Here is a 113,953-nt window from a genome sequence, read left to right on the forward strand (position 1 = left end):
CGCGGCCGGCTGACCCTCGGCGATCTCCCGTGCGAGGTTCGGACCCGACACGACCGCGATCCGTTCCGGCCCGGCGCCGGTGAGCTCGGCGATCACCTCGCTCATCCGCTTCGTCGTACCGAGCTCGACGCCCTTCATCAGACTGACCAGCGGTACGGCGTTCGGCAGTACGCCGGCCCAGTCCGTCAGGTTGTCCCGCAACGACTGCGACGGCACCGCGAGGACGATCGCCTCCGCGCCGTCGGCCGCCGCGGCCGGGTCGTGCGTCGCGGTGATCGCCTCGGACAGCTGGATCCCGGGCAGGTACTCGGCGTTCTCGTGCTGCGCGTTGATCGCGTCGCACAAGGCTTCCCGCCGGGCCCACACCGACACCTGGTTTCCCGCATTCGCCAGCACCGTGGCGAACGCCGTCCCCCAGGACCCGGCACCGAACACCGCTACTTTGGTCATTCCTTTTCCTCACGTCGGGCTTTGCGGAGGTCGTACAACTCCTTGGGCGGTTCTTCTCCGCGCAGTTCGCCGAGCGTCTCGGCGACCCGGGCCATGATCACCTCGGTTGCCTCGTGCAACAGCTGGTTGGTCAGCGGCTTACCCTCGAACGCGCTCAGGTCGACCGGCTTCCCGGCCCGTACCTGCAACGTCTTGCGCGGCAGCAGCCGGAACCGGATCTTGCCGGTGTAGGACTTCAGGATCTCCTGCGCACCCCAGTTCGCCACCGGGATCACCGGGCAGCCGGTCATCAACGCGATCCGGGCCGCACCGGTCTTGCCGGTCATCGGCCACATCGCCGGGTCCCGGGTGATCGTGCCCTCTGGGTAAACGCCCACGCACTCACCGCGTTCGACCGCGGCGACCGCGTCCCGGAACGCGTCCACAGCCTGCGCCGAATCGCGGTACACCGGAATCTGCCCGGCCCCGCTGATGATCGTGCCGAGCACCGGCACCTTGAACACCGACGCCTTCCCGAGGAACCGCGGGATCCGCCGGCACTCCCAGATGAAATAGCCGAGCACCACCGGGTCGATGTGCGAGATGTGGTTCGGTACGTAGATCACGCCGCCGTGCCGCGGCATGTTCTCCCGGCCGGTGAACCGGCACTTGGTGAACACGATCATGAACGGCTTGACGATCGCGACGATGACGCCGAACCAGAATCCACGCGGCGGCCGTGGATCGTCGCTCCTGCTGTCCACTGCTGCCTCCTGGTGGTCGAACGCGCCGTCGGTCATGGGAGAATCCTGCCTGATGGCAGACCTACAGGTCGCTCCCTGGACCCTGGTGATCCCGGTGAAGCGTACGGCGATCGCGAAGAGCCGGCTCGCTCCGGCCTACCCTCAGCACCGTCCCGAACTGGCCCGCGCCTTCGCTGTCGACACTACTGCGGCCGCTCTGCGCTCCCCACTGGTGCAGACCGTCCTGGTGATCACCGACGATCCGCTGGTCGGCGCGGACGTGACCGCCGCCGGTGCACGCGTGGTGCCGGATCTCCCGGCCGCGGGGCTGAACGAGGCGCTGTTGCATGGAGCCACTGTGGCGGCTGCGGAGTTCCCGGGCAACGGTGTCGCCGCGTTGTCGGCCGATCTCCCCGCGCTCCGTCCGGGCGAACTCACCGCCGTACTCGCAGCCTGCACGGCGCCACGTTCGTTCGTCGTCGACGAGCCCGGCAGCGGTACGACGTTGCTCGCGGCCGCGGCCGGCGTACCGCTGGATCCGCGTTTCGGTGTCGGCTCCGCCCTGGCCCACCAGGCGTCCGGGGCGATGCCGATCGAGCTGGCCGGGATCGAGTCGGTACGTCGTGATGTCGACACCGCGGCCGATCTCGCCCACGCCGTACAACTGGGCGTGGGACCGGCGACAGCGGACGTGCTGTCGCTGGTGCTCGGTGCAGCCACCGGGACCGAAGGTCTAGCCTGCTGACATGCAGGCGACTGTGAGCAAGTACGACGGTGAAACGTTCTCCGGGGCCGTGCTGACCGATACCGGGATCGAGCTCCCGTTCACGGTGCACGCCGTCTCGGACACCCCGGTCCGGCATCTGCGGGTCGGCCAACGGGTGACGATCGAGACCAGTGGCTCCGGTGCATCGCTGGCCGTGACCAAGGTGGAGTTCGGCACGCGTTTGTAGTTGCTACCGACAACGGCGAAGGCCGGTCATCCCCTGGAGTGGGGTGACCGGCCTTCGCTGTGGTGCTGGTGCCGCAGTGCGTGAAGATCAGCGAGCGGTACGCTTCGCCGCGGTCTTCTTGGCGGGGGCCTTCTTGGCCGGCGCCTTCTTCGCAACGGTCTTGGCCGGGGCCTTCTTGACCGGGGCCTTCTTGGCAACGGTCTTCGCCGGCGCCTTCTTGGCAACCGTCTTGGCCGGGGCCTTCTTGGCGACCGTCTTCTTCGCAGCGGCGGTCTTGGTTGCGGCGGCCTTGACCGGAGCAGCCTTCTTCGCCGGGGCAGCCGCCTTGGTGGCGGTCGCGGCCGGCTTCGGGGCCACCAGCTTCGGCAGCTTCTTGGCGCCGGAGACGACGGCCTTCAGCTCCGCACCCGCGCGGAACTTCGGAACCGTGGTCTTCTTGGCCCGCTTGGTCTCACCGGTCCGCGGGTTGCGCACGATGCGCGCGCCACGCTCGATGGCCTCGAAGGCACCGAAACCGGTGATGGCGACCTTGCCACCCTTCTTGGTCAGCTCGCGCTGGACGGTGTCGATCACCGACTCCAGTGCGTGCTGGGCCTGGCGGCGGTTTCCGTCGAAGTGCACTGCGAGCGCTTCGACCAACTGGCTCTTGTTCACTGCTTCCCTCCGTGAACACTAGACGTCGAGCACAGCGCTCGATCTCACAGGAACGTTATGGACTGAACAGGCCATGCACAAACACCAACGCGGCAATTTGGCCTTGTTTTAGGCGATTCGGGCCACAATTTCGCCCGATTCGGTCCCTGCGAGGGGTTTTCGGAGCTACTTCCCCGACGATCTACAGCCAGCCGCGGCGTTTGAAGATCTGGTGCAGACCTCCACACACCAAGGCCATCAGGCCGATCGCGAACGGGTAGCCGTACTGCCAGTGCAGCTCCGGCATCTTGTCGAAGTTCATCCCGTAGACGGTCCCGATCAGCGTCGGCGCGAACAGGATCGCCGCCCAGGCAGAGATCCGCTTGACCTCTTCGTTCTGCTCGCTGCTGGCGATCGCGAGGCTCTTCATCTCCTCGTTCTGCTGCTGGGCGACCAGGGTCGCGTTCACCGTCAGGATGTCGCGGAGCAGTTCGCGGAAGCCGTCGACCTTCTCCACCACCTCGGTGACGTGGTCGGCGACGTCGCGCAGTGAACGTTGCAGTTCCTCGTCCACGCCGTACTTCTGGAAGCCGCCACGTAGTTGCTCGAGCATCCCGATCAACGGCCGGGTGGCGCGCTGGAACTCGATCACCTCACGGGACAGTTCGTAGATCCGTCGCGACACCTTGGGATCGCCGCGGAACACCTCGGTCTCGATCTCGTCGATGTCGTTCTCCAGCCCGGCGACCACCGGCGCGTACCCGTCGACGACCTTGTCCATGATCGCGTACAGCACTGCTTCGGCACCGCGGCTGAGGAGTTCCGGGTCACGTTCGACGCGACGGCGGACGGCGGCCAGGTTCGGCGCTTCGGCATGCCGGACCGTCACCACGAAGTCCGGGCCGACGAAGACGTGCACCTCCCCGAACTCGACCTCCTCGGTCGCGTCCCGGTACCGGGCGGCCTTCAGTACGACGAACAACGTCTCGCCGTAGCGCTCCAGCTTCGGCCGCTGGTGCGCCTCGTTCGCGTCCTCGATCGCCAACTCGTGCAGGTCGAACTCCTGTGCCAGCGAGGCGAGCTCGCGGCGGTCCGGCCGGTACAGACCGATCCAGGCCAGGCTCTGCGGGGCGTCATGGAGCGCCGAGTACGTGTCCGCGAGCGAATGCGGGGACGCGACCCGGTTGCCGCCGCAGTAGATCGCGCTGTCGACCACGCTGTGCCCCTTGGGCTTCTGCGGATCGCGGGGCTGCTTGGTGTCCGGCTCGAGGCTCGGCGCGGCAGCGGATGCGGCGTGCTTGCGAGCGGCGGCACGCAGTGACGGAGTACGGCTGAACGCACGGAAGGTGCGCAGGCGCAGGTCGGACATGAGTCCTCCAGGTGCGGTGGTTCAGGCGAAGTGATGAGCGCACGTCTGCCCGACCCCACAACTGCTAGAGGAAAATCAGTCCCCCGAAGGTCGAGCGAGACCGGTATGTCTGGAGGGATCGCTGTTGTTCATGCGTCCTCACCTCCTCGGTCTCGCAAGCTTGCTTCTGACAACTCCAGAAGGGTAACACCAGAGTTATCGCCCCCGCCCACCCGAACGTTACGGGGGCGCTAACTCTGATAGGACTCTCAGGCCTTCGCGGGAAGCGTTGCCGGCTTGAAAGACGGGCGAGTTGCTTCGTACGCAGCGATCTCGTCGGCGTGCGAGAGCGTGATGCCGACGTCGTCCAGACCGTTCAGCAACCGGTAGCGCGTGTAGTCGTCGATCTCGAAGGGTGCCGAGACGTCACCGGCCGAAATCGTCTTGTTCTCCAGGTCGACCGTGACCTTGGTGCCCGGGTCGGTCTCGACCGCGGTCCACAGCTGCTCCACGACGTCCTGCGTCACCAGCGCCGCGAGCAGGCCGGCCTTGCCGGAGTTGCCGCGGAAGATGTCGCCGAAGCGGGACGAGACGACGACCCGGAACCCGTAGTCGAGCAGGGCCCAGACCGCGTGCTCCCGGGACGACCCGGTGCCGAAGTCCGGTCCGGCGACGAGCACCGAGACACCTTCGTACTCCGGCTGGTTGAGGACGAACGACGGATCGTTGCGCCAGGCCGCGAACAGCCCGTCCTCGAAGCCGGTCCGGGTGACCCGCTTCAGGTAGACCGCCGGGATGATCTGGTCGGTGTCGACGTTGCTGCGGCGCAGCGGAGCCGCCGTACCGATGTGCTGGGTGAAGGCTTCCATGATTCCGTTGCTCCTCAGGCGTTCGCAGGTACGGCGACGGGCGGCAGGTCGGCCGGTGCGGCCAGGGTCCCGGTGACAGCGGTCGCGGCCGCGACCAGCGGCGACACCAGGTGGGTACGACCGCCCTTGCCCTGGCGGCCTTCGAAGTTCCGGTTCGAGGTCGAGGCGCTGCGCTCACCGGGAGCCAGCTGGTCCGGGTTCATCCCCAGGCACATCGAGCAACCGGCGCCACGCCACTCCGCGCCGGCGTCCTTGAAGATCGTGTCCAGGCCCTCGGCCTCGGCCTGCAGCCGGACCCGGCCGGAGCCCGGGACCACGAGCATCCGGGTGCCCTCGGCAACCTTCCGTCCGGCCAGTACGCCGGCCGCGGCCCGCAGGTCCTCGATCCGGCCGTTGGTGCACGAGCCCAGGAACACCGTGTCCACGTGGATCTCGCGCAGCGGCGTACCGGCGGTCAGGCCCATGTACTCCAGTGCGCGCTCGGCGGCGACCCGGTCGTTCTCGTTGTCGAAGTCGTCCGGCGACGGCACCACGTCCGCGAGCGCGACGCCCTGGCCCGGGTTGGTGCCCCAGGTGACGAACGGCGTGATCTCCTCGGCGCGCAGCACGACCTCCTGGTCGAACGTCGCGTCCTCGTCGGTGGCCAGGCTCTTCCAGTACTCGACGGCGGCTTCCCAGTCGACGCCCTGCGGCGCGTGCGGCTTGTCCTTCAGGTACTCGAACGTGGTCTCGTCCGGCGCGATCATGCCGGCCTTCGCGCCCCACTCGATCGACATGTTGCAGATCGTCATCCGGGCTTCCATCGACAGCGCGCGGATCGCCTCGCCGCGGTACTCGACGATGTAGCCCTGGCCGCCGCCGGTGCCGACCTTCGCGATCAGCGACAGCACCAGGTCCTTGGCCGAGACGCCGTCCGGCAGGACGCCGTCGACGGTGACCGCCATCGTCTTCGGGCGGGCCTGCATCAGCGTCTGGGTGGCCAGCACGTGCTCGACCTCGCTGGTACCGATGCCGAAGGCAATCGCTCCGAACGCGCCGTGCGTGCTCGTGTGGCTGTCGCCGCAGACCACGGTCATGCCGGGCTGGGTCAGGCCGAGCTGCGGGCCGATCACGTGCACGACGCCCTGATCCGGGTCGCCCAGGGTGTGGATCCGGATGCCGAACTCCTCGGCGTTCTTGCGCAGCGTGTCCACCTGGGTACGCGACACCGGGTCGGCGATCGGCTTGTCCACGTCGTACGTCGGGACGTTGTGGTCCTCGGTCGCGATCGTCAGATCCGGGCGCCGGACCGGCCGGCCGGCCAGCCGGAGGCCGTCGAACGCCTGCGGACTGGTCACCTCGTGGACCAGGTGGAGGTCGATGTAAAGGAGGTCGGGTTCTCCGTCGGCATGGCGCACGACGTGCGCATCCCAAACCTTTTCCGACAACGTCCTACCCATCAGACTCTCCTTTGAGATTGGATGTGTGGTGCTTTGGCTCACAGTGCTCTCGATTGGGCACCTGAAGCGACTTGCGTTCCACGATTCGAGACGGCAGTATCGTCTCATGGACAACTCTAGCGGAGTCGGCGTTCTCGACAAAGCAGCTCTCGTTCTGTCCGCGCTCGAGTCCGGGCCGGCGACCCTGGCCGGACTGGTGGCGGCGACGGGGCTGGCGCGCCCGACGGCACATCGGCTCGCGGTCGCTCTCGAGCACCACCGGCTGGTCGGGCGCGACATGCAGGGACGCTTCGTGCTCGGGCCGCGACTCAGCGAGTTGGCCTCCGCCGCCGGTGAGGACCGGCTGCTCGCGACCGCCGGCCCGGTGCTGGCGCGACTGCGCGACATCACCGGCGAATCGGCACAGCTCTTCCGCCGCCAGGGTGAGTACCGGGTCTGTGTCGCGGCCGCCGAGCGGCCGTCCGGTCTGCGCGACACGGTCCCGGTGGGTTCGCAGCTGACCATGGCGGCCGGGTCGGCCGCGCAGATACTGCTGGCCTGGGAGGACCCGGAGCGGATGCACCGCGGTCTCCACAACGCCTCGTTCAACGCCGCGGCGCTGGCCGGCGTCCGGCGCCGCGGCTGGGCGCACTCCGTCGGCGAACGCGAGCAGGGTGTGGCGTCGGTCTCGGCTCCCGTCCGCTCCCCCAGCGGCAAGGTGATCGCGGCGGTTTCGGTCTCCGGGCCGATCGAGCGGCTGTCCCGTCAGCCCGGCCGGATGCACGCACCGGCCGTGATGGCGGCCGCCGAGCGGCTGTCGGAAGCGTTGCGACGCGCGTCCGAGTAGTTGTCACGCACCGTTGCCGAGATCACCATGAGAGCTAATAGCCCTCAAGGAGGTCTGACATGGAGCGGGACTGGCTGACTCTCGGCTGGAAGATGTTGCTCGTCCGCGGTGTCCTCGGCATTGTTTTCGGGATCCTGGCGATCGCCTGGCCGATCTCCACGGCGATCGCCCTGGCCCTGTTGTGGGGCCTCTGGGCGCTCACCGACGGGATCGGATCGATCGCCCAGGCCTTCCAGCCCGAACATCACGGCAGTCGGCTCTGGCTGATCGTCCTCGGGGTGATCGCCCTGCTCGCCGGGTTCTTCGCGATCGTGCACCCCGGGATGACTGCTGCCACGCTGACCTGGATCCTTGGGATCTGGTTGATCGTTCGCGGCATCTTCGAGCTCGCCGGCGCGTTCAGCAGCCACCTGCCGATGCCACGTTGGCTGCTGGTGCTGAACGGGCTTCTCTCCCTCTTCATCGGGATCCTTTTCGCCGCCAACCCGGGCGCCGGCGCCGTCAGCATCGCGGTTCTGCTCGGCGTCACGGCGTTGGTCTGGGGCGCAGTCCTGATCGGCGTCGCCTGGTCCGTCCGTAAGGCCGCCGCAGGCCCCGCCGCCGACACCGGCACCCCGTCCCCCGCCTGAAGCAACTGTGGGCTGTCCCCGGACAGCCCACCAAACCGCGCCCGGCGATGGTGGACCGGACCTGCCGCAGGCGGACCGGGCGCGGATTCCGCGTCGAGGACGTCCGCGTGGGCGGTCACCCGCCGATGGTGGACTGGTGTCAGGCGATCGTCTTGCCCTGGGTGGCCTTGCGGTCTTGCACTGTCTGGGGCGGGACCGCGGCGGTGGTGCCGACCTCGGCGGGCGCCTTCGCAGCTTCGCGGGCACCCGCGACACCGTCACCGGCCAGCCGGGACGCCGCCGCTCCGTCGGCGCCCGCCCCGGTGCCTGTCTGTGCCCCCGCCGCCCCCGCTCCCGCCGCCGCCCCCGCTCCCCCTCCCGCCTCGGCTCCCGCTCCCCGTCCCGCCTCGGCCTGCGCCGCCGCTTCCCCTCCCGGCTCGGCCTGCGCTCGCGCTGCCAGTTCGGCGGTGCGGTCGGCGGCTTGTGCGGGTGCGGCTTGCTGCTCCAGCCGGGCGATTGCCCGGCCGACGTCTTCGCCGATCCGGCGGCCGAGTGTGTCCGCGCGCCGTTCCAGCCCGTCGCGTTCCCGGGATTCGTCCAGTTCGTCGATGGCCCGGCCCAGCTGCTCGTGGATCGTCTTGCTCAGGTAGTCGGTCGCCCGGGCCCGCGTGGCGTCGTCGGCCGCGCCGAGGACCGGCGAGCGATTGACGAGAATCTCCGCCGCGACCCGTGCCTTGTCGGGCTGCGGCGAGGCGTGCATGCGATCCAGCAGCCGGCCGTCCGCGAGATTGCGTCGCTCCGTCGGGTCGAGGTGGCCGGCGAAGGCGTCGACGAGTCGCTCGTTCGGAGTGGCCTGGGCAAAGTCGTTGTTCTTCCGGAACGCGTCCGCGGCGTCGGCGGAGATCACCTTCGTGGCCTGGAGCTCCTCGACGACGTACTGGGAGTGGAACCGGCCGACCGCGCGACCGACGGCGTTGGCCAGCTTCCGCCGGTCCGGGTCGTCGGGCTCGTGGGAGTACGGCCGTCCGGCACCGGCGCTGAGCTCCTCGGTCAGCCTGAGCGCGAGCCGCTGCAGCTCGCCGACTTCCTTGCCCTCCGGCCAGTTCCGCGACCGGAACATCCCCGTGCTGCGGCCGAGCCTGTTCAGCCGCTCGCCGTCACCGTGGTCGCGAACACCGCCGGAACTGACGCTGCCGGTACCGACGACGAGGATGCCGTCGCGAAGCCGCTCGGGCGAGGAGGTCGGGCCGAGCAACACCCGGTCGTCGTGCCGGGGTGGCGGCTTCACTGCCAGCCGCCCATGAACGGCTGCCTCCCACGCAGCGACTACCCGGAGTGCCTTCTTCGTGACTGATACCTCTGCCATCTGGCGGATTGTTCAGCCCCGAGGTGAACGCCGATCAACGGCCGCCGTACGGCACGGTGAGGATCTCCAGGTTGTGGCCGTCGGGGTCGTCCCAGTAGAGGCCGCGGCCGCCGTCGTTGGTGTTGATCTCGCCCTCGTGCCGATGGAACGGGTCGGCCCAGTACGTCAGGCCGCGCTCGACGATCCGGGCGTGGATCTGGTCGAACTCGTCCTCGCCGACCAGGAAGGCGTAGTGCTGCCGGTGCGGCTGCCCGTGGTCGTCGGCGAAGTCCAGCGACGTGCCGTTGCTCAGCTGCACCACAGCGAACGGCCCGAATCTGCTCGGTTCACCCAGGCCAAGGATCTCGGCCAGGAACCGCGCCGACGCCTGCTTGTCGGTGCAGCTGACGATGGTGTGGTTGAAGTCGATGGCCATTCATCCACCGTACGCCGGTTATCCGGCGCAACCGCAGGACGTGTTGGGCTGCAGCTCGTAGTCGAGGACGTGCCGGGCCGCCGCGGTGTTCGAGCGGTCGAGCAACAGTTGCACGGCGCGGCGGGCGGTTTCCTCGATGGGTTGGCGGACGCTTGCGAGCGGCGGGATCGTCACCGTGCACTCGCTGGTGCCGTCGAACCCCATCACCGCAACGTCGTCCGGCACCCGCAGCCCGGCTTCCCAGGCCGCGAACAGTACGCCGAACGCCTGCTCGTCCGTCGAGCAGTAGATCGCCCGCGGCGGCCGCTTCTGCTGGAACCACGGCAGTACGGCATCCCGCGCGGCGAACCGGGACACCGGCGCGGCGACGTACCGCGCAGAAGCCCGCGGATGTGCCGCCAACGCGCGCTCGATCCCGCGCCGGTGTTCCGCCGTACCAGGCGACTCCTCCGGCCCCGTGACGACGCCGAGCGTGCGGTACCCGTGCGACAGCAGGTGATCCGCCGACGCCTCGGCGCCCGCGACGTAGTCGATCGAGAGCGTCGACACCGTGACTCCGTCGGGTACCGGGTGCAACGCGACGACCGGTACGCCGGCCGCCGCGAACCGCTGGATGGCCGGCTCCACGAGCAGCGAGACGAGGACGACCCCGTCGACCTTGCGCTCGATGAACGACCCGATGTGCGCCGACTCCTGCGCCGGGTCCCCGGCGGAGTCACCGATCAGCAGCAGGTGGTCGTGCTGCCGGGCGAAACTCTCCAGGTGTTCGGCGAGCGTCGCGAAGTACGGGTTGCGGATCTGCGGGATCAGCAGACCGAGCGAGTACGTACGGCCCGCACTCAGTGCGCGGGCGAGGATGTTCGGCCGGTACTCGAGTTCCGCCGCGGCCTCGAGTACGCGGCGGCGGGTCGCCGCGGACACCGGCCGCGGACCGTTGTTGAAGACGTAGCTGACGACCGCGGTCGACGTACCGGCGCGCTCGGCGACGTCACGTGCGGTCGCCATCGATCTCCCCACGCTGCACAGCGTATGCCGTCCCACCGGCAACGATCCGCCGCGTGATCTCCTCGGCCACGGCCTCACTCTCGACCGCGGTGACGATCCGCACAGTCCCCTCGACATCCGCGGCGAACGTACTGTGCCCACCCTCAGCAATCTGCACCTTGCCCAACTCCGAAAAGCTGAACAGTTCCGGGCAACTCAGCGCGAGCACCGCCACCGGATCATGCGGCACGTTCCACGTCTCGTTCCAATAGGCCCACCACTGCTCGATGTCAGCTCCGAGCGCCGCCCCCAAAGGCCCCGCCGCCCGGATCCGCTCCAACCGGGCCTTCTCGATCGTGACCTGCCGGGTGATCTCCAGCCCGGTGATCGTCGTCGGGATCCCCGCACTCAGCACGGCCCGCGCCGCGACGTCGTCGGACTTGAAGTTGTGCTCGCACACGTCGTCGCCGAACGACCCGCCCATCACCCACAGATGCCGGATCCACCACGCCGCCTGCGGCTCGAGCGCCAATGCGGCAGCGATGTTGGTCAGCGGGCCGATCGCCGCCACGTCGAGCTCACCAGGTCGCTCGCGTAGCCGTTCCACCAGCCGTTCCGGCGCACCGTCCGCACTGATCGTCTCCGCGTCCAGCCCGTCGTGCAGCGTGCCTTCGTGCCCGGCCCACCACACCTCCCGTCCGGACAGCGGCTCGGCGAGTCCCGGTACGACGTCCAGCTCGCGGCCGGCGAGTACGCCGTACCGACGGGCGAGCTGAGCCCGCAGCCGCGTGTCGCCGTACACGGTGTGGACCTCGGCGAGGTCGACCTCCGGGCTGCCGAGCAGCTGGGCGAGCGCCATCGCGTCGTCGACGTCGGAACCGATATCGGTGTCCAGGATGAGGGATCGCACAGATCTCCTTTACTTGAGTCCGGTGCTCGACACGGACTGGACGAAGTACCGCTGGAAGCCGGCGATGACCGCCAGCGGGATGACGGTGAGGACCACGGCGCCCGCGAACACGAGCCCGTAGTCGGCGAAGTTCTGGCCTTGCAGGTTCGACAACGCGACCGGTCCGAGGATGTGTTTCGCGTCGGTGCCGATCAGCAGCGGCCAGACGTACGCCTGCCACTGGAAGAGGAACAGCATCAGCCCGGCGCCGATCAGCGCCGGCTTCGACAACGGCAGGTAGATCCAGCGGAACACACCGAACCACCCGAGCCCGTCGAGCCGCCCGGCCTCGACCAGCTCGGCCGGGATGCCCAGGAAGAACTGCCGGAGCAGGAAGATCGCCATCCCGTTCCCGATCCCCGGCAGCACCAACCCGGTGAACGTGTTGGTCAGGTGCCAGTCCCGGAACATCGTCGACAACGGGATCGCGATCGCGTCGAACGGCACCAGGAAGCTCAGTACGACGATGCCGAACACGAGCCCGCGACCGCGGAACTCGAACGCCGCCAGCCCGAACGCCGCCGTCGCGCAGACCGCGAGCCCGATGACGACGGTGAGCGCACTGACGAAGATCGAGTTGAGTGTCGCGCGGCCGACGTCACTGCTGAGCAGAGCCGAGTAGTTGTGCAACGTCGGTTGCAGCTCGAAGAACGTCTGCCACGACAGCTTCAGATGCGCGAACGTCTCCGAGCCGGGGCGCAGCGAGTTCGTCACCACCCACAGCAGCGGCAGGAAGAACAGGATGCCGACGACCCCGCCGAGCGCCGAGAGGCTGACCCGTTTCACTGGTCACCTCGCAGCAGCCGGAACTGACCCGCCACGATCGCCAGCGTCAGCGCGACCAGGATGACCACCTCGGCCTGCGCGACATGGATGTCGCCGAGCGCGTACGCGCGGTTGTAGACGTCGTACATCAACAGGTTGCTGTTGCCGTTCGGCCCGCCCTTGGTGAGGATCTGCACCGGCGCGAACACCAGCAGGTTCGACACCGTGTCGGCGACCAGGACGAACGCGAGCGGACGCCGTACCAACGGAAGCGTCACCGACACCATCCGGCGCCACGGGCCGGCGCCGTCGAGCAGCGCGGCCTCGCGGACCTCGACCGGGACCTCCTGGATGCCGGCGATCAGGAACAGCATCCAGTACCCGACGCCGATCCAGGAGAGCAGCACGATCAGCGACGGCAGTACCTGGCCCGGCGAGGTGAGGAACGGTTGCGCGGGCAGGCCCAGCCGTTCTAGTACGCCGTTCCCGAGACCGTCCGGGCGATAGATGACGCTCCAGATCACGGCCGACACCGCCGGCGGCGTGGCGATCGGGAGGATCACCAACGTCCGCCAGAGCTTCGAACCGGCCGCCTTCTGGGTGAAGAGGACCGCGAGCAGGAACGACACCACGACCTGGATCGGGTTCACCAGTACGGTGAAGAGCAACGTCACGCCGACCGACTGCCGGAAGTCCTTGCTGGCCAACAGGTCCGAGTAGTTGCTCAACCCGGCGAACACCCGGCCCCCGCGCAGCAGGCTCTCGCTGTAGAAACTCTCTACCACCGCTGAGATCGCCGGGACGATCCGCAGTACTGCGAGACACACCAGCGCGGGTGCCAGGAAGGCCAGGGCGATCAGGCCCTGCCGCTGCCTCATTTAATCGACTTCCAGGCCTCGTTCAGCTGTTGAGTGGCCTGCTGGAGTCGCTGGTCCGGGTTCGTCCCGTTGCGGATGTCCGCGAACGCCTTGCCCATCACTTCCTCGAACTGGATGTACCCGACGCTCACCGGCCGCGACACCGCGGTGTGCTCACTCTCGTACGCCGTGATCGCCGCGGCACCGGCGGTCTTCGTACCTGAGAAGGCATCCATCTTCGGGGTGTACTGCTTCTGCGCGTCCAGGTTCGCCGGGATGATCGTCGTCGTACTCGTGGTGGCGAGGTTGCCGGCCGCGTCCAGCGTCGCGAACTCGACGAACTTGCGGGCCATCCCCTGCTGCTTCGACGCCGGGTTGACGCCGAGCGACCACGATCCGGTCGGGGTGACCGGCTTGCCGCCCTGGAAGTACGGCAGCGGCGCGACGCCCCAGTCGACCTTGGAGCTGCCGAAGATCTTCAGGTCCCACGGGCCGCCGACGAAGAACGCCACGTCACCGTTGGCGAACACCGGTCCGGTCTGGAACCCGCCGATGCCGCGCGGCGACAGCCCGCTCGCGAACGTCGCGCCGTACCACTGCATCGCCTTCTTCCAGCCGTCGGTCTCGACCGCGGGCGTGAGCGCGTCGTCGCCCTCGATCCCGGAGCCGCCGCCGAGCGACTCGGCCAGCGGCTGCAGCTGGTAGTACGCCTCGGGCTGCTCCATGAACAGGCCGTACTTGGTACCGCCGGACTGCATGCTCTTCCGGCCGGCCGCCTCGACCTGCTCCCAGGTCCAGCGCTGCAGCGGGTCGGACGTCGGCGGCGTCACCTTCGCCTTGGCGAGCGCGGTCTTGTTGTAGAAGAGGTACTGCGTCGAGTTCCACATCGGTAGCGACCAGAGCTTGTCGCGGAAGTGGTTGGTCTCGTACGCCGCCTTGGTGAAGCTGGTCTTCACCTTGCCGTCGAGGTCGCTGAGATCGACGAGGAAGCCCTTCGCGGCCAGCTGCGAGACCCGCGGCTCGTCGACGGTGTAGACGTCGATGCCGGCGTCCTTCGCGCTCAGCCGCTGCTGCATGGTCGCGTTGAACTGGTCGAACGGGATCTGGGTATAGGTGACCTTGATCCCCGGGTTCTTCGCCTCGAAGGCCTTGATCACGGGCTGGTAGGTCTCGGCGTTGTCGGTGCCGGTGAAAGTGATCGTCCCGGTCTCGGGGCCTGGGTCGGCCGTGGTGGTGCCGCCGGCCCCGGACGAACCGCCGCCGCAGCCGGCCAGGAGCAGGGCCGCGGCAACCACCGCAGCCGGAAGAGCAAAGAGGTTCCGCCGCACAGCGATCCCCTTTCCATCGCGCAGGAGAAGGTCTAAGCGGTTAGACTCTAAGCGCTTAGACCTGGAGCTGTCCAGGAACCCGAGCTTTGCGGAACATAGTTCGCGCCTGGTGCAGGAAAAGTTCCGAAGACCCCGACCGAGGGTGACGGTGGCCGGTGCGGCCGGCCCACAACGTACGAGCGCCCTCCACCGGGTGGTGGAGGGCGCTCGGCTCTGGTAGCCCCGACGGGATTCGAACCCGCGCTACCGCCTTGAGAGGGCGGCGTGCTAGGCCGCTACACAACGGGGCCAGAGTTTTGTCATCCGAACCTTGCGGCTCGGGCAACGAGGTTGAACTTTACCGATTTTCATCGGCGCGGTCCAATCCGCTGGGGTACCAGGACTCGAACCTGGACTAACTGAACCAGAATCAGTCGGGCTGCCAATTACCCCATACCCCAAAGGCATTTCACTGAAGTCAGAGAGTTTGTTTCCGCCCTCACCAACCCGGCTCGGAGAGCTTACCCGAGCATGCGACCGGACACCAAAACGGCCCCCCGTCGGCGGGTTGTCACTCCCGTCACACCTGTCGCGGCGATCCCACCGGCAGGGTCGCCAACGGCAGGTCCGACTCCTTCTGCAGCTTCATCCGGTCGGTCAGCCAGACCGCGATCACCCCGAACGCGGCGAACTTCACCACGTCGATCAGCACCAGCGGCCAGGGCGCGTCCTTCACCTCGAGACTCGCCCCGAGCGAGTTGGTCAGACCCGCGAACACGAACGTCACCACGTTGTTCGCGGCGTGCGACGCGATCCCCGACTCCAGCCCACCGGTCCGGATCGCGAGGAAGCCGGCCACCAGACCGAAAGCGAGCCGGTCCACGAACAGCGCGGGACTCTGCCACGGCCAGATCCCGTGCGCCGCGGTGAACAGCAGCGCGGTCACGATCACGGCGACGATCGAGCCGCGCAGGTACGAACCGACCGCCTGCAGGAGGTAGCCGCGGAAGTAGTACTCCTCCCCCGCGGCCTGGATCGGCGACGTCAGCAACGTGATCACGATGATGCCGACCACGTCCGGCGCCGCCGGACCGCCGTGCCGCTCACCGGTGGCCAGCGGCACGTTGGCGAGCTGGATGACCGCGAACGACAGCAGTTCGAGCGCGATCGCGACCAGCGAGAACCAGGCCAGCGGCCGCCAGCGCAGCTTGCCGACCACCGAGGACAGCAGCCCCGGCGTCTGCCGGTTCAGCACCCTGGCGACCAGGATCGACAGCGGGATCAGGACGATCAGCGTCAGGTTCGTGAACAGCAGCCCGATCCAGGACAGCGTGCCCTCGGGATCGGGGTGCACCGCCTGCCGGACGCCGAGGATGAGCAGCCCGAGGAACATCCAGCCGACGAGGATCGTGAGCGTGCCGAGAACGACGTACGCCCGGGGGGTGACGTCGTTCTTCAGCAGCCTTTGGTACGGCGTACCGCTCATGAGGTGATGGTGCGCGCCTGCTCGAGCCGGCGCAGGGACTTCTCCCGGCCGAGCAGTTCGAGCGACTCGAACAGCGGTGGCGAGATCCGGCGCCCGGAGATCGCCACCCGGACCGGCCCGAACGCGTTCTTCGGCTTCAGCCCGAGCCCGTCGATCAACGACGCCCGCAGCGCGGCCTCGATCGCCTCGGTCGTCCACTCCACATCCGCAAGCGCCTTGGCGGCCGCGTCCAGTACGGCGTTCGCGTCACCGGTCAGCACCTTCGCGGCCGCGTCCGGGTCAACCGTGAAGCTCGCGTCGTCGACAAACAGGAACCCAAGCATGTCGACCGACTCGTCGAGCGTGTTCATCCGCTCCTGCACCAGCGGTACGGCGGCCTTGAGCACGGCCAACTGCTCGTCGGACGGCTCCGCCGGCAGCACCCCAGCCCGGGCGAGGAACGGAATCGTCCGCGCCGCGAACTCGTCCTGCGGCAGCAACCGCATGTGCGCGGCGTTGATCGCCTCACACTTCTTCGGGTCGAACCGGGCCGAGTTCGAGTTGACCTTGCGGATGTCGAACGCCTCGACCATCTCGTCCATCGTGAACACGTCGCGGTCCTCGGCGATCGACCAGCCGAGCAGCGCCAGGTAGTTCAGCAGGCCTTCGGGCAGGAAGCCGCGCTCGACGTACTCGCCCAGCCCGGAGCCCTTGTCCCGCTTGGACAACCGCTTGTTGCCTTCGCCCATCACGAACGGCAGGTGCCCGAACCGCGGCGTCCGGCCGCTGCCGACGCCGATCTCGGCGAGCGCCTCGTACAGCGCGATCTGGCGGGGGGTCGACGGCAGCAGGTCCTCACCACGCAGGACGTGGGTGATCTCCATCAGCGCGTCGTCCACCGGGTTCACCAGCGGGTAGAGCGGGTAACCGTTCGCCCGGACGAGTACGTAGTCGCCCAGGTTCTCCGGCAGGAACGTGATCTCGCCGCGGACCAGGTCGTCGAACACGATCGGACGGTCCGGCAGCCGTAGCCGGACGACCGGCCGGCGGCCCTCGTCGACATACGCCTGGACCTGCTCCGGCGTGAGGTTGCGGCAGTGGCCGTCGTACCCGCTGTGCTGGCCAGACGTCCGCGCGGCCTCGCGGCGCTGGTCGAGCTCCTCCTGCGAGCAGTAGCAGTGGTACGCCTTGCCCGCGGCGAGGAGCTTCGCGACGACGTCGGCGTAGATGTCCATCCGCTCGGACTGCAGGTACGGCCCGAAGTCGCCGCCGACCTCGGGGCCTTCGTCCCAGTTCAGGCCGAGCCAGCGGAGGGCATCGTAGGTGTAGCGGTAGCCCTCCTCGGTGTTGCGAGCGGTGTCGGTGTCCTCGATCCGCAGCACCAGCTTGCCGCCGTAGTGCCGGGCAAATGCCCAGTTGAACAGCGCGCTGCGGATGTTGCCGACGGTCAGCAGACCTGTCGGCGACGGTGGGAAGCGCACCCGCACCTCGTTCGGGTTCAGGTCGCCCAGCACGTCGTCAGTCACGCACGATCACCTTGTTCGTCAGAGTTCCGATTCCTTCGACGCTGACCGAGACCTCGTCGCCGGGCAGCATCGGACCGACACCCGCTGGGGTGCCGGTGAGGACCACGTCGCCGGGCAGCAGCGTGGTGAAGGAGGTGATGTAGGCCAGCACCTCCGGGATGTCGAAGATGAACTGGCTCGTCCGCCCGTCCTGCTTGGGTTCGCCGTTCAGTTCGGTACTGACCCGCAGGTCGGACACGTCCAGCTCGGTGGAGATCCACGGGCCGAGCGGGCAGAACGTGTCGAAGCCCTTCGCCCGGGCCCACTGCCCGTCGGTCTTCTGCAGGTCGCGTGCGGTCACGTCGTTCGCGATCGTGTAGCCGAAGATCACCTCGTTGACCCGCTCCTTGGGCAGGTCCCGGCAGATCCGGCCGATCACGATCGCCAGCTCGCCCTCGAAGTGCAGGTCGTTGGTCTGCTCCGGGTAGACGATGCCGTCGCGCGGGCCGATCACGCTGGTGTTCGGCTTCAGGAAGATCATCGGCTCCGTCGGAATGTCGTTGCCGAGCTCGGCGGCGTGCGCCGCGTAGTTCCGGCCGACGCAGACCACCTTGCTGCGCGGGATCACCGGCGCCAGCAGCCGGACGTCCGCGAGTTGCAGCTTCTCCCCGGTGAACTGGGCCGACCGGTAGAGCGGGTCCGAGTCGAGAACGTTGACAGTGCCGACGAGCCCCTCGGGGTCGTCGGTCTCGACGACGCCGTACTTCGGCTCGTCGTCCACGGAGAATCTGGCGATACGCACGGAGTGAGCCTACCGTCGGTGCGGAATGAGACAGTATTGCGGTGACTTTCGACATCCGGTTGGCGGTTCCTGGTGAGTACGACGCGGTCGGCGAGCTGACCGTGGACGCGTATTCGCACGACGGTTTCGTTCGCGGTGAGTACGCGATGACGCTCCGTGCCGCCGCCGACCGCGCGGCGAAGGCGGAGCTCTGGGTCGCGGCCGATCCGTCCGGCCTGCTCGGCACTGTTACCTATTGCCCGGTCGGGTCCGTGTATCGCGAGATCGGCCTGGACGACGAGGGTGAGTTCCGCATGCTCGCCGTCCACGGCCGCGCCCGCGGCCTCGGCGTCGGCACCGCGCTGACGCAGCGCTGCATCGACCGGACGCGCGAGCTCGGGCAGCGGCGGATCGTGATGAGCAGCGCCCAGTACATGACCACCGCCCACCGCCTGTACGAACGCTTGGGCTTCCACCGCCTCCCGGAGCGTGACTGGGCCCCCATCCCGGGCGTCGATCTGTACGCATTCGCCCTCGACCTATGACCACGCTGACGTTTGCCGAATGGTCGTCGTACGCCGCCGAGCACACGAAGCGGGTCGACGTACTGCTGGCTGATCACCTCGAACGACGAAAGTGCCGGGAAGCGCATCCCGTTGAGGATTTCCTCTTCACGTATTACCCCACCCGTCCGAACCAGTTGCGGGTATGGCATCCGGGGCCGGGGGTTCGGCTGGAGGACGGGGCTGTTTACGAACGCCGGCGTGGGTACGTGGTGGTGGACGGAACCGCTTCGCTCGACCCGGCTGAGGTTGAGCGTCGTACGGACAGCATCAAGTGGATCCGCGACCTGCTGTCGTCCACGCTCGACCGGCAGCCGCAGTTCGGGTGTTTCGGGCTGCACGAGTGGGCGATGGTGTACCGGACCCCCGAAGTACGGCACGCGGCCTGGCCGCTCCGGCTAGGTGCCGAGGGCACCGATCAGGTCGTCGAGACGCACCGGATCGGCTGCTCGCACTTCGACGCGTTCCGGTTCTTCACCACGCCGGCCCGCCCGCTCAACACGCTCCAACCCACCCGCGAATCCCAGCCGGTGCTCGAACAAGGCGGCTGCCTGCACGCCAACATGGACCTGTACAAGTGGGCCTGCAAGCTGATGCCGTTCACGCCCAGCTCGCTGCTGCTCGAGTGCTTCGAACTGGCCCGCGACATCCGGACTCTCGACATGCGCGCCTCGCCGTACGACCTGGCCACGCTCGGCTATACACCCGTGCGGATCGAAACCCCTGAAGGTAAAGCGGAGTACACGGCCGCCCAACGCGCCTTCGCCGACCGCGCCCGCCCGCTCCGCAGGCAACTCGTCGACCTCTGCGAGGCGCTGCTCGGCTGACCGTCCCGAGTTGTCCACAGACGCGAGTGTCGAAGTATTGACACCAGTGTCGAATCCTTCCTACCGTGGCATCCATCAACTGCTACGGCCGGAAGGTGACTCATGGCGTACGTCATCGGTATCGACGTCGGCGGGACGTTCACGGACGGGGTGCTCGACGACGGCGCCGGGGTGATCGTCGCGGCCAAGGCGCCGTCGACGCCCCCGGACTACTCACAGGGCGTGCTGGAAGTACTGGCCGGCCTCGCCGAACAGCTCGGTCAGCCGGTCGGGGCGATGCTCGCCGAGACCCACCACATCGCACACGGCACGACGTCCTCGTTGAACGCTCTGGTGATGGGCAACGTCCCGGACGTCGGTTTCGTCACCACCGTCGGGCACCGCGACTCGCTGTTCATCATGAACGTCGAAGGCCGCTACCTCGGCTCCGCGCCGGACCAGCTGCAGAACGTGCTCGGCCAGAGCAAACAGCACACGCTGCTGCCCAAGCGGCACGCCGTCGAAGTCGTCGAACGCGTCGACCGGGACGGGACCGTACTGGTCCCGCTGGACGAGGACTCGGTCCGGACGGCGGTGCGCGCACTGCTTGCCGACGGCATCCGTTCGATCGCGGTCAGCCTGCTGTGGTCGTTCCGCAATCCGGCCCACGAGCAACGCGTCCGGGAGATCGTGCACGAGCTCGACCCCGGCGCGTTCGTTGCCCTGAGCAGCGAGATCAGTCCACGCATCCGCGAGTTCGCCCGCAGCGCGACGACCGTGATGAGCGCCCAGATCGGGCCGGGCCTCGAGGACTACCTCGGCAACCTGGAGAGTCGCCTCCGCGAGTCCGGGCTGGCCGGACCGCTGCTGGTGATGCAGAGCAACGGCGGCGCGATCGCCGCTGCCGAGGCGCCGAGCCACGCGATCAGCACGGTCGGATCGGTTCTCACCGGCGGCGTCGTCGGCGCCGTGTCGCTGGGCGAACAGCTCGGCCACCGCAACATCATCTCCACCGACGTCGGCGGTACGACGTTCCTCGTCGGACTGGTCGTCGACGGTGAACCGGTCCGGGCGAGCACGACGGTCATCAACCATCACCCGATCAACGTGCCGACCCTGCAGGTGCACGCGATCGGTTCGGGCGGCGGCGCGATCGCGTGGATCGACCCGGGCGGCAACCTCCAGGTCGGGCCGCGCAGCGCGCAGTCCGTGCCCGGACCGGCCTGTTACGGCGCCGGTGGGACCGAGCCGACGAACACCGACGCGAACCTCGTCCTCGGCATCCTCCCCGAGAAGGGTCTGCTCGGCGGCCGCAAGGCCCTCGACGTCGACGCCGCCCGGGAGGCGATCCGCGCCCGGATCGCCCAGCCGCTCGGTCTCTCGGTCGAGGACGCCGCGGCCGCGATCTACGCCGTCCAGAACGCCCAGACCGGCGACCTCCTCCGCAAGGCGGTCGTCGAGGCGGGCCACGATCCGCGGTCGTTCGTGCTGTACGCGTTCGGTGGTGCGGGTCCCGCGTACTGCGCGTCGTACGCGCGGGAGGTCGGCGTCGCCGAGGTCGTCGTACCGCTCGGACCTGTGGCGTCCGCGTTCTCCGCGTACGGCCTGGCCTCGTCGGACGTCGTCCTCACCGCCGAGATGTCCGACCCGACTGCGATGCCGCTCGATCCGGCGCGTGCCCGGCAGACGTACGACGCCCTCGAAGCCCAGGTGCGCGACGGGCTCGCGCGGCAGGGACTGAGCTTCGAGCGGATCGAGATCGTCCGCTCGCTCGACCTGCGGTACACGATGCAGCTGGCCGAGGTCGCGGTCGAGGTGCCGAACGGCGACCTCGACGACACCGCGGTCGCCGGCATCGCGCAGGCCTTCGACCGCCGGTACGCCGAGTTGTACGGCGAAGGCACCGGGTTCGCGGCGGCCGGCGTCCAGGCGATCACGTTCCGCGTCCGCGCCACCGGCGTACTGCCCTTCTCTCCCGGGCTGCCGAAGCTCACCGAGGCGGACACGTCCGACCCGGCGGCCGCGTTGCTCGAACACCGCAAGGTCTGCCTCGACGCCCGTACCGGGTACGTCGAGACCCCGATCTACGACTACCGCGCGCTCGGCGCCGGTCATCGCATCGACGGGCCTGCGGTGATCGAGGTTCCGACGACGACCGTGGTGGTCCCGCCAGGAGCAAGCGGTGTCGTCGACCATCTCGGCAACCTGGTGATCAGCACCACCGCGAAGGAGCACTGACATGAGCATGGCCATTCCGGGCTCCGAACATTTCGCGAGCCGCCCCGTCGAACCCGAAGTCCTGCGCCGCCAACTGCCTGAGACTTTGAAGGTGCACTCGGTCGGCCAGGAGCTGATCGACGCGCTCGACCCGCTGACGTACGAGGTGATCCGGCACCGGCTCTGGTCGGTCACCGAGGAGATGGGCGAGGCGCTGCAGCGGATGTCGGGCTCGCCGATCGTTACCGACGCCAACGATTTCGACTTCGCGATCTGCGACGAGCTCGGCCAGGAGGTCCAGGTCGGGCTGTACAACACGATGCTCGTCGGTGCGGTCGACCTCGCGATCTACTGGACGCTGCAGAACCGGGCCGGCAACCCGGGCATCCACGAGGGCGACATGTTCCTCTGCAACGACCCCTGGGTCGGCGGCGGCCTGCACCAGAACGACGTGATCGTCTTCCAGCCGATCTTCCACGACGGCGAGCTGTTCGCGTGGACCAGCGCGATCTGTCACGAACCGGACCTGGGCGGCGTGGGTCTCGGCTCGTTCAGCCCTGCCGCGCAGGACGTGTTCTCGGAGTCGTTGCCGACGCCACCGGTCAAGGTGGTCCGCGACTACCAGCTGCAGGACGACGTCGCCGATCTGTGGGTGCGCCGATCCCGGGTCCCGATGCTGGTCAGCCTCGATCTGCGCGCGAAGATCGGCGCGAACTCGGTCGGCCGGAAACGGCTCGCCGAGGTGATCGAGCAGTACGGCGCCGACACGGTCAAGGCCGTGATGAAGCGGATGATGTCCGACGCCGAGGGCCGGCTGCGTGGCAAGCTCTCCGGTCTTCCGGACGGCACCTGGCGTGCCACCGGGTACCAGGACCAGTCGCACGAGGGCGACCGCGGCGTGCACAAGATCACCGTCGCGATGACCAAGGCCGGCGACCGGCTGACGTTCGACTTCACCGGCACCGATCCCCAGGCCGGGATGATCAACTGCACGTACGCCGGGATGCGCGGCGGCGTCATGCTCGCGCTGTTGCCGATGCTCGCGCACGACATCCCGTGGTCGGCGGGCGGTCTGATGCGCTGCTTCGACCTCGTCTCCGAAGAGGGCACGATCAACAACGCGTCGTACCCGGCCGCTGTCGGCCGTGGGCCGATCGGCCCGGCCTGGCTGACCGGGACGCTCGTCGCCGAGTGTCTGTCGCAATTGCTGGAGCGCGACGCGGACCTCGGCAAGAGCGTGCAGGCGGCATGCTGCGGCACCTGGGACACCGCCGTACTGGCCGGGCTCGACGAACGCGGTCAGGTGCCGATGCCGTTCCTCAACATCATGATGGAGCCGATGGCCGGCGGGTACGGTGCTCGTCCGCAGACCGACGGCATGGACACCGGCGGGCTGTTCTGCATCCCGATGGGCCGCGTGCCCGACGTCGAGATGACCGAGTTCCTCTATCCCCTGCTCACGTTGTGGCGGCGCGAGGAACCCGACTCCGGCGGACCGGGCCGCCAGCGTGGCGGTGTGAGCGCTTCGCTCGCGGTCACCCTGCACGGCTCCAGCCAACCCGCCGGTCTGGTCCTCGCGTCGGCAGGCAAGGCCGTCGCGCAGAACGCCGGTCTCGCCGGCGGCTATCCGGGCAACACCGGCCTGGAGCAACTGGCCCGCAACACCGACGTCTCCGCTCTGCTCAAGGCGGGCCGGATCCCGCAGTCCGTCAGCGAACTGGGCGCCGACGTCGAACTCGGTCCGTGCTACGCGCAGTCCTACCTCGCGCCCGGCGAAGTGCTGTACATGCACTGGCAGGGCGGCGGCGGGTACGGAGACCCGCTGCTGCGCGACCCCGATGCGGTCGCCCATGACATCCACGAGCACAAGGTCACCGTCGAGGCGGCCGAATCCGTGTACGGCGTCGTGCTGCGCGACCGAACGGCACCGCGATCGGTGGCCGCGGCGGGCATGGTCGACCGCGATGCGACGCAGGCGGCGCGGGACGCGGCCCGCGCCGTACGCCGGGCTCGCTCGACCGGTGGGAGCACCAACGGTCCGCGTATCGACCCGGCCGCTGCCCAGCGCCTCGACGACAACCTCGTCCTGCACGGCACGACCGTGGCCTGCGGGCACTGCGGCCAGGCCGTCGCCGACACGACTCGCGATTCGGTTCTGGACCTGGCGCGGTACGACGGGCCGTCGTCAGAGGCGGGTCCGCAGGTCACGTCTGACCCGGGCGCGTACGTCGACGCGGAGGTTGTGTTCCGGCAGCTGTGCTGTCCGAGCTGCTGGACCGCGATCTACTCCGGGATCGTCCCGGCCACACATCCGGACCATGTCAGCGACGTCTCCCGCTTCGCGACCGCCGGGAGCGCGTCTTGAGGCTGCGAACCGTTGCGGTGCTCGGCGGCGGGCCGGGCGGTCTCTACACCGCCCGCCTGCTCCGGCTCCGGATGCCCGACTGCGAGGTCCGGCTGATCGAACAGACCGAGCCGCGCCAGACGTTCGGCTTCGGCGTCGGGCTGGCCACTCGCACCCAACGGAACCTGCAGGCCGCCGACCCCGAGTCGTTCGAGGGCATCCTCGGGATCGCGCACTCGCACGAGATGACGATGACGGTCGACGGCCACGCGGTCACCCTTCCGTCGGACGACCTGATCGCTGTCAGCCGCGGCACTCTGCTCGACGTACTGCGGGAGCACGCGGCCGGCGCCGGTGTGCGGCTCGAGTACGGCGATCATGGGTACGCGACCGAGCTGGCCAAGGAGGTCGACCTGGTGATCGCGGCCGACGGCGTCAGCAGCGCGACCCGCGAGGAGCTCGGGGTGTTCGGCAGCTCGGTGACGACCGCGGACGGGCTGTACCTGTGGGCCGGCACGGATGTTGCCCTGCCCAGCGCGCTGTTCACACCGGCGACGACCGAGCACGGCACGTTCGTCGCGCACGCCTACCCGTACGCCGCGGACCGCAGTACGTTCCTGGTCGAGACGGACGAGGAGACGTGGCGGCGCGCCGGGTTCGACGTGACGACCGAGCAGACACCGTACGACTGTGACGATCAGGTGGCGCTCGACTACCTGTCGGACGCGTTCGCGGAGCAGCTGCCCGGTCACCGGCTGATCGGCAACCGGACGAGATGGCTGCGCTTCCGGACAGTCAGCTGCGAACGGTGGCACGATCGCAATGTGGTCCTCCTGGGCGACGCGGTGCACACCGCGCACTACTCCATCGGTTCCGGTACGAAGCTCGCGATGGAGGACGGCATCGCGCTCGTCGAAGCCCTTGCCGGCGCATCCGACCTGGAAACCGCGCTGACTGACTACGAAGCCCAGCGACGCCCCGCGGTCGAACACCTCCAGTCGACGGCCCTGCGCAGCATGCGTTGGTGGGATACCTTCCCGACCCGCTTGGACCTACCGGTCGAACGCCTCTGGGTCGCGTACATGACCAGAGCCGGCAAGGTCACCCTCGACCGCTTCGGCTCAACCGCCCCCGACGTCGTCCGAACCGCGATCAACCAGTACGCAAGCACAGCCGCTCCCCAGCCCGCCGCGACCGCCGGTCCGTTGCCGGAGGCAAGCGGCGTGCCTGTTGGCGGCTTCAGCGACTGGGTGCTCGCTCACCAGTCCCCCTTCGTCGACGGTCTTGCTGAGGTGTTCGTCGACGTGGGCGACCCTCGTGGAGCGGATGCCGACGTGTTGATCAAGGGCTTGGACGCCACCGCCGTCCTGCTGACCAGCGGCGACGACCGTGAGGCCGTACTGACCATGCTCGACGTCGCCGAACGGATCCGCCTCGAGACCGCGACCCGAGTGGAGGTCCGCATCCCCACCGCGGAACGAGACCTCGGCGCAGCAGCCCTCGTCAGCGGCCGGGCCGACGCCGTCCGCCTGCGAGGCGAGGCCCGATGACCACGGTGGACCCCGCCGCCCGGCCCGCGCCGCCGGTGGACGACTTCCCCGCGCAGGACCCGGCGTACCGCACCGCCGGCCTCTGGGACTCCCTCACCATCCCCGCGCAGTTCGCCAGAGTCGTTGCCCAGCACAACGACCACCTCGCCGTCATCACCGCGGAAGGTTCCGTCACGTACGGGGAACTCGACGCCCGCTCCGACCGGATCGCAGCCGGCCTGCTGCAACTCGGCCTGCAGCCCGGCGACCGCGTACTGCTGCAGATCACCAACCGCCTGGAATCCGTCGTCGCCTGGTACGCCCTGCTCAAGGCCGCACTCGTCCCGGTCGCAACCCTCGCCCCACACCGCGAACACGAGATCAACGCCATCAGCCGCCAGGCCGAAGCACGAGCCCACCTGGTCGAAGCCGGCCTACCGTTCGACCTCGTCCCCTTCGCCACCGCAATCGCCGCCAACCACCCCACCCTCCAACACCTACTCACAATCGCCGCCCCACCGACCTCCACTCCGGCGGACGGCGTACGGCTGGAGGCGCTCGGGGCCGAGCTGGATCGGGCCGAGGCTCGTGCGATCGTCGCCGCCGCGCAGGCGAGCGTCGGCCCGGACGACCTCGCCGTCCTGCAACTGTCCGGCGGTACGACCGGCACCCCGAAGCTCATCCCCCGCCAGCACGCCGAGTACTGGTACAACGCATCCGCCTACGCCGAACGCCTCGGCTGGACGAGCGAGACACGAGTCGCGCACCTGATCCCGGTGGTGCACAACGCCGGCATCACCTGCGCCGTACACGCCGCCGCCAGCGTGGGCGCCACCCTCGTACTCGGCACCGCCGACCCGTCGACGTGGGTACCACTCATCGCCCGAACCACCGCCGACGCGGTCCTGATAGGCCACGGCCACTTCGGCGCTCTCGCCGAACCCGGCGTCCTCGACGCAATGCCCTCCCTCCGCCAGGTCGTTCTCTCCGGTGCGAAGGTCCCGGACGCCCTGTTCGACGAACTGGAACGCCGCGGGATCTGGTCCGGCCAACTGTTCGGCATGGGCGAAGGACTGTTCTGCGTGAGCAACCTCGACGACCCGCGCGAGGCACGGCTACGCACGGTCGGCACCGCCCTCAGCGCGCTCGACGAGATCAAACTCTTGCAACCCGGCACCGAACTCGAGGTAGCCGACGGCGAGGTCGGCGAACTCTGCTGCCGCGGCCCGTACACCATCCGCGGCTACTACCGCGCCGCCGACCACAACCAGCGCGCGTTCACCTCCGACGGCTTCTACCGCACCGGCGACCTGGCGAGCTGGGGCCGGTACGACGGCCGCGCGTACCTGCACATCGAAGGGCGGATCAAGGACGTCATCAACCGCGGCGGCGAGAAGATCAGCGCCGACGAGGTGGAGCGACTGCTCCTCGCCCACCCGTCGATCTCCCAGGCCGCGGTCGTCGCGATGCCCGATCCGCGGCTGGGCGAGAAGGCGTGCGCGTTCGTGGTCGCGGACCGGGAGCTCGGCGTACCCGATGTCCAGCAACACCTGCTCGCGCTCGGGGTGGCCAAGTTCAAGTGGCCCGAACGCGTCGTCCGGGTGGCCGCGCTGCCCCGGACCACCGTCGGGAAGGTCGACAAGGCCGGCCTGCGGCGGCTCGTCACAGGTGGCGGCAACTCGCCCGCCGGTTAGGGTCGATCCATGACGTCCGACCCCACGCCCCGGAATTCGCGCAGCACGACGCGCTTCGACCTGGTCGAGGGGCGGATCATCATGGAGGCCACCCGGCTGTTCGCCGAGCGTGGCTTCGCCGGAACGAGCCTCAAGGACATCGCCGAGGCGACCGGGTTGACCCGGCCCGCGCTGTACCACTACGTCCGCAGCAAAGAGGACATCCTCGCCAAGCTCGTCACCGAGCTGGCCGAGCTGCCCGCCCAGGCGCTCCGCGCGGTCAACGCCGAGAAGAAGCTGACTCCACCGCAGCGGTTGCGGCAGATGGCGTTCGCGGTCGCGCTGTTGCAGGCGACCGGACCGGCCAAGTTCCAGCTGCTGATCCGCTCCGAGGCCGACCTGCCGCCGGACCTGGTCAAGCGGTACGCCGAAAGCCGCCGCAAGGTGCTCCGCGAGTTCGTCGGCGTCATCGATGCCGGGATCGCCGCCGGCGTCTTCCGCGCGGTCGACCCGCGGATCGCGGCCCTCTCGATCATCGGCCAGTGCAACTGGGTCGCCTGGTGGCACCACGACGGCACCCCCGAGGAAAACGAACGCGTGGCCGACCAACTCGCCGACCTGGCCGTCGCCTCGGTCCTGGCCGCCGACGACGTCCACGCCGAGGACAACCCGCGTCGCCGCGCCCTGGCCCGCCTCCGCCGCGAACTCGACTACCTGGAACAGGTCATCGACGACTGATCCGCACCCGGGGACCCCCCGCTGGTTCAGCCAGTCGGCGGTCAGGCCTGGTGGGTCAGCCAGTCGGCTATGACCCGGGCGGCGAGCTCGGTGCCGGTCGGGGCGCCTTTGGTCAGCGGGCCGCCGAAGTGGGTGCCTGGGACAGACGCCACCGTGAGGTCGTCGGTCCCGAGGGCTTCGCGGAAGCGCGCGATGTCGGCGGGGTACGACGCTTGGTCGCCGGTCAGTTCGAGCAGGAGCGACGGCACCGTGACGCCAGGGGCGCAGCGAAGGAAGTCGGCGTTGGTCGTGTTGGCAGACCAGGTCGACAGCCACGCCTCGGCGGTCGCCAGGCGCCCGAAGCCGACCAGCCCGTAGTTCGTCAGGTCGGGACGACGCCCGAACAGCGAACCGTACGGACGCTCGTTCGGATCGAGCGACAGGTCGACATTCCGCAGATCGGCATCGGTCCGGTACGTCGTCAGCACCCGCGGCGCGATCGCCCGCCGCCGCTCGGCCGCATCGCCGGAAACCTTGAACGCCCGGTTCGCCGCCCGCGACTCCGCCAGCCACTCCTGAGCCCGCGCGTCGATCCGAGCGACCCGCGCCGCCTGAGCCTCGCGGTACGCCGCCATGAACCCAGCGTCGTACGTCGTCGGCTCCGGCGCCGCGACGAACCCGTTGGCCGCCGCGAACGGGTCCAACGACGGATCGACCGACAGCGGATCCGACTCGTCGGCCACCGAAGGATCGATGACCCGCAACAACAACGCGCCCTGCCCCGGATGCGGCGCCATGAACACGCATCCGTCCGGCAACGGCATCTCGGTTTCGCCCAACGGCACCGGCCGCCCCGAAGGCGTCGCCGTCAACCGCTCCCCCGCGGGCAGACCTGCCTGCTGACAGTAGAACGCCGCCAGCGTCGCCCCACCAGAATGCCCGAGACACACGACCCGCTCGAACCCGAGCTCCCGCAACCGGACGTGACCCGCCGCGAAGTCCACAATCGCCTGCTCGTGCAGCAGATTGAGATCGTTGTTCGGCGAACGCGATCCCTGCGTCCACACGGCATACCCGTCCCGCAGCAGGTACGGCACCGACGCGTGGTGCGTCACGTCCTGCCGCGGATGCATCAGCGTGACCACCGTACGAGCGCCCGCAGGCACCCTCAGTACTCCGCTCGCCGTCGCCCCGTCGCTCGTGCTCATCCGGTGCACCGTGGTTTCGACGTTCTCGGGCTCGTCGAGCAGTTCGGTGTAGCGCCCGGCGCCGAGTCGGCTGACGGTCATCGGGCCTCGACGCGCAACGCGTCCTTGTCCCATTGGGTGATCCGGCAGCCGGCCAGCCCGGCGACGCACGAGTACCAGACGGCGTGCCGGCAACCGGTCGCGCGCCGGTCGACGACGATCGGCTCGTCGGATTCGAGTACGACGTACGGACCGATCCGTAACGTCTTGACGGTCTCCTGTGCCGCGGCGACCTCGTGGACGCGGGTGTTCTCCGGGACGTCGAGCACGAAGAGGCGATGCGTCATGACATCACCGGTCCGGTTTCCTGCCATTGCTCGGCACGTTCGACGATGAGTTCCGCCTTGCGGAGCAGGAGATCGTCCATGCTGTGGCCGGGGTGCTGCACGATGTCGACGAGCGCGTCGATGGTGAGGTTCGCGTCCAGGTCCTCCTGCGGGGTGACCGGGCGGAGCGCGCGGGTGATCTCGACCATGTACCCGTTCGGGTCGTGGGTGTAGATCGACTCGATCGTCTCGTGCTGGATCTGCATCTCGACCGGCCACTCCGACGCGTCGAGGCGTCGCCGGTACTCCATCAGGTGGTCCTCGGAGTCGACGTGCAGCGCCAGATGCCGGGACCGGACGAAGAACTCCGGGGTGCCGGCGTCGAAGCGTGCGTACACGTCGCCCTTGCCTGCCGAGCGGTCCGGCGCCTCGAGGCCGAAGTAGTAGAAGAACGCGATCCGGTCGTCGTTGCCGATGTCGAAGAAGAAGTGGATGAAGTCCGGGTGGTCCTCGGGTCCCCAGCCCGCCGCGCAGATCGAGTGCACGACCGGGAACCCCAGCACGTCGCGGTAGAACCGTACCGTCCCGGCCGGATCGAACGTCGGGAACGCCGCATGGTCGACCCCGCGGACGAGGTGACTGCTCTCCAGCATCACAGCTCCTTCACGAGTTGCCCACGACGCAGCAGCGAGCCGGCGCCGTCGATCGTCAGCGGCAGGTCGAGCGCCTTGAGAATGCTGTACGCACCAGCTGTCGCCGCGGAGATCACCGGTACGCCGAACTCCCGCTCGGCGTCCTCGATCAACGGCAACGACGGCATCTGTACGCACGCGGACAACACCAGCGCGTCCGCGTTCGACAGGTCCAGCGAACGAGCCGCCGCCATCACCTGCTCGCCAGGGATGCACCCGACAGCGTGGTTGTCCTCGACCTCGAGCGCCCGCCAGTCGACGATCTCGAAACCTTCAGCCTCGAGGTACGACACGACCTGCTGCGCCAACGGACGTACGTACGGCGTGACGAGCGCGATGCGCCGGGCCGGGATCGCCCGCAGCGCCTCGACCAGCGCACCGGCACTGGAGCGCACCTTCGCCTCGGACCCGCCGGTCGCCAACTGCTCCGCGACCAGGCCCTCCACTCGTTGGTGCTCCCCCGGACCCGCGGCCATCAGCGCGACCAGGCACGCGTACAGGATCACGTCCGGGCGGGCGTCGCCGAGCTCCAGCACGCATCGCTCCCGCTGCGCGTTCATCGCCGTCAGCTGCGCGGGTGACACCTTCGCCATCCGCATCCGGCTGGCATGGAACGAAAACCCCTGCCCCAGCAGGGCAGGCAGCTCCGTCTCCACAGTCACATTGGAACTGGGAACGACCAGGCCGACCCGCGCAGTTGAAGTCTTCACATCCCCAGTCTTCGACGCAGGCGACGAAAAGTCAACACGAGCGTCAGATCTGTAGCTACGCCGGATCCTCGGCTAACCTCGCCTCATGGGAAAGATCGTCGCCATCGCCTTCGCCGCGCTCCTGATCGCGATCGGCGGCGTCTGGACCTTCCAGGGCCTCGGCTACCTCAAAGGCAGCTCGATGACCGGCCAAACCCTCTGGGCCACCATCGGCCCCATCATCGCCGCCTTCGGCGTAGCCCTCATCTTCGTAGCAATCCGAGGCCCGAAGAAACGCTGACTCGCGCGGGTCAGCGGGTCGCCTTCAGCGCGAAGAAGAGGGGGATGCGCGGGGCGTCGTCGGGGAGGCGCCACCAGCCTTCGGGGGTTTGTTGCATGGTGGGCCAGCGGGGCCAGGGGAGGACTTCGGATTCGCGCAGGGTGGTGAGCCGGAAGCCTGCGGAGGCGAGGGTGGTGAGGATTTCGCCGAGGCCGTGGCGCCATTCGTAGCTGGTTTGGCGGCCGGGGACCTCGTCGCCGGTGTAGGTGACTGTGGAGTCGTGGGCGATCGGCCCGCGCCCTTCGAGGTAGTCGGCACGGAGGACCAGGTCGTCGTTCTCGCCGGGCAGTGATACCTCCCGGAGCGCGTTGAGCAGCGGGTGGAACTCCACGACGTAAAGGACACCACCCGGCTTCAACAGCTCACGTACGACGTCCGCCCACTCCCGCAGCTCCGGCAGATAGCAGAGCGCGCCCTTGCCTGTGTAGACGATGTCGAACTGCCGCCCTCGAGCCGCCTGCACCGCGTCGTAGACGTTGGCGTGCAAATACTCGACATTCACGCCGGCATCCGCAGCGATCCGCCGAGCCGCCTCCAGCGACTTCTCCGACAGGTCGAGGCCCGTGGTCCGCGCACCACGCCGCGCGAACTCGATCGTCTCCGTACCGAGATGGCACTGCAGGTGCAGTACGTCGCGTCCGTCGAGTGGCCCGAGATCCGCCCACTCGTAGTCGGCGAACCAGAACTCCGCAGGCCGGTCGTAGAACGCGCTGGCCGCGTGCAGCGGAGCCCGTGCGTTCCAGTCGGCCTCGTTGGCGGCCACCATCTGCTGCGTCTGCGCGTCCAGAGTCACAACGAGCAGTCTGCCCCACCTACGGTTGACGCGAGCGGGTAAAGGCGGCCACGCGTTCGCTGTACGCGGCCCGTGCCTCCGCGTCGGCGCCGAGACCGCGGTCGTCGCCGGCAAGCCGTCGGCCGAGGGACATGACGGAAGACGGTACGAGACCGTCGAGCACCTTCCACCCCGCCAGCCACCGCGGTACGGCGATCTCCGCCTGCCTTGTCCGGCACGTCCGCAGTACGGCGGCTGCCACCTCGTCCGGATCGACCGTCGGAAGCAGCCCGCCAAGGCGCACACCGGACGACAGCGACGTACGTACGGCGCTCGGCAGCACCGCGCTCACCGTGACGCCCGTGCCGTGGAGCTCTCGTCGTACCGCGGCCGTCAGCCCGACGGCGGCATACTTCGACGCGTTGTAGACCGCCATCCCGGGGAACGGGATCTTGCCGGCCATCGAGCAGACATTCACAACATGACCGTGGCCCTGGGCAACCATTCGCGGCAGCACCAGCCGCATCCCGTGGATCAGCCCCCACACGTTGACGTCGAGCGTCGTCCGGCTGAGCTCGTCCGGCTCGTCGAGGAACCGGCCGAGTGGCATCACGCCCGCGTTGTTCACCAGGATGTCGATCCGCCCACTCTCCGCGACGACGCGGTCGACAACCTCCGCGAACGACTCGCGCGCCGTCACGTCGAGGCGCCAGGCTCCTGTGGACGTGTCGAGATCGCCGGTATGGACAGTCGCGCCGGCGGCCCGGAACGCCTCGGCCGTCGTCCGGCCGATCCCCCGCGCGGCGCCGGTCACGAGTACGACGGAATCCGCCAACTCCAGGCCCTTCATCGGACGACCTCGAGCGCCGACACCTCGTATGCCGCAGGATCGAACGTACCGACGCGGCTCCGCAGACGCCCGCTCGACCACGGCCAACTGAAACTGTTCCGGCCGTTGACATCGTGGTAGTAGCTCGCACAACCGCCTTTCTCGTAGACGGTGCTGGGCAATGCCGCCTGGACCGACTCGACGAACGCCGCCTGCACCTCGGGCCGTACGTCGAGACTTGACCAGCCCTGCGACAACAGCGCCGTTACCGCGCCGAGTACGTGGTCGAGCTGCGCCTCGAGGATCATGAACGCGGACGTATGACCCGTGCCGAGGTTGGGCCCGAGCAGGTTGAACAGGTTCGGGAACCCGGACACCGCCGTGCCCAGGTAGGCCTGCGGGCTGCCCTGCCAGTGATCCGCCAAGCTGCGGCCGTCCGCGTCGTGCACGCGCGTCGCGATCGGCAGGTCGAGGATCCTGAAGCCGGTCCCGAACACGACCACATCCACCGCCGCGCGGCTGCCGTCGGCGCCGATCACCTCCCGGCCGTCGAAGCCGGCCACCGCCGCCGGATGCATCGTAACGTTGCCCTGGGCAAGCGCCGGGTAGTAGCTGTTCGACATCAGCAACCGCTTGCAACCCAACGTGTACGACGGTGTGAGCGCCGTGCGCAACGACTTCGACGGGACAGCGCGACGCAGGTGGAGCACACCGAGCTGCTGAACGGCGCGCATGATCGACGGATGCCGGAAGCCGAGACCGAGCGCCTCCATTCCCAGGTACTCCAGCGTACGCAACGCCCGCTGCGCCGCCGGGAACCGCCGGAAGAGACGCCGCTCCAACTCGACGACGTAATGATCCGGCTTCGGCAGCACCCACTGGGCGGTCCGCTGGAACAAGTGCAACGACGAAACGTCCGGCTGGATCGCCGGTACGAACTGCACGGCCGACGCGCCCGACCCGATCACGGCAACCCGCTTGCCGGTCAGGTCGACCGAATGGTCCCATCGCGACGAGTGGAACATCGGCCCGTCGAAGGTCCCCGGGATCGACGGCATCAGCGGCTCGTGCCACGGCCCGGTCGCGGTGATCAGCACGCGCGCCTCCAGCGGACCGTCGGTCGTCTCGAGCAGCCAGCGCCGGCCGTCCCAGTCCGCGCGGAGGAGCTCGACGCCGCACCGGATCCTCGGGAGTACGCCGTACCGCTCTGCCGTGTCGAGGAGATACGCCTGGATCTCGCGCTGTCCCGCGAAGGCGCGAGTCCAGGACGGGTTCGGGGCGAACGAGTACGAGTACAGCGCGGACGGCACGTCGCAGGCACACCCGGGATAGGTGTTGTCGCGCCAGGTGCCGCCGGGCGCGTGCGCCTTCTCCAGCACGGTGAAGTCCGTGATCCCCGCCTGCCGCAGGCGGATCGCCGCGCCGATCCCCGACGCTCCGGCTCCGATGACGACCACATCCATGACCGACCACCTCCAGAAACCGACGGTATCTGAATACTTCGGGGATGCCAATACCGTACGTACTAGAGTCGATCGCATGCCGAGGATGACGCGCGCGGAGAGCCAGGCGCGGACCCGCGAGACCTTGGTCGCGACCGCGACGACGCTGTTCCTGCGCGACGGCTACGCCGCGACGAGCCTGGAGAAGGTGGCCGACGAGGCCGGCTACTCCAAGGGCGCGGTGTACTCGAACTTCCGCAACAAGGACGAACTGTGCCTGGTCGTGGTGGACGCGATCCGCTCGGACCAGGCCCGCCGAATGGCTGCCGCCCTCGAGGGCGCGGACACGCTCGAGGCGATGCTGGTCGCGTTCCAGCACTGGGCGGAGACGACCATCGGCGACGTCGCCTGGACGGTGTTCGAGGTCGAGTTCGCCACGCGCGCCCGGCAGGACGAGCACATCCGGCGGGAGCTCGCCGAGCGGAACGCACAGATCCGGGCGGCCGTGACCACGCTCCTCAGCGAGCATGCCGACGCGTTCGGGATCACGCTGCCGCTGCCGGCCGCCACCTGCGCGACCGCCCTGCTCAGCCTGGGCGTCGGACTCGGCGTCCAGCGCGCCATCGATCCCGACGTCGGTGTCGCGGTGCTACCGAACATGATCCGGCTGCTCGCCGGCGGCTCCAGCTGAGTCCGCTTTTCCACAGGTCTTGTTCAAGGTTTGTGGATAAGCTTGAATAAGGGTATGGCACGGGTTGAGTTGCACCGCTGGCCCGGGCACCCCGACGGGTTCACCCGGGCGGAGCGCCTGGGCGGGTCGTACGAGCTGTACCTGCCCGACCCACTGGTCGGGCGTGAGTTCGACCTGCCCGACGACGTGCTCGCGCTGCTCGAGGACGCCGCCGGCGATCTCGCCCGCCTGGACGCGACCGCCGCCGTGCTGACGAACAGCGAGGCGCTGGCGCGGCTGCTGCTCCGGGCCGAGGCGGTCGGGTCGTCGCACATCGAAGGTCTCGTCGTCGGCGCGCGCCGGTTGCTGAAGGCCGACGTACTGCGGGACCGGGCCCGGGACGTGACGGCCGAGGAGGTGCTCGGCGCGGTCGACGCGATGACCTGGGTGACGGACTCCGTACAGGCCGGTGACAAGCTCGAGGTCGAGCATCTGCTGGAAGCGCATCGCCGACTGATGGCGCAGTCGCCGAACCCGGAGTACGGCGGCGAGATCCGCTACCTGCAGAACTGGATCGGCGGCCGCTCCCCCGCCGAGGCGTACTACGTCCCGCCGCCGGCCCAACTGATCCCGGAACTGCTCGCCGACCTGATGACCTTCGTCCGCGAGTCGCGCCTCCCGGTGCTCGCGAAGACCGCGATCGCGCATGCACAGTTCGAGACCGTCCACCCCTTTGCCGACGGCAACGGCCGGACCGGGCGCGCGCTGATCCACCTGATCCTGCGCGCCGAGGGCCTGATCACCCGCACGGTCCCACCTGTCTCGCTGTCGCTCGCGACGCATGCCTTCGAGTACGTCGAGGCGCTGACCGCCTTCCGGTACGTCGGACGCGCCACCACCGCCAAGGCCCGCGCCGCCGCGAACCCGTGGTTGCGGATGTTCGCGATGGCGTGCACGCATGCGACCGCGGAGGCCGCCCGCTTCGAGCAGACTGCATCCGACCTCAAGGACGAATGGCGCGAGCGCGCCGCGCCGGTCCGCGCCGGGTCGGCTGCCGAGTTGCTGATCGAGGCACTGCCCGCCGCTCCGGTCCTCACCCTCGCGGCCGCCGCCCAGCTGATCGACCGCTCGCAACAGGCCGCGAACCAGGGCCTGGCCCGGCTGGTCGAGGCCGGCATCCTCCGTGAGGTCACCGACGGGCGGCGCAACCGCGTCTACGAGGCGCCGGAGCTGATCGACGCGTTCACCTTGCTGGAACGCCGCTTCGCGAGCCCGGCCGCGGACACCCGGATCGAACCACCTAGCAGACCGGTCCCGTCGAGGCCAGGACCGACACACTAGGCGGTTTGACTTTCCGGTCGCGAGCGAGCAAGAATTCGAACACATGTTCGAAGCGTACAGGGGAGCTCGTGATGGCGTTCGACTGGGACATCCTGCACCGGCCGTCGGCGATGGCGATGGTGCGCGGCCAGCTGGGCTTCAGCTGGATGGTGCTGTCCGGACGCCTGGCCCAGCTGACCGACGAGCAGTACTTCTGGCGGCCGAGCAGTGCGGCGCTGACCGTCGTCCGGAGGCACTACGCCGGGCAGTTCCGATCACTCGGGTCCGGCGAATGGGTCGCGCAGTGGCCGGACGAGCCGGACCACCGTGGGCCGCGGACGATCGCTTGGCTGATCGCGCACCTGACCGAGACGTTCTTCGAGCGCTGGGAGTGGACGTTCGGGGCGAGCCGGCAAGGCCGCGCGGACATCACCCTGCACGGCAACGCCCGCGACGCGGTCGCCTGGCTGACGTACTGGGTCGAGGCCTGGCAGGACGCGATCGCCGAGCTGGACGAGAGCGAGGCGATGACGATCGGCCTCAGCCAGGCCAACGAGCTGGACGCGAGCGAACCCTTCGGACACGTCGTGCTGCGGCTCAACCGTGAGCTCATCCACCACGGCTCGGAGATCATGACGCTCCAGGACCTGTACGCGGTCGCGGCGTGAGGACACAAGATGTGCGACACGCGGCGTGGCGCTACCACAAGATGTAGATCGATCGGCCTAGCATCGCTACTGCTGGTGGTTCGGGATGCTCAACACCACAAGATGTTGGGTAGTCCGAGGCAACAGGGGAATCCGGTGCGACTCCGGAGCTGCCCCGCAACGGTGAGCCGACGCGCCGTCCAGGCGCGCCCGCAAGTCCGGATACCTGCCACCGGCGCGTGCACCGCCGGTGCACGCGGTCCGAGATCTCGCGGGTGGGTCGCCGGGCGCGACGGTAGTGATCCCGGCCGGTGCTGCCGGTCGCGTCGTGCGCCTGCTCGTGTGGTCTCGGGTCTCCGAACTCTTCTGGAGCGCACACCTGTGACCATCGCTTCCTCATCCCCCGCGGCAGCGGGTCAGGCGGTCGAGCTGACCGTCGTCCGCCGCGACGGCAGCAGTACTCCCTTCGACACCACCAAGATCTCCGTCGCCATGACGAAGGCGTTCCTCGCCGTCGAGGGCGCCGACGCCGGCAGCACCCACCGGGTCCGCGACCTGGTGACCGACCTGACCGGCCGGGTCGTCACCGCCCTCACCAGCCGCGGCCTGCCGTCCGCCACGTCGTCCACGTCTTCCACGTCTTCCACGTCTTCCACGTCTTCCACGTCTTCCACGTCTTCCACGTCCACGACTTCCACGTCTTCCAGGGCGCGCCGCAGCGTGCAGGTCGAGGACATCCAGGACCAGGTCGAGCTGGCGCTGATGCGCGCCGGCGAGCACCAGGTCGCCCGCGCCTACGTGCTGTACCGCGAGGAGCGGACCAAGGCCCGGACGCCCGCCGACCCGTCCGGCGTCACCGACAAGCCGGCGCTGACCGTCCGCGCGGCCGACGGCAGCCGCACCCCGCTCGACGTCGACCGGCTCCGGGTGATCGTCGCCGAGGCCGCCGACGGCCTCGATGCGGTCGACGCCGAGCTGATCCTCGACGAGACCCTCGGCTCCTGTTACGACGGCATCGCGCAGCACGAGGTCGAGCTCGCACTGGTGATGGCCACCCGGTCGTACGTCGAGACCGAGCCGCAGTACAGCTTCGCCGCGGCCCGCCTGCTGCTCGACCAGATCCGCCGCGAGGCGCTCGGCCGCGTGCACGGCGAACCACGCCAGGCAAGCCAGGCCGACATGACCGAGGCGTACGCCGACTACTTCCCGCGCTACATCCGGACCGGCATCGAGGCCGGCCAACTCGACCCGGAGCTCGGCCGCTTCGACCTCGATCGTCTCGCCGCCGCGATCAGGCCCGAGCGCGACCTCGGCTTCACGTTCCTGGCGCTGCAGACGCTGTACGACCGCTATCTGCTGCACCTCGACAAGGTGCGGTACGAGTTGCCGCAGGCGTTCTTCCTCCGGGTCGCGATGGGCATGGCGCTCCGCGAGGACGACCGCGACGCCCGCGCGATCGAGTTCTACGAACTGCTCAGCTCGTTCCGCTTCATGTCGTCGACACCGACCCTGTTCAACTCCGGCACCACCCGCCCGCAGCTGTCGTCCTGCTTCCTGACGACGGTCCAGGACGACCTGTCCGGCATCTTCACCGGCATCCGCAACAACGCCCTGCTCGCCAAGTACTCCGGCGGCCTCGGCAACGACTGGACCCCCATCCGCGGCATCGGCGCCCACATCCACGGCACCAACGGCGAGTCCCAGGGCATAGTCCCCTTCCTCAAAATCGCCAACGACACCGCCGTAGCCGTGAATCAGTGTTTCGCGCCGGAGACGCTTGTCTACACCGCAGGCAGAGCGAAAGCGATCCGCGACGTCAAGATCGGCGACCTGGTCCTCGGCGCCAGCGGTCGCTACCGCGAAGTGACGAAGACATTCACGTACGACCAGGACGGCCCGATGGTGGAGCTCGACGTCAAGCACTCGATCGACCCGCTCGTGGTGACGTCTGGGCACCCGTTCTACGCAATTCAGGGCATTCCGCTGGAGCAGGGCAACGAGCGCACGTTCCGGTGGCTCAAGAACGGAAAGGTCAAGCCCGGGTGGGTCGAGGCGGGAATGATCAGTAAGGGTGACTACATCGGTCAGGTAGTGCCGGAGGAGATTGTCCCCGTCGGTCTCACCGATGACGACGCACGGCTGTACGGCATCCTGCTCGGCGATGGCCACTCGTCGAAGGACGGCCGTGAGTGGGGCGTCTCGGGCAATCCGACGCGTGATACGCATCTGTCCTTCGTTCGTACCTACTTGACCTCGCGCGGCATCCACTTCTGGGAGGCGCATCGAGGAGACACCTACACGCAGATCTGCTGGGCCTCCGGACGTGGACCACTGCGCGACCCGATGACCGGACGCATCAGCGGGCCGGGCGAGCCAACTCTGCCGTTCACACGTAAGGATCTGTACGCCAGAGATCGCACAAAACGCATCGCGCGACGACTTGCACATCTTCCGCCCAGCCAGACCCTCGCGCTCGTGCGCGGCCTTCTCGAGACGGACGGTGGCGTGTCACGTGGAAAGGAAATCTACTTCACCACTACCTCCGAAGGTCTCGCTACCGGTCTGCGTTACCAACTGCTTCGGCTCGGAGTCCCGACGGCCGGACAGTACCGGGTGCGCGAAGGCGAACATACCGGCCGTCGCTCAGACGGGTCCGAGATTACGTTCTCCAAGCCTGTGCAGACATTCGATCTCCGTATCCCCGCTGTCCCGGGAATCGCCGAGCTGTTCGGAATCACCCCCATTCGGAAACTCAACTGGATCTCGCACGAAGGAATGGTCTTCTCCCGCGTGCGCGATGTCCGCGCGATCCCACCGGTTCCGGTCGTGCACGACCTCGAGGTCGACGTCGACCAGTCCTACATGACCGTCGCCGGTCTGGCTCACAACGGAGGCAAGCGCAAGGGCGCGGTGTGTGCGTATTTGGAGACTTGGCATATCGATGTCGAGGAGTTTCTCGAGCTGCGGAAGAACACCGGGGACGAGCGGCGGCGGACTCATGACATGAACACCGCGAACTGGGTGCCTGATCTGTTCATGCAGCGGGTGGAGGCCGGCGGTGATTGGACGCTGTTCTCGCCGGACGAGGTCCCGGAGCTGCATGATCTGTACGGCGCTGCGTTCGCCGAGGCGTACGCCGGCTACGAGGCGGCGGCGGATCGTGGGGAGATCCGGGTCTTCAAGCGGGTGAAGGCGGTCGAGCTGTGGCGGCGCATGCTGACGGTGCTGTTCGAGACCGGGCACCCGTGGATCACCTTCAAGGACGCCAGCAACCTGCGGTCACCGCAGCAGCACGACGGCGTTGTCCACTCGTCCAACCTCTGCACCGAGATCACGCTGAACACCACCGTCGACGAAACCGCGGTCTGCAACCTCGGCTCGGTCAACCTGGTCGCGCATCTCACCGCGGACGGCCTGGATGCCGAGCTGCTCCGGGACACCGTCCGGACCGCGGTGCGGATGCTCGACAACGTCATCGACGTGAACTTCTACACCACCCCAGAGGCGGAGCGGGCGAACCAGCGGCACCGCCCGGTCGGCCTCGGGTTGATGGGTTTCGCGGACGCACTCGCCAAGCTGCGGATTCCGTACGCCTCCGACGCGGCCGTCGAGTTCGCGGACCGATCCATGGAGGAGATCAGCTACCACGCGATCGAGGCGTCGAGTGACCTGGCGGCCGAGCGCGGCAGCTACTCGTCGTACGACGGGTCGCTGTGGAGCCTCGGGATCCTGCCGATCGACTCGCTCGACCTGCTGCACACCGCCCGCGACGGCGACGTGATCATCGACCGCGGCACCCGGCTCGACTGGGAAACGCTGCGGGCGAAGGTCCTCCGCGACGGCCTGCGGAACTCGAACGTGATGGCGATCGCGCCGACCGCGACGATCTCGAACATCTGCGGCGTGAGCCAGTCGATCGAGCCGACGTACAGCAACCTGTTCGTGAAGTCGAACATGTCCGGCGAGTTCACCGTCGCGAACCCGTACCTGGTCGCCGATCTGAAGGCCCGCGGGCTGTGGGACCAGGTGATGGTGTCCGACCTGAAGTACCACGACGGTGTGCTGGCCGGGATCGAGCGGATCCCCGCCGACCTGCGCGAGCTGTACGCGACCGCGTTCGAGATCGACCCGCTGTGGCTGGTGAAGGCGGCCTCGCGGCGGCAGAAGTGGATCGACCAGGCGCAGTCGCTGAACCTCTACATGGCGAAGCCGTCCGGCCGGGCCCTCGACGAGCTGTACCGGTCAGCTTGGCGGTACGGCCTCAAGACGACCTATTACCTGCGTTCCCAGTCGGCGACGCACGTGGAGAAGTCCACGCTGCGGGGCACCGACGGCCGCCTCAACGCCGTACCGGTTGCCTTGGCCGAGCCCACCGGAGCGGTCTGCTCCATCGACGACCCCGACTGCGAGGCCTGCCAGTGAACACCATTTCCATCGGAGCCGACCGGGTGCAGGTCGCCGAGAAGTCCATGATCAACTCGCGGGCCGACGTCAACCAACTGCTGCCGCTGAAGTACAAGTGGGCCTGGGAGAAGTACCTGAACGCCTGCAACAACCACTGGATGCCCACGGAAGTCTCGATGCAGGCAGACATCTCCCTGTGGAAGTCCCCCAACGGCCTGACCGATGACGAGCGGCTGATGCTCAAGCGGAACCTCGGCTTCTTCGCCACCGCGGAGTCCCTGGTCGCGAACAACATCGTCCTCGCGGTCTACCGTCAGCTCAGCAACCCCGAATGCCGGCAGTACCTGCTCCGCCAGGCGTTCGAGGAGGCCGTGCACACGCACACCTTCCAGTACATCTGTACGTCGCTCGGCCTGGACGAGGGCGAGCTGTTCAACATGTACCGCGAGATCCCGTCGATCTCCGACAAGGACGCCTGGGCGCTGAAGTACACCCAGCACCTCGAGGACCCGGACTTCCGCACTGGTACGCCGGAGAACGACACGGCGTTCCTGCGCGACCTGATCGCGTTCTACGTGGTGTTCGAGGGAATGTGGTTCTACACCGGGTTCGCGCAGATCCTGTCGCTCGGCCGGCGGAACAAGATGGTCGGCATCGCCGAGCAGTACCAGTACATCCTGCGCGACGAGTCGATCCACCTGAACTTCGGCATCGACTGCATCAACCAGATCAAGCAGGAGAATCCGCACCTGTGGACGGCTGCGTTCCAGGCCGAGGTCCGGCAGATGCTGGCCGAGGCCTGCGAACTCGAGGTCGCCTACGGCCGCGCCACCCTGCCGAACGGCATGCTCGGCCTGACCGCGGACCTCTGCGAGCAGTACATGCACTTCATCACCGACCGCAGAGCAGAACAAATTGGACTTGATCCGCTGTTCGGTGAAACGCGGAGCCCCTTCGGATGGATGTCAGAGGTGATGGACCTGAAGAAGGAGAAGAACTTCTTCGAGACCCGAGTGATCGAGTACCAGTCCGCCGGCGGTCTCAGCTGGGACTGACCACCTGATCACCCCTCGGACAGGGAGGCCCGCGGCGCAACTCGCCGCCCCGCGGGCCTCCCGCCTCACCCGGTCAACGGGGGTTGTCGGCGTGGGTGAGGGTTTCCCAGGCGTAGAAGTAGTTGGCGCCGGCTGGGCGTTGGGCTTCGGTGTAGGTCAGTGTCGTGGGCAGCTGCTGGCCCAGGCGGTTGTGGTAGTGGTTGTAGACGATCTCGGTGACTGCGCCGAGGCCCTTCTTCACTGTGCCGCCGCACAGCGTCGACGGAGTTGGAGCGCCGTTCTCCAGGCGGGTATGGAAGTTGTAGGCGTCGGTCAGGCGCTTGCCTGCTTCGGCGTACAGGTTGACGCCCTGGTGGTAGGCGGTTTCGGCGATGTGGGTCGCGGCGGTCAGGCCCCAGCCGGTGTGGCCGAAGTCGCGGCAGGTCTCCTGGGCCAGCCCGTTCGTGAACGTCGACTGGCCCTGCCAGTAGTCGACGATCTCCTGACGCGAGTTCATCGGGCACGTCGACGGCGCCTTCGGGTACGCGCCGTCGCTCGTCTCGTACACGTACCCGGGCAGCCGGCCGCGCCAGATGCTCAGCGCCTTGTCGTACGCCGCGTGGTCGTCGAGGAAGACGGCGATCCCGATCGCGGCGTCGGTCATGATCAGTTCCCAGTTCCCGTTCTTGCAGCCGGCGCCGTCGCGTACCTCGGGCAGGTACACGTCGCGCAGCATCTTCTCGAACCGGCCACGCTGCGCCCACGGTCCGCCGTACGTGTGCTTGATCAGCTCACCGGCCCGCGAGAACGAGGCGCCCGACCAACCGGTCTGCAGCGGCGCGTTGGTGTTGGTGTGATCCTTCAGTACGGCGGACCACGCATCCATGATCTGGATCGACTTCTTGGCGTACCGGTCGTCGCGGGTGAGGTACCAGAGCAGCGCGTGGGTGTACGCGGCCAGCGCGTCGTTGCGCTCGTCGGAGCACCCGTAGTTCGGGTTGGAACTCGAACCGCACTCGACGATCGCGCGCGGCTTCGGTGTGTACGACAAGGCGGCGTACGAGCTCGCCTTCATCGCGTCGTACGCCGCCTTCTGTGGCTGGGCGCCCTTCTGGACCTGGGCGCGGACGAAGTCCAGTTGCGCTTTGTCGACAAGTACTCCGGGATGCTGGAACGCGGCGGGTGCCGCCGTACTCGGCTGACCGGCGAGGAACGCGGCGATCAGCACAGTGACCAGCGCAGTGGTCAGAGCGAGAAGGAGTGGGCGTTGCAGTCGCATGGCTGCCTCCTGGGGGCGGGGCGGAGACAGCCAAGTTAACCGGCGCGGCGACTATTAGTAAACCTTCCTAACCGAATTCAGCCGAGTAGCGCGAGGATCTCGGCGGTGGTGCCGGTTTCGCCCAGTCGCGGGAAGATCCGGGTCAGCGAGTGCTCGTGGGCGTCGGCGGACAGGTCGGTCATCGCGTCGGTCGCGAGCGTCACGTGGTACCCGTGCTCGAACGCGGCACGGGCCGTCGACTCGACCCCGATGCTGGTGGCGATACCGGTCAGGACGATCTGGGTGATGCCGCGGCGGCGCAGGTGGAGGTCCAGGTCGGTGCCGTGGAACGCGCCCCAGTTGCGCTTGGTCACGACGATGTCGTCCGCATGACCGGCCAGTTGGTCGACGATCTGATCCGCGTCCGGTTGGGCCTGACGGGCCGACCGTCGCGGCTGCTCGGTGCGGCCCGGCACCCAGTCGGCTCCGTCGGCGGCGATGCTCACCCGGACCAGGACCACGAGCAGGTTGTGCTTGCGGAACGCGTCGGCGAGTTCGACGGTCTTGCTGATCACGTCGGGCGTCGCGTGCGGCTCTCCCGGAAGCGCGGTGACGCCGTTCTGCAGATCGATGACGACGAGCGCGGTCTTCGGGTCAAGAGTTGTGACGGGCACAGCAGGACCTCTCTATTCGGGGAGTTGCAGGAGGGTGACGAGCGCGAGCAGGCCCGCGATGACGAGCAGGAACACGGCCATCTCATGCAGGCCGGCGGTGGTGGCGCCATGCTGGAAGAAGTGGGCATTGGCGGCCGCGGAGATCAGCGCACCGACGTACACGCAGGTCCGCAGCAGGCCGGCGGACGAGCCGATCCGGGCGGGATCGGCCTGCTGGTACAGGGCGGTCTGATTGGCCAGGTTGTTCAGACCCTGCGGCACGCCCGCGATCACGCCGACGACGGCGAGGATCCAGATCGGCGTACGAGCGTCGACGAACAACTGCCCGGCCGCGGCCAGCAGCAGAAAGGCGCCCCCGGCAACGAGTTTGCCGCGGACCGCGGCGCGCCGGCCGGTGATCGCGGTCACCACCACGGCGGCCAGCGACAACGGCAACAGCAGGAGTCCCGCCTTCGAAGCGTTCAGTCCGCGGGCCTGCTCCAGCCACTGGGTGAAGCCGTAGAGGAACGAGTACGCACCGACGAACGCGAGCACCTGCCGCGTGTACGTCATGATCAGCGGACGATTACCGCCCAGCACCCGCAGGTCGATGAACGGCGCGACCACCCGCAACTGAGCGATCACGAACGCCGCGCCCAGCAGCAGCGCGAGCACCAGCAACCACCACCGCGAGACGGACGGCCGCATCAGGAACAGCATCAGCGAGACCAGCGTCGCCGTGAACAACGCGATCCCGGCGTAGTCGAGCCCGCCACTGGTCCGCGAGCGGCCGCGTCGCGGCAGCCAGAGCCAGCCGAGGACCACGCAGATCAGCGACAGCGGGACGTTGATCGTGAAGATCAGGTGCCACCCGCCCAGCCCGATCAGCAGCCCGCCGAGCGTCGGCCCGATCACCGCGATCACCTGGTTCGCGATCGACAGACTGCTGAGGATCGCGGCCGGGGTTTCCATCCCGGTCCGGTCGGCCTCGGTCCGGATCAGCGACATCGCCGCCGGGTACGCCGCCGACGTACCGAAGCCGAGCAGCACGCGGGAGGCGACCAGGACGCCGAGGTTGGGCGCCAGCGCGCCGAGCAGACCGGCCACCCCGACGAGCGAGGTGGCGATCAGGTACAGCGGACGCGGTCCGAAGATGTCGACCAGCCGGCCCATCACCGGCTGGCCGACCGCGGTCGCCAGGTACAGACCGGTCACCAGCCAGGCGGTCTGCGAGGGCGGTACGCCGAACGCGGCGCCGATCGGGATCAGCGCGACGGCGAGCATCGACGAGTTGATCGGGTTCAGCGCGGACCCGACCAGCATCGGCGCGATCAGCCGGCGATCGAACTTCGCCGGTCCAGAAGTCATCGTCCGGTCGCCGCCTCGATCGCGTGGTCGAGCAGCGCGAGCGCCTTGATGATGGTCTGCCGCTCGGCCTCCGTGCACTGCTCCTGCAGCGTCTGCGCCAGCCACTCCTGCCGTACCTTGCGGTCGCCGTGCAGCCGATGCCGGCCCGCGGTCGTCAGCGACACGACCTGCCGGCGGCCGTCGGACGGATCGGGTTGCCGCTGGATCAGGCCGGCCTCGCGCAGCGCGGACAGGATCGCCGCCACCGACTGCGGCCGGATCCGCTCGGCCGTCGCCAGCTCGCTCGCCGACGCCGGGCCGTCCCTGTCCAGCCGGCTCAGCACCGAGGACTGCGACGGCGTCAGGTCGTCGGTCTCCGCGAGTTCCTTCAGCCGGCGCTTGACCCGGCCGAAGACAACCCGTACGTCTGCCGCAGCTTGGTTCGCCGATGGAGTGATCACCCGTCCACAGTAATTTAGACAGCCCGAACTGTCCAGTCCAGACTGAACAGTTTGGACTGTCATTGGCCTCGCCAACGGTGACACGGAAGTTTCCGGAATCCCTGGACACGGCACCGCGGAGCGGACTACCGTCTCAGCTCAACCAATTCTATTCACCGTGAGAATAAATGACGAAGCTGGATCGAGGCAGCGCCGGCACCCGGACGGCGAACCGCGGGGCGGTCATCGCCGCGCTGCTGTCCGGTGCCGGGATCGACCGCCGGCAACTGGTCGATCGGACCGGTCTCAGCTGGGCGACGGTCGCCCGGATCGTGGACGACCTGCTCGCCGACGGGCTGGCCCTGGAGCAGCACAAGATCGTCCGGGACGGCCCTGGCCGGCAGGCCGCCGCGCTCGGGTTCAACCCCCGCTCCGGCCTCGTCTGCGGGATCGATCTCGGCGGCACCTACTGCCGGACGGTGATCGCGGACGGCATCGGTTCGGCGATCGTCCGGTGCCGGGACGAGACACCCCGGGACCTGGGCGCCACCGCGCTGGCGACCTGGATCGCGACCCGCGTGCTCGGGCTGGTCGAGCAGTACGGCGACGGCGTACCACTCACCTCGGTTGCGATCGGGCTGCCCGGTGTCGTTGCCGCCACCGGGGATCGCGTGGTCGGCGCGTTCAACCTGCCGCAGATCCTCGGCACCACCTTCGTCGAGGCCGTCGGCGCGGAGCTCGGCGTACCGACAATCATCGACAACGACTCGAACCTGGCTCTGCTGGGTGAACTGCACTACGGCGAGTTGCCCCGGGACGAGACCGTCGTCCTGCTCAGCCTGGGCACTGGTCTGGGCTCGGCAGTCGCGTTCAACCGGCAGCTGCTCGCGGGACCCGAGGGTCTGCTCGGCGAGTTCGGCCGGCTGCGGCTGCCGGGCCGCAAGGAGCGGCTGCGGGATCTGCTGTCCGGTGCCGGCTTGCTCGCGCTCGCGCACCAAGCCGGTCACCGGATCCGGAAGGCCGACGAGGTTTTCGCCGAACCGGACCGCTTCGGCGGCCTGGTCGACGAGATCCACGAGGCGCTGCTGCATCTGGTGTCGATCGTTGCCCTGGCCTACGAGCCGGGCACGGTGGTCTTCACCGGCGGCTTCTCCGGTGCGTTCAGCGACTCCGTGCTGGAGTCGGTGAGCGCCGAGACGTACGAGACGGTCGGCGTGCACAGCGATCTGCGCCGGTCTGTGCTCGGGGATTCGGGCGGCCTGCTGGGCGCGATGGCCGCTGCCCTGAGTGGTTACTACACCGCGATCGGGGTGGCCGGCCACCAGGTCGCCTCGATCACTACGTCCGCCTCCGGTGTCGTGGCCCAGCTGGACAGCTGCGCTGTCGACCCACCCTGACGAAGAGGAACTCGCATGAAGCCCTGGAAGACCTTGGCTCTCCTCGTATCGATCTCGCTCAGCGCTGCCGCCTGTGGAGGTTCCGGCCCGGGCAAGGCCGCGCCGACGAACAAACTGACCGTCTGGATGATGACCGGCGGTCCCGGCGACAACGCGATCATCGGCGACGTCACGAAGCAGTTCAACCAGCAGCACCCGGACGTGAAGGTCACCGTCGAGGTGCAGCAGTGGGACAACATCGTCACCAAGCTGACGACCGCGCTGGCCTCCGACAACCCGCCGGACATCGTCGAGATGGGCAACACGCAGACCCCGATGCTGACGGCCTCCGGAGCACTCGCCGAGCTCACTGACAAGAAGGGCGACTTCGAGTCGTCCGACCAGTGGCTGGCCGGCCTGGCCGGGCCATCGACGTACCAGGGCAAGCTCTACGCGACTCCCCTGTACGGCGGAACGAAGGTCGTCATGTACAGCAAGAAGATGTTCGCCGCCGCCGGGATCGCCAAGCCGCCGGCCACCGTGGACGACCTGATCGCCGACTGCGGGAAGCTCGCCGCGGCGCACACCGCGACGCCGAACTTCTCGGCCTTCTACATGCCCGGTCAGTACTGGTTCGCCGGGATGCCGTTCCTGTTCGGCAAGGGCGGCACGATCGCCACCGACAACGGCGGCAAGTGGGCCGCGCAGATGAGCAGCGCGCCGAACCAGGCCGGGCTGGCGGAGTGGAAGAAGTTCCAGAACGCCTGCTCGACGCCGTCCTCGATCGGCGCCAACACCGACAGTCCCGACCAGGACCAGCTCTTCGCCGACCAGAAGGCCGCGATGATCTACGTCAAGGCATGGGAGCCCGGCGCGGTCGCGAAGAAGAACGCCAAGGCCGCCGCCGACGCCGGCTACTTCATCATGCCCGGGTACGAGCCAGGCAAGCAGTTGCCGGTGATCGTGGCCGGCTCGACCATCGGCGTCGCCCAGAACAGCCCGAACAAGGACCTCGCGGTCGACTGGCTGAAGATCGTCACCGGCAAGCCGTTCCAGCAGACGATGACCCGGACGATCCACCAACTCCCGGTGGTCGCCTCCTTCCTTCCGACGGGCAACGTGCCGGAGGTGCTGAAGCTCGGCGCGCAGGCGGCCACGGTCAGCCAGGCTCTGCCCTCCACACCTGGCGAGGCGACGCTCGAGACCGAGAGCTACAACGAGCAGTTCTTCTCGAAGATCGCCAAGGGCGCGGACATCGCCGGAGCCGCCCGCGACTACGACAAGCACGCGACCGACGCGTTCAACGCCCAGTCCGGGCAGCGCTGACGGCAGCGGCTGATGACCTCGCTCACCCGGGCACCGCAGACCTCCCCGGTCACGCCACCGACCGGCCGGGCGGTGCATGGACACCGGCGTGCCCGGCTCACGCCGTACGGGCTGATCGGTCCGGCGGTGATCGCGTTCGCCGCCGTGCTCGGCTACCCGATGGTGCGGCTGATCTGGCTGTCGCTGCAGGCTTTCGGGCCACGGTCGTTGTTCACCGGCGAGGCGCCGTTCGTCGGCTTCGACAACTTCGCCCGGGTCCTCGGTGACAGCGACTTCTGGTTCACACTGCTGCGTACTCTGATCGTCAGCGTGGCCTGCGTCGCCGGTTTGATGGTGATCGGCTTCCTGCTGGCCTCCCTGCTGCTGCAGGTGTCGAGCTGGGCGCGGGCGATGCTGTCGGTCTGCCTGGTACTGGTCTGGGCGATGCCGATGGTGTCGGCGACGATGATCTGGCGATGGCTGTTCGAGCCGCAGTACGGCGTCCTGAACTGGGTCATCACCCAGCTTCAGGTGTTCGGCGACTTCTCCGCGCACGACTGGTTCTCGTCACCGAGCCAGGCGTTGTTCCTGATCATTGCGCTGATCGTCTGGAAGGGCCTGCCGTTCGTCGCTCTCACCTTGTACGCGGCGATGGGCCAGATCCCCGGTGACCTCTACGAGGCGGCCGGACTGGACGGCGCCGGACGGTGGTCGGTGGCCCGCCACGTCACGATGCCGATCCTCGGCCCGGTGCTCGCCGTACTGGTGCTGCTGGAAGTGATCTGGTCGGTCAACTCCTTCACCCCCATCTGGGTCCTGACCCAGGGCGGCCCGGACGGCGGTACGACGACACTCGGCGTCTACTCCTACCTCGAGGCGTTCACCCGCAACGACTACAGCGGCGGCGCGGCGATCGCGATCATCACCGTCGTGCTGCTCGCGGTCCTCTCCCTGCTCTACGTACGTCGGTTGTTCGCTCAGGACGAGGCGATCGGATGAGACGAAGGCGCGCGATCCCCAACACCATCGCGGTCCTGGTCTCGCTGGTGGTGATCTTCCCGGTCTACTGGATGTTCGTGACCGCGCTGAAGCAGCCCGGCAAGATCCTGTCGGCGACGCCGGAGTTCATCCCCTGGCCGCTCAGCCTGGAGAACTTCCGTACAGCGCTGACGCACGGCCCGTTCCTGCACTACGTCCGCAACTCGCTCCTGGTCTCGGTGTCGACCGTACTGATCGCGCTGGTCGTTGCCCTGGGCGCCTCGATCGCGCTGGCACGGTTCCGGTTCGCCGGCCGCCGGGCGTTCCTCGTCGGGCTGGTGCTGGTCCAGATGGTGCCGGGCTCGGCGATGGTCATCCCGCTGTACCTGATGCTGCGGTCGGTCGGCGCGATCGACTTCGTCCCCGGTCTGATCATCACCTACATGACGTTCGTGCTGCCCTTCACGATCTGGACCCTGCGCGGCTTCGTGACCGGGATCCCCCTGGAGCTCGAGGAGGCCGCCATGGTCGACGGCTGCGGCCGGTTCGGCGCGTTCTGGCACATCCAGCTCCCGCTGCTCGCGCCCGGCATCGTGGCCACCTCGATCTTCGCGTTCATCAGCGCGTGGGACGACTACCTGTTCGCGTACGTGTTCCTGAAGTCGCAGCACAACTACACGCTGCCGGTCTGGCTGGTCTCGTTCCAGACGTCCGACGGCATCGACAACGGCGCCACCATCGCGGCGTCGGCGATCTTCTCGGTCCCGGTGCTGATCGTCTTCCTGCTGATCCAGCGCCGGCTGGTCGGCGGGATGACGGCCGGCGCGGTCAAAGGCTGAACACCCCTGCTGATCCAGATGGAGGATGTTGTGACTTCAGAGCTGCAGCGGCTCGCCCACGGTGTGCTGTTCCCCGCCCTCGGCCGGCCCACGGTGCCGAACTGGGTTCCGTCCCGGATCGAGGCCGGACTCGGCGGGTTCGTGATCTTCGGCAGGGACGTCGTCGACGGCTCGCAGTTCCGGCGGCTGGCCGCCGAGCTGCACGGTCTGCGCGACCACGTGCTGCTCTCGATCGACGAGGAAGGCGGTGACGTCAGCCGGCTGGCGGACCTCGGCGGCTTCTCGATGCCGGGCAACCGCGCGCTCGGCGAGCTGAACGATCTCGAACTGACGCGGCAGGCGGCGTACCAGATCGGCCTGTCGCTGGTCGAGGCCGGGATCGACTGGGACCTGGCGCCGGCGGTCGACGCGGCGGTCAACCCGCTGAGCCCGAACGGGATCCGATGCTTCGGCGGCGACCGCGACCTGGTCAGCCGGCACACGACCGCTTGGGTGCAAGGACTGCAGGCGGCCGGGGTGAGCGCGTGCGCGAAGCACTACCCGGGGCATGGTCTCAGCGGTACGGACGCGCACCTCGCGACGCCGCTGGTCGACGTTTCGCGCGAGGAGTTGCTGGCGAGCTACCTCGACCCGTTCCGCGCCGCGATCGAGGCCGGGGTCGACAGCTTCATGGTGTCGCACGATCTGGTGCCGCAGGTGGACGACGTACCGGCGACGATCAGCAAGGTGCTGCTGACCGACATCCTGCGCGGGGAGCTCGGGTACGACGGGGTGGTGATCACCGATGCGCTCGAGATGTACGGGATCGCGGATGTGGCACCGTTGCCGGAGGCCACCGTACGGGCGATCGAGGCCGGGGCCGATGCCCTGTGTCTGGGGTCGTGGGCGTTCCTCGACGACGTCGACGTGGCGGCTGGTGCGCTGGTCGATGCGGTCGAGAGCGGCCGGTTGCCGTTGGAGCGGTTGGAGCAGGCGAACGAGCGGCTGGATCGGCTCGGGAGGCGACCCAAGGCAGAGGTCGCCGAGCGGGACGACGAGCTCGGTGAGCGGTTGGCCGAGCAGGTCACCGTGACGCACGGGGACCCTCGGGTTCGCAGTGACGCCGTACTGATCATCCGGCTGGAGCCGACCCACTCCCCCGCCGCTGGATCGTCAGGCTGGGGCGTGGAGCAGTTGCTGCGTGCCGCCGGGAAGGTTGTCGAGAGCATCGGTCTGTCGGAGCAGACCTACAACGGTCCCGGAATGGCTCGGGCCGGCGTCGGTGAGTTCCGGGCGGAGTACGGCGCCGACAGCCAGGTACTGCTCCTGGTCCGCGGCGCGCACCGGTTCGAGTGGCAGGAGAAGCTCATCGGTGAGCTGCAGAGCCAACACCCGGACCTGATCGTCGTCGACATGGGCGTGCCTGGTGTCGACTACTCGGGTTTCGCCGGCTGGATCCAGACCTTCGGCAGCGCCCGGGTCTGCTCCGCGGCCGCGGTCCACCGGCTGCTGGGCCCGTGATCAGCTGATCGACACCTCGAGGACGCCGATCACCTTCCGCAGGCGGGCAGCGACGCGGTCGGCGTCGAAACCGTTGCCCTCGACGACAACCCGGAGCTCGCCCTCGTCCAGCGACAGGGCGAGCTCGCGGACGTCGTACGGGTTCAGCAGTACGGCGACCCGCGCCAGCAGTCCCTCGACCTCGACGACACGGGCGGTGTACACCGTGACCGCCCGTTCAACGGCGAGCAGGCTCATCGCGCGACCTCCTTGTGGCGCAGCAGACCGAACGTGAATCCGTCGACCAGCGCCTCCCAGGACGCCTCGACGATGTTGTGCCCGACCCCGACCGTCACCCACGAGCCCTCGCCGTCCGCGGTCTCGATCAGGACTCTGATCACCGCGTCCGTGCCGTGCCCCTGGTCGAGGATCCGGACCTTGTAGTCGACCAGCTCGAACTTGTGCACCGCCGGGTAGGCGCGCTCGATCGCGGTCCGCAGCGCATGGTCGAGCGCGTTCACCGGGCCGTTGCCCTCACCGGTGACGATCTCCCGCTCTCCCCCGGCGACCAACTTCACCGTCGACTCCGACACCGCCTCGCCGTCGGCGCGCGACTCGGTGATCACCCGCCAGGACTCGACGTCGAAGTAGCTCGGCCGCTTGCCGTCCACCTCTTCGGTGAGCAGCAGTGAGAACGACGCGTCGGCCGCCTCGAACGTGTACCCGCGGGCCTCCAGCTCCTTGACCCGTTCGGTCACCCGGCTGACCAGGTCGCGGTCGTTGCTCAGGTCGAACCCGAGCTCGCGGCCCTTCAGCTCGACGCTCGCCCGGCCGGCCATCTCCGACACCAGCATCCGCATGTCGTTCCCGACCCGCGCGGGATCGGTGTGCTGGTAGAGGTCCGGGTCCACCTTGATCGCGCTCGCGTGCAGCCCGGCCTTGTGCGCGAACGCCGAGAGCCCGACGTACGGCGCCCGGTTCGACGGCGGCACGTTCGTGACCTCGGCGATCGCGTGCGCGATCCGGAACGACTCGGACAGGTTGTTCTCCGGGAGCAACCGCATCTCGCGCTTGAGTTCGAGGTTCGCGACGATCGCGAGCAGGTCGGCGTTGCCGGTGCGTTCGCCGTACCCGTTGATCGTGCCCTGGACGTGCGTGACGCCGGCCTCGACGGCGGCGATCGTGTTCGCCACCGCGCAGCCGGCGTCGTTGTGACAGTGGATGCCGAGCCGGGCCCCGGTCGATTCGAGTACGTCGTGGACGACGTCCTGCAACTCCCGCGGGAGGGTGCCGCCGTTGGTGTCGCACAGTGCCACGACGTCGGCCCCGGCCTCGGCGGCTACTCGTACTACTTCCAGCGCGTACGCCCGGTTCGCGCGGTACCCGTCGAAGAAGTGCTCGGTGTCGAGAAAGACCCGCTGCCCGTTCTCGCGTAGGTGCCGGACCGTGTCGGCGACCATCCGCAGGTTCTCGTCCAACGTCGTCCGCAGCGCCCGCTCGACGTGTGCGTCGTGGCTCTTGGCAACGAGTGTGACGACACCGGCACCCGAGTTGCGGAGCGCGGCGACCTGCGGGTCGTCGGCGGCCGCGGTCTCCGGCTTGCGGGTCGCCCCGAACGCCGCGAACGTGGCGTTGCGCAGGTTCAGCTCGGTCCTGGCCCGCTCGAAGAACTCGGTGTCCTTGGGGACGGCGCCCGGCCAGCCTCCCTCGATGAAGCCGACCCCCAGCTCGTCCAGGTGCTGCGCGATGGCGATCTTGTCCGCCACGGACAGTGCCAACCCCTCCTGCTGCGCGCCGTCGCGCAGGGTGGTGTCGTACACGTGGAAATCGTCCGAGATGCTCATGCGGTCGGCCTTCCAAAGGGGTCGTCGGGCAAAGAAAAAACCCCTCGCGAAGGGTGCGAGAGGTCTGCGCGCTCAGGTACAGCTGGCTGAGCGCGCCTAGGGAATAATCACCCGATAGTGCTTCATGACGTTTTGCAGTCTGCCACACAATGTCCGGACCATGACGTCCGCGTCTCGCATCCCGACCATTCAGTACGCAAACAGGTACTGGAGTTCAGGCGGTAAGGGACCATCCCGGGTCGTCCCACGCGGTGTAGAAGTCCTCGCGGGTGAGCGGGCGCAGACCCCAGTCCTCGCGGTCGAGGGCCTGGTCGGTGAGCATGCCCTCGTCGTCCTCGAGCCGCTGCCACCAGTATCGGGTGGTCTCGCCGTCCTCGCCGGCGCCCAGTTGACGGATCACGACCCATTCCGCCTCGTGCCAGACCGCCTCGTACAGCCAGTCGGTCCCGTAGTCGTCGACGGCCGCGCCGTACGTCCGCGGCGCCGTCCCGCGGTCCAGGTCCCGGATCAGCTCGACGGTCGACCGGATCGCCGACGCCGTGTCGTCGTCCCACCCCCGCCGCTCGGCCAGCTCCCCGTAGTACGCCTCGACCTCAGCCGGAAACCCACTCATGCCGCCCGACCCTATCGGGTTCGGCCGACGGGCAGCGAGCGCTGTCCCAAACGTCGAGCTGAGAAGAACCTATGAAAAACGCCCGGCAGCCGCAGCTGCCGGGCGTTTCGATCGCCGGGGTTCAGAAGGCGCGGGTCATCCAGCCGTGCGGGTCGGCCGCGCGGCCGTACTGCACGTCGAGGAGGGCGGAGCGGACGGCCGCGGTGACCGGGCCGCCGTTGCCGTCGCCGATCTGCGTCTCGCCGTCGCGCCACTTCAGCGACGCCACCGGGGTGACGACGGCCGCCGTACCGCACGCGAAGACCTCGCGCACCTTGCCGGAGGCGGCACCCTCGCGCCACTCGTCGACCGAGACCTTCCGCTCGGTGACGGTGTAGCCGAGGTCGGTGACCAGCTTCAGGATCGAGTCCCGGGTGACGCCCTCGAGGATCGTGCCGGACAGCTCCGGCGTGACGACGGAGTTGTCGTCGAGGACGAAGTACAGGTTCATCCCGCCGAGTTCCTCGACCCACTTCTTCTCGACCGCGTCCAGGAACGCGACCTGGTCGCAGCCCTGCTCGATCGCCTCGGCCTGGGCGAGCAGCGACGACGCGTAGTTGCCGCCGGTCTTCGCCGCGCCGGTGCCACCGGGGGCCGCGCGGGTGTACTCCTCGCTCAGCCAGATCCGGACCGGCTTCACGCCCTTCGCGAAGTACGACCCGGCCGGCGACGCGATCACGCAGTACGTCACCTGGGCCGACGGGCGGACACCGAGGAACGGGTCCGAGCCGAACATGAACGGCCGCAGGTACAGCGACGTCTCGCCACCGCTCGGCACCCACGCCTGGTCGAGCTCGACCAGCTTGTGCAGCGAGTCGAGGAAGACCGCGGTCGGCAGCTCCGGGAGCGCGAGCCGCTGCGCGGACCGCTGGAACCGGGTCGCGTTCGCCTCCGGGCGGAACAGGTGGATCGAGTCGTCGGGATGCCGGTAGGCCTTCATCCCTTCGAAGATCGTCTGGGCGTAGTGGAACACCGAGGTCGCCGGAGACAGCTCCAGCGGTCCGAAGGCGGTGATCCGTGCGTCGTGCCAGCCCTTCTCGGCCGTCCAGGTGGCGATCGCCATGTGGTCGGTGAAGTACTGCCCGAATCCCGGGTTCGCCAGGATCTGGGCGCGCTGGTCGTCGCTGGCCGGTGTGGTGGTTGGCTCAACGGTGAACTCGCTCATAGCCGCACCGTACCTCTCGACGAACTGGTCATGCGAGCATCGGCCCCGGCCGCAGCGGGAGCCTCCTGTGCCGTCACCGGTCAGCCCGCCGCGCGCTTGGCGATCGCGTCGCCGATCTCGGCGGTGCTGCGGGCGGCGCCGGTGCGCTCCTCGATGTCGGCCTCGACGGCCGCCTCGATCGCGCGCGCGGCCTCGGTCAGCCCGAGGTGCTCGCACAGCAGGCCCGCGGACAGGATCGCCGCGGTCGGGTCGGCCTTCTGCTGGCCGGCGATGTCCGGCGCGGAGCCGTGCACCGGCTCGAACATGCTCGGCGCGGTCCGGTCCGGGTTGATGTTGCCGCTCGCGGCCAGCCCGATGCCACCGCTGATCGCGGCCGCCAGGTCGGTGATGATGTCGCCGAACAGGTTGTCGGTGACGATCACGTCGAACCGCGCCGGGTCGGTGACCAGGAAGATCGTCGCCGCGTCCACGTGCAGGTAGTCGACCGCCACGTCGGGGAACTCGGTCGCGACCGCGTCGACGGTCCGCTTCCACAGGTGACCGGCGTACACGAGCACGTTGTTCTTGTGCACGAGCGTGAGCTTCTTCCGCGGCCGCGCCTGCGCCCGGGCGAAGGCGTCCCGGACGACGCGCTCGACGCCGTACGCCGTGTTCACCGACACCTCGGTGGCGATCTCGGCCGGGGTGCCGACCCGGAGCGCGCCGCCGTTGCCGACGTACGGACCCTCGGTGCCCTCACGGACGACGACGAAGTCGACGGTGCCCGGGTCGGCCAGCGGGGAGCCGACGGACGGGTAGATCTTCGACGGCCGCAGGTTCACGTAGTGGTCCAGGGTGAACCGGAGCTTGAGCAGCAGACCGCGCTCGAGGACGCCGGACGGCACGCTCGGGTCACCGACCGCGCCCAGCAGGATCGCGTCGTGCTTGCGGATCTCCTCCAACTCGGCGTCCGGCAGCGTCTCACCAGTGGCGTGCCAGCGCTTCGCGCCGAGGTCGTACTCGGTCCGCTCGAACGTCACGCCGTGCTGCGCGGCTACCGCGTCGAGGACCTTGAGCGCCTCGGTGGTGACCTCGGGTCCGATCCCGTCACCGGGGACGACGGCCAGCGTGAAGTTCTTCTTCTCACTCACTTGTTGGGTTCTCCCCCATTGTCACGGCGGTTCATGGCCTCTTGGACAGCCTTGACCTCGGCCGCACCCGAGGGCGCCGGGCGAGCCGGACGGCGCCGGCGGGCCGCCTTCGGCTCGCGGCCGTCGACGGCCGGCCAGTTGGCTGGATACATGTCGTACATGCTGCTCCTCCCAAATATGTCGTGGGCGGCAGGGTGCGCACGAATTTACTCGCATGTCCGACTATTTCTCCACAATGCGGGCAGGTTGTCCCGAAATATGAGATCTGGGTGCAGTGCCTGGACCAGACCTGTGCGACTCTCAGCCGGTGAGTGCTCCTCCAGAACTGCCGCCGTTGGTGTCGGCGGCCCTCAGCCTGTCCGGCCGGCGCGGATTCGTCAGCTCCACCAGGAACGAGACCGGCCGGTTGCTCGCCACTCTCGCGGCCTCGAAGAAAGGCCTGCTCGGTGAGCTCGGGACCGGCTGCGGCGTCGGATCGGCGTGGCTGCGCAGCGGCGCCGGCGAGGACACGTCCATCGTCACCGCGGAGAGCGATCCACAGCTCGCGCAGGCGGTCGGCGAACTGTTCGCCGCCGACGAGCGGATCGAGGTCGTGTCGGCGGACTGGACCGCGCTGATCGAACGCGGCCCGTTCGCACTGCTGTTCGTGGATGCCCGCGAGGCCAAGCTGTCGGCCCGGGACGTGATCGCGGACGTGGTCGAGCCCGGCGGCTTCGTCGTCCTCGACGACTTCACCCCGTCCGCCGTCTGGCCACCGATGTACGAGGGCCGCGTCGACGTGCTCCGCCAGGAATGGCTGATGGACCAGCGCTTCACCACCGTCGAGGTAATGGTCGCCCCCGACGCCGCCGTCCTGCTCGCTACTCGCCGCTAGAAACTGAAGCGGGCCCGAGCTATGGAGCTCGGGCCCTTGTCAGCCGCCATGCGCCTGCGGGCGGCTGACCGCCTTCAGTAAATCAGTCGTTCGGGTGACTCAGTTCTCCACGTCCACCGAACGGGCGGACGCGGCCTGGATCGCGGCGGTGATCTCGTCCAGGACCGGCGGCGCGATCTTCGAGTCGACCGAGAGCGCGACCAGCGCCATGCCGCCCTTGCGGTCCCGGCTGACCTGCATGCCGGCGATGTTCACGTCGGCGTCGCCGAGGATCCGGCCGATCTGGCCGACCGCGCCCGGACGGTCCTCGTAGGTCAGGAACGCCAGGTGCGCGGCGAGCTCGATCTCGACGTCGAACCCGTCGATCTCGACCAGCCGCTCCGACTGCCGGACGCCGACCAGCGTGCCGGCCACCGACACCTGCACGCCGTCGGCGAGCGTGCCGCGGAGCGTGATCAGGTTGCGGTGCTCCGGGCTGTCGTGGTCGGTGACGAGCCGCACCTCGAGGCCCCGCTCGGCCGCGAGCAGCGGAGCGTTCACGTACGAGACGTTGTCCTCGACGACATCCGCGAACACGCCCTTGAGCGCGGCCAGCTCGAGCACCTTCACGTCGTACTGGGTGATCTCGCCGCGGACCTCGACGTCGAGCTGCTGCGCGACGCCACCGGCCAGCGCGGTGAAGATCCGGCCGAGCTTCTCGGTCAGCGCGATCCCCGGGCGGACGTCCTCGGCGATCACACCGCCCTGGACGTTGACCGCATCCGGCACGAGTTCACCGGACAGCGCCAGGCGGACCGACTTGGCGACCGCGATGCCGGCCTTCTCCTGCGCCTCGTCGGTGGACGCGCCGAGGTGCGGCGTGACCACGACGTTCTCGAACTCGAACAGCGGCGAGTCCGTGCACGGCTCGGACGCGAACACGTCCAGGCCGGCGCCGGCCACGCGCCCTTCCTTCAAAGCGGAGTAGAGCGCCTGCTCGTCGACGATGCCGCCGCGGGCCGCGTTCACGATGATGACCTCGGGCTTGACCTTGTGCAGCTGCTCGTCGCCGATCAGGCCGATCGTCTCCGGCGTCTTCGGCAGGTGCACCGAGATGAAGTCACTGGCCGCCAGCAGCTCGTCCAGCGACGCGAGCCGGACACCCATCTGCGCGGCCCGGCCGGCCTGCACGTACGGGTCGTACGCGATCACGTTCATGCCGAAGGCGGCCAGCCGCTGCGCGACCAGGACGCCGATCTTGCCGAGGCCGACGATGCCGACGGTCTTCTCGAACAGCTCGACACCCGAGTACTTGCTCCGCTTCCACTCGCCCTTCTTCAGCGACTCGTTCGCGGCCGGGACCCGGCGGGCGGACGCGAGCAGCAGCGCGACGGCGAGCTCGGCGGCGCTGACGATGTTGGAGGTCGGCGCGTTGACCACCATCACGCCGGCCTGGGTGGCGGCCTTCACGTCGACGTTGTCGAGGCCGACGCCGGCGCGGGCGACGACCTTCAGCTTCTTCGCGGCGGCGAGCGCCTCGGCATCCACCTTGGTGGCGCTGCGGATCAGGATGGCGTCGACGTCGGCGATCGCCGGGAGCAGCGCGGCGCGGTCGGCGCCGTTGGTGTGCCGGATCTCGAAGTCGGGGCCGAGCGCCTCGACGGTGGCCGGGCTGAGCTCTTCGGCGATCAGGACGACGGGCCGGGTTACGTCAGTCATGGAGGAATCTCCTGCAGAAGCGGTAGGGGCTCATGATGAACAGAGCACCGCGCTGTGCCCGCTGGTTCGATGGTACCGCGTCCGTCGCCGGCTGTGTGCGGGGACCCGGATCCCGGTCAGCCGGCCTCGCAGGCGACGATGTCCGCGGCCTTCACGGATCGGTTGATCACCAGCTTGCCGCCGACGCGGACCAGCTCGAACCGGTTGTCGAGCCTGTTGCACGTCCCGCCGCCGGCGCCGTTCGCGGTCGGCGAGAACAGCACGTCGTACGACATCCGCGCGTACGAACCGTCCGGGGCGAGCGCGGTGATCCGCGGGTTGAAGAAGTACGCCGTACCGCGGCTCGTGCGATCCCGCGCCGGGGTCAGGGACTTCGCCAGTTGCGGCGAGTACAGCGCCTGCACCTGGTCGAACTGGTGCCGGTTCTGCAGGGTCAGGTAGTTGCCGAGCATCGCCTGGACCTCCTGGGCCAGCGGCGTCTTCGCGACCTGCAACTCCGGTGCGACCGCGCCCTGCGGACCGTGCGAGTCCGGGCAGGTCCCGGGCACCGCGACGGTGATACCGGACGGCGTCCGCGCCGCGTAGTCACGGAGTCTGGCCAGCGGGACCACTGCGGCGGCTTGGACCGTCGCACCGGTGACCAGGCCGACCAGCTCGCCGGACTTGTCCACCACCGGGCCGCCCAGCTTGGCAGCGTTCATGAACTCGCTGAAGGCTCTGGGGTCGGCCTCGGAACCGATCGGGTTGATCACCTGCGCGCCGGCCGCGGTGTACCCGATCAGCGCACGCTCGGCCTTCCGCTCCGGGCCGACCGCCGCCAGCTTCAGCGGCGGGTCGTCGAAGCCGATCGACTGCAGTACGGCCACCCCGTCGGTGCTGGTCCCGAGCAGGTTCGCGCGCCGGATCCGTCCGTCCGGTGCCACCACCACGATCGCCATCGCCTGGTCGACGGCCGACGCGGCGGTCAGTACGCGCCCGTTGTCGATCAGTACGCCGGACGCCTCGCCGCTGCCCCCGCAGGTGGTCGCCAGTACCCGGACCACGGCCGGTCCCGCGGACTTCAGTACGGCGTCGGTGTCGATCTGCACACTGCGCTGCCGCAGGTACCAGCCCGCGCCGGCGCCGCCGGCGACGATCACCAGCAGCACGATCAGGCCGGCCAGGAAGCGGCCGAAGATCCACGGGCCACGGACCGGCGGCTGCGGACCGCCTGGCCGGCCGGGTGCCTCGAGCTGGGTGAGCGACCCGGCGTCGGCCGGGACCCGCCGGGGCGGTCGCGGCAGTGCGTTCCTGCCGTACTCCACGACCGCTCACCTCCCCGGATCAGAACCGTCACACATTGTTGCAAACGAAGAGGCCCGGGCCACCCACCTGGATGGTCCGGGCCTCTCGAAGGTGTCGGTCAGCGGGCCGCGCTGCCCTCGACGTAGTCGTCGTCGTGCGACTTGACCCACGCCATCAGGCCGCGCAGTTCCTTGCCGACGGCCTCGATCGGGTGCTCCTGGCTCTTCTTGCGGAACTCGGCGAACTCCGGCGCGCCGGCGTCCTGGTCGGCGATGAAGCGGGCCGCGAAGGTGCCGTCGGTGATGTCGCCGAGGACCTCCTTCATCCGGGCCTTCACCGACGCGTCGATGATCCGCGGGCCGGACACGTAGTCGCCGTACTCGGCGGTGTCGGACACGGACCAGCGCTGCTTGGCGATGCCGCCTTCGTAGATCAGGTCGACGATCAGCTTCAGCTCGTGCAGGCACTCGAAGTACGCGACCTCGGGCTGGTACCCGGCCTCGGTCAGCGTCTCGAAGCCGGCCTGGATCAGCGCCGACACACCACCGCAGAGGACGGCCTGCTCACCGAACAGGTCGGTCTCGGTCTCCTCGGTGAAGGTGGTCTTGATACCGCCGGCCCGCAGACCGCCGATGCCCTTCGCGTACGAGAGCGCGAGGTCCCAGGCCTTGCCGGTGGCGTCCTGCTCGACGGCCACCAGTACCGGTACGCCGCGACCCTCGGAGTACTCGCGGCGGACCAGCTGGCCCGGGCCCTTCGGGGCGACCATGAAGACGTCGACGCCCGCCGGCGGCTTGATGTAGCCGAACCGGATGTTGAAGCCGTGCCCGAAGACCAGCGCGTCGCCGTCGACCAGGTTCGGCTCGATGGCCTCCTTGTACAGCTTGCGCTGCGCCGGGTCCGGAGCCAGCACGACGATCACGTCGGCCTCCTCCACCGCCTCGGCCGGGGTGACGACCCGCAGGCCCTGGGCCTCGGCCTTGGCGCGGCTCTTCGAGCCTTCCGGCAGGCCGACGCGGACGTCGACGCCGGAGTCGCGCAGCGAGAGCGCGTGGGCGTGGCCCTGCGAGCCGTAGCCGAGGACGGCCACGTGCCGGCCCTGGATCACCGACAGGTCGGCGTTGTCGTCGTAGAACATTTCAGCAGCCACTTCGGGCACTTCTCCTTAGTGTTGATTCGGTACGGCGGCAGCGGTACGGCCCGGCGGCGGCGCCGGTACCGGGTGCGCAGGCTGGCGGTCAGCGGGTCGCGCCTGGACGTTCGGGGGTCCGGTCTGGACGTGCGGCGGCGGCACCGGGACCGGCCGCAGGGTGCGGTCGGAGATCGAGCGGCTGCCGCGGCCGATCGCCACCATGCCGGACTGCACCAGCTCGCGGACGCCGAAGGGTTCCAGCACCCGGAGCATGGCCTCGAGCTTCTCGGGATTGCCGGTCGCCTCGATCGTGATCGCGTCCGGTGCCACGTCCACCACCTTGGCACGGAACAGCTGGACGGTCTCCAGCACCTGGCCGCGGGTCAGGGTGTCGGCCTTGACCTTGACCAGCAGCAGTTCCCGCTGGACGGTCTGGGTGGGTTCGAGCTCGACGATCTTGATCACGTTCACCAGCTTGTTCAGCTGCTTGGTGATCTGCTCCAGCGGCTGCTCGTCGACGGTCACCGCGATCGTCATCCGGGACACCTCAGGGTGCTCGGTCGGGCCCACTGCGAGCGAGTCGATGTTGAACCCGCGCCGGGAGATCAGCGCCGCCACCCGAGCCAGCACACCGTGCTTGTTTTCCACCAGGATGCTCAGTGTGTGCTTCGACATCAGAGTTCCTCGCCTTCCCACTTCGGCGCCATGTCGCGGGCGATCTGGATCTCGTCGTTGCTGACGCCGGCCGCGACCATCGGCCACACCATCGCGTCCCGGTGCACGACGAAGTCCACCACGACCGGCGCGTCGGTGACCGCCATCGCCTTCTCGATGGTGGCGTCGACGGAGTCCTTGTCGGTGCAGCGCAGGCCGACGCCGCCCATCGCCTCGGCCAGCTTCGCGAAGTCCGGGATCCGGGTCGAGTGCAGGTCGGTGTTGGAGTAGCGCTTGTCGTAGAACAGCGTCTGCCACTGCCGGACCATGCCCAGCGACTGGTTGTTGATCACGGCAACCTTGATCGGGATGCCCTCGAGCGCGCAGGTGACGAGCTCCTGGTTGGTCATCTGGAAGCAGCCGTCGCCGTCGATCGCCCACACGGTCTTGTCCGGCCGGGCGACCTTCGCGCCCATCGCGGCCGGTACGGCGTAGCCCATCGTGCCGAGGCCGCCGGAGTTCAGCCAGTGACCGGGCTTCTCGAACGGCAGGAAGTGCGCGGACCACATCTGGTGCTGCCCGACGCCCGCGGTGTACACGGTGTCCGGGCCGGCGATCTGGCCGATCCGCTGGATCACGTGCTGCGGCGACAGCGTGCCGTCCTCGGGTTCGTCGTACCCGAGCGGGTAGCGGGACCGGACGTCCTCCAGCTGCTTGCGCCACGGATCGTACGACGGAGTGCGGCCGGCGTTCGCGATCTCGGTCCGCAGCGCCGCGATCAGGTCGGTGATGACCTCCTTGCAGTCACCGACGATCGGCACGTCGGCGGCGCGGTTCTTGCCGATCTCGGCCGGGTCGATGTCGGCGTGGATGACCTTCGCGTCCGGGGCGAACGAGTCCAGCTTGCCGGTCACCCGGTCGTCGAAGCGGGCGCCGAGCGTGATCAGCAGGTCGGAGCGCTGCAGTGCGCCGACCGCGGACACCGAGCCGTGCATGCCGGGCATCCCGAAGTGCAGCTCGTGGGTGTCGGGCAGCGCGCCGCGGGCCATCAGCGTGGTGACGACCGGGATCCCGAGCAGCTCGGCCAGTTCCTTCAGCTCGGCGCTGGCCTGCGCGCGGATCACACCGCCGCCGACGTACAGCACCGGCTTCTCGGCCGCGACGATCAGGCGGGCCGCCTCGCGCACCTGCTTCGGGTGCGGGCGGGTCACCGGCCGGTAGCCGGGCAGCGCGAGCTCGGTCGGCCACTGGAAGTCGACGCCGGTGGTTTGCATGGCGTCCTTGGTGACGTCCACCAGCACCGGGCCGGGCCGGCCGGTGGAGGCGATGTGGAACGCCTCGGCGATCGTGTTCGCGATCTCGTTCGGGTCGGTGACCAGGAAGTTGTGCTTGGTGATCGGCATCGTGATGCCGCGGATGTCCGCCTCCTGGAAGGCGTCCGTACCGATCGCGGCGCCCGCCACCTGGCCGGTGATCGCCACCAGCGGCACCGAGTCCATGTAGGCGTCGGCGATCGGCGTCACCAGGTTGGTCGCGCCCGGGCCCGAGGTCGCCATGCACACGCCGGTCTTGCCGGACGCGGCCGCGTACCCCTGCGCGGCGTGGCCGGCGCCCTGCTCGTGACGTACCAGGATGTGGCGGATCTGGGTCGAGTCGAGCATCGGGTCGTACGCCGGGAGGATCGCGCCACCCGGGATGCCGAAGACGGTGTCCACTCCGGCATGTTCCAGTGCGCGGATCAGAGCCTGTGCCCCGGTCAGCTGCTCACTCATGAGTGCCTTCCCTCAGTCCTGTCACGATGGTTGTACTGTTCGCGACCGATCCATCCTCGCTCGTGGCTGTCGCTTCGCGACATCTGGGTCGCAGATAGTCGCATTGGCAACAACTGTGTCCAATAAAAAGGCCCCTTCCGCCGGGTTGGCTGAAGGGGCGCGCTCGACTCTGTGGTCGCGTCAGTCGGCGCGCCGCACAAGTACGAGGAGAATCGATCGCATGTAGGCATTATTCGCCGAAACCCGGCGGCCGGGTCAAGTTCAGCCGCCTGGCGTCTCATTCCCCGAGACGCGCGTCTTACGCCCACTGTCTTCGTAACTTCATGGCGCTGTGATGGCACTGTGAAGTTGGTTAGTCACATACTGATCTGGCGAGCTCGCTTGAAAGATTCCTACCGCCCCCTCTCCAGATCGGAGTGACCTCCCATGCGCCTCTCGCTACGTTTGCTCCTCACTGCTGTCCTCATCGCGTTGTGCGGCTCTGTTTCCTTGACCGCGTCGGCCGCCGACACCCGTAGGGCGATCGTGAACGCCGCCAACGGCGAGGTCGGTCAGCAGGAGACACCGCCCGGCAGCAACTGCAACCCGTACGGGCCGTGCGAGCCGTGGTGCGCGCACTTCGCCACCTGGACCTGGCGGCAGGCCGGGATCGACATCCCGAACTACGGCTTCACCGGCGACATCTACAGCTGGGGTCAGCGCAAGGGTCGTGCACACTCGGGCAACAGCGGCATGCAGCCCGGCGACATCGTGCTGTACGGCACCGGCCCGCAGAACACCGACACCAGTGTGCACACCGGCGTGGTCGTTGCCGTCGGCACCGACGGCAGGATCACCACAGTGGAAGGCAACTCGAACAACCAGGTCAGCAAGTACGGCCCGTTCGACCCCAAGCACGCCCGGAGCGCCGGGCGCCCGGCGAACATCTACGGCTGGGTCGCCGCCCAGTAACGCCGCTGGACGAGCCGGTGCGGGCGCTCGCCCTGCCCGTGCCGGTTCCTTAACTTCGTTGTCCGGTTCAGGTGCGGCTTCTAGCATGCGACGGTGACCGATGATCCGTACGGCGACGAGCAACTGGTACACCTCTACGACCTGGACAACCCGCCCGGCGAGGACCATTCGTACTATCGGGGGTTGGCGGACGGTACGTCGAAGGTCCTGGACTTCGGGTGTGGAACCGGCCTGCTCACGCGGTCGCTGGCGGCGCCGGGGCGGGTCGTGATCGGCATCGACCCGAGCCCCACGATGCTCGGGTACGCGCGCCGGCAGCCGGGCGCGGACGCGGTCACCTGGATCGACGGGGACCACCGCGCGGTAGCGCCGACCGGCGACGTTGATCTCGTCGTCAGCAGCGGCAACACGATGATGCACGTCGCGGAACACGCGGCCGCCTGCACCGCGCTGGCGGCCGCGCTACGGCCCGGCGGTACGTTCGCGTTCGAGTCGCGCAACCCGGCGGCGCGCGCGTGGGAGCAGTGGACGAGCGAGGCGACGTACGGCGAACGCGACACGGTGGCCGGGCACCTCAGGGAGTGGCTCGAGCTGATCGAGATCGCCAACGGACGGGTCGTGTTCGACGCCCACAACGTCTTCGAGGACGGCCACGACGCCGTCTACCGCAACGTCCTGTACTTCCGCTCCGCCGAGGAAATCACCGAGGATCTACTCGCCGCGGGCTTCTCGAACATCGTCATCGAGGCCGGCTGGCACGGCGAACCACTGACCGCGGAATCCCGTCTGCTGGTTGTACGGGCGACGAAGTGACAAGCTGAGTGGACCGCGACTGGCGAGGGTGGGGTACCACCGGGGAGCTTTTGAGCGGGGCGTCGTCCGCCTGGGCGCCTCCGAATTCGTTCGGAGGTCCGGATGCGTTTGCGGTACGGGATGAATCCACAGCAGGCCGCCCACTGTGGTGCTGCGCCGTTCACGGTGCTCGCGGGTGAGCCTTCGTACATCAATCTGCTCGATGCACTGACCGGGTGGCAGTTGGTACGGGAGGCCTCGGCGCGGTTCGGCGTACCGGCGGCGGCGTCGTACAAGCACGTCTCGCCGGCGGGCGCCGCGCTCGGTGGCTCCGTGACCGAGGCTTACCAGCGGGCGCGTGAGGCGGATCCGAAGTCGTCGTACGGCGACTTCGTGGCGGTCTCGCATCCGGTGGACCTGGAGCTGGCCGGTCTGCTGAAGCGGGTGGTGTCGGACGGGATCATCGCGCCCGGGTACGACGACGGCGTGGTCGAGCTGCTGGCGGCGAAGAAGCGCGGTACGTACCTGGTGCTCGAGATCGACCCGTCGTACGAGCCGCCGGTGGAGGAGGTGCGGGACGTGTATGGCGTACGGCTGACGCAGGAGCGGGACGTCGCGCCACTCCCCCGCGAGCTGCCGGACGACGCCGTACTCGGGATGATCGTTGCCCGCTACACCCAATCGAACACGGTGGTGATGGTGAAGGACGGGATGACGATCGGCGTCGGCGCCGGGCAGCAGTCGCGCGTCGACTGCACGCGCCTGGCCGGCGAGAAGGCTGCGCTCTGGTCGGGTGAGCCGCTCACCGGAGTCACGATGGTGTCGGACGGTGCGCTTCCGTTCGCCGACAACGTCGAGGTGGCGCACCGGTACGGCGTCACGCACATCGTCGAGCCCGGCGGGTCGATCCGCTCCTCCGAGGTCGAGGCCGCCTGCTCGAACCTCGGCATCACCTGGTCCGCCACGGGCATCCGCCTGTTCAGACACTGAGCAAATAGGAGCCCGAGGCAACAGCTTCGCGAACCTCGGCCGCAGTCTCCGCGACGTCGAGCCCACTCGTGTCGATCGCATGCGATTCAAGTTCGCCGAGGTCCGCGAACGCCCCATGCAGCCCGGTGAGTGCATCCACGTCGGTCAACTCGACACCGCCGCGCGCCTGCCCACGCTCCAAGGTCGTCGCTAGATCTGGCCGCAGGACGACGTACGACATCCGCCACTGCCCCTCGGCGGCCGCCGTCCGGTACGGCGGCAGGAACCACGGTCCGATGATGCCGTCCACCACGACGTCATACCCGCCGTCTGCGAACACCGCGACCGCCGCGACGATCGCGTCCACCACGACGACATTCTGTCGTTGCGATTCCGGCAGGTACGGCGGTACGAATCCGGTCCGGATCGCGCGGAAGAACTCGTCGGTCGTCACGTGCACCGTCGGCCGGGCCGCGTCGGTCGCGACCAGCCGGGCGACCGTGGTCTTGCCTGAACCGGACGGGCCGGTCAAGAGGAGGACATCGCTCATGTTGCCGATGTCAACCTCCCGCGACGCTTGGCAGGATGAGTAGTTCGTCTCCTTCGGTCAGCGTGGTCTGGAGGCCGTCGAGGTCGCGGATGTTGTCGTCACGCAGGTACACGTTCACGTGCCGGCGTACCGCGCCTTGCTCGTCGGTGAGCCGGCGTCGCAGCGGTGCGTCCAGCGCGGCGAAGGCCTCGGCCACCGTGGCGCCCTCGACCTCGACCCGCTCGGCCCCGCCCGCGAACGGGCGGAGCACCGTCGGCAAGCGGACCGCGATCATCCGACGACCGCTGCGCGCACCGTGAGCACGTCGGGCAGGTGGCTCGCGACCTCCGTCCACGTGTCGCCGGCGTCGGCGCTCGCGTAGACGCAGCCGTCGCGGGTGCCGACGTACACACCGGCCGGGTCGGAGGCGTCGGTCGTCATCGCGTCCCGCAGTACGGGGATGTAGGAGACCTCGGGCAGCCCGGACGACAGCGCCTCCCAGGTTGCGCCGGCGTCGCGCGACCGGTAGACCCGGCAGCGCGCCTCGGTCGGGATCCGGTTGCCGTCGGCGACCAGCGGGAAGACGTACACGGTGTCGGGCTCGTGCGGGTGCACCACGATCGGGAACCCGAAGTCCGACGGCAGGCCGTCCGCGATCGACTTCCAGATCGCGCCGCCGTCGTCGGACCGGTACACGCCGTGGTGGTTCTGCGCGAACATCCGCTCCGGTACGTCAGGATGCGCCGCCAGCTTGTGCACGCACTGGCCGAACTCCGGGTCGGGATCCGGCATGAAGTACGCCTTGATCCCGTGGTTGGCGGGCGACCACGTCTCGCCGCCGTCCGTCGTCTGGTAAACGCCACCGGTCGACATCGCCACGCTCAGCCGCTGCGGATCAGTCGGATGCGGGAGGACGGTGTGCACCGCTTGACCGCCGAACCCGGCACCCCAGTCCTTGCGGTGCGGGTGGTCCCACAGGCCTCGGACCAGGTTGAACGTGACACCGCCGTCGGTCGACTTCCACAGCGCGGACGGCTGCGAGCCGGCGTACACCACGCCTGGCTGGTCGGCCGGCGCCGCCTGGATCTGCCAGACCCGCTCGAGCGAGGCTTCCGCGTCGTGCGGGAATCCAATCGAGCCCTCCGGCGGCTCGGCCCAGGTCTTGCCGAGGTCGTCGGAGTGGAAGACTGCCGGACCCCAGTGCTCACTGGTGCCGCCGACGAACAGCCGAGCCTGACCGCCGCGGGTGTCGATGCCCACGGCGTACACGCCCTGCATCTCGAACTCCGGCACCGGCCCGTCGAGCCGCCAGTCCTTGCGGGCAGCGTCGCTCCGGCCGATCCAGAGCCCCTTCTTGGTCCCGATCAGCAGTACGGCCTCGGACATCGTCGTCCTCCCTCTACCGTGGTGGACCCCCCACCACGTTGATCAACGGTTCCCCGGACGCGTAGCGCGCCATCTGCGCCCGCACCAGCCTGGCCACCCGCGGCGCGAACGCCGTCGAGGCGCCGCCGCGGTGCGGATTGATCAATACGTTCGGAGCAGACCACAGCGGATGTCCGGCAGGCAACGGCTCGGGGTCGGTCACGTCCAGCGCCGCCCGGACCCGGCCGGTGCCGAGCTCGGCGATCAACGCGTCCGTGTCCACGACGACACCGCGAGCTACGTTCACCAGCAGCGCGCCGTCCTTCATCCGCTTGAGGAACGCGCCGTCGACCATCCGCGTGGTCTCCGGCGTCGCAGGCGTCAGCAGCACGACCACGTCCGCCCGCGGAAGCAGCTCCGGCAGCTCGGTCATCGGGTGTACGCCGTCGCGCTCCCGGCGCGCGACCCGGATCACGTCGCACTCGAACCCGCTCAGGCGGCGCTCCAGCGCCTCCCCGATCGCGCCGTACCCGAGGATCAGCACGGTCCGGTCCGCGAGCGAGTCGTCGACCTGGTCGTACGAATTCGGCCAGAGCTGGCGCTCCTGGTCACGGACCGCGCGCGGCAGGTTCCGGAACGAGGCGATGATCAGCCCGACCGCCAGCTCGGCCGTCGACGCGTCGTGCACCCCGCGGGCGTTGCACAAGGTGACACTGCCGGCGAGTCGCGACTGGACGTGCTCGAACCCGGCGGTCTGCAGCTGCACGACCTTCAGCGCGGGCATCTCCCGGACCACATCCAGCACGTCGCCGCCGCCCATGTAGCTCGGCACGTAGAACTCCACCTCGTCGAGCGACTTGGGCCGCTCGCCGCCGGCGTACCACTCCACGTCGAACCCCGCGGGCACCCCGCCGAGGAACGCCTCGGGGTCCTCCCACGGGAGCCATGCCTTCACCACATCACCCATGCCCCAGAACCTACTCGGACCTGTGGACAGTTTTGAACTCCCGTGCCAGACCGTGGGCACAGTCGTAAGCTGGATCGGTGCCTTCGACATCGGATGTGGCGGCGGTGGTGGCGCACGATCAGGCCGTCGGGCGGCTGCGGGAGTCGTACGAACAGATCCCGCAGGGCGCACCGATCCGGCTGGCGAAGCGCAGTTCGAACCTCTTCCGGCCGCGGACCGAGCTCGACCGCCCCGGGCTGGACGTCTCGAAGCTGACCGGCGTGATCGGCGTCGACCAGGACGCGCGGACGGCCGACGTCCAGGGCATGTGCACGTACGAGGACCTGGTCGCGGCCACGCTCCCGTACGGGCTGACCCCGATGGTCGTACCGCAGCTGAAGACGATCACGCTCGGCGGCGCGGTCACCGGCCTCGGCATCGAGTCGTCGTCGTTCCGCGCCGGCCTGCCGCACGAGTCCGTCCTCGAACTCGACATCCTCACCGGCGCCGGCGCGTTGGTCACCGCGCGTCCCGACGGCGAGCACGCGGACCTGTTCCGGATGTTCCCGAACTCCTACGGCACCCTCGGGTACGCGACCCGGCTGCGGATCGAGCTCGACCGGATCTCGCCGTACGTCGCGCTCCGGCACGTCCGGCTGAGCCTCGACGAACTGGCGCCCGCAATCGACGAGATCGTTGCCTCGGGCACCTACGACGGGGAGCCGGTGCACTTCGTCGACGGGGTCGCGTTCAGTACGTCGGAGGCGTACCTGACGCTCGGGCGGAACAGCGACGCCGCGGTTCGTACCAGCGACTACACAGGACAGCAGATCTACTACCGGTCGATCCAGCAACGGCAGACGGACTTCCTCACCGCGCACGACTACCTGTGGCGGTGGGACACCGACTGGTTCTGGTGTTCGGCGGCGTTCGGCGCCCAGCGTCCTGTGATCAGGCGGTTATGGCCTCGGCGTTGGCGGCGCAGCGACGTCTTCCACAAGATCGTCGGCTTCGAGAACCGGCACCACTTCGCGGCCCGGCTGAACCAGCGGCGCGGCCACCCGGACCGCGAACGCGTCGTGCAGGACGTCGAGATCCCGGTCGCGCGACTCGCGGACTTCCTGCGCTGGTTCGACGTCAACGTGGGGATGCGGCCCGTGTGGTTGTGCCCGCTGCGATTGCGCGGGTCCGAGTCCTGGCCGCTGTACCCGCTCCAGCCCGGCGAAACGTACGTGAACGTCGGCTTCTGGGGCACCGTCCCGATCGCCCCCGGCGCCACCGACGGCGACGTCAACCGCCGCATCGAACACGCAGTCACCGACTTCGGCGGCCACAAGTCCCTGTACTCGGACGCCTACTACGACCGAGAAACCTTCGACCGGCTCTACAACGTGCCGGCCCTGACCAAGGTGAAGCAACGCTACGACCCCGACGCCCGCCTCACCGGGCTCTACGAAAAGGCGGTGGTGCGCCGATGACGACGCTCGCGACTCAGGTATCCATTGCTGACGCTCTCACGGCCGTGATGCCGGACGGGTTGCCGTTCCGGTTCACGGCGTACGACGGGAGTGCGGCCGGGCCTGAAGACTCCTCGATCCACATGCACCTGGCCAACGAGCGCGGGTTGTCGTACGTCCTGACCGCGCCGGGCGACCTCGGGATGGTTCGCGCGTACGTGATGGGCGACCTGGAGATCACCGGCGTGCATCCGGGCGACCCGTACGAGCTGATGCGGCTGATCCTCGACCGGTTCCACTTCCACCGGCCGAAGGCGGCCGAGGCGTTGCGGATCCTGCGCGGGCTCGGGTGGAGCCACCTGAAGCCGCCGCCCCCGCCGCCGCAGGAGCACCTGCCGAAGTGGCGCCGTACGTTCGAGGGGCTGCGGCACTCGAAGGCGCGGGACAAGTCGGCGATCCACCACCACTACGACGTGTCGAACACGTTCTACGAATGGGTCCTCGGGCCGTCGATGACGTACACGTGTGCCGTCTACCCGACCGCCGACGCGACGCTGGAGGAGGCGCAGTTCGAGAAGTACGACCTGGTCGCGCGGAAGCTCGACCTGAAGCCCGGGATGCGGCTGCTCGACGTCGGCTGCGGCTGGGGCGGGATGGTCCGGCACGCGGCCCGCGAGTACGGCGTGACCGCGCTGGGCGTCACGCTGTCGGCGGCCCAGGCCGAGTGGGCGTCCGAGGCGATCAAGCGCGAAGGTCTGGAGGACCGGGCCGAGGTGCGCTACCTGGACTACCGCGACGTGTCCGAACGGGACTTCGACGCGATCAGCTCGATCGGGCTGACCGAACACATCGGCGTCCGCAACTACCCGTCGTACTTCGGCTTCCTGCTCGACCGGCTACGTCCCGGCGGCCGGCTGCTCAACCACTGCATCACCCGCCCGGACAACCACTTCCGCAACACCGGCGCGTTCATCGACCGCTACATCTTCCCCGACGGCGAACTGATCGGCTCCGGCCGCATCATCGCCGAAGCCCAGGACGCCGGCTTCGAGGTCCGCCACGAGGAGAACCTCCGCGAGCACTACGCCCTCACCCTCGCCGCCTGGAACCGCAACCTGGTCGCCCACTGGGACGAAGCGGTCGCCGAAGTTGGCCACCCCACCGCCAAGATCTGGGGCCTCTACCTGGCCGCCAGCCGAGCCGGCTTCGAACACAACACAATCCAACTCCACCAGGTCCTAGCAGTGAAACCCGACTCCCGAGGCAACTCCAACTTCCCCCTCCGCCCCACCTGGGGCAGCTGAAGCACCCTGCCGCGGAAGCCCGGCTCATACCGGTGAGCCGGACCAGCTCGTCGGGACAACCAGGGGCGGAGAAGTTGCGTGACCTGCACTCGCGTCGACAGCATCAGAGTCTCGTCTGCCGGCAGCAGAGTCACTGGCACCGACGGTCGGGACAGGCCGACGCCAAACGCGCCGACCAGGTCTCGACCAAGACGCCACCGAGTTGCTGCATCATCGCTTCCTGCAGGTCCCACGGTCCCCGCCGGACGCCGAACAAGTATTCGAGTTCGAAGAAGTTGAAGCTGTTGACGAGCTCACTCCAAGTGCGGCGCCACTCTCGTCGACTCTCGGCGAGAGCGGTCGATCTAGTCTCCATCCAAGTAGCCCGGCGGAATCTGATCCGGAACATCCACTTTCCTCGGCATCAGCGCAACCCGAGACTCGGAAAGAAGTACTCGACTCACGATCAGTCGCGTGGGAAGTGATCACAGTTAGTCGCCATCAACGACCAGGTAATGATGTGCGCGTCCAGCCACTTTGCCCGCCAGCCTGTTCAACTCGTCCGCGGCAGCCAGGGTATCTGGCTCGAGAATTGCTGATTGCAGATCCCGTAACTCCTGCACGATGATTTGCGCCTGCCTACTGTTGAAAACAGTGTCGTCGTAGTGATCCACGGACGCCAGCAGTGGCTGTCGCCCCGTCGATGCGGCGCTGAACAATTCTCCAAGGTTCGGATGAGAGCTGCGCTCAACAACGTCTCCGGAGTATGTCCGAACAAAGATACTCAGCGCCATTCCATTCCTTCCGATGGCAGCACCACTAACGGGGCACATCTGGATGCATCGTGACTACGCCGCCATATTTGTCGGTAATGACAGTATACGTCGACGTCGGCGCACCACCTTCACTGGGTGCTCTATTTCCGATCAGACGCCCAGCATCACAGATTCGTGCACAACGCCCATTCTCTTGCGGTGTGGCCGGAAACCTGTTTGAGTCCTCTGCGAGCTGGTACAGGTCTTCCTCATCATTGAAGTAGCCCTTCGTCGCATCTCTTCTCTCACCGCTGACCGTGTGCTTGCTACGGACGTACGCCTCCCCCTGATCGTCGAGCCAAGCCTCGCCACAGTTGTGGACAAGCACCGGTGCACCACCGGCCGACAAGTAGTAACTGTGGACCCGCGCGACGGTCAGATTGAAGACCTTGGCGAAGGCCGTGCGGCGATCGACCCTTCTCACCACCACAGACTTCATAGGATCGCCGCTGTACAGGCGATCCCCCGGCTCAACTTGACCGGCAACGATCCACCTTTTCAGGAGCGGGAGATAGAACGGGTGACCCGACGTGGCCGTCGTCGAGGACGTCACAGGCGCACCCGAGGTCGATCTGGTGACCGTCGTGATGGTGACGAGGTCCTTCGCGCCCTGACCGACGATCGTGCCGACTACCGGCGACACGGACGACTTACCCGTGTCCGGATCGGTTGCAACCACGCGGTCACCGGTTCTGATGTCAGCTATCGACTTGAAACGTCCGTCAGCCATCAACACTTGCGCCTCAGGGGTGAACGAGTTGCAGCGACCGGCCGCACGCAGTTCGTCTTCGGCTTTGTGGAGGCCCTTGATGCCGTCTATGGCTTCGCCGACCAGGTCTTTGATGCGGCCTATGAGTTTCCATGCCTTCTTGGCGTGAATGAGGTACTTCGTGATGAGTTTGCCGGCGACGCCGCCGACGAAGGAGGACAGGACGGTGACACCGGTCGATATGCACGCTCCCACGTCGCCGTCGGTGAAGCAGTTCAGCGCATCGGTGATGCCGAGTTCGTCGGCGACGATCTTGACCAGGTCCTTGATGACCTTCTTGATGCGCTTCTTTGTCTCCTTGACCTTCTGATGGTGCTGAGAGACCTCGGCCTCTTCCCAACTGTTGATCTGTTTGCCGTCGTCGTCCTTGTACGAGATGAAGTCCGACCCGGTCTTCTTCTTCGCCTCCTGCTTCTCCGCGGCCAGGTCGCTGTGCCCGCGCGTTTCGGTGCCCTCCTCGGCCTTGCTGCCGAGGAACATCAAACCGTCGGGGTCGCTGAAGGTGGCCGGGCTGTTGTTCGAATACGCGTAGGCGTTGAGCGTCTGCGGATCCGCACTGTCCACCAGCGGGTCAACGCTGATGAAGCGACCGAGCTTCGGGTCGTACTCGCGGGCGCCGAGATGCGTCAGTCCGGTCGAGGGATCGTCGACACCGTTGACGAAGCCCCGCGAGTTCGGTTCCCAGGTGGCCGATGGCGTACCACGTGCGTTGCCGAACGGATCCATGAAACGGCGAGACACCGTCGTCGTCAGCCCATCGACCGAAACCGTCGCCGTACCGTGCGGGTCGGACATCAGGTATTCGACCGAGCCGCTGTTGTTGCGCATCGCGATCGTCGAGCCGTTGAAGTCGTAGTACCTCGTCGAACTCACCGCATCGGTCGTCTTGTCCCACCGGACCTCGGCAGAGGCGAGGTAGAGGGTGGATCCCTTGGAGTCATGGCGGATCAGACGACTGCCATCCGCGTCGTAGACATAGCCGGTGTCACCGCCCGCACCGGTCACCGAGGCGAGATTCCCTTCGGAATCCCAGGCGAATGTATCTGTGTCACCGCCAACCGTCCGAGAGGCCAGGTTGCCCGCCGCATCGTAGGCGTACGAGTCGGCCGACGTCCCCGAGGGACCCGCAGCCGTGACGCCGGTGACCGCGTGCGGCCGGGACGCTGCTGCCGCCGGGTACGTGTAAGCGGATGTGGTGTCCCCCGCGACTTTGTGGTCGATCAGGCTCGTGCGGTTGCCTGACGCGTCATACCGGTACGACTGCCAGTACGGCGCGGCTCCACCCAAGCTCGACGCGGATCTGGCGTCAGCACAGGTACCGGCCGGCGTCCATGCCTCGCTAGTCCGCCGTAGGTAGTCGGTCGCGAAGCATTGCAGATCGCTCGACGTGCCGAACTGGTGGGAGATCGACGTGACGTTCGACGCGTCGTCGTACCCGTATACGAAGGTGTCGTCGGTCTCAAGAACCGATTCCCGGTCGACCTTCATCTTCGACAGCCGCCGCGTGCCCTGCTCGTACTCGAACGACTGATAGATACCCTTCCCGGTCTGCTGACCCATGTGATATTGCAGCGGATCTCCGTACTCGCCGTAGACGGTGTCGCTGACGTACGCCTGCCAGCCACCCATCTGCTTCAGGTTTCCAGACGCGTCGTAGTAGAGGTCTACCGTTTCGTCCGGCAGTCCTGGAGTGCTCGGCAGCTTCGCCTTCTTGACGGTGCCGTCCGGGTTGTACTGCGTGGTGCTCGTGTATGTGCCGGCCAGCTTTCCCTCGGATGCCGGAATGACGACTTGTGTGCCGACGGGGCGGTCCATCGCGTCGTAGCCGGTGACGGCGGACACGTAGTTGTTGCCGCCGATGGTCCGGGTGGACGACGTCAGAAGGCCCTTGCCGAGCGTGTCGTAGACCCAACTGGTCAACACCGGTCCACTTGCCGATCCGCTGCGCACAGCGGTCTTCCGGTCGAGCTCGTCGTAGGAGTACAGGAGCTCTTGCCCCCGTGCATCCTTACTCGACACGAGCCGGTCGGCAGCGTCGTACACCGATGTCGTGGTCCCCTTGTCGGGATCGTCCGTGCGTACCTGCCGACCGCGCAGGTCATATCCGTATCGCCACGTGCTGCCCGCCGCGTTCGTGACAGTCTCGAGCTGGTCATCTGGCGTATAGGTGTACTTCGTGGAGTCGTAATCGCCGCCCGCGGCCCGGCCGTGGAACTGACGCAACTCCGTGACCTTGCCCCTCGCATCGAGCATTTTGATCGTGGTGGTTGCACCGTCGGGCGGAATTACCGCGATCGCGTTGCCCCCGTAGATCGTCTCTGTCCGCCACTTCTCCGCGTTCTGTACGACAAACTGAGACAGGACCATCCGATCGGCGCCGTCATAGGTGTTGAGGGTCCGGGCAGGCAGATTCGGCTCGTTGGCGTCGAACAGCGCGTTCGACGGCGCGGAGGTGTCGTAGTACGGCCCGTCCTGACTCATGACGTTGCCTCGCGCGTCGTACCGGGTGTCGATCAGCACCCGGCCGAGACCGGTCGCCGCAGGTGTCTGCACCTGACGCTGCCTCAGCAGACCATCGAACAAGGTCCGACTGGTCTTGTACGTACCGTCCGGCTTGAGCTCCTGTGTGGCCACCACAGTCGGTGCGGTCTTCGACACCAGATAGCTGAAGATCATCGACGCTGTCGCGCCACCGGACTTCGAACGGTTCGGCAGCCAAACGCCGGTCAACCGACCGAACGCATCGTACGTCAGGTCAGTACGGTGCCCGTTGGGATCGACCTCGGCGAGGGTGGCTCCCCAGGCCGGCGAAATACTGGTCGTGTTGACGAATCCCTTGGAATCCGTCGTGGTCATCGCGGTGACCGGGCCACCGGTTGCGGGCGTGAACGTCACAGTGCTGGTACGGCGGTCCAGGCCGTCGTAGCTCTGGACGATCCGGCCGAGAGAGTCGTAGACGGTCCGTGAACGCTGCTCGTAGAGCGGGCCGCTGCTCCATCCACTCATGCTTTCGACCTTGGTGGTCAGTCCTCGAGTGGGCGCGTCCGTGAGACCCGTGTGGCCATCGAAGTAGCTCCGCTCGTCGGAGATCACCTGCGCCGGACGGCTCGGCGTCGTCCCGCAGGCCACCGACACCTTCTCCTCCCGACTCACCGGTGCGATGAGCCCGATCGCGTCGTTGCGGTTGTAGGTGTAGCGAATGCAACGGTCGTCCGCTGTGGTCGCGAGGTCGCCGAGATCGTCCACAGACGTCGGCATGCCGACCGCGTCGAACGTCGTGACCGTCCCAGCGGTTCGATAGCTTCCACTGCTCAGCCGGGTCCGTGTCACGGAGGATCTCGTGCGCAGAATCATCGCCGTGTCTCCATCGACGGTGCCGGTGGCGGTGACCCAGGGCGTAGAGATCGTGCCTTCGACCTCCGCACCACCTGCGCCGTCGTAGGTGATCTGCTCGCGGACGAAACCGTTGTAGCGGTCGGCGTCCTCGATCGTGTCCCCTTGGCTGTCGGTCACGATCGCGGTTTTCCTCGAGGTCCCGTTGAGATCGAGGTAGTCGTCATGCATGCCGCGGAAGAACAGGTACTGCGTCTGGGTCTGATCGCCGAGCGGGCCGGCCTTCACGTTCACCTTCGAGTATCCGCGCCAGTCGCCCCAGCTGCGGTACTTCAGAAGCGTGAGCTCGTTGTCGTCGAAATGCCAGGCCGGCGTACCCACGTACTCGTACATGGTCTGCTGGTCCGGCGCGTCGGTGGTCTGGTCGTCATCGACCACGGAGGTGACGACGTACTTGTTGAACCAGTTCATCGTGGGAGCCGCGCCCCCGTCGATCGTCCAGTAGACCGGGAAGCAGCGACGTGTGTTCGTCGCCGGGTTGGCGGGTTTCGACGTCGGCGTGCAATCGGCGTCGCTGTAGTTGACGCTGGTCGTCTGACCGGATTCGGATGTCACCGACGAGACGCGGTACTTGTACATCGCCGGAGCGCCGTCGCCGATGGCGTCGACCCGGTTCGGCTTGTCGACCCCGGTGAAGGTGACGGTGGGATTGGTCAGCGTCCCACCGACGCGACCTTGGTGGGTGATCGAGCGAAGGAACAGCGAAGGCGCGACATCGGTCGCCGGGTAATCCTGCGTCATCGTCCAGGTGTCTACCGGCGAATATTTGTTGTCACTGCCGAGAACCTCGGTGTTGACCGTGCTCAGTCGCTTGCGGGTGAAGAAGGACGGTGACGTCCGGTTCGGGCAGGACGTCGACGACGTACAGAGCTGGTCGAACGGCGTGTCCGGCCAATGCGACGCGTTCGCAGCAGTCAGCTGAGCGGGATCGCAGGTGACTGTACCGCTGGCCAGGCATCGCTCGGCGACCCCGAACCAGACCCGCGCCGGTGCAGCGGTCGTGGTCTCGGCGCTGCCTGCCACCTTTCCGTAGTCGACGATCCACGGGTAGCTGGCTCGCTGGTACAGCGAGACACCGGTGTTGTTGTTCCGCCCGTAGTAGTTGTTCTCCTGGACGTAGCGATAGCTCATCAGGTTGTTGCTCAGGTCAACGACGCGGTCGAGATTCCAGCGCCAGGCCTGTGTGCAGTACGAGGTTGCGAAGGTCGACGTGTGGCACGGCTCGCCGGCCTGGTTTCCGAAGACCGGGACCGTGCTCACCGAGTTCGCGCGACCGCCGTCGGGCGAGTAGGGATTGATGCCGAAAAAGTACTTCGTACCGTCGCTCGTCGTGACCTGCCAGTACTCGCCGCCCTGTGCGCCGTTCGTCGCACCGTACCGGCGCTGGATCAGCGACCCGTCGTCGTTCTTGAGCCGGAATGTGTCGACCTTGTTCACGGTGTCCGAGCCGATCTTGAGCAGCTCGCCCGAGTGACTGCCCAGCGACAGCACGGCATTGTCCGACTTCCAGCACAGGTCGCCCGTCTTGACCGTGGTGTTGCTGCCCGACATGTCATCGGCGCAGGACACGTACTTGCGCTCGATGAACCCCGGCTCGAGCGAGTGGCCCTCGCCGATCCAGGACGTCTGGTTGTTGGTCGACGCGATCTGTCCGTCGACCGAGCCCGAGCTGTAGCCGATCGACAGCTCGGGTTTCGGCCCGGTGGTACCTGGCGGGACTCGTAGCGGATAACTCCAGGTGAAGTCTCCGGTCTGGGCTCCAACGTTCCACATTGCCGACGGAGACAACGACGTCGCCGCGTACGAACCTGCCGGTCCCGACGCGCCGGCAGTCAGCGCCAGCGTCGTGTACTGCGCCGTGGACGACGGAGCCGCCGGCGAGACCTCAACCTCACCGGTCACGATCTTGCTGTCGACGTCGTTGTCCGTGGAAGCGATCGGTCGCTCTTGCGAGCATATTTGGCTTGCGGTACAGGTCAGTTCAACCAGTCGGAGACGCGACGACCAGTCACCGCCGTACGCTCCCGCGAACTTCGAGTAGTCGAACCGCACCTTCACTGTCGCCGGGATCGCTTGCGCATCGGTGCGGCTGATGCGCATCGCGACGCCGGTGACTCCGAGGCGTTGGCCGACGGCCTGGCTGAGCACCTCCAGCCGAGCAGATGGCGGGGTCGCGCTCCGAGCCGAGGGTATGGCCACGCTGGCGGCGACCGGAGAGCTGTCGACCGACTTGGCCGCCATGCTTGGCGGCGCTGCGCCCACAGTCGATACCGAAGGTTGCGGCCAGACGGGGATCGCCGAGAGCGCGGACGCTCCTGTCACCCGGTCGGACTTCTGCACCGTCGCCGGGACGAAGTCCTTGCCTGGTGTGGTCCTTTCCTTCTGTGTGACCGGAGCCGGACGGTTCGGAGTCTTCGCCGCTGCCTCCGGAACGTACGACGCCATTCCGGCGGTCAGGCTGACGCCGAGCAGAGTGACCATCGCCGCCAACGGACGCCGCTTGGTGTGCAGTGATCGCATGCGAATTCTCCGGATCAGTTCGTCGGGGCGGTGTCGTACATGTCCGTGAAGACTGCGGCGTCGTCGATCGGCCCCGGATAGATCCGGGTGTCGTCGACCTGCCCCTCCATTGGGTAGGCGACGCCGCTGACCGTGCCGGTGCCGAGTCGAAGCAGGCCCGGTGCGTCGGCGGTCGGGGTGACTGCAGCCTTGAGCGCTACCGCCTTTTCGTTCACGAACAACGTCAGGGTGTGCTCGCCAGAGTTGTAGATGCCGGTCAAGTAGACCCAATCGCCCGCCAGATAGCCCGAAGGCGGCGAGGTGACCTCGATATCACCTGATCCGGTCGGATTGGCGACAGAGAACGACCACACTGCCTTTGGATCGCCCGGATCGGACAGGTCTTGGCTCTTGACGCCCAGCGTGAACCCACTCGTTCCGGAGCGGTCCTCGCTCAGTGCGATCTGACGCCCGGCGACGTTGCCCAACTTGACTCTGGTGCTGACGCTGAAGCTTCGGCTGGTGTCGACGATGTTGCTCGCCGCCGACCCGGCCGACTCACCCCGGTTCAGTTCGATCGACCAGTCCTGTTTGGCAGCCGCAGGATCCCAGTGGTCTCCGGGCGCCCAGGTGACATTCGTGCCCAACGTCAGGGGGCCGGCCTTGCCGCTGGAATCACCGAGGGTTCCGCCGGTGCCCTCGTCCATCCTCCAGATGCCTGAGGCAGAGCCCGTCTGCACCTTGACGAATGCCTCGCCGAAGTCGGCGCTACGGTTGCCGACGCGGTCGTAGCTCCACGCTCTGATCACGGTCGGCCCCGTCTTGTTCGCAGTGAACGTGAACGTGCCCGGACTGACCGGAACGATGGCGCTGGTCGGCTCCTCCGTGTCGATGCTGTACCGGAAGTAGTTCTGGTCGGCTGCCGTCGCGCCGATGCGGACGCTCACCTGCTCGCCGAGCGAGTAGATCTTGTCGTCGCCCGACACGATGGTGACGGTCGGCGGATCCGGTTTCGACGTGTCGATGGTGAACCAGCACATCGGCGACCAGGCCGAGTAGTCGTAACCGTCCCAGGCACGGACCCGCCATCCGATGAGACGTCCCGAGATCAACGGTGCGACATCGGATTGAGGAGTGAAGTCCGTTGTACTGCTGCTGACCTTCGTGACGCTGGTGAGCCGCTGTGTCGGCGCCTGCTGGCCGTTGTACCAGAACTCGAAACCTGCCTGCGAAGACTGGAGGTCGCTGTCCAGGATCGTCACGTGCGGCATCGGACTGGACTGGTTCACCCTGGAGGGGTTCTGATAGTCGGTCGAACACCCCATAGTGGGATCGGTCGTTCGCATGCCCGCGACCACGGGCACGTTGTTGTACGTGATCGCGAGACGAACGGTTGCGCTGAATCGCTTCCAGGCCATCGAGTCGGTCTCGCTCGCGGCGCGGAGTCCGAGGTGCACCCAGCTACTGCCTGCTGCAGCCTGCTCGGCGACGGCCGTTGCGACATTGAACTCGAGCCACTTTCCGTTCGGAGTGCACTCGTCACGCCCGACCGCGTCTGTCACCGACGACAACTTCTTGAGCCAGACGTTGGACCCGGAGCCATTGCTCCAGTTCACCTCCGTGTTGATCGCGGCCGTCTTCCAGGCCTGCACCTCCTTCGCGGTGCAGCCGGCGGCCCAGGTCTCGTACGCGCTGAAGATCCCTGAAAGGATGTGCGTTCCGGCGAGACCGGAGATCTTCATCTTGTAGATCAGCCGCTTTCGGCTCCACGGCTCGAAGGACTGGTAACCGACCCCCTCCGGCCCGGCCCAGTTCCACGAGGACGTCGTCGGGTAGTGCTCGTTGATCATCGCCCGCCCCTCCTGGGGCGCGGCGAACGGCGGATCGATGTGCAGTGGGTACTCCGTCGCGGCGTCGTTCACCAGCGCCGGCGCCGGGCTGATAGTCAGCGAGTCCTGGCTGACCCCGACCGGCACCTGGACGACCTTGTCACCTTCCAACGGAGCTTCCGTGCGGTCGTCGTCCGTAGGCGCCTCCGCGTTACCGCGCGAATCCCACATGACGGGCTGAGGTCCGGTGAAAACCACCTTCCCCAAGTCGTCTTTGGCCTCGATCACTCCGCCAGGCGTCTTCGCCACCGACAGGCCGGGGGCATCCATCCGAAGATCAAGTCCCTGCAACTGCGGCAGCCGGGCTGCGGTCGGTGTCTTGACGATCAGAACTTCACTGTAGGAGTCGGCGGAGGCCGTGATCTTGAGATCGACGTCGGGATACACATCGCCATAGGTAACGCTGTCGCCGGACACCGCGGGCGCGGGAAGCACGCCGGGCCAGGTCAGTGTGAGCTGATGCCCGTCCGATTTCATGACGATGAGTGGATTGCTGCCGCCACCGGAGAACGTCACATCAAGCGCCGTCGCCCTCGGCTGGATCCGACCACCCGGCGCCTGCTGCAGGTTGGTGTCGATATCGACCCACTGACCGTTACGTTCGACGCGGACCGGGGTATTGGTCTGCTCGAGAGTAAATGTCCCGTTCGGGTTGGCGAATGTCTGCTCGGTCTCGGTTCGCTTCTCGAGCACCTCTACCCGCTGCCCGGTGGCCTTGGCCCGGCTCAATGGTGATTCGTTGCCGCTGGCATTGCTCGGCGACGCCTGCTGGGCGATCGCCGGTTGCACGGCCGGCAGCGCCAGCAAGACCAGCGTCAATGCGCACACAGCGGTTGTTGCTCGTCGTACGACAGACTTCCGCCCCTTGGGCAGGCCCCACCCGTTCATCGCCCCACCGCTCCTTGACTCCCCCGAGCCACAGATGCGGTACGGACCCTAAGGGTCGCGGGCCGTAGCCGAACAGGTACAACCCATACAACTCACCCATACAGTTTGCACAGACAGTATCTGCCACATGACATAGCTCACTCGGGGTGGTTGTCGCCGCTAGCGTGGGGTGAGGGCGAGTGGAGGAGATGGGTGTGGGCGGTAGGGCTGTGGTGATGGTGGCTACGTTGGCGTTGGTGGCTGGGTGTTCCGAGGGATCGGCCGGGGGTTCGGGGACGTCGCCGACGGGTGTGAGTTCTGGGGCGACGGCGCGGGTGGGGGTGCTGAAGGTGACTGTGGCGGGGACGGTGGCTTCGGGGATTCAGGTGCCTTGGGGGTTGGCGTTCTTGCCGGACAAGAGTGCGTTGGTGGCGGAGCGGGACTCGGGGACGATCAAGCGGATCGTTGGTGGGCAGGTCAGTGAGGTGGGGCGGGTCGATGGGGTGAAGGCCTCGTCGGAGGGTGGGTTGTTGGGGCTGGCGGTGGACCCGGGGTATCCGGGGCGGCCGTACGTCTATGCGTACTACTCCGGTGACGGGGACAACCGGATCGCGCGGATCACCTACCGGGACGGGAGGTTGTCGGATCAGCAGGTGATTCTGGGTGGGATTCCGGAGGCAGCGATCCACAACGGGGGGCGGTTGCGGTTCGGACCGGACGGGTTCCTTTACGCGGGGACGGGTGACGGGGCGGACCGGCCGAACTCGCAGGACGACGACTCGCTGGGTGGGAAGATCCTGCGGATCACCACCGACGGCAAGGCCGCGCCGGGCAATCCGGACGGGCGGGTGTGGATCACCAAGGGACACCGGAACGTGCAGGGGCTGGCGTTCGACGGGAACCAGTTGTACGCCTCCGAGTTCGGGCAGAACACCTGGGACGAGCTCAACGTGATCACGCCCGGGTCGAACTACGGGTGGCCGGCCGCGGAGGGCATCAGCAACCTCGACGGGATGACCGACCCGATCGCGCAGTGGCACACCGCGGACGCGTCGCCGTCGGGGATCGCGTACACGAAGGGGTACGTCTTCATGGCGTCGCTGCGCGGGCAGCGGCTGTGGGCGATACCTGTTGCCAACGGCAAGCGAGTTGGCGAGCCGCAGGCGTTTTTCAGCAATCAGTACGGGCGGTTGCGGACCGTGGAGGTGGCACCGGACGGATCGTTGTGGGTGACCACGTCGAACACCGACGGGCGCGGGCACCCGCGCGCCGGTGACGACCGCATCCTGCGCGTGACGCTGAGCACGTCGTAGAAAGTCAACCGTTTCAGCCCTTCGGTCGTCTGGTACTTGTTGAAGGAACACGACCCGAGGAGGAGATCGGTATGCCGACCGGCCAGGCGTCTGGCGTCCCCAGCAGTGTGATCGCAGCGGTGAGCAGGTACGAGGATGCTCAGCGAACAGCCGAATACTTGAGAAGCTACGGGATGGACGCGAGGAGCCTGGAGATCGTCGGCGCCGGTCTTCGCCAGGTCAGCAGACGCGGGGCGGTGCCGGTCGCGCGGATGACCGCTGTCGGTGCGGGGGTTGGTGCGCTGGTCGGCGTACTGGCGGCTGTGTTCGTCACGCTGGTCGCGCAGACGACGCTGACGAGCTTCGCGGTTGTGCTGTGGGGGTTCGTGTACGGCGTACTCGTCGGGGCGCTGTGGAGCCTGTTCCGCGGCCTGGTGCGCAACCGGCCGGAGCTCGTCACCACGCGGATCGTTCCCACCCACTACGAACTCCGCTGCCCCACCGACGAACTGTCGGTCGCCCAAACCCTCCTGACCGACGTCTCACCCGCACCTGAATATGACAAACGCGCAGCCTAGCCCGACGCCTGGCGGCGTGCGGCTCGCCTGAACGTCGGCGAGCATCGGTAGTCTGCCGACATGTCTCCTTGGCCCACACTGCCGACTGTCACAGGTCAGGACGATTTCAGACCGGCAGGGATACTAGGGTAATCCGCTTCCAGGAAGGATTATCCCTTGTTTAGGAACAAGCTCGCAACTGTTCTCATCGGATGCACGGTCGTCGGTGGCGCATCCCTATTTTCAGCTGCTCCCGCAAGTGCTTTGCCGAACACTAACTGCGCTTCACTCTGGGGCAACCTCAACAAAGCTGAGACGAATCTTGTTGCTGCAACGACGCTGACGCTAAATAATCCAGGAAATGCCATCTATGAGGCGGCGTACGAGATCTGCTTGCAGAGATGGGTTGATGCATCAAATGCCTGGAACAATTCGACGTGCCCGTGACCTTTGCATTGTCCTCGTGGCTGCCAGGCCGCATCCCTGACCAGCACGGGACGACCTCGACATCGTCTGATGAACGACCAAACCCTGGAGAGCGCTAGACCGCCTATCGGGAAGTGCCAGCGCTTCACACCATCAATAGGCAATGTGTCAGCTCGGCAAGTTGGCTGTTCCTACTTCCGATCGCGGCAAGGAAGTCCCGCAGCCGATACCGAGGAACGAGCTATTGCGGAAGTCTTCACTATAGAATTGCATACCGAGCTGGTCGGCGTACACCGCGATATGGCGGCCGGTGCCCACCGAGGCCGAAATTGTGGTCGTACCAAACGTCCTGGCAACGACTCTGCCACACGTTCATCATGCTCGCCTTCCGCTCTCCGCCGAGCCCGGGATATGCTGCCGGAGCCAGGCGAGGTAACACCGCTTTGGACCTCCCTAGGCGCACTTGCGCATGAATCACGCGTGCTCGCGGAACTTCCACGGGCACAACCCCGATCACAGGAGACGCATGCGCACTCAACTCCGATTCTTCCGCTGCGTGGTGCTGTCCGTCTCGTGGCACGGCACCGAGCCCTCCAATACCGCCCGCGCAGGTTTACGAGGTTCAGATCCGTCTCGTCCAGGACAACCAGCACATCCTCGACATGGGCGACCTCCTCCCCCCGCGACCGCCTCGCGCTGCGCATCCACGACTGGCCGTTTCCGCGGTGGACCTCGCGCCAGCCGTACACCACCGGCGAACGCTGCCGCCCGTGATGTTCGCGGCGCAGCTCTTCGCCGCTGGCCAACTCCAGCGCGAGGTTCCCGGCGGCTGACTGCGCGCCGGGTATCGTGCAGCCGGGCCGAAGCCGCCCCCACGCGTGATCACGACGTCAGCGGCGCCAGCCGCACTGGACACGAGGGCCTCCGGTTGGTGCAGCGGGTTGAACAGCCTCACTTCACCAATCGGAGGCCCACTTGTGAGACCGGCGACCGCCAACCTGTGCGATATCCATGAACATCACAGCTGAAGCGCCCGCCGGATGGGGTTAGATGCCTAGCTTTTCGTTGAGGAGTTGGCGGACCTTGGCGGCGTCGGCCTGGCCTCGCATGTCCTTCATGACGGCGCCGATGAGCGCGCCGGCGGCGGCCGGCTTGCCGGAGTTGACCTTTTCGACCACGTCGGGGTTGGCGGCGATGGCTCGGTCGATCGCGTCCAGCAGGGCCGAGTCGTCGGAGACCAGGGCCAGGCCACGCTTCTCGATGATCTCGGCAGGCGTGCCCTCGCCGGCGAGCAGGCCCTCGAAGACCTGGCGGGCCAGCTTGTCGTTGAGCGTGCCTTCGTCCACCAGCTTCTGAACTTCGGCAACTTCAGCGGGACCGACCGCCAGCGCGTCCAGCTCGACGCCGGACTCGTTCGCCGCGCGGGCCAGTTCGCCCAGCCACCACTTCTTCGCGGCCGCAGCGCTGACACCCAGCTCGACCGTGGCGACGATCTGCTCGAGCGCGTTGCCGTTGACGACGTCCCGCATCTCGAGGTCGGTGAAGCCCCAGTCCTCCTGCAGCCGCGCACGACGCGCCGACGGCGGCTCGGGCAGCGTGCCGCGCAGCTCCTCGACCCACTCCCGCGACGGCGCGACCGGCACCAGGTCGGGCTCCGGGAAGTACCGGTAGTCGTCCGCGTCGGACTTCTCCCGCCCGGACGTGGTGATGCCGGTGTCCTCGTGCCAGTGCCGCGTCTCCTGCAGCACCTTGCCGCCGGACGACAGCACCGCCGACTGCCGGGTGATCTCGTACGTCACCGCACGCTCGACCGAACGGAACGAGTTCACGTTCTTGGTCTCCGTGCGCGTACCGAGCGCGGTCGACCCCGACGGCTTCAGCGACACGTTCACGTCCGCGCGCAGCGACCCCTGGTCCATCCGCACATCGGACACGCCGAGCGCCAGCAGCAGATCGCGCAGCATCGAGACGTACGCACGGGCGACCGCAGCGGCCTTCTCCCCCGGCACCTCGATCGTCTTGGTGACAATCTCGATCAGCGGGATCCCGGCACGGTTGTAGTCGACCAGCGAGTGCGTCGCGCCGTGGATCCGGCCGGTCGAACCACCGACGTGCGTGGCCTTGCCGGTGTCCTCCTCCATGTGCGCGCGCTCGATGTCGATCCGGTACGTCTCGCCGTCGACGACGACCTCGGTCCAGCCGTTGTACGCGATCGGCTCGTCGTACTGCGATGTCTGGAAGTTCTTCGGCATGTCCGGGTAGAAGTAGTTCTTCCGGGCGAACCGGCACCACTCGGCGATCTCGCAGTTCAGCGCCAGGCCGATCCGGATCGCGGACTCGACGGCCTTCGCGTTCACCACCGGCAGCGCGCCCGGCAGGCCGAGGCAGACCGGGCAGGTCTGGGTGTTCGGCGGTGCGCCGAACTCGGTCGGGCAGCCGCAGAACATCTTCGACCGGGTGTTCAGCTCGACGTGGACCTCGAGCCCCATCACCGGGTCGTACTGCGCCAGCGCGTCGTCGATTTCCAGTACGTCGGCAGTCATCGGGTCACCTCCAGCTCCGGAGCCTTCGTCATCAGTACGCCGCCCCACTGCTCGGCCAGTGCCGCCTCGAGCGCGCCGCCGACCTGGTAGAGCAGGTCGTCGCGCAGCACCGGCGCCATCACGTGGAAGCCGACCGGCAGACCGTCCTCGTCGGCGAGGCCGCACGGGAACGACGCGGCCGCGTTGCCGGCCAGGTTGGACGGGATCGTGCAGAGGTCGTTCTTGTACATCGCGATCGGGTCGTCGATCCGGTCACCGATCGCGAACGCGGTCGTCGGCGTGGCCGGCGAGACCAGTACGTCGACCTGCTCGTAGGCGTTGGCGAAGTCGCGGGCGATCAGCGTCCGCACCTTCTGCGCCTGTCCGTAGTAGGCGTCGTAGTACCCGCTGGAGAGCGCGTGCGTACCGAGGATGATGCGCCGCTTCACCTCGGCGCCGAACCCGGCCTCGCGGGTCAGCGCGGTCACCTTCTCGGCGCTGTTCTCGCCGTCGTCGCCGACCCGCAGCCCGTACCGCATCGCGTCGAACTTGGCCAGGTTGGACGAGGCCTCGCTCGGCAGGATCAGGTAGTACGCCGGCAGCGCGTACTGGAAGTGCGGGCAGGACACCTCGACCACCTCGGCGCCGAGCTTGGTGAGCAGCTCGACCGCCTCGTGGAACCGGGCCTCGACGCCCGGCTGGTAGCCCTCGCCGCCGAGCTCCTTGACGACACCGATCCGCAGGCCGGCGACGTCACCGTTGCGGGCGGCCGCGACCACCGGCGGCACGTCCTGGTTGATCGAGGTGGAGTCCATCGGGTCCCAGCCGGCGATCGCCTCGTGCAGCAGGGCCGCGTCGAGGGTCGTGCGCGCGCACGGACCGGGCGTGTCCAGCGACGACGCCAGCGCGATCAGGCCGTACCGCGAGGTGCCGCCGTACGTCGGCTTGACGCCGACCGTCCCGGTGAACGCACCCGGCTGGCGGATCGAGCCGCCGGTGTCGGTGCCGATCGCGAGCGGCGCCTCGTACGCCGAGATGGCCGCGGACGAACCACCGCCGGAACCGCCCGGGATCCGGGTCAGGTCCCACGGATTGTGGGTCGTGCCGTACGCCGAGTTCTCGGTGGAGGAGCCCATCGCGAACTCGTCCATGTTGGTCTTGCCGAGGATCACGATCCCGGCGGCCTTGAGCCGCTGGACGACGGTCGAGTCGTACGGCGGCTTCCAGCCCTCGAGGATCTTCGAACCGGCCGTGGTCGGCACGCCCTCCTGGGTGAGCACGTCCTTCAGCGCCAGCGGGACACCGGCCAGCGGACCGAGCTCCTCGCCGGCGGCGCGCTTGGCGTCGACCGCTGCGGCCTGGGCCAGTGCGCCCTCGGTGTCGACGTGCAGGAACGCGCGTACGTCACCGTCCACGGCGGCGATCCGGTCCAGGTGGGCCTGGGTGATCTCGACCGAGCTGGCCTGCTTGGACTGCATGAGGTCCGCGAGTTCGGCGGCGGTCTTCCTGGTCAGGTCGCTCATGGTCAGTCCTCCTCCAGGATCCGCGGCACCCGGAAGCGCTGCTCCTCCGCGGCCGGCGCGCCGGACAGCGCCTGCTCGGGGGTGAGGCACGGGACGTTCTCGTCCGCGCGCATCACGTTGGTCAGCGGCAGGGCGTGCGAGGTCGGCGGGATGTCGTCCGCCGCCACCTGGCTGACCTGCCCGACCAGGGTGATGATCTGGTCGAGCTGCGGCGCAAGGTGGTCGAGCTCTGCGTCGGAGAGCTCGATCCGCGCCAGTCGCGCCAGGTGCGCGACCTCTTCGCGGGTAATCGATGGCATGAACTGATCCAATGCATGCAGTACCTGTAAGTCATGTGGACACATGACTTACGTCAGCTTAGTGGGCAGCCTGTGACAGCCACATTTCGCCTGTGGACAACAGCCGGATGAGATGGGCGGGCGTGTCTGTCCCTACCGCTCTGTAACATAGGCCGCGACAAGGCGTTACGCGCATGGTGATGGGCTGGGAGATGATCGTTCGGTGTTCCTGCTGCGCTTGATCATCCCCGACCGGCCCGGTTCGCTGGGCGTGGTGGCGACCGCCCTCGGTGAGGTGAACGCCGACATCCACGCGATCGAGATCGTCGAGCACCGCCGCGAGAACGGCACCGCCGTCGACGACATCGTGGTCGACCTGCCGCCCGGCGTGCTGCCGGACCGCCTGGTCTCGGCCTGCAACAGTGTCCCGGACGTCGAGGTCATCTGGTTCTCGCGGTACGGCGCCGGCGGCGGACTACACATGGACCTGGAAGCGGTCGAGCAGATGACGTCCGCGCCGTCGGAGGCGATCGACATCCTGGTCGAGCAGGCACCGGCCGTGCTGCACGCGGACTGGGCGGCGCTGCTGGACGGCACCGGCAGCGAGGTGAAGGTGGCGCTGGAGACCAGCGCGACGCCGGAGTTCGGCGACGTGGCCGGCCGGTGGCTGCCGCTGGAGAAGGCGACCACGCTCGAGGCGCCGGACCACAAGGGCCTCGCGGAGTCCGTACTGGTCGCGGCGCCGCTGGACTCCGACCGCCGGATCCTCGTCATCGGCCGCCGCGGCGGCCCCGAGTTCCTAGGCTCCGAAGTAGCCCGCCTCTCCTACCTCGCCTCCCTAGCCGTCACCATCCGCGCCACCGCCTGACGTGAAACACCCCGCTCGGATGATCTGAGCGGGGTGCCGTCAGGTGAACTGGAAGTAGGCGAGGGCCCAGAGGCCGGCGATCACCAGCAGGATGACGACGCCGACCAGGGAGACGATCAGGATCGCCTGGCTGTTGCTGCCGCCCGAATCCGGGAGGTCGAACTGGGTCGGGCCCCAGGCCCCGCCGCCGTCGACGCGCCGGCTCGCCTCGGGCGGCGGCTGCGCCACCGTCCGAGACTCCCGCTTCTCCCGGGGGAACTTCAACTCCGGCCTCCGTACAGCTGACTCAGGCGTAGAAGGTCTCGTACTCGATCGAGACGCGCTGCGAGCCGTAGCTGCCCGAGCTGTCGCCGTCGATCTCGACCTTCCAGCCGCCGACATAAGCAGCGTACTGCTTGCCGTCGGTGTGTGCCTCGACGTACGCCTTCACCGCCGCCGCGTTACCGCCCTGCAGGACACCGAACGCGTCGCCCATCACCGACTTCATCGCGGTCTTCACCGCGCTGCCGTCCGCCGAGACGCTCAGCTCGAGGTCCTTGATGCCCTTGCCGGTGCTGGCGTAGAAGAACACCCGCTGCGAGCCGTACTCGCCGACGTCCTTGCGGCACGACGTGGTGCAGACGTACGACTTGGCCTTCAGAGCGGTGGTCATCTGGGCCGCCGTGGTGTCGAAGGTCTGGTCCGGCAGGTCCAGCGACTCCTCGCCGGTCTTGTGGCCGGACACCCGCAGACTGTCCCCGGAGTTGCTCAGCTGGAACTCGCCCCAGCCGGTGCTGACCTCGTCGGAACGCTGGCCGGTCTTGACCGCTTCCTGGACCTTCGTGACCGAGTCGCCGCCGAACGTGTCGTTGCCGACCGTCTGCAGCACCTGGCCGAACGCGACCTGGGCGTTGTTGTTGTTGTCCTCGTCCGTGGTCTCCAGCCGGACGGCGATGATCGTGCCGTCGGACTTGAACTGGAAGATCGCGTCCGCCTGCTTGCTGCCCTCGTACTTGAAGCAGCCGCGGTGCGCGCCCTGGCCGGTGTTGAACAGGTCGCTGCAACCGAAGCCCATGCCCTGCAGCTTGTCGGTGATGTTCTTGGCCTGGCCGGTCGCGTTGCCGAGCTCGCCGCCCGGACCGCCGCTGGCACCGGTCGTCGGCGAACCTGACGTCGTCGGGTCGCCGCCCTGGGTCGACTGGCCGCTGGTCGGCTGGCTCGTCGGGGTGTCGTCGCCGCCGAAGGCGCGGATGCCGAGGAAGACCAGGAGTGCGATGACGATCAGGCCGACGACACCGCCGCCGATGAAGAACGGCAGCTTGTCCTTGGGGATGCCGAGCGGGCCTTTGTCACGACCGCCCGGACCACCCGGCTGACCGGGACCCCAGGGACCCGGCTGTCCGCCCTGCTGCTGGTGCCAACCACCCTGCTGCTGCGGACGTTGACCCCAACCCTGCTGCTGGTACGCGCCGCCTTGCTGCGGCGGCTGACCCCAGCCACCACCAGGCTGCCCCTGCTGCTGACCGGGCTGTCCCTGCTGACCGGGCTGCTGTCCCCAGCCGCCACCGGGCTGCCCCTGCTGCGGTTGGCCCTGCTGCGGTTGACCCTGCTGCGGCCGGTCCTGCTGCGGCGGACGCCCTTGCTGCGGAGGCTGACCGTGCTGCTGAGGTTGCTGAGGCTGCTGCGGCGGCTGACCCCAGCCACCGCCCTGTGCGGGAGGCTGTTGCCCCCAGCCACCTTGCTGGGGAGGCTGCTGCGGCCCCCCTGGTCCCCCGTGCTGCCCGCCTGGCTGGCCCCCCGGCTGCCCAGGACCCCATGGTCCCTGCGGCGGCGTCGTCATATGTTGCTCCTTCTGACCCAGATCTCGACGTGCAAAGTTAACAGTCGGACGGCTCAGCCGGTCCGCCGGATCCGCCCGGTTCGAAAATCGTTTACGACTCGTCCGCCGACGGCCTGGTCGCCACCGCCCCGGCCGCCTCGGCGCCGTCGTCGAGCAGCACCTGGAACCCGGCCGAGTCCAGGATCGGTACGCCGAGCTGAACGGCCTTGTCGTACTTCGATCCGGGCGAATCGCCGACCACCACGAACGAGGTCTTCTTCGACACCGAACTCGCGACCTTGCCGCCGCGCCCGACGATCGCGTCGGTCGCCTCGTCGCGGCTGAACCCCTCGACCGTCCCGGTCACCACGACCGACAGCCCCGTCAGCGTTTGCGGCAGCGTCGGACCCGTACGTTCCTCACGCATCACCACGCCGGACGCCTGCCACTTGTCGACGATCTCCTGGTGCCACGGCACCTGGAACCACTCGATCATCGCCTGCGCGATGGTCGGCCCGACACCCTCGATCTCGGCCAGCTGCTCCTCGCTCGCCGCCCGGACGTCGTCGATGTTGTCGAACACCTCGGTGAGCGCCGCCGCCGCGGTCGGCCCGACGTGCCGGATCGACAGCGCGACCATGACCCGGGACAACGGCTTGGCCTTCGCCTCCTCGAGGTTCGCCAACAACTTGCGGGCGTTCGCCGACAGCGCGCCGGCCTTCGTCGTGAAGAAGTCGCTCTCGGCGAGCTTCTCCTCGGTGAGCGCGAACAGGTCACCCTCGTCCGCGATCAGCCCGCCGCGGATCAGCGCATCGGCCGCCTTGAACCCGAGCCCCTCGATGTCGAACGCGGACCGCCCGGCCAGGTAGAACAGCCGCTCCCGCAGCTGGCCCTGGCAGTACTGCGAGTTGGGGCAGCGGATGTCGACGTCGGACTCCTTGGCCGGCGCCAGCAACGTGTCGCACCACGGACAGTGCGTCGGCATCTCCCACGCCGGCAGGCCCTTCGGGCGCAGGTCCACCACCGGACCGAGCACCTCGGGGATCACGTCGCCGGCCTTCCGCAGGACGACGGTGTCGCCGGGGCGGACATCCTTGCGGGCGACCTCCTTGGCGTTGTGGAGGGTCGCGTACTCCACCGTGGAGCCGGCGACGCGGACCGGCTCCATGTGCGCGAACGGGGTGACCCGGCCGGTGCGGCCGACGTTCACCTCGATCTCGATCAGCTTGGTGTTCACCTCTTCGGGCGGGTACTTGTACGCGATCGCCCAGCGCGGGGCGCTCGACGTCGACCCGAGCGCGCGCTGCAGATCGAGCTCGTCCACCTTCACCACGACACCGTCGATCTCGTGGTCCACCGAGTGCCGGTTCTCGCCGTAGTACGCGATGAACTCGTTGACCTCGGCGAGCGTGCCGACCCGGCGGGCGCGGTCGCTGACCGGGAGCCCCCACGCCTTGAGTTGCTCATACGCGTCGGAGAGCCGGCCGAAGGTGTGTCCCTCGACCTTGCCGAGGCCGTGCACGACGAAGCGGAGCGGGCGGCCCGCCGACACCCGCGGGTCCTTCTGCCGCAGCGAACCGGCCGCGCTGTTGCGGGGGTTGGAGAAGACGTCCTTGCCGGCCTCGAGCAGCTGGGCGTTCAGCTCCTCGAAGTCCTCGACCCGGAAGTACACCTCGCCGCGGACCTCGAGGAACGCCGGGAGGTTGTCGCCCTTCAGCTGCTCGGGGATGCTCTTGATGGTCCGGACGTTGGGCGTGACGTCCTCGCCGGTGCGGCCGTCGCCGCGGGTGGCGCCGGTGACGAGCTTGCCGTTCTCGTACACCAGGTCGAGGGCGAGGCCGTCGACCTTGAGCTCGCAGAGGAACCCGCTGTCGTGGATCTGCTTGAGCGTCACCTCGCGCTCCAGCCGCTTCGCCCAGGCCTCCATCTGCTCGGCGGAGAACGCGTTGCCGAGGCTCTCCATCCGCATCGGGTGGCCGACCGGCGTGAACAGCGTGGAGATCGGCGCGCCGACCTTCTGGGTGGGCGAGTCCGGCGTACGGAGCTCCGGGAACTGCTCCTCCAGGCCCTGGAGCTCGTGCATCAGCGCGTCGAAGTCGGCGTCGGAGATGATCGGGCTGGCCAGGTAGTACCGCGCGCGGTGGTCCTCGATCTCCTGACTCAACTCAGCGTGCCGAGTCCGAACCTCCGCGGGTGCACCAACGTTCTCGCTCATAAGCAGAACTTACAGGGCACTACGGACAGTTTTCGGCTACTCGTCGGCGGCTTCGCCGACTACGTCGACGATCTCGTGGAGGAGTTTCAGACGGGCTCGGGCGTCGGCGGGTGTCGGGGCGGCGGCGAGGCCGCAGGCGGGGGTGATCACGACCTGTTTCAGGAGTTCCGGGTCGAGTCCGAGTTCACGCCAGCGTCGTACCAACGGCTGTGCGGCCTGCTCCGGCCGCGGTATCGCTCCGGTGGTCGGTACGACGCCCGCGTAGATCCTGGTATCGGCTTCGGCTGCACCCGCTACCTGCTCCCAGGCGGCGTTGTTGAGCAACGACACGTCCAGAGCGATCCCACTGGCGCCTGACTTGGTGAACACCTCGATCGGCGGCCTTGCCGCGCAGCAGTGCACAAGAGTCGGCGCAGCAGTGGTGAACAGGCTCAGCAGCTCCACAGCACCAGGACCGTCAACAGAGCGGTGCTTGCTCCAGCCGGACGCGGTCGGCACGGCACCAGCCAGTACGGCGGGGAGCCCGGGCTCGTCGAGCTGCAGAAGCACCTCCGCACCAGGCACTCGTTTGCGTACTTCGGCCACGTGCTGCTCCACGCCGTACGCCAGAGCCTGTGCAAGGTCCCGCCGCGCCCCGTGGTCAGCCAGCACCTTGTCGCCACGCGGACGTTCCACCGCAGCAGCCAGCGTCCACGGACCAGTGACCTGTACCTTCAGCTGACCCTCGTAGTCGTGCGCGTACTCCTCCAGCACGTCCAGGTCTTCCTGCAGCAACGCCCGCGCCCGCCGCTGGTCCAGGCTCGCCCTGGCATCCCCACTGCCGGTCAGGCGCCACCCGACGGGTTGCAGGTCAGCCGCGAGCTCTGTGAGTACGGCGATGCTCCGGCTGATCATGTCGCCGTACGGGCGCGCCGGGAGCTCCGGGAGGAACGGGAGGTCCACCAGCTCGAGTACTGCGCGCATCCACTCGCGGATGTCGTCGCCGGGGACCGACCCCAGGCCGGTGGTGGTCATACGGCAGCGCTGACGCGCTGGACCGAGTCGATCGTGGCTGAGCCGATTACACGGGTTCCGTCGTAGAGGACCACAGCCTGCCCTGGGGCGACGGCGGATGTGGGTGCGTCGAAGGAGACCTGTACGTGATCGCCCTGGACTGTTGCGACGACAGGGACCTCTTCGCCGTGGGCTCGGAGCTGGGCCTTGGCGTGTAGCTGCGCTGCTGGGGCGGGGCCGCACCAGCGGGGTTTGGAGGCGGTGAGCTCTGAGACGGCCAGCTCTTCGCGGGAGCCCACGGTGACGGTGCGGTCGACCGGGCTGATGTCCAGTACGAAGCGGGGCTTGCCGTCGGCGGCCGGCGTACCGATCTTGAGGCCCTTGCGCTGGCCGATCGTGAAGCCGTGCGTACCGGAGTGCTCGCCGAGCTTGTTGCCCTGCGCATCGACGATGTCACCGGGCGCCTCGCCGAGCTGCGCACCGAGGAAGCCCGCGGTGTTGCCGTCGGCAATGAAGCAGATGTCGTGGCTGTCCGGCTTCGCCGCCACCGACAGCCCACGCCGCTCGGCCTCCTCGCGGACCTCGGTCTTGACCGTGTCACCGAGCGGGAAGAACGCGTGCGCCAACTGCTGCTGCGTGAGCACGCCGAGCACGTACGACTGGTCCTTGGCGTGGTCCACCGCCCGGTGCAGCTCGCGAGCTCCGTCGGCAGTGTCGACGATCCGCGCGTAGTGCCCGGTCGCGACCGCGTCGAAGCCGAGCGCCAGCGCCCGCTCCAGGACCGCGCTGAACTTGACCTTCTCGTTGCAGCGCAGGCAGGGGTTCGGCGTCCGGCCGGCGGCGTACTCGCTGACGAAGTCCTCGACGACGTCCGCGTGGAACCGCTCGGCCAGGTCCCAGACGTAGAACGGGATGCCGATCACGTCCGCGGCCCGGCGGGCGTCGCGGGAGTCCTCGATCGTGCAGCAGCCGCGCGCGCCGCTGCGGTACGACTGCGGGTTCCGGCTGAGCGCCAGGTGCACGCCGGTCACGTCGTGCCCGGCCTCGGCCATCCGCGCCGCCGCGACCGCGGAGTCCACTCCGCCGGACATGGCTGCGAGTACCCGCATCAGGTGTTCCTTCCCACGTTCTGCAATCCTGCGGACTTCGCCCGCTCCACTACTGGTCCGATGTTGTCCAGGACCGCGTCGACGTCGGCCCGGGTCGAGGTGTGCCCGAGGGTGAATCGGAGCGAGCCGCGGGCCCGCTGGTCGTCGTACCCCATCGCGAGCAGCACATGGCTGGGCTCGGCGACGCCGGCGTTGCACGCGGAACCGGTGGACACCTCGATGCCGCGCGCGTCGAGCAACAGCAACAACGAGTCGCCCTCGCAGTCGCTGAAGGACAAGTGTGCGTTACCGGGCAAGCGGCCGACCGGGTCCCCGGAGAGCTTGGCGCCCTCGACGGTGCTGGTGATGCCATGGACGAGCGTGTCCCGTAGCTCGATCAGCCGCGTCGCTTCCGCGGCCTGGTGTGCGACCGCGTGCTCGGCAGCCACCGCGAAACCGGCCGTCGCGGGAACGTCGAGGGTCCCGGAGCGAACGTCGCGCTCCTGTCCCCCACCGTGCAGGATCGGCGTCAATTGCGTCTCCTTGTGCACGACCAGCGCGCCGATCCCGTACGGACCGCCGAGCTTGTGCGCGGACACCGTCATCGCATCCACCCCGAGCGCGGCGAAGTCCACCGGCACCTGCCCGATCGCCTGCACGGCGTCGGTGTGCACGGGTACGCCGTACTCCTGGGCGATCGCCGCGACCTCGGTCACCGGCTGGAGCGTGCCGACCTCGTTGTTCGCCATCATCAACGTGACGAACGACACGGACGCGGGGTCGCGCTCGACCGCCCGCCGGACGTCGTCCGGGTCCACCCGGCCGAGCTCGTCGACCGGCAGCCACTCGATCTCGGCGCCCTCGTGCTGCCCGAGCCAGATCGCCGGATCGAGGACCGCGTGGTGCTCGATCCCGCTGAGCAGGATCCGCCGGCGGCGCGGGTCCTGCGCCAGCCGGGACCACCACAGGCCCTTCAGCGCCAGGTTGTCCGCCTCCGTACCGCCCGACGTGAACACGACCTCGCTCGGCTGTGCCCCAAGCGCGGCGGCGATCGACTCGCGCGCCTCCTCGACCGTACGGCGTGCGCACCGTCCGGAGCCGTGCAGGGACGACGCGTTACCGGTCCGGGCGAGGTGCTGGGTCATCGCCTCGATCGCGGCCGGGAGCATCGGAGTCGTCGCCGCGTGGTCCAGGTACACCGTGCGACGGTCGGAGACAGTCATATCGGTTTCAAGGGTATGTCCGGCGCGGATGTTCCCGCTCCCCGGGCGGGTGGTGGATCCGGTGACCCCGCTCGCACGTCATTCTTCCCGGGGGCACGAACCGGGTACGGAAGGCGGACGGATGAACGACTGGTGGACCGAGCGGCGGCAGAACCAGCAGCTGTCGGACCTGCAGAGCGAGATGTCGTACGCACGGTCCGAGACCTCGAGCCTGCGGTCGCAGTTGTCCCGGATCCAGGGCAGCCTGCAGACCCGGGTGGAGAGCATGTCCCGGGCGTTCGACGCGTTCGTGGAGCTGTCGGACCTGCGGTACGAGACCGTCGGGTTCACCGGCGCCGCCGAGCTCCGGCGGTACGCGGCGCGGGTGGTGAGCGCGATGGCGGCCGGTACGGAGCTGCCGACGGCCGGCGATCCGGTACCGCAGTACTGGCTCGAGCCGGCCGTTGCCGCGCTGATCTCGCTGCGCGCCGGTACGCCCGACGAGGAGGCGGTGAGTACGGCGCTGAAGCTGGACGAGCGGCGTACGTCGACGTTCCTTGCGCTTGCATTGGCGGCGCTCGGGGAGCGGCACCTCGTACGGACCCAGTGGCTGGAGGCGGCGTTCGGCGTACCGAACGACGACGGGACGTTGACGCGCGTGCAGCGGGTGTTGTGGACGACCGCGGCGCGGGGTGGGTTCGGCGCCGAGGCGCTCGACCTGGTGGTACAGCGGCTGCAGACGGGGATTGCCGCGGACGGCGCGTGGATGTCCAAGCTGGAGTCTCGGGGCAGTGCCGGGGCGCGGCCGCGCGGGCTGAAGGCCACGGAGCGGCAGGACGACGCCTGGTACCGGTTGAGCCGGGTCGCGGACGCGGTCGAGTCGATCGTCGGCAACACCGCGGCGCGGGAACCTGACCCGGAGCTGACGGCCGACACCGAGGCTGAGCCGGAGAAGAACAGCGCGGCCGCGCTGCTGCGATTGCTGATCTCGGAAGGCAGCGAGCCGGAGCGGGAGACGCTGACGCGGATCGCCGTACTGCGGGCTCGCGTCACCGGAGGCTCCGACGCGGTCGAGACGCTCACGGACTCGGCCGGTACGGTCAACCAGCTGCTCGCCGACGACCTGGCGCTGTCCGCGGAGCCCCACCTGACCGCGACCGCGCTGCGGGTGGTCGCGCCGTCGGTGCTGCCCGCGGTGGAGAAGCTGGCGGAGGACGCGGACCAGCCTGCTCCGTCGGAGGTCACCGTCGACAGCGGCTCGCGTACGATCACCGTCCGCGCTGACGGGCCGGACAAGCTGGAGCTCGGCGCTGCGACGACGGCGCTGACCTCTGGCGTAGGTGTCGCGACCGGCAAGCAGAACGCACTGCCGATCGGGTTGATCGCCGTCGGCCTGGTGGTCGCGCTCGGGCTCGGGCTGATCGTCCACTGGTTCTGGATCGTCGTCGGCCTGGTGATCGCCGGGTTCGGCCTGAACAGCTATCTCAGGCTCCGCTCGGCTCTGAAGGCGGACCGCGAACGGGCAGCCGGCGAAGCAACCAACCTCAACGACCGCTGCACCACCGCCACCAAGTCCCTCACCGACTACCTGAACAACACGGAGTCCCGCCAGACCTCCATCACCAAGTCCGTGACCACCCTCCGCCAACACCTAACCGCCTAACGCCCCACCGCTGGCGGTTTGTCGGATCGCTGCAGCCCTACAACCCGCCACCAGCAACACAACCCACCAGCCAAACGACGAACCGCCGTCGCGTCGGCGTGGGGCGGGGACGGCGTGGGGGCGGGTCCGCGTGGGCCGAGGGCTGGCGTGGGCCAGGGGCCGGCGTGGGCGGGGGCCGGCGTGGGGCGCGGTTGGGTGCGGCGGGCATGCGAAGCCCGGCTCGGGAACCGGGTCGGGCTGCCGCGCCGCAGCGTCGGGCGCGGGTGCCGGGCGCGGGTGCCGCGGCGGAGTGCCGCGGCGGAGTGCGGGGCGGGGGTGCCGCGTGGGTGGCGTGGGAGTGGGGCTTGGGTGTGCGAAGGCCCGGCCTGGGGTTACCGGGCCGGGCCTTTCTGTGCTTGGGGTCAGGACTTGCGTTTGGTTACTTCTTCGGTGGCGGTGGGGAGGACCTTGTGGAGGTCGCCTACGACGCCGAAGTCGACCAGTTCGAAGATGGGGGCTTCGGGGTCCTTGTTGACCGCCACGATCGTCTTCGAGGTCTGCATGCCGGCGCGGTGCTGGATCGCGCCGGAGATGCCGGCGGCGACGTACAGCTGCGGCGAGACCGTCTTGCCGGTCTGGCCCACCTGGTAGGCGTGCGGGTACCACCCCGAGTCGACCGCGGCACGCGAAGCGCCGACCGCGGCGCCGAGCGAGTCGGCGAAGGCCTCGACCGGACCGAAGTCACCGCCGGTACCACGACCACCGGACACGATGATCGCGGCCTCGGTCAGCTCCGGGCGACCGGTCGCCGCGCGCGGCTTGGAGTCGGTGATGCGAGCCGTCTTCGCGGCGTCAGAGATCGTCACGTCGAACTCCTCCACCTCCGGCGACGTCTGCGCAGCCTCCGGGGTGGCGGCGTTCGGCTTGACGGTGATGATCGGCGTGCCGTGGGTGACCTTCGCCTGCACGGTGAAGTTGCCCGCGAACACCGACTGCGTGGTCACCGGCGCACCGTCGACAGCCTGCACGTCCACGGCGTCGGTGATCAGGCCGGAGTCCAGCTTGACCGCGAGCCGGGCCGCGATCTCCTTGCCCTCGGCGTTCGACGAGATCAGGATCGCCGACGGCTCGACCTTCGCCGCGACCTGCTGCAGCGCCTCCGCCTTCGGCGCGACCAGATACTGTGTGAGCTCCGCGCCGGACAGCGCGATCACCTTCGTCGCGCCGTACTGCCCCAGCGCCGGCAGCGCAGCCTGCACCTCAGCGTCACCGGAGCCGATGAACACGGCGACCGGCTCGCCGAGCCGGCGGGCGATCGTGAGGAGCTCGGCGGTCGTCTTGCGGACCGCGCCCGCGGTGTGGTCAACGAGAACCAGAACGTTCGACATTACTCAACCGCTCCTCAGAGGAACTTGTTCGTGGACAGGAACTCGACGAGCTCGGTGGCACCGTTACCGTCTTCGTCGGTGACGATCGTGCCGGCCGTACGCGCCGGACGGGCGGTCACCTCGACCACCTCGGTCCACGCGCTCGAACCACCCACCTGCTCAGGCGTCAGCTCGAGGTCGGCCAGCGACCAGGTCTCGACCGGCTTCTTCTTCGCGGCCATGATCCCCTTGAACGACGGGTACCGCGGCTCGTTCGCCTGGTCGGACACCGACAGCACCAGCGGCAGCGTGCCCTCGACGGTGTCGCTCGCGGTGTCGCCGTCGCGGCGGATCCGGACGGTCTGCCCGTCGACGGTCACCTCCGAGCCCAGCGTCACGGCCGGCAGCCCGAGCCGCTCCGACACCATCGCCGGAACGACGCCCATGCCGCCGTCGGTCGAGCTCATCCCGAACACGACCAGGTCGGCCTCGAGCTTGGCCAGCGCCTTCGCCAGGACCAGCGAGGTGGCGACCGCGTCCGAACCGTGGATCGCGTCGTCGAGCACATGCACACCGGCGTCGGCGCCCATCTGCAGACCCTTCTTCACCGCGTCGGACGCCTGCTCCGGCCCGACCGTGAGAACGGTCACCTCGGCGTCTCCGGCCTCCTTCACGGTCAGCGCGGTCTCGACGGCGTACTCGTCCAGCTCGGACAGCAGCCCGTCGACACCGGCGCGGTCCACCGTGTTGTCCTCCGAGCGGAAGCGGCGGTCCGCGGTGGCATCCGGCACGAACTTCGCGCAGACGACGATCTTCATAGCGTGTGGGACCCCTTCTGGTTAACGGTCTCTCCAAGCCTGCCACGGATGTTACCCGCTAGAAACATACGGCTGGTGCGAGTCCCATCACAGTCTCGGGCATGACTAGTCTTGCGCAGGTGAGCGAGACGTTACCGCTGACCGGCGAGCGGACGGCGCCCGGGATCTGGCACGAGAACTATTGGTTTGCGCGTCATGATGCTGCGTATCGGTGGATCACGGGGAATCTGGCGGTCGGACAAGGTGGTCGGGTCCTCGACGCGGGGTGCGGCGAGGGGTACGGGGCGGAGCTGCTCCGGCTGGCCGGTGCGAGCTCCGTGATCGGACTCGACTATGAAGATACGACGTTGCGACACGTCCGCCGGGTTTATCCACAGGTCAATGTGGCGCGCGGCAATCTCGTGCAGACGCCCTTCAAGGACAAGGCTTTCACAACAATCACCTCGCTGCAGACGATCGAGCACCTGTGGGAGCAGCCGCGGTTCGTCGCCGAATGCGCCCGGATCCTCGCAGCACAGGGCGTCTTGGTCCTCAGTACGCCGAACCGCCTGACCTTCCCGAGCGGGAACTTGTACCACACGCGCGAGCTGACCGCCGCCGAGTTCGCCGAGCTGCTCGAGCCGCACTTCGAGATCACCCAGGCGCTCGGCCTTCACCACGGCGCGCGGCTCGCGGAGTGGGAGGCGCAGTACGACTCCTGCGTCGACGCGCAGCTGGCGACCCCGCACGACCAGTGGGACGACAACCTGACCCAACTCGTGCGGAGTACGACGTACGAGGACTTCGAGATCCGCCCAGGGGACCTGGACGAATCTCTCGATCTGATTGTGGTGGCGACTACGGCCGGATGATCTTCTCGACGATCTTGCCGGCGATCAGATAGACCAGCGCCGCGATCCCCCAGTTGACCAGCAGGGTGTTCTTCGCGGTCTGCAGCCGGAACAGGTCCTTGAACGGGCCGACCAGGTCGTGCCCGCGCTCCAGGATCCAGCGCACGATCTCGTTGCTCTGGTTGGTCTGGTCGAGCGCGGTGAACAGCGCGCCGAGGGCCAGTACGGCGGCCGCGAGCACCGCGATCAGCCAGATCAGCGATGCGATCAGGTTGCGCAGCTTCCGGACGCCGGAGCCGACCGAGGTCAGCGCCTGCTTGCCCTTGCCGCCCGAGCTGACCGCCGTCTTCGACACCGGCGGTTTGTTGCCTGAGGCACCTGACGGCTTGACCGGCGGCTTGGTGGCCGCGGCCCCAGCCGCAGTGCCCGTCGCCGCAGTGCCCGTCGCCGCAGTGCCCGTCGCCGCCTTCTCGGGCTCCTTCTCGGCAGCGGTATCGGCTGCGGCAGCCTCCGAGTTCGCCGCTGCCGGTTCGGCCGCCTTCTCCCGGGCCCGCTGTTCGGCCACGATCTCCGCCGCCGTCTTCGGCCGGGCCGTCTTGGTCGCGGTCGCCGCACCCGTACCGCTGTCCGTCCCCGGCGTCGCGCCGGGCTTGGCGGCGCCGGCGGCCTGCTCTGCCTCGGCCGCTCCCGCCTTCTCGTCCTGCGTACCCACGTCGTCCATCTCCTCAGCCGGGGTCCGTTCCTCGTCCGTGGCAGCCGGCGCTCTCCTCCGCCGGCCGACCGGGACCGGGCGTGGCGACAACCGGCGACGGGCGCCCGCTACCGGTGCTGTCGCCGTATTGCCGTCCGCTGCCTGTCCATCCGGGTTCACGCTTGCGCCCATGTCTGGTTCGTTCGTTTCAAGCACTGGTTCCAACGTAGCGCGACCGGGTACCGGTTCGGCCACGATCGGTACCGGGTCGACCGCGCGCGTTCGCGCCTGCGTGATCGAGCCGTCCGCCGCGGCCTGGTCCAGCGACGACCGAGCGGCCTGATCGGGCCCGGCCGGGTCAGCCACGCTACTTCTCCTCTCCGATGCGCATCCGGTCCCTGCCGTCACCGGCGTCCGACCGGACGTGGGGGCCATAGTGCCCGACTGGTGAGTAACTTGAGAACCCCTCGGAGCTCTCTTTTTCACCATCTGCTTCTACCGCATCACCAGCCGCATCCCCCGGCACCACGCTCGCAGGCTTCTCGACCGGCGGCATCCCGGCCTGCAACCGGGCGGCCGTACGGTCGTTCGCGTCGGCCAGACCGGCCAGGTACCTGCGCCGCTCGGCGTCGGCGGCGTACCGCTCGGTGCGGTCCGCGAGCACCTTCGCCGGGATGCCGCCCGCCACCGCGTACGCCGGGATGTTGCCGCGGGCAACGCTGTTGGCGCCGATCACCGTACCGCGGCCGATGTCGGTACCGCGGGTGACCGTGACCTTCGTGGCCAGCCAGCAGTCCGGGCCGATCCGGACCGGCGACTTGACCAGGCCCTGGTCCTTGATCGGCAGGTCGAGGTCCTCGGTCTTGTGGTCGAAGTCGCAGATGTAGGTCCAGTCCGCGATCAGCGTCGACGCACCGATCTCGATGTCCAGGTAGCAGTTCACCGTCACGTCGCGGGCGAACACGACCTTGTCGCCGATCCGCAAGGTGCCCTCGTGCGCCCGCAGCCGGGTCTCGTCACCCAGGTGTACCCAGCGACCGAGCACGATCCGCCCGTGCCCGGGCCGCGCCACGATCTCCAGGTGCTTGCCGAGGAACACGAAACCCTCGGTGATCACGTACGGGTGGCGCAGCTTGAACCAGGCGAACCGCCAGTAGCGCTTGAGGTAGTAGGGCGTCCACGCCCGATGTCGTACCACCCAGCGCAGATTCGCCACGGACAGCAACCGCATCGACACACCCTACTGCTTGTTCGCGACTCCGGTGATCGAGACGTTGTAGTACAGCTCGTCCGGTACGACGCTCGACAGCGCCTTGTCCACCTTGGACAGCTGCAGCCACGACTTGTACGCGAACATCCGCCAGCCGAACCCGAGCTTCTGCTCCGGTACGGCGGCCTCGAACGTGCGGATCGGCCACCCGACCCACGCGGCGAGCAGCTCCTCGGTGACAGTCTTCACCTGAACGGCGCCGGCGCGCGAGGCCGTACGTGCCAAGGTGTCCGGGTCGAACGTGTGCAGGTCCACTACGGCCTCGAGCGCGGCCGCGCGGGACGACTCGTCGAGCTCTTCCTGCGGGCGCCGCCAGTTCGTCAGCGCCGGCAGTTTCGTCACGTTCGTGGTCGCCCACCAGGTGAAGCGGGACAGCCGCCGCGCCACGAAGTCGCCGTACCGGGTCGGCTCACCACAGATCACGAACCGGCCGCCGGGCTTGAGGACGCGGAGCATCTCGCGGAACGCCAGCTCGACGTCCGGGATGTGGTGGATGACCGCGTGGCCGATGACCAGGTCGAACGTGTCGTCGTCGTACGGAAGCTTCTCCGCGTCCGCGACCCGGCCCTCGATCGCGAAGCCGAGGGTCTTCGCGTTCTTCTTCGCGGCCTCGACCATGCCCGGGGACAGGTCGGTGACGTGGGCCTCGTCGAGGACGCCGGCCAGCTTGAGGTTCAGGGTGAAGAAGCCGGTACCGGCGCCGATCTCCAGAGTCTTGCCGTACGGCCAGCCGCGGGTGCCGGCGATCGCGGTGAAGCGGTCCCGGGCGTAGTCGACGCAGCGTTCGTCGTACGAGATCGACCACTTCTCGTCGTACGTCGAGGCTTCCCAGTCGTGGTAGAGCACCTGGGCGAGCTTGTTGTCGTTCCAGGCCGCTTCTACCTCTTCAGCGGATGCGGCGGGCTTGGAGGTTGCAGACATCAGATTCCCTTGAATTCGGCTTTACCGGGGCCGTTCTCGACGAAGGACTTCATGCCGATCGTGCGGTCCTCGGTGGCGAACAGCGCGGCGAACTGCTGGCGCTCGATCTCCAGTCCGGTGGTCAGGTCGACGCCCAGGCCGGAGTCGATCGACTCCTTGGCGGCGCGCAATGCCATTGCGGCGGCGCGGGAGAACTGGGAGGCCCAGGCGACGGCGGCGTCGTACACCTCGGCGGCCGGGACGACCTTGTCGACCAGGCCGATTTGCAGGGACTCGGCGGCGTCGACGAATCGGCCGGTGTAAATCAGGTCCTTCGCCTTGGACGGGCCGACCAGGCGGGACAGTCGCTGCGTACCGCCGGCGCCGGGGATGATGCCGAGCAGGATCTCCGGCTGGCCGAGCTTGGCGTCGTCGGCGGCGATGCGGTAGTCGGCGCAGAGCGCGAGCTCACAGCCGCCACCTAGCGCGTACCCGGTGATCGCGGCGACGGTCGGCTTCGGGATCGCGGCGACCGCGGAGAGCGAGGACTGCAGTGGGCCGGAGCGCTTCGCCATGTCGGCGTACGACATGTCGGCCATTTCCTTGATGTCCGCACCGGCGGCGAAGACGCGCTCGCCGCCGTAGATCACCACCGCGCGGACGTCGTCGTTCGCGGTCGCCTCGAGGGCAGCGGTGCGGATCTCCTCCTGCACCTGCACGTTCAGCGCGTTCATCTTCGGCCGATCCAGCCGGATCGTCCCGACACCTTCACTCACGGTCAGGTTGACGAACTCGCCCATCACGCCGCTCCTTCCAGGAACTACCCACGGGTCACATCCCGGGGAACGGTACCGGACCTCCACAACCGACCGCACGTCGCCTCTGCGCCGCGGACGGCCAGGCCATCACAATCGCCGATTCCGGGGCAACTCGCGCTCGAGCGGTCCCGGAGGTGCGGATTGTGATGGCCTGGCGATCCGGCTTCACCCGGTCGTCAGACCTTCACCGCCTGCCCGGAGGCCGCCGAACGGCGGGCGGCGTCGACGATCTTCAGGGTGCGGAGGCCTACGGCGCCGTCGGGTTGGGGGGTGACGGCCGGGGCCTTGCCCGCTACCGCGGGGCCGGTGGTGCGGACGGCGTCCAGGAAGGTGTCGAGCATGGACTCGTCGAGGTTGCCGCCGATGGCCAGGTAGACCTCGCCGCCGGCGTCGGTGCCGCCGACGTGCGGGAGGAAGGGTTCGATCTCGACCGAGCCGTTGGTGCCGGTGACCTGGAGCGAGACGCCGCCCCAGGTCGGGCCGTTGTCGGGGACGCTCCAAGAGCAGTCGATCGTTGCCATCAGCCCGTTGTCGTAGTTGATCGTGACCAGTCCACCGGTCTCCACCTCGACGTTCTTGTCCTGGTGCAGGATCCGGTTCGCGGCCGCGTACACCCGGGTCGCGGTCGCTCCACCGGTCAGCCCGTCGATCAGGTCGGCGCAGTGCACGGTGTGGTCGACGAGCGCTCCCCCGCCGGCCAGTTCCGCGTCGGTGAACCACTGGCGGGCCTCGTACGGGATCTTCCCGTTGTTCGTCCCGAGTACGGCGAACACGTCGCCGAGCCGCCCCGCCTCGACGTTCGCCCGCAGCTGCACGTACGACGGCGAGAACCGGACCGGGTACGCGACCATCAGGATCGTCCCGGCCGCCTCGCATGCGGCGATCATCGCCTCGCCGTCGGCGACCTCGGTGGCCAACGGCTTCTCGCACAGTACGTGCGCGCCGACCGCCGCGGCCCGTTCCACCAACGAACGGTGGCCCGCGTTCTCCGACGTCACCACCACCGCGTCGGGTCCCCACGCGAACAGTTCGTCGTAGGAGTCGACGTACGGCGCACCGAACTGCGCAGCGAAGGCCGCGCCCCGCGGACCCGCGTCCGGCGCCGACGCGCCGTCGGGATCGGCCGTCAGTACTTCGACGTCCGGCATGGCAGTCAGCAGCTGCGTGTACGACGCGGCGTGCGTGTGCGCGAACGAAGCGATCGCAACCTTCAACGTCATGCCACATCTCCCGTCGAGACGAAGGTCTTCATGTCGATCGGCTGACCCGACTCCATCGACGCGCGCGCCGCCTCGGCCAGGTAGACCGCGGTCGCGCCGTCCGCCGCGATCACACGTGGCTCAGGCCCGCCGCGCAGGCCGATCGCGAGCTCACGCAGCTGCGTCAGGTACGGGCTCTCGCCCAGCGACGACGGGATCAGCAGGTCGCCGCCGGCACTGTCCTGCAGCTCGTCCTTGTATCCGGTGTCGGCATCGGACGCGAACTTCAGCACGCCGCTCGACCCGGCGATCTTGAACCCGGTCTGGAAGGTCGTACCGGTCGCACCCCAGGTCGCCCGGCAGTGGCTGATCGCGCCGTTCTCGTGCGTCAGCGTCACGTGCGCCGCGACATTGACCGGGCTGATGCCGTCGACGGTCGGCGGGTTCTGCGCCGCGTACACCGTGGTGACCTCGCCGCACAGCCAACGCGCCTGGTCGAGGTCGTGCACCATCAGGTCCATGATCACGCCGCCCGACCGGGCCACGTCGCGGTACCAGCCCGCGCCGGCCGGCGAGGACGCCTGCCGGTAGAAGCGCGCGACCGCGACGTCGCCGATCCGGCCGGCCTGGATCGCGTCGTACGCGGCCTTGTACGCGGGGAAGTACCGGACGACGTGCGCCGGGTACAACCGGACGCCGGCCGCGACGGCCGCGTCGATCACCTCGTGCGAATCGGCCGCGGTGAGCGTCAGCGGCTTCTCGCAGATCACGTTCTTGCCCGCCTTGATCGCGGCCAGCGTGATCTCCTTGTGGGTCGCCGACGGCGTGACGATGTCGACGAACTCGACCTCGGCCAGCACCGCGTCCAGGGACGGCACGACCTCCAGCCCGTACTGCTCCGCGAGTGCCTCCGCGCCCTCGAGCGAGTACACCAGGACGCGGGCGCCGACCGCCTTCCAGGCTTGCGCATGGACGTGCGAGATGTTGCCCGCGCCGATCAGACCGACGGTCAGACCGGCCAACTCTTCCGACATGTGTTCCCCTGTGCAGAGGTGGGTAATTTACGAACGATCCTTGCGTATCACTGCGCACAGGCGTTCGCAACCACCGTCTCACGAACACAACCACCTCACTATCGTGAACTCGCAACGACCTGTGCAGAATGTCCCGGTGACAGAAGCGACCGCCGCCCCGAGCGCTCCCGGCCTGTCCGGCGAGACAGGCCTGCGTCCGGGCGCAGTGGTCCAGACCGATGGCACCACTTTCACGCTCTGGGCTCCGGCCGCCGAGCGGGTCGAGTTGGCGCTGATCGGCGACGACGGCGGCCAGCGGAACCTGGACCTGACCCACACCGGCGAGTTCTGGACCGGGTTCGTCCCGGGCGTCGGCGCCGGGCAGCGGTACGGGTACCGGGTGCACGGGCCGTTCGACCCGTCGCACGGCTTGCGGTTCAACCCGTCGAAGCTGGTGCTCGACCCGTACGCACGGGCCGTGGACGGCGTACTCGACTACGACAGCCCGCTGATCTACGACTCGTCCGACGGCGACTCGGCCGGTCACGTGCCGGTCGGCGTGGTGGTCGAGGACACTGCTCCCCCGCCGCCGATCAGCAAGCCGGTGCACTGGGGCGAGACGGTCATCTACGAGCTGCACACCAGGGGCTTCACGAAGCTCCACCCCGACGTACCCGAGCACCAGCGCGGGACGTACGCCGGGCTCGCGCACCCGTCGGTGATCAAGTATCTGACCGACCTCGGTGTCACGTCGGTGGAGTTGTTGCCGATCCACCACTTCCTCACCGAGCCGGCGATCGCGGCCCGCGGGCTGCCGAACTACTGGGGTTACAACACGCTCGGGTTCTTCGCGCCGCACGCGCCGTACAGCTCGTCGGGTTCGCGCGGTGAGCAGGTGACCGAGTTCAAGGCGATGGTCGCCGCGTTCCATGCGGCGGGCATCGAGGTGATCCTCGACGTGGTCTACAACCACACCGCCGAGGGCGGTTTCGACGGGCCGACGCTGAGCTTCCGCGGGATCGACAACCGCGCCTACTACCGGCTGAGCGCCGGCGCGGCGATGTACGACGTGACCGGGACCGGCAACTCCGTCGACACCTCGCACCCGCAGGTACGCCGCCTCGTGATGGACTCGCTGCGCTACTGGGTCGAGGAGATGGGCGTCGACGGGTTCCGCTTCGACCTGGCCGTGACGCTGGTCCGCAACGAACGGCACGAGGTCGACATCCCGGACCACCCGTTCCTCGCCGAGGTCGCGGCGGATCCCGTCCTCGGCCGGGTGAAGCTGATCGCCGAGCCGTGGGACGTCGGCCCGTTCGGCTACCAGGTCGGCAACTTCGGTACGCCGTGGTCGGAGTGGAACGGTAAATTCCGCGACAGTGTCCGCGACGTCTGGCGGAACACCTCCGACGGCGTCAAGGACCTCGCCTACCGGCTGTCCGGCTCCAGCGACCTGTACGGCGACGACGGCCGGTACCCGTACGCGTCGATCAACTTCGTCACCGCCCACGACGGGTTCACGCTGCGGGACCTGGTCAGCTACGACCACAAGCACAACGAGGCGAACCACGAGGACAACCGCGACGGCACCGACGACAACCGTTCCTGGAACTGCGGCGTCGAAGGCGAGACCGACGACGCCGGCGTGATCGCGTTGCGCAAGCGGCAGATGGCGAACCTGATGTCGACGCTGATCCTGTCCACCGGCGTACCGATGATCACCGCCGGCGACGAGTGCGGCCGGACCCAGGACGGCAACAACAACGCGTACTGCCAGGACGACGAGATCTCCTGGTTCGACTGGTCGCTGCCGGCTACCTGGTCCGAGCACCTCGACCTGACCAAGAAACTGATCAAGCTGCGGGCCATGCATCCCGCCCTGCGCCAGTGGCACTACTTCTCCGGGCAACCCGTCGTGCCCGGCGGGCGCAAGGACCTCTCGTGGATCGCGCCGCACGGCGGCGAGATGACCGACGCGGACTGGTTCGACGGCAACCTGCGCACGATCGGCATGTTCCTGCGCGGCGACGCACTCCGCGCCACCGACGCCGACGGCAACGCGCTCACCGACAGCTCGTTCCTGCTCGCCCTGAACGCAACCGCCGAGACCCGGAACGTCGTCGTACCGGACGCGTCCTGGGCACCCGCGTACGAGCTCGTCCTCGACACCAGCAACAGCATGGTCACCGAGGTCGAAGCCGGCGCGACCGTGCCGCTCGCACCACGCTGTCTGGTCCTGCTCCGCGCACTCTGAGGGTTGTTAACCTTCCCCTTGTACATTTTTCGGTCACCTGTTGTTCACCTCTGGGGGGACCGAAGTTGACCACACCGATCGGTGCGCTGCACCGCGCGATCATGCGCTGGGGAGAGGCGGAGCGGACCAGTTCGCGGCTGGCCGTCCAGCGGTGGGTGGACGGCGTCGCGTACGTCGACGTACAGGCCCGGACGTACGCGGACTACTGGACGCGGCAGAACGCGGATGTACTGACGGGTGACGGACCGTTGTGGGTTGTGCTGGGTGACTCGACCGCACAGGGACTGGGGGCTTCGTCACCGCTGCACGGGTACGTCGGACAGGTGCTGAATGCGCTGCGCCGCAAGGGGACGCCGTGGCGGGTGCTGAACCTGTCGCGGTCCGGTGCGCAGACCAGGCACGTACTGGAAGACCAACTGCCGCTGATGGACGGTCTCACGCCGGCACTGGTCACCTGCGGGATCGGCAACAACGACATCCTTGCGACGCCTCCCAAGCGTTTCCGCGACCATCTACGCCAGGTGATCGACAAGCTGCCCTCGTCGTCCGTGGTGATGGACCTGACCGTGCCTGACCGCCTGTGGCGCATCGGTGGCGCGGTGAGCCCGTACGTGTCTGGTATCAACCAACTGATCGCCAGCACGGCCACGTCGCGCGGGCTACCGGTTGCCGAGGTCTCTCGGTACGCACGACCGCCGTGGCGCGGCATGCTCGCGCCGGACGCGTTCCACCCGAACAACCTCGGCTACCGGCGCCACGCGGACGCCCTGCTGGCCGCACTGCCCGCCGGCGTACTCACGACCTGAGAAGCTCCTCCAGCCGGTCCAGCGTCTTGGTGCTTTCCCGACGGACACCGATCGGGACGATGGCGGCCCGGCCTGGTACGCGGATGCCTCCAGTGAGGGCGACCCGCGTACCGCCTCCTGGCTCGGCCGCGACCGCCATACCGATGATGAGGAAGCGGCTCTGCAGCCAGCACCAGCCGGGGCGGAGCTGACCTACCAGACGGGCACGTTGACCCCTCGCGCCCTTTGCCCGTACGACGACGCGGTCGCCGTCTTGTGCTTCGACGGTCGCGGAGACGAAGTCCGCCTGGACGGTTGCGAAGACGTCGAGGTCGGCGAGCATCGCCTTCACGTCGTCGGGGTCCGCGGGCAGGACGCGTTCGGTGACGGTCGCGCCTGGTACGCCGGCCGCGAGGGCGCGGAAGCGCTCCACGTCGGTGAGCTCGGCTTGGGGCCAGTTCATGATTTCCACGCCTTCCGAAAACTTGCCCGCGCTCGGTGCAACCGCGACTTGGCGGTGCCTGCCGGAACCTCCAACAGGTTGGCGGCTTCGACCTCGTCCAGTCCTTCGAGATCGCGCAGTACCAGCACCGCGCGATGCTCCGGCGACAGTCTCTTGAGTACGTCCTGTACTTCGACCAGGAGTTGCGGATCGTCCGCGGCCGGGAGCTCGTCCAGTTCGGCCGGCTGTTGCCGTTGACCGCGGCGGGCGACCCGGACCGCCTCGCGGACGGCGATCGCGCGCGCCCAGCCGTACAGCGCGGCCGGGTTGTCGAGGGCGCGGAGGCCGCGGAAGATCCGGATCAGGGCTTCCTGGGCCGCGTCGGGTCCGTCGTGGAGCGCGATCGGTCCGCAGATCTTCCCGACGTACGGGGTGAGTGCGTCGAGGACCTCGTTCATCGCCACGGTGTCGCCGCGTTGCGCCGCGCGGACGCGGTCCGGTTCGATCATTTGAGGAACGCGGCCATCAGTGGGGTGACCTGGTCGGGACAGTCGACGGTCAGGGCGTGGCCACAGCCGTCGAGTACGTGCACTGTTGCGTTCGGCAACAGTTGCCCGAAGCGGGCGGCCTGGGCGGGTGGGAGCACGGTGTCGTGGTCGCCCCAGAGGACGAGCGCCGGCTGCCGGGTGGCCGGGAGCGCGCGTTCGGTGACGCTCCAGTCGAGGCCGCGTTCCAGGGCGTACATCGATCGCACGTTGTCACGATACGTTCCGGGGATCCACATCGCGTCGATCAGTTGTGGCGTGACCAAGTTCTTGTGTACGAACAGGCCGCGTACCGCTGACTCGACCATGCTGCGGCTGGTACCTAGCTTGGCGAGTGCTTCACCGAGGAGCGGCTGCTTCATCACCTCCCAGCTCCCGACGTCCGGCTCGTCAAGGCCGGACGGGGCGAGTAGGAGCAGCTTGCTTACGCGCTCCGGGTGCCGTTGCGCGTAAGCAAGCCCCCAGCCACCACTCCAAGAGTTCCCACCAAGCACGACGCTCCGCAGGTGCAGCGCATCCAAGAACTGCCCGAGAGCCGTGGTCATCCCGTCCAAATCAAACGAGAAGCCTGCATCGTGCAGCCGAGTCTCCCCCTGTCCCGGAAGCTCCACTGCATAGACGGTGTGGTCTCTGGCCAACACGTCTATCTCCTGCTCCCACGCAATCGCAGGAGAAGCCCCCGGAGCCAACAACACCACAGGTGCCCCAGAACCCCGCTGCAAGTAGTGCACCCGCGCCAACGGAGTCTCCACAAACCTGGAGTCACCCGACGCGGAAGGGTGCGCCCGCTCACCCGGCTCGTAGACGTAGGCCACCAGCGCCAACACCGTCACTGCAGCTACCGGGCCTGCGACAACAGCCGCCTTTACCCAGCGCATTCGTAGCATCCTCACGTCCGCAAGGCACAGCGCGATGCAGGCCGGTGTGTAGAGGAGCAGGTTCAACCAGTAGAACGTAGTACTGGTGTACGTGAAGGCCCACGCGACACCGAGAGCAGCACGAACTGCCAGGCCGGCTGCGAGGCCGGTGACCACGAGACGGGCGACTGCGGACCGGTCGGAGTACAGGACTGCGACCGCCAGCAGCAGGTGCAAGGCCGCTAGGGGTAGTACCACCTGCGGGGCGAACGACAGTTGGACGCCGAGCACCGCCCGGGAGAGTGAGCGTTCGTCGGGCGCGGGCCACACCGCACCCGTCGCCCAGTAGACGTGCACCGCCGCGAGCAGAGCGTGTACGCCCGCGACGATTCTTCGAGACTGCATCCCGAACCCTCCTCAGTTGTGGATGACAACTCGAAGAGGAGCGGTTCGGCCGGGACGTTCCCCGGGGTGACCTAGATCTCAGGGGATCTCAGGGGATCTCAGGCCTCGGGATCTGCCGGCGTGACCGGGGCGTCGGCGAGCAGCAGGTAGAGCGAGCGGCGGGCGTCGGCCAGGATCTTCGCGGCCGCCGTACGCTGCTCCTCCGAGCCACTGCGCGCGACCTGCCGGGTGGCGGAGTGCAGCTCCTCGAGCAGCCCACGCAGGTCCGCTCCAGGTGCCGCGCCCGCGAACGCCGCGAACGGGTCGTCGCTACGGCCTTCGACGTATTCGCGACCGGCGTCGGTCAGCGTGACGAGCTTGCGGCCGGCTTCCGCGGTCACGGTGACCAGGCCCTCATCCTCCAGTTGGTTGATGGTCGGGTAGATCGCGCCGGGGCTGGGCGTCCAGCGCCCGTCGCTGCGGTCCGCGATGGCCTGCATCAACTGGTAGCCGTGCATCGGCTCCTCGC

100 protein-coding genes, 2 tRNA genes, 1 pseudogene and 1 riboswitch (2 of these 104 only partly in view) are annotated in these 113,953 nt (G+C 68.2%); of the genes and pseudogenes, 35 read left to right on the forward strand and 68 right to left on the reverse strand.

Annotated elements, in window-relative coordinates:
- Together ACFYRU_RS34060 and ACFYRU_RS34065 are read right to left on the reverse strand one after the other, a co-directional pair.
- On the reverse strand, window positions 1–450 hold the 5' end (the start) of the coding sequence (locus ACFYRU_RS34060) for an NAD(P)H-dependent glycerol-3-phosphate dehydrogenase (protein ID WP_387666500.1). 555 nt of this gene lie to the left of the window's left edge; 450 of the gene's 1,005 nt are visible here — the first part of the coding sequence; it begins with the start codon at window positions 448–450; its stop codon lies beyond the left edge, outside the window.
- On the reverse strand, window positions 447–1,229 hold the full coding sequence (locus ACFYRU_RS34065) for a lysophospholipid acyltransferase family protein (RefSeq protein WP_387666503.1): 783 nt from the start codon (window positions 1,227–1,229) through the stop codon (window positions 447–449). The genes ACFYRU_RS34060 and ACFYRU_RS34065 overlap by 4 nt, the downstream gene beginning before the upstream one ends.
- 16 nt (window positions 1,230–1,245) lie before the next feature.
- Between ACFYRU_RS34065 and cofC the strand changes: the two genes are divergently transcribed.
- Window positions 1,246–1,917: a 2-phospho-L-lactate guanylyltransferase gene (gene cofC / locus ACFYRU_RS34070; protein ID WP_387666506.1), complete on the forward strand. Its 672-nt coding sequence runs from the start codon at window positions 1,246–1,248 to the stop codon at window positions 1,915–1,917.
- Between the two features lies 1 nt (window position 1,918).
- Window positions 1,919–2,125: a hypothetical protein gene (locus tag ACFYRU_RS34075; protein WP_387666509.1), complete on the forward strand. Its 207-nt coding sequence runs from the start codon at window positions 1,919–1,921 to the stop codon at window positions 2,123–2,125.
- An 87-nt stretch (window positions 2,126–2,212) separates the two neighbouring features.
- Here the strand turns inward: ACFYRU_RS34075 and ACFYRU_RS34080 are convergent, their stop codons facing one another.
- The 4 genes from ACFYRU_RS34080 to leuC form a co-directional block, all read right to left on the reverse strand.
- Entirely contained in the window at window positions 2,213–2,779 is a 567-nt protein-coding gene (locus ACFYRU_RS34080) for an HU family DNA-binding protein (RefSeq protein ID WP_387666511.1), read from the reverse strand.
- Window positions 2,780–2,960: 181 nt separating this feature from the next.
- On the reverse strand, window positions 2,961–4,127 hold the full coding sequence (corA, locus tag ACFYRU_RS34085) for a magnesium/cobalt transporter CorA (RefSeq protein ID WP_387666514.1): 1,167 nt from the start codon (window positions 4,125–4,127) through the stop codon (window positions 2,961–2,963).
- A gap of 248 nt (window positions 4,128–4,375) precedes the next feature.
- Window positions 4,376–4,975: a 3-isopropylmalate dehydratase small subunit gene (gene leuD, locus ACFYRU_RS34090; RefSeq protein WP_387666517.1), complete on the reverse strand. Its 600-nt coding sequence runs from the start codon at window positions 4,973–4,975 to the stop codon at window positions 4,376–4,378.
- A gap of 14 nt (window positions 4,976–4,989) precedes the next feature.
- Complete coding sequence (gene leuC / locus ACFYRU_RS34095) at window positions 4,990–6,414, reverse strand: 3-isopropylmalate dehydratase large subunit (protein WP_387666520.1); 1,425 nt, start codon at window positions 6,412–6,414, stop codon at window positions 4,990–4,992.
- 106 nt (window positions 6,415–6,520) lie between these two features.
- Between leuC and ACFYRU_RS34100 the strand changes: the two genes are divergently transcribed.
- A complete protein-coding gene (locus tag ACFYRU_RS34100; protein ID WP_130387568.1) occupies window positions 6,521–7,240 on the forward strand; it encodes an IclR family transcriptional regulator in 720 nt (239 codons plus the stop codon).
- A gap of 59 nt (window positions 7,241–7,299) precedes the next feature.
- A complete protein-coding gene (locus tag ACFYRU_RS34105) occupies window positions 7,300–7,869 on the forward strand; it encodes an HdeD family acid-resistance protein (protein WP_387666524.1) in 570 nt (189 codons plus the stop codon).
- Between the two features lie 139 nt (window positions 7,870–8,008).
- Here ACFYRU_RS34105 and ACFYRU_RS34110 read toward each other — a convergent pair whose 3' ends face one another.
- From ACFYRU_RS34110 to ACFYRU_RS34165, 12 genes are all read right to left on the reverse strand, one after another.
- A complete protein-coding gene (locus ACFYRU_RS34110; RefSeq protein ID WP_387666527.1) occupies window positions 8,009–9,214 on the reverse strand; it encodes a hypothetical protein in 1,206 nt (401 codons plus the stop codon).
- A gap of 34 nt (window positions 9,215–9,248) precedes the next feature.
- Complete coding sequence (locus ACFYRU_RS34115) at window positions 9,249–9,629, reverse strand: VOC family protein (RefSeq protein WP_387666530.1); 381 nt, start codon at window positions 9,627–9,629, stop codon at window positions 9,249–9,251.
- Between the two features lie 18 nt (window positions 9,630–9,647).
- Entirely contained in the window at window positions 9,648–10,646 is a 999-nt protein-coding gene (locus ACFYRU_RS34120) for a LacI family DNA-binding transcriptional regulator (RefSeq protein ID WP_387666533.1), read from the reverse strand.
- Window positions 10,618–11,523 (reverse strand): nucleoside hydrolase, encoded by a 906-nt coding sequence (locus tag ACFYRU_RS34125; RefSeq protein ID WP_387666535.1) that lies wholly within the window; start codon window positions 11,521–11,523, stop codon window positions 10,618–10,620. Before ACFYRU_RS34125 ends, ACFYRU_RS34120 begins: the two co-directional genes overlap by 29 nt.
- 9 nt (window positions 11,524–11,532) lie before the next feature.
- Entirely contained in the window at window positions 11,533–12,348 is an 816-nt protein-coding gene (locus ACFYRU_RS34130; protein ID WP_387666538.1) for a carbohydrate ABC transporter permease, read from the reverse strand.
- Window positions 12,345–13,205 (reverse strand): carbohydrate ABC transporter permease, encoded by an 861-nt coding sequence (locus ACFYRU_RS34135; protein ID WP_387666540.1) that lies wholly within the window; start codon window positions 13,203–13,205, stop codon window positions 12,345–12,347. Before ACFYRU_RS34135 ends, ACFYRU_RS34130 begins: the two co-directional genes overlap by 4 nt.
- Window positions 13,202–14,512 (reverse strand): ABC transporter substrate-binding protein, encoded by a 1,311-nt coding sequence (locus ACFYRU_RS34140; protein WP_387666543.1) that lies wholly within the window; start codon window positions 14,510–14,512, stop codon window positions 13,202–13,204. Before ACFYRU_RS34140 ends, ACFYRU_RS34135 begins: the two co-directional genes overlap by 4 nt.
- 214 nt (window positions 14,513–14,726) lie before the next feature.
- Window positions 14,727–14,802, reverse strand: a tRNA-Glu gene (locus ACFYRU_RS34145).
- 78 nt (window positions 14,803–14,880) lie between these two features.
- Window positions 14,881–14,952: transfer RNA gene (locus ACFYRU_RS34150), tRNA-Gln, on the reverse strand.
- A gap of 119 nt (window positions 14,953–15,071) precedes the next feature.
- Complete coding sequence (locus tag ACFYRU_RS34155; RefSeq protein WP_387666544.1) at window positions 15,072–15,977, reverse strand: CPBP family intramembrane glutamic endopeptidase; 906 nt, start codon at window positions 15,975–15,977, stop codon at window positions 15,072–15,074.
- The gene (gene gltX / locus ACFYRU_RS34160) at window positions 15,974–17,482 is read right to left on the reverse strand and encodes a glutamate--tRNA ligase (protein ID WP_387666546.1); all 1,509 of its coding nucleotides are present in this window, start codon (window positions 17,480–17,482) and stop codon (window positions 15,974–15,976) included. The genes ACFYRU_RS34155 and gltX overlap by 4 nt, the downstream gene beginning before the upstream one ends.
- A complete protein-coding gene (locus tag ACFYRU_RS34165) occupies window positions 17,475–18,263 on the reverse strand; it encodes a fumarylacetoacetate hydrolase family protein (RefSeq protein ID WP_387666549.1) in 789 nt (262 codons plus the stop codon). Before ACFYRU_RS34165 ends, gltX begins: the two co-directional genes overlap by 8 nt.
- Before the next feature lie 41 nt (window positions 18,264–18,304).
- Between ACFYRU_RS34165 and ACFYRU_RS34170 the strand changes: the two genes are divergently transcribed.
- The 7 genes from ACFYRU_RS34170 (at window position 18,305) to ACFYRU_RS34200 (ending at window position 28,112) form a co-directional block, all read left to right on the forward strand.
- Window positions 18,305–18,787 carry a GNAT family N-acetyltransferase gene (locus ACFYRU_RS34170; RefSeq protein ID WP_387666551.1) on the forward strand — a complete coding sequence of 161 codons (483 nt, stop codon included), beginning with the start codon at window positions 18,305–18,307 and terminating at the stop codon, window positions 18,785–18,787.
- Complete coding sequence (locus ACFYRU_RS34175) at window positions 18,784–19,632, forward strand: 3-methyladenine DNA glycosylase (protein ID WP_387666553.1); 849 nt, start codon at window positions 18,784–18,786, stop codon at window positions 19,630–19,632. The genes ACFYRU_RS34170 and ACFYRU_RS34175 overlap by 4 nt, the downstream gene beginning before the upstream one ends.
- Before the next feature lie 102 nt (window positions 19,633–19,734).
- Window positions 19,735–21,849 carry a hydantoinase/oxoprolinase family protein gene (locus tag ACFYRU_RS34180; RefSeq protein ID WP_387666556.1) on the forward strand — a complete coding sequence of 705 codons (2,115 nt, stop codon included), beginning with the start codon at window positions 19,735–19,737 and terminating at the stop codon, window positions 21,847–21,849.
- A gap of 1 nt (window position 21,850) precedes the next feature.
- Window positions 21,851–24,193, forward strand: coding sequence for a hydantoinase B/oxoprolinase family protein (locus tag ACFYRU_RS34185; protein WP_387666559.1), 2,343 nt, complete (start codon window positions 21,851–21,853; stop codon window positions 24,191–24,193).
- Window positions 24,190–25,722 (forward strand): FAD-dependent monooxygenase, encoded by a 1,533-nt coding sequence (locus ACFYRU_RS34190; protein WP_387666562.1) that lies wholly within the window; start codon window positions 24,190–24,192, stop codon window positions 25,720–25,722. Before ACFYRU_RS34185 ends, ACFYRU_RS34190 begins: the two co-directional genes overlap by 4 nt.
- Window positions 25,719–27,395, forward strand: a complete 1,677-nt coding sequence (locus tag ACFYRU_RS34195) for a (2,3-dihydroxybenzoyl)adenylate synthase (protein WP_387666565.1) — start codon at window positions 25,719–25,721, stop codon at window positions 27,393–27,395. The genes ACFYRU_RS34190 and ACFYRU_RS34195 overlap by 4 nt, the downstream gene beginning before the upstream one ends.
- A gap of 9 nt (window positions 27,396–27,404) precedes the next feature.
- Complete coding sequence (locus ACFYRU_RS34200; RefSeq protein WP_387666567.1) at window positions 27,405–28,112, forward strand: TetR/AcrR family transcriptional regulator; 708 nt, start codon at window positions 27,405–27,407, stop codon at window positions 28,110–28,112.
- 41 nt (window positions 28,113–28,153) lie between these two features.
- On the opposite strand, the gene ACFYRU_RS34205 is transcribed toward ACFYRU_RS34200, so the two are convergent.
- The 4 genes from ACFYRU_RS34205 to ACFYRU_RS34220 are packed head-to-tail and all read right to left on the reverse strand — an operon-like array spanning window position 28,154 to window position 31,006.
- A complete protein-coding gene (locus ACFYRU_RS34205) occupies window positions 28,154–29,380 on the reverse strand; it encodes an alpha/beta hydrolase (protein WP_387666569.1) in 1,227 nt (408 codons plus the stop codon).
- Complete coding sequence (locus tag ACFYRU_RS34210) at window positions 29,377–29,625, reverse strand: hypothetical protein (protein WP_141852490.1); 249 nt, start codon at window positions 29,623–29,625, stop codon at window positions 29,377–29,379. The genes ACFYRU_RS34205 and ACFYRU_RS34210 overlap by 4 nt, the downstream gene beginning before the upstream one ends.
- Complete coding sequence (locus ACFYRU_RS34215; protein ID WP_387666571.1) at window positions 29,622–30,257, reverse strand: VOC family protein; 636 nt, start codon at window positions 30,255–30,257, stop codon at window positions 29,622–29,624. The genes ACFYRU_RS34210 and ACFYRU_RS34215 overlap by 4 nt, the downstream gene beginning before the upstream one ends.
- Window positions 30,257–31,006, reverse strand: a complete 750-nt coding sequence (locus ACFYRU_RS34220; RefSeq protein WP_387666574.1) for a maleate cis-trans isomerase — start codon at window positions 31,004–31,006, stop codon at window positions 30,257–30,259. The genes ACFYRU_RS34215 and ACFYRU_RS34220 overlap by 1 nt, the downstream gene beginning before the upstream one ends.
- Window positions 31,007–31,091: 85 nt before the next feature.
- On the opposite strand from ACFYRU_RS34220, the gene ACFYRU_RS34225 reads away from it, so the two are divergent.
- On the forward strand, window positions 31,092–31,286 hold the full coding sequence (locus tag ACFYRU_RS34225; protein ID WP_387666575.1) for a hypothetical protein: 195 nt from the start codon (window positions 31,092–31,094) through the stop codon (window positions 31,284–31,286).
- Between the two features lie 10 nt (window positions 31,287–31,296).
- Here ACFYRU_RS34225 and ACFYRU_RS34230 read toward each other — a convergent pair whose 3' ends face one another.
- From ACFYRU_RS34230 to ACFYRU_RS34240, 3 genes are read right to left on the reverse strand one after another with little or no spacing between them, the layout of a single operon-like run.
- Window positions 31,297–32,118 carry a class I SAM-dependent methyltransferase gene (locus ACFYRU_RS34230; protein ID WP_387666577.1) on the reverse strand — a complete coding sequence of 274 codons (822 nt, stop codon included), beginning with the start codon at window positions 32,116–32,118 and terminating at the stop codon, window positions 31,297–31,299.
- Between the two features lie 19 nt (window positions 32,119–32,137).
- Window positions 32,138–32,947, reverse strand: coding sequence for an SDR family oxidoreductase (locus ACFYRU_RS34235; RefSeq protein ID WP_387666580.1), 810 nt, complete (start codon window positions 32,945–32,947; stop codon window positions 32,138–32,140).
- The gene (locus tag ACFYRU_RS34240; protein ID WP_387666582.1) at window positions 32,944–34,389 is read right to left on the reverse strand and encodes an FAD-dependent oxidoreductase; all 1,446 of its coding nucleotides are present in this window, start codon (window positions 34,387–34,389) and stop codon (window positions 32,944–32,946) included. The genes ACFYRU_RS34235 and ACFYRU_RS34240 overlap by 4 nt, the downstream gene beginning before the upstream one ends.
- 76 nt (window positions 34,390–34,465) lie before the next feature.
- On the opposite strand from ACFYRU_RS34240, the gene ACFYRU_RS34245 reads away from it, so the two are divergent.
- The 5 genes from ACFYRU_RS34245 to ACFYRU_RS34265 all read left to right on the forward strand — a co-directional run bounded on the left by ACFYRU_RS34245 (window position 34,466) and on the right by ACFYRU_RS34265 (window position 42,464).
- Window positions 34,466–35,059, forward strand: a complete 594-nt coding sequence (locus tag ACFYRU_RS34245; RefSeq protein WP_387666583.1) for a TetR/AcrR family transcriptional regulator — start codon at window positions 34,466–34,468, stop codon at window positions 35,057–35,059.
- 54 nt (window positions 35,060–35,113) lie between these two features.
- On the forward strand, window positions 35,114–36,379 hold the full coding sequence (locus ACFYRU_RS34250; protein ID WP_387666585.1) for a Fic family protein: 1,266 nt from the start codon (window positions 35,114–35,116) through the stop codon (window positions 36,377–36,379).
- Window positions 36,380–36,450: 71 nt separating this feature from the next.
- Window positions 36,451–37,026 (forward strand): DinB family protein, encoded by a 576-nt coding sequence (locus ACFYRU_RS34255; protein WP_387666588.1) that lies wholly within the window; start codon window positions 36,451–36,453, stop codon window positions 37,024–37,026.
- A gap of 59 nt (window positions 37,027–37,085) precedes the next feature.
- Window positions 37,086–37,254: riboswitch (cobalamin riboswitch) on the forward strand.
- Window positions 37,255–37,386: 132 nt separating this feature from the next.
- Window positions 37,387–41,427, forward strand: a complete 4,041-nt coding sequence (locus ACFYRU_RS34260; RefSeq protein WP_387666591.1) for a ribonucleoside-diphosphate reductase subunit alpha — start codon at window positions 37,387–37,389, stop codon at window positions 41,425–41,427.
- Entirely contained in the window at window positions 41,424–42,464 is a 1,041-nt protein-coding gene (locus ACFYRU_RS34265; RefSeq protein ID WP_387666594.1) for a ribonucleotide-diphosphate reductase subunit beta, read from the forward strand. The genes ACFYRU_RS34260 and ACFYRU_RS34265 overlap by 4 nt, the downstream gene beginning before the upstream one ends.
- Window positions 42,465–42,537: 73 nt before the next feature.
- Here the strand turns inward: ACFYRU_RS34265 and ACFYRU_RS34270 are convergent, their stop codons facing one another.
- The 4 genes from ACFYRU_RS34270 to ACFYRU_RS34285 all read right to left on the reverse strand — a co-directional run bounded on the left by ACFYRU_RS34270 (window position 42,538) and on the right by ACFYRU_RS34285 (window position 46,162).
- On the reverse strand, window positions 42,538–43,722 hold the full coding sequence (locus tag ACFYRU_RS34270) for an alginate lyase family protein (protein WP_387666597.1): 1,185 nt from the start codon (window positions 43,720–43,722) through the stop codon (window positions 42,538–42,540).
- Between the two features lie 77 nt (window positions 43,723–43,799).
- Window positions 43,800–44,375 (reverse strand): isochorismatase family protein, encoded by a 576-nt coding sequence (locus ACFYRU_RS34275; RefSeq protein WP_387666599.1) that lies wholly within the window; start codon window positions 44,373–44,375, stop codon window positions 43,800–43,802.
- 12 nt (window positions 44,376–44,387) lie between these two features.
- Window positions 44,388–45,722, reverse strand: a complete 1,335-nt coding sequence (locus ACFYRU_RS34280; RefSeq protein WP_387666601.1) for an MFS transporter — start codon at window positions 45,720–45,722, stop codon at window positions 44,388–44,390.
- Window positions 45,719–46,162: a MarR family winged helix-turn-helix transcriptional regulator gene (locus tag ACFYRU_RS34285; RefSeq protein WP_387666604.1), complete on the reverse strand. Its 444-nt coding sequence runs from the start codon at window positions 46,160–46,162 to the stop codon at window positions 45,719–45,721. The genes ACFYRU_RS34280 and ACFYRU_RS34285 overlap by 4 nt, the downstream gene beginning before the upstream one ends.
- Window positions 46,163–46,329: 167 nt before the next feature.
- On the opposite strand from ACFYRU_RS34285, the gene ACFYRU_RS34290 reads away from it, so the two are divergent.
- From ACFYRU_RS34290 to ACFYRU_RS34310, 5 genes are read left to right on the forward strand one after another with little or no spacing between them, the layout of a single operon-like run.
- On the forward strand, window positions 46,330–47,538 hold the full coding sequence (locus ACFYRU_RS34290; protein ID WP_387666607.1) for an ROK family transcriptional regulator: 1,209 nt from the start codon (window positions 46,330–46,332) through the stop codon (window positions 47,536–47,538).
- Between the two features lie 15 nt (window positions 47,539–47,553).
- The gene (locus ACFYRU_RS34295) at window positions 47,554–48,843 is read left to right on the forward strand and encodes an extracellular solute-binding protein (protein WP_387666610.1); all 1,290 of its coding nucleotides are present in this window, start codon (window positions 47,554–47,556) and stop codon (window positions 48,841–48,843) included.
- A gap of 12 nt (window positions 48,844–48,855) precedes the next feature.
- Window positions 48,856–49,821: a carbohydrate ABC transporter permease gene (locus tag ACFYRU_RS34300; RefSeq protein WP_387666612.1), complete on the forward strand. Its 966-nt coding sequence runs from the start codon at window positions 48,856–48,858 to the stop codon at window positions 49,819–49,821.
- A complete protein-coding gene (locus tag ACFYRU_RS34305) occupies window positions 49,818–50,639 on the forward strand; it encodes a carbohydrate ABC transporter permease (RefSeq protein WP_387666615.1) in 822 nt (273 codons plus the stop codon). Before ACFYRU_RS34300 ends, ACFYRU_RS34305 begins: the two co-directional genes overlap by 4 nt.
- 30 nt (window positions 50,640–50,669) lie before the next feature.
- Window positions 50,670–52,139, forward strand: coding sequence for a glycoside hydrolase family 3 protein (locus tag ACFYRU_RS34310; RefSeq protein ID WP_387666618.1), 1,470 nt, complete (start codon window positions 50,670–50,672; stop codon window positions 52,137–52,139).
- Here ACFYRU_RS34310 and ACFYRU_RS34315 read toward each other — a convergent pair whose 3' ends face one another.
- From ACFYRU_RS34315 to ACFYRU_RS34340, 6 genes are all read right to left on the reverse strand, one after another.
- On the reverse strand, window positions 52,140–52,376 hold the full coding sequence (locus tag ACFYRU_RS34315) for a hypothetical protein (protein WP_387666620.1): 237 nt from the start codon (window positions 52,374–52,376) through the stop codon (window positions 52,140–52,142).
- Complete coding sequence (cimA, locus tag ACFYRU_RS34320) at window positions 52,373–53,962, reverse strand: citramalate synthase (RefSeq protein WP_387666622.1); 1,590 nt, start codon at window positions 53,960–53,962, stop codon at window positions 52,373–52,375. Before cimA ends, ACFYRU_RS34315 begins: the two co-directional genes overlap by 4 nt.
- Window positions 53,963–54,176: 214 nt before the next feature.
- A complete protein-coding gene (locus ACFYRU_RS34325) occupies window positions 54,177–54,575 on the reverse strand; it encodes a hypothetical protein (protein WP_387666624.1) in 399 nt (132 codons plus the stop codon).
- A gap of 121 nt (window positions 54,576–54,696) precedes the next feature.
- Window positions 54,697–55,779: a branched-chain amino acid aminotransferase gene (locus ACFYRU_RS34330; protein WP_387666627.1), complete on the reverse strand. Its 1,083-nt coding sequence runs from the start codon at window positions 55,777–55,779 to the stop codon at window positions 54,697–54,699.
- Window positions 55,780–55,859: 80 nt separating this feature from the next.
- Entirely contained in the window at window positions 55,860–56,909 is a 1,050-nt protein-coding gene (locus tag ACFYRU_RS34335) for a 3-isopropylmalate dehydrogenase (protein WP_387666630.1), read from the reverse strand.
- Entirely contained in the window at window positions 56,906–57,070 is a 165-nt protein-coding gene (locus ACFYRU_RS34340) for a hypothetical protein (protein ID WP_387666633.1), read from the reverse strand. Before ACFYRU_RS34340 ends, ACFYRU_RS34335 begins: the two co-directional genes overlap by 4 nt.
- Window positions 57,071–57,216: 146 nt before the next feature.
- Here ACFYRU_RS34340 and ACFYRU_RS34345 point away from each other — a divergent pair, with 146 nt between their 5' ends.
- Window positions 57,217–57,783 (forward strand): O-methyltransferase, encoded by a 567-nt coding sequence (locus tag ACFYRU_RS34345; RefSeq protein ID WP_387666636.1) that lies wholly within the window; start codon window positions 57,217–57,219, stop codon window positions 57,781–57,783.
- Between the two features lie 99 nt (window positions 57,784–57,882).
- Here the strand turns inward: ACFYRU_RS34345 and serA are convergent, their stop codons facing one another.
- The 5 genes and pseudogenes from serA to ACFYRU_RS34370 all read right to left on the reverse strand — a co-directional run bounded on the left by serA (window position 57,883) and on the right by ACFYRU_RS34370 (window position 64,323).
- The gene (gene serA, locus ACFYRU_RS34350) at window positions 57,883–59,481 is read right to left on the reverse strand and encodes a phosphoglycerate dehydrogenase (protein WP_387666639.1); all 1,599 of its coding nucleotides are present in this window, start codon (window positions 59,479–59,481) and stop codon (window positions 57,883–57,885) included.
- 116 nt (window positions 59,482–59,597) lie between these two features.
- Entirely contained in the window at window positions 59,598–60,785 is a 1,188-nt protein-coding gene (locus ACFYRU_RS34355; RefSeq protein WP_387666641.1) for a trypsin-like peptidase domain-containing protein, read from the reverse strand.
- A gap of 98 nt (window positions 60,786–60,883) precedes the next feature.
- Window positions 60,884–61,903, reverse strand: a complete 1,020-nt coding sequence (ilvC, locus tag ACFYRU_RS34360; protein WP_387667452.1) for a ketol-acid reductoisomerase — start codon at window positions 61,901–61,903, stop codon at window positions 60,884–60,886.
- 165 nt (window positions 61,904–62,068) lie between these two features.
- Window positions 62,069–62,572 (reverse strand): annotated as a pseudogene (gene ilvN / locus ACFYRU_RS34365) (acetolactate synthase small subunit); the annotation flags it as partial.
- Window positions 62,572–64,323 carry an acetolactate synthase large subunit gene (locus tag ACFYRU_RS34370; RefSeq protein WP_387666642.1) on the reverse strand — a complete coding sequence of 584 codons (1,752 nt, stop codon included), beginning with the start codon at window positions 64,321–64,323 and terminating at the stop codon, window positions 62,572–62,574. The pseudogene ilvN and the gene ACFYRU_RS34370, both read right to left, overlap by 1 nt.
- 426 nt (window positions 64,324–64,749) lie before the next feature.
- Here ACFYRU_RS34370 and ACFYRU_RS34375 point away from each other — a divergent pair, with 426 nt between their 5' ends.
- The 3 genes from ACFYRU_RS34375 to ACFYRU_RS34385 all read left to right on the forward strand — a co-directional run bounded on the left by ACFYRU_RS34375 (window position 64,750) and on the right by ACFYRU_RS34385 (window position 67,056).
- Window positions 64,750–65,274: a CHAP domain-containing protein gene (locus tag ACFYRU_RS34375; RefSeq protein WP_387666644.1), complete on the forward strand. Its 525-nt coding sequence runs from the start codon at window positions 64,750–64,752 to the stop codon at window positions 65,272–65,274.
- Window positions 65,275–65,367: 93 nt separating this feature from the next.
- Window positions 65,368–66,087 carry a class I SAM-dependent methyltransferase gene (locus tag ACFYRU_RS34380; protein ID WP_387666647.1) on the forward strand — a complete coding sequence of 240 codons (720 nt, stop codon included), beginning with the start codon at window positions 65,368–65,370 and terminating at the stop codon, window positions 66,085–66,087.
- Between the two features lie 84 nt (window positions 66,088–66,171).
- Window positions 66,172–67,056, forward strand: coding sequence for a 5-aminoimidazole-4-carboxamide ribonucleotide transformylase (locus ACFYRU_RS34385; RefSeq protein ID WP_387667454.1), 885 nt, complete (start codon window positions 66,172–66,174; stop codon window positions 67,054–67,056).
- Here ACFYRU_RS34385 and ACFYRU_RS34390 read toward each other — a convergent pair.
- From ACFYRU_RS34390 to ACFYRU_RS34405, 4 genes are read right to left on the reverse strand one after another with little or no spacing between them, the layout of a single operon-like run.
- Window positions 67,046–67,585 (reverse strand): AAA family ATPase, encoded by a 540-nt coding sequence (locus tag ACFYRU_RS34390; protein ID WP_387666649.1) that lies wholly within the window; start codon window positions 67,583–67,585, stop codon window positions 67,046–67,048. The genes ACFYRU_RS34385 and ACFYRU_RS34390 overlap by 11 nt on opposite strands.
- 10 nt (window positions 67,586–67,595) lie before the next feature.
- A complete protein-coding gene (locus ACFYRU_RS34395; protein ID WP_387666652.1) occupies window positions 67,596–67,859 on the reverse strand; it encodes a MoaD/ThiS family protein in 264 nt (87 codons plus the stop codon).
- Entirely contained in the window at window positions 67,856–68,950 is a 1,095-nt protein-coding gene (locus ACFYRU_RS34400) for a WD40/YVTN/BNR-like repeat-containing protein (protein ID WP_387666655.1), read from the reverse strand. Before ACFYRU_RS34400 ends, ACFYRU_RS34395 begins: the two co-directional genes overlap by 4 nt.
- Before the next feature lie 13 nt (window positions 68,951–68,963).
- On the reverse strand, window positions 68,964–69,896 hold the full coding sequence (locus ACFYRU_RS34405; RefSeq protein WP_387666658.1) for a 2-hydroxyacid dehydrogenase: 933 nt from the start codon (window positions 69,894–69,896) through the stop codon (window positions 68,964–68,966).
- 77 nt (window positions 69,897–69,973) lie between these two features.
- On the opposite strand from ACFYRU_RS34405, the gene ACFYRU_RS34410 reads away from it, so the two are divergent.
- On the forward strand, window positions 69,974–71,353 hold the full coding sequence (locus ACFYRU_RS34410; protein WP_387666660.1) for an FAD-binding oxidoreductase: 1,380 nt from the start codon (window positions 69,974–69,976) through the stop codon (window positions 71,351–71,353).
- Window positions 71,350–72,636, forward strand: coding sequence for a class I SAM-dependent methyltransferase (locus tag ACFYRU_RS34415; RefSeq protein ID WP_387666663.1), 1,287 nt, complete (start codon window positions 71,350–71,352; stop codon window positions 72,634–72,636). The genes ACFYRU_RS34410 and ACFYRU_RS34415 overlap by 4 nt, the downstream gene beginning before the upstream one ends.
- Window positions 72,637–73,106: 470 nt before the next feature.
- On the opposite strand, the gene ACFYRU_RS34420 is transcribed toward ACFYRU_RS34415, so the two are convergent.
- Genes ACFYRU_RS34420 through ACFYRU_RS34430 form a run of 3 tightly spaced genes read right to left on the reverse strand, consistent with a single transcriptional unit; the run spans window position 73,107 to window position 82,799 of the window.
- Window positions 73,107–73,409: a hypothetical protein gene (locus ACFYRU_RS34420; RefSeq protein ID WP_387666665.1), complete on the reverse strand. Its 303-nt coding sequence runs from the start codon at window positions 73,407–73,409 to the stop codon at window positions 73,107–73,109.
- 25 nt (window positions 73,410–73,434) lie between these two features.
- The gene (locus ACFYRU_RS34425; RefSeq protein ID WP_387666667.1) at window positions 73,435–80,112 is read right to left on the reverse strand and encodes a polymorphic toxin-type HINT domain-containing protein; all 6,678 of its coding nucleotides are present in this window, start codon (window positions 80,110–80,112) and stop codon (window positions 73,435–73,437) included.
- A 14-nt stretch (window positions 80,113–80,126) separates the two neighbouring features.
- Entirely contained in the window at window positions 80,127–82,799 is a 2,673-nt protein-coding gene (locus ACFYRU_RS34430) for a LamG-like jellyroll fold domain-containing protein (RefSeq protein WP_387666670.1), read from the reverse strand.
- Window positions 82,800–83,197: 398 nt separating this feature from the next.
- Between ACFYRU_RS34430 and ACFYRU_RS34435 the strand changes: the two genes are divergently transcribed.
- A complete protein-coding gene (locus ACFYRU_RS34435; RefSeq protein ID WP_387666673.1) occupies window positions 83,198–84,160 on the forward strand; it encodes a PQQ-dependent sugar dehydrogenase in 963 nt (320 codons plus the stop codon).
- A gap of 173 nt (window positions 84,161–84,333) precedes the next feature.
- Window positions 84,334–84,717, forward strand: a complete 384-nt coding sequence (locus ACFYRU_RS34440; protein WP_387666675.1) for a hypothetical protein — start codon at window positions 84,334–84,336, stop codon at window positions 84,715–84,717.
- Between the two features lie 1,451 nt (window positions 84,718–86,168).
- Here the strand turns inward: ACFYRU_RS34440 and gatB are convergent.
- Genes gatB through gatC form a run of 3 tightly spaced genes read right to left on the reverse strand, consistent with a single transcriptional unit; the run spans window position 86,169 to window position 89,466 of the window.
- Window positions 86,169–87,665 carry an Asp-tRNA(Asn)/Glu-tRNA(Gln) amidotransferase subunit GatB gene (gene gatB, locus ACFYRU_RS34445; RefSeq protein ID WP_387666677.1) on the reverse strand — a complete coding sequence of 499 codons (1,497 nt, stop codon included), beginning with the start codon at window positions 87,663–87,665 and terminating at the stop codon, window positions 86,169–86,171.
- Window positions 87,662–89,167 (reverse strand): Asp-tRNA(Asn)/Glu-tRNA(Gln) amidotransferase subunit GatA, encoded by a 1,506-nt coding sequence (gene gatA / locus ACFYRU_RS34450; protein WP_387666679.1) that lies wholly within the window; start codon window positions 89,165–89,167, stop codon window positions 87,662–87,664. Before gatA ends, gatB begins: the two co-directional genes overlap by 4 nt.
- 2 nt (window positions 89,168–89,169) lie before the next feature.
- On the reverse strand, window positions 89,170–89,466 hold the full coding sequence (gatC, locus tag ACFYRU_RS34455; RefSeq protein ID WP_141852528.1) for an Asp-tRNA(Asn)/Glu-tRNA(Gln) amidotransferase subunit GatC: 297 nt from the start codon (window positions 89,464–89,466) through the stop codon (window positions 89,170–89,172).
- A 202-nt stretch (window positions 89,467–89,668) separates the two neighbouring features.
- Between gatC and ACFYRU_RS34460 the strand changes: the two genes are divergently transcribed.
- Window positions 89,669–90,313 (forward strand): amino acid-binding protein, encoded by a 645-nt coding sequence (locus tag ACFYRU_RS34460; RefSeq protein ID WP_387666683.1) that lies wholly within the window; start codon window positions 89,669–89,671, stop codon window positions 90,311–90,313.
- 39 nt (window positions 90,314–90,352) lie between these two features.
- Here the strand turns inward: ACFYRU_RS34460 and ACFYRU_RS34465 are convergent, their stop codons facing one another.
- From ACFYRU_RS34465 to ACFYRU_RS34490, 6 genes are all read right to left on the reverse strand, one after another.
- Window positions 90,353–90,541 (reverse strand): hypothetical protein, encoded by a 189-nt coding sequence (locus tag ACFYRU_RS34465; protein ID WP_387666685.1) that lies wholly within the window; start codon window positions 90,539–90,541, stop codon window positions 90,353–90,355.
- A 58-nt stretch (window positions 90,542–90,599) separates the two neighbouring features.
- Window positions 90,600–92,132 (reverse strand): hypothetical protein, encoded by a 1,533-nt coding sequence (locus ACFYRU_RS34470; protein WP_387666687.1) that lies wholly within the window; start codon window positions 92,130–92,132, stop codon window positions 90,600–90,602.
- 91 nt (window positions 92,133–92,223) lie between these two features.
- Complete coding sequence (gene ligA, locus ACFYRU_RS34475) at window positions 92,224–94,326, reverse strand: NAD-dependent DNA ligase LigA (protein ID WP_387666690.1); 2,103 nt, start codon at window positions 94,324–94,326, stop codon at window positions 92,224–92,226.
- A gap of 36 nt (window positions 94,327–94,362) precedes the next feature.
- Entirely contained in the window at window positions 94,363–95,340 is a 978-nt protein-coding gene (locus ACFYRU_RS34480) for a methionine synthase vitamin-B12 independent (RefSeq protein WP_387666693.1), read from the reverse strand.
- Window positions 95,337–96,428, reverse strand: coding sequence for a tRNA 2-thiouridine(34) synthase MnmA (gene mnmA, locus ACFYRU_RS34485; RefSeq protein WP_387666696.1), 1,092 nt, complete (start codon window positions 96,426–96,428; stop codon window positions 95,337–95,339). Before mnmA ends, ACFYRU_RS34480 begins: the two co-directional genes overlap by 4 nt.
- Window positions 96,428–97,630 (reverse strand): cysteine desulfurase family protein, encoded by a 1,203-nt coding sequence (locus ACFYRU_RS34490; protein ID WP_387666698.1) that lies wholly within the window; start codon window positions 97,628–97,630, stop codon window positions 96,428–96,430. Before ACFYRU_RS34490 ends, mnmA begins: the two co-directional genes overlap by 1 nt.
- Before the next feature lie 121 nt (window positions 97,631–97,751).
- Between ACFYRU_RS34490 and ACFYRU_RS34495 the strand changes: the two genes are divergently transcribed.
- Entirely contained in the window at window positions 97,752–99,272 is a 1,521-nt protein-coding gene (locus ACFYRU_RS34495) for a hypothetical protein (RefSeq protein ID WP_387666700.1), read from the forward strand.
- A 401-nt stretch (window positions 99,273–99,673) separates the two neighbouring features.
- On the opposite strand, the gene ACFYRU_RS34500 is transcribed toward ACFYRU_RS34495, so the two are convergent.
- Entirely contained in the window at window positions 99,674–100,639 is a 966-nt protein-coding gene (locus ACFYRU_RS34500; protein WP_387666702.1) for an electron transfer flavoprotein subunit alpha/FixB family protein, read from the reverse strand.
- A 14-nt stretch (window positions 100,640–100,653) separates the two neighbouring features.
- Window positions 100,654–101,436, reverse strand: a complete 783-nt coding sequence (locus tag ACFYRU_RS34505) for an electron transfer flavoprotein subunit beta/FixA family protein (RefSeq protein WP_387666704.1) — start codon at window positions 101,434–101,436, stop codon at window positions 100,654–100,656.
- Between the two features lie 101 nt (window positions 101,437–101,537).
- Here ACFYRU_RS34505 and ACFYRU_RS34510 point away from each other — a divergent pair, with 101 nt between their 5' ends.
- Complete coding sequence (locus ACFYRU_RS34510; protein ID WP_387666707.1) at window positions 101,538–102,287, forward strand: class I SAM-dependent methyltransferase; 750 nt, start codon at window positions 101,538–101,540, stop codon at window positions 102,285–102,287.
- On the opposite strand, the gene ACFYRU_RS34515 is transcribed toward ACFYRU_RS34510, so the two are convergent.
- The 6 genes from ACFYRU_RS34515 to ACFYRU_RS34540 form a co-directional block, all read right to left on the reverse strand.
- Window positions 102,274–103,323, reverse strand: a complete 1,050-nt coding sequence (locus tag ACFYRU_RS34515; protein ID WP_387666710.1) for a hypothetical protein — start codon at window positions 103,321–103,323, stop codon at window positions 102,274–102,276. The two genes, ACFYRU_RS34510 and ACFYRU_RS34515, sit on opposite strands and share 14 nt — an antisense overlap.
- A 1-nt stretch (window position 103,324) precedes the next feature.
- Window positions 103,325–104,188 carry an acyltransferase gene (locus tag ACFYRU_RS34520; protein ID WP_387666713.1) on the reverse strand — a complete coding sequence of 288 codons (864 nt, stop codon included), beginning with the start codon at window positions 104,186–104,188 and terminating at the stop codon, window positions 103,325–103,327.
- Between the two features lie 9 nt (window positions 104,189–104,197).
- The gene (locus tag ACFYRU_RS34525; RefSeq protein ID WP_387666715.1) at window positions 104,198–105,148 is read right to left on the reverse strand and encodes a class I SAM-dependent methyltransferase; all 951 of its coding nucleotides are present in this window, start codon (window positions 105,146–105,148) and stop codon (window positions 104,198–104,200) included.
- Entirely contained in the window at window positions 105,148–105,927 is a 780-nt protein-coding gene (locus tag ACFYRU_RS34530; RefSeq protein WP_387666718.1) for an enoyl-CoA hydratase/isomerase family protein, read from the reverse strand. The genes ACFYRU_RS34525 and ACFYRU_RS34530 overlap by 1 nt, the downstream gene beginning before the upstream one ends.
- A gap of 194 nt (window positions 105,928–106,121) precedes the next feature.
- Window positions 106,122–107,165 carry a Gfo/Idh/MocA family protein gene (locus ACFYRU_RS34535; RefSeq protein WP_387666721.1) on the reverse strand — a complete coding sequence of 348 codons (1,044 nt, stop codon included), beginning with the start codon at window positions 107,163–107,165 and terminating at the stop codon, window positions 106,122–106,124.
- Window positions 107,162–108,178 (reverse strand): Gfo/Idh/MocA family protein, encoded by a 1,017-nt coding sequence (locus ACFYRU_RS34540; protein WP_387666723.1) that lies wholly within the window; start codon window positions 108,176–108,178, stop codon window positions 107,162–107,164. The genes ACFYRU_RS34535 and ACFYRU_RS34540 overlap by 4 nt, the downstream gene beginning before the upstream one ends.
- A 172-nt stretch (window positions 108,179–108,350) precedes the next feature.
- On the opposite strand from ACFYRU_RS34540, the gene glgX reads away from it, so the two are divergent.
- Both glgX and ACFYRU_RS34550 read left to right on the forward strand, forming a co-directional pair.
- Window positions 108,351–110,411 (forward strand): glycogen debranching protein GlgX, encoded by a 2,061-nt coding sequence (gene glgX, locus ACFYRU_RS34545; protein ID WP_387667457.1) that lies wholly within the window; start codon window positions 108,351–108,353, stop codon window positions 110,409–110,411.
- Window positions 110,412–110,476: 65 nt separating this feature from the next.
- Window positions 110,477–111,217 (forward strand): SGNH/GDSL hydrolase family protein, encoded by a 741-nt coding sequence (locus ACFYRU_RS34550; protein ID WP_387666726.1) that lies wholly within the window; start codon window positions 110,477–110,479, stop codon window positions 111,215–111,217.
- Here the strand turns inward: ACFYRU_RS34550 and ACFYRU_RS34555 are convergent.
- The 4 genes from ACFYRU_RS34555 to ACFYRU_RS34570 form a co-directional block, all read right to left on the reverse strand.
- On the reverse strand, window positions 111,207–111,659 hold the full coding sequence (locus ACFYRU_RS34555; protein WP_387666729.1) for a hypothetical protein: 453 nt from the start codon (window positions 111,657–111,659) through the stop codon (window positions 111,207–111,209). The genes ACFYRU_RS34550 and ACFYRU_RS34555 overlap by 11 nt on opposite strands.
- Window positions 111,656–112,147, reverse strand: coding sequence for an RNA polymerase sigma factor (locus ACFYRU_RS34560; protein ID WP_387666731.1), 492 nt, complete (start codon window positions 112,145–112,147; stop codon window positions 111,656–111,658). Before ACFYRU_RS34560 ends, ACFYRU_RS34555 begins: the two co-directional genes overlap by 4 nt.
- Entirely contained in the window at window positions 112,144–113,445 is a 1,302-nt protein-coding gene (locus tag ACFYRU_RS34565; protein ID WP_387666733.1) for an alpha/beta fold hydrolase, read from the reverse strand. The genes ACFYRU_RS34560 and ACFYRU_RS34565 overlap by 4 nt, the downstream gene beginning before the upstream one ends.
- A gap of 98 nt (window positions 113,446–113,543) precedes the next feature.
- Window positions 113,544–113,953, reverse strand: the 3' portion of a protein-coding gene (locus tag ACFYRU_RS34570) for a PadR family transcriptional regulator (RefSeq protein ID WP_387666735.1). 277 nt of this gene lie beyond the right edge of the window; only the last 410 of its 687 coding nucleotides appear in the window; its start codon lies off the right edge, out of view — the gene reads right to left on this strand; its stop codon occupies window positions 113,544–113,546.

This window comes from Kribbella sp. NPDC004536 (assembly GCF_042873835.1).
GTDB lineage: Bacteria > Actinomycetota > Actinomycetes > Propionibacteriales > Kribbellaceae > Kribbella.

What these genes read in the sequence shown, in the direction of transcription:
- ACFYRU_RS34225 (WP_387666575.1), top strand. Translation starts at nt 31,092, where the DNA reads ATGGGAAAGATCGTCGCCATCGCCTTCGCCGCGCTCCTGATCGCGATC.
- ACFYRU_RS34255 (WP_387666588.1), top strand. Translation starts at nt 36,451, where the DNA reads ATGGCGTTCGACTGGGACATCCTGCACCGGCCGTCGGCGATGGCGATG.
- ilvC (WP_387667452.1), bottom strand. Translation starts at nt 61,903, where the DNA reads ATGTTCTACGACGACAACGCCGACCTGTCGGTGATCCAGGGCCGGCAC.
- ACFYRU_RS34540 (WP_387666723.1), bottom strand. Translation starts at nt 108,178, where the DNA reads ATGTCGGAAGAGTTGGCCGGTCTGACCGTCGGTCTGATCGGCGCGGGC.
- ACFYRU_RS34490 (WP_387666698.1), bottom strand. Translation starts at nt 97,630, where the DNA reads ATGACTGTCTCCGACCGTCGCACGGTGTACCTGGACCACGCGGCGACG.
- ACFYRU_RS34520 (WP_387666713.1), bottom strand. Translation starts at nt 104,188, where the DNA reads ATGCGGTTGCTGTCCGTGGCGAATCTGCGCTGGGTGGTACGACATCGG.
- ACFYRU_RS34175 (WP_387666553.1), top strand. Translation starts at nt 18,784, where the DNA reads ATGACCACGCTGACGTTTGCCGAATGGTCGTCGTACGCCGCCGAGCAC.
- corA (WP_387666514.1), bottom strand. Translation starts at nt 4,127, where the DNA reads ATGTCCGACCTGCGCCTGCGCACCTTCCGTGCGTTCAGCCGTACTCCG.
- ACFYRU_RS34405 (WP_387666658.1), bottom strand. Translation starts at nt 69,896, where the DNA reads ATGGGTGATGTGGTGAAGGCATGGCTCCCGTGGGAGGACCCCGAGGCG.
- ACFYRU_RS34240 (WP_387666582.1), bottom strand. Translation starts at nt 34,389, where the DNA reads ATGGATGTGGTCGTCATCGGAGCCGGAGCGTCGGGGATCGGCGCGGCG.
- ACFYRU_RS34470 (WP_387666687.1), bottom strand. Translation starts at nt 92,132, where the DNA reads ATGACGACGCCGCCGCAGGGACCATGGGGTCCTGGGCAGCCGGGGGGC.
- ACFYRU_RS34375 (WP_387666644.1), top strand. Translation starts at nt 64,750, where the DNA reads ATGCGCCTCTCGCTACGTTTGCTCCTCACTGCTGTCCTCATCGCGTTG.
- ACFYRU_RS34415 (WP_387666663.1), top strand. Translation starts at nt 71,350, where the DNA reads ATGACGACGCTCGCGACTCAGGTATCCATTGCTGACGCTCTCACGGCC.
- gatC (WP_141852528.1), bottom strand. Translation starts at nt 89,466, where the DNA reads ATGCCATCGATTACCCGCGAAGAGGTCGCGCACCTGGCGCGACTGGCG.
- ACFYRU_RS34395 (WP_387666652.1), bottom strand. Translation starts at nt 67,859, where the DNA reads ATGATCGCGGTCCGCTTGCCGACGGTGCTCCGCCCGTTCGCGGGCGGG.
- ACFYRU_RS34135 (WP_387666540.1), bottom strand. Translation starts at nt 13,205, where the DNA reads ATGAGGCAGCGGCAGGGCCTGATCGCCCTGGCCTTCCTGGCACCCGCG.
- ACFYRU_RS34065 (WP_387666503.1), bottom strand. Translation starts at nt 1,229, where the DNA reads ATGACCGACGGCGCGTTCGACCACCAGGAGGCAGCAGTGGACAGCAGG.
- ACFYRU_RS34270 (WP_387666597.1), bottom strand. Translation starts at nt 43,722, where the DNA reads ATGCGACTGCAACGCCCACTCCTTCTCGCTCTGACCACTGCGCTGGTC.
- ACFYRU_RS34250 (WP_387666585.1), top strand. Translation starts at nt 35,114, where the DNA reads ATGGCACGGGTTGAGTTGCACCGCTGGCCCGGGCACCCCGACGGGTTC.
- gatA (WP_387666679.1), bottom strand. Translation starts at nt 89,167, where the DNA reads ATGAGCGACCTGACCAGGAAGACCGCCGCCGAACTCGCGGACCTCATG.
- gatB (WP_387666677.1), bottom strand. Translation starts at nt 87,665, where the DNA reads ATGACTGCCGACGTACTGGAAATCGACGACGCGCTGGCGCAGTACGAC.
- ACFYRU_RS34185 (WP_387666559.1), top strand. Translation starts at nt 21,851, where the DNA reads ATGAGCATGGCCATTCCGGGCTCCGAACATTTCGCGAGCCGCCCCGTC.
- ACFYRU_RS34535 (WP_387666721.1), bottom strand. Translation starts at nt 107,165, where the DNA reads ATGACGTTGAAGGTTGCGATCGCTTCGTTCGCGCACACGCACGCCGCG.
- ACFYRU_RS34215 (WP_387666571.1), bottom strand. Translation starts at nt 30,257, where the DNA reads ATGCTGGAGAGCAGTCACCTCGTCCGCGGGGTCGACCATGCGGCGTTC.
- serA (WP_387666639.1), bottom strand. Translation starts at nt 59,481, where the DNA reads ATGACTGACGTAACCCGGCCCGTCGTCCTGATCGCCGAAGAGCTCAGC.
- ACFYRU_RS34330 (WP_387666627.1), bottom strand. Translation starts at nt 55,779, where the DNA reads ATGAGCGAGTTCACCGTTGAGCCAACCACCACACCGGCCAGCGACGAC.
- ACFYRU_RS34400 (WP_387666655.1), bottom strand. Translation starts at nt 68,950, where the DNA reads ATGTCCGAGGCCGTACTGCTGATCGGGACCAAGAAGGGGCTCTGGATC.
- ACFYRU_RS34235 (WP_387666580.1), bottom strand. Translation starts at nt 32,947, where the DNA reads ATGAAGGGCCTGGAGTTGGCGGATTCCGTCGTACTCGTGACCGGCGCC.
- ACFYRU_RS34340 (WP_387666633.1), bottom strand. Translation starts at nt 57,070, where the DNA reads ATGTACGACATGTATCCAGCCAACTGGCCGGCCGTCGACGGCCGCGAG.
- ACFYRU_RS34305 (WP_387666615.1), top strand. Translation starts at nt 49,818, where the DNA reads ATGAGACGAAGGCGCGCGATCCCCAACACCATCGCGGTCCTGGTCTCG.
- ACFYRU_RS34105 (WP_387666524.1), top strand. Translation starts at nt 7,300, where the DNA reads ATGGAGCGGGACTGGCTGACTCTCGGCTGGAAGATGTTGCTCGTCCGC.
- ACFYRU_RS34325 (WP_387666624.1), bottom strand. Translation starts at nt 54,575, where the DNA reads ATGAGTGGGTTTCCGGCTGAGGTCGAGGCGTACTACGGGGAGCTGGCC.
- cimA (WP_387666622.1), bottom strand. Translation starts at nt 53,962, where the DNA reads ATGAGCATCTCGGACGATTTCCACGTGTACGACACCACCCTGCGCGAC.
- ACFYRU_RS34525 (WP_387666715.1), bottom strand. Translation starts at nt 105,148, where the DNA reads ATGTCTGCAACCTCCAAGCCCGCCGCATCCGCTGAAGAGGTAGAAGCG.
- ACFYRU_RS34290 (WP_387666607.1), top strand. Translation starts at nt 46,330, where the DNA reads ATGACGAAGCTGGATCGAGGCAGCGCCGGCACCCGGACGGCGAACCGC.
- ligA (WP_387666690.1), bottom strand. Translation starts at nt 94,326, where the DNA reads ATGAGCGAGAACGTTGGTGCACCCGCGGAGGTTCGGACTCGGCACGCT.
- ACFYRU_RS34075 (WP_387666509.1), top strand. Translation starts at nt 1,919, where the DNA reads ATGCAGGCGACTGTGAGCAAGTACGACGGTGAAACGTTCTCCGGGGCC.
- ACFYRU_RS34245 (WP_387666583.1), top strand. Translation starts at nt 34,466, where the DNA reads ATGCCGAGGATGACGCGCGCGGAGAGCCAGGCGCGGACCCGCGAGACC.
- ACFYRU_RS34505 (WP_387666704.1), bottom strand. Translation starts at nt 101,436, where the DNA reads ATGAAGATCGTCGTCTGCGCGAAGTTCGTGCCGGATGCCACCGCGGAC.
- ACFYRU_RS34200 (WP_387666567.1), top strand. Translation starts at nt 27,405, where the DNA reads ATGACGTCCGACCCCACGCCCCGGAATTCGCGCAGCACGACGCGCTTC.
- ACFYRU_RS34115 (WP_387666530.1), bottom strand. Translation starts at nt 9,629, where the DNA reads ATGGCCATCGACTTCAACCACACCATCGTCAGCTGCACCGACAAGCAG.
- ACFYRU_RS34425 (WP_387666667.1), bottom strand. Translation starts at nt 80,112, where the DNA reads ATGCGATCACTGCACACCAAGCGGCGTCCGTTGGCGGCGATGGTCACT.
- ACFYRU_RS34530 (WP_387666718.1), bottom strand. Translation starts at nt 105,927, where the DNA reads ATGGGCGAGTTCGTCAACCTGACCGTGAGTGAAGGTGTCGGGACGATC.
- ACFYRU_RS34510 (WP_387666707.1), top strand. Translation starts at nt 101,538, where the DNA reads ATGACTAGTCTTGCGCAGGTGAGCGAGACGTTACCGCTGACCGGCGAG.
- ACFYRU_RS34390 (WP_387666649.1), bottom strand. Translation starts at nt 67,585, where the DNA reads ATGAGCGATGTCCTCCTCTTGACCGGCCCGTCCGGTTCAGGCAAGACC.
- leuC (WP_387666520.1), bottom strand. Translation starts at nt 6,414, where the DNA reads ATGGGTAGGACGTTGTCGGAAAAGGTTTGGGATGCGCACGTCGTGCGC.
- ACFYRU_RS34300 (WP_387666612.1), top strand. Translation starts at nt 48,856, where the DNA reads ATGACCTCGCTCACCCGGGCACCGCAGACCTCCCCGGTCACGCCACCG.
- leuD (WP_387666517.1), bottom strand. Translation starts at nt 4,975, where the DNA reads ATGGAAGCCTTCACCCAGCACATCGGTACGGCGGCTCCGCTGCGCCGC.
- ACFYRU_RS34500 (WP_387666702.1), bottom strand. Translation starts at nt 100,639, where the DNA reads ATGTCGAACGTTCTGGTTCTCGTTGACCACACCGCGGGCGCGGTCCGC.
- ACFYRU_RS34155 (WP_387666544.1), bottom strand. Translation starts at nt 15,977, where the DNA reads ATGAGCGGTACGCCGTACCAAAGGCTGCTGAAGAACGACGTCACCCCC.
- ACFYRU_RS34100 (WP_130387568.1), top strand. Translation starts at nt 6,521, where the DNA reads ATGGACAACTCTAGCGGAGTCGGCGTTCTCGACAAAGCAGCTCTCGTT.
- ACFYRU_RS34195 (WP_387666565.1), top strand. Translation starts at nt 25,719, where the DNA reads ATGACCACGGTGGACCCCGCCGCCCGGCCCGCGCCGCCGGTGGACGAC.
- ACFYRU_RS34280 (WP_387666601.1), bottom strand. Translation starts at nt 45,722, where the DNA reads ATGACTTCTGGACCGGCGAAGTTCGATCGCCGGCTGATCGCGCCGATG.
- ACFYRU_RS34110 (WP_387666527.1), bottom strand. Translation starts at nt 9,214, where the DNA reads ATGGCAGAGGTATCAGTCACGAAGAAGGCACTCCGGGTAGTCGCTGCG.
- cofC (WP_387666506.1), top strand. Translation starts at nt 1,246, where the DNA reads ATGGCAGACCTACAGGTCGCTCCCTGGACCCTGGTGATCCCGGTGAAG.
- ACFYRU_RS34440 (WP_387666675.1), top strand. Translation starts at nt 84,334, where the DNA reads ATGGACGCGAGGAGCCTGGAGATCGTCGGCGCCGGTCTTCGCCAGGTC.
- ACFYRU_RS34495 (WP_387666700.1), top strand. Translation starts at nt 97,752, where the DNA reads ATGAACGACTGGTGGACCGAGCGGCGGCAGAACCAGCAGCTGTCGGAC.
- ACFYRU_RS34295 (WP_387666610.1), top strand. Translation starts at nt 47,554, where the DNA reads ATGAAGCCCTGGAAGACCTTGGCTCTCCTCGTATCGATCTCGCTCAGC.
- ACFYRU_RS34420 (WP_387666665.1), bottom strand. Translation starts at nt 73,409, where the DNA reads ATGGCGCTGAGTATCTTTGTTCGGACATACTCCGGAGACGTTGTTGAG.
- ACFYRU_RS34205 (WP_387666569.1), bottom strand. Translation starts at nt 29,380, where the DNA reads ATGACCGTCAGCCGACTCGGCGCCGGGCGCTACACCGAACTGCTCGAC.
- ACFYRU_RS34555 (WP_387666729.1), bottom strand. Translation starts at nt 111,659, where the DNA reads ATGAACTGGCCCCAAGCCGAGCTCACCGACGTGGAGCGCTTCCGCGCC.
- ACFYRU_RS34180 (WP_387666556.1), top strand. Translation starts at nt 19,735, where the DNA reads ATGGCGTACGTCATCGGTATCGACGTCGGCGGGACGTTCACGGACGGG.
- ACFYRU_RS34210 (WP_141852490.1), bottom strand. Translation starts at nt 29,625, where the DNA reads ATGACGCATCGCCTCTTCGTGCTCGACGTCCCGGAGAACACCCGCGTC.
- ACFYRU_RS34560 (WP_387666731.1), bottom strand. Translation starts at nt 112,147, where the DNA reads ATGATCGAACCGGACCGCGTCCGCGCGGCGCAACGCGGCGACACCGTG.
- ACFYRU_RS34480 (WP_387666693.1), bottom strand. Translation starts at nt 95,340, where the DNA reads ATGACCACCACCGGCCTGGGGTCGGTCCCCGGCGACGACATCCGCGAG.
- mnmA (WP_387666696.1), bottom strand. Translation starts at nt 96,428, where the DNA reads ATGCGGGTACTCGCAGCCATGTCCGGCGGAGTGGACTCCGCGGTCGCG.
- ACFYRU_RS34315 (WP_387666620.1), bottom strand. Translation starts at nt 52,376, where the DNA reads ATGAGCCTGCTCGCCGTTGAACGGGCGGTCACGGTGTACACCGCCCGT.
- ACFYRU_RS34565 (WP_387666733.1), bottom strand. Translation starts at nt 113,445, where the DNA reads ATGCAGTCTCGAAGAATCGTCGCGGGCGTACACGCTCTGCTCGCGGCG.
- ACFYRU_RS34370 (WP_387666642.1), bottom strand. Translation starts at nt 64,323, where the DNA reads ATGAGTGAGCAGCTGACCGGGGCACAGGCTCTGATCCGCGCACTGGAA.